General features: G+C 71.6%; 104 protein-coding genes, 1 tRNA gene and 1 pseudogene (1 of these 106 cut by a window edge). 67 read left to right on the forward strand and 39 right to left on the reverse strand.

Annotated elements, in window-relative coordinates:
• Nucleotides 1-753 precede the first annotated feature (753 nt).
• Together ACPXB1_RS01930 and ACPXB1_RS01935 are read left to right on the forward strand one after the other, a co-directional pair.
• The gene (locus ACPXB1_RS01930) at nt 754-1896 is read left to right on the forward strand and encodes an NAD(P)/FAD-dependent oxidoreductase (protein ID WP_425734712.1); all 1143 of its coding nucleotides are present in this window, start codon (nt 754-756) and stop codon (nt 1894-1896) included.
• Nucleotides 1897-1927: 31 nt separating this feature from the next.
• Complete coding sequence (locus ACPXB1_RS01935; protein ID WP_355596795.1) at nt 1928-2698, forward strand: isoprenyl transferase; 771 nt, start codon at nt 1928-1930, stop codon at nt 2696-2698.
• A gap of 20 nt (nt 2699-2718) precedes the next feature.
• On the opposite strand, the gene otsB is transcribed toward ACPXB1_RS01935, so the two are convergent.
• From otsB to ACPXB1_RS01950, 3 genes are all read right to left on the reverse strand, one after another.
• The gene (otsB, locus tag ACPXB1_RS01940; protein WP_355596797.1) at nt 2719-3543 is read right to left on the reverse strand and encodes a trehalose-phosphatase; all 825 of its coding nucleotides are present in this window, start codon (nt 3541-3543) and stop codon (nt 2719-2721) included.
• A gap of 68 nt (nt 3544-3611) precedes the next feature.
• Nucleotides 3612-3965: a hypothetical protein gene (locus ACPXB1_RS01945; protein ID WP_355633144.1), complete on the reverse strand. Its 354-nt coding sequence runs from the start codon at nt 3963-3965 to the stop codon at nt 3612-3614.
• A gap of 162 nt (nt 3966-4127) precedes the next feature.
• Nucleotides 4128-4571, reverse strand: a complete 444-nt coding sequence (locus ACPXB1_RS01950) for an XRE family transcriptional regulator (protein ID WP_355596801.1) — start codon at nt 4569-4571, stop codon at nt 4128-4130.
• A gap of 264 nt (nt 4572-4835) precedes the next feature.
• On the opposite strand from ACPXB1_RS01950, the gene ACPXB1_RS01955 reads away from it, so the two are divergent.
• From ACPXB1_RS01955 to ACPXB1_RS01985, 7 genes are all read left to right on the forward strand, one after another.
• The gene (locus ACPXB1_RS01955; protein WP_053655423.1) at nt 4836-5180 is read left to right on the forward strand and encodes a hypothetical protein; all 345 of its coding nucleotides are present in this window, start codon (nt 4836-4838) and stop codon (nt 5178-5180) included.
• Between the two features lie 31 nt (nt 5181-5211).
• Nucleotides 5212-5565 (forward strand): hypothetical protein, encoded by a 354-nt coding sequence (locus tag ACPXB1_RS01960; RefSeq protein ID WP_355596803.1) that lies wholly within the window; start codon nt 5212-5214, stop codon nt 5563-5565.
• Between the two features lie 421 nt (nt 5566-5986).
• Nucleotides 5987-7402, forward strand: coding sequence for a PhoH family protein (locus tag ACPXB1_RS01965; protein WP_355596805.1), 1416 nt, complete (start codon nt 5987-5989; stop codon nt 7400-7402).
• Nucleotides 7403-7678: 276 nt separating this feature from the next.
• On the forward strand, nt 7679-8368 hold the full coding sequence (locus tag ACPXB1_RS01970) for a lytic transglycosylase domain-containing protein (protein WP_355629407.1): 690 nt from the start codon (nt 7679-7681) through the stop codon (nt 8366-8368).
• A 114-nt stretch (nt 8369-8482) separates the two neighbouring features.
• Nucleotides 8483-9136, forward strand: coding sequence for a rhomboid family intramembrane serine protease (locus ACPXB1_RS01975; RefSeq protein WP_355596809.1), 654 nt, complete (start codon nt 8483-8485; stop codon nt 9134-9136).
• Between the two features lie 105 nt (nt 9137-9241).
• Entirely contained in the window at nt 9242-10210 is a 969-nt protein-coding gene (locus tag ACPXB1_RS01980) for an NAD(P)/FAD-dependent oxidoreductase (RefSeq protein ID WP_355596923.1), read from the forward strand.
• Between the two features lie 65 nt (nt 10211-10275).
• Entirely contained in the window at nt 10276-11892 is a 1617-nt protein-coding gene (locus ACPXB1_RS01985) for a hypothetical protein (RefSeq protein ID WP_355596811.1), read from the forward strand.
• A 21-nt stretch (nt 11893-11913) separates the two neighbouring features.
• Here the strand turns inward: ACPXB1_RS01985 and ACPXB1_RS01990 are convergent, their stop codons facing one another.
• Complete coding sequence (locus ACPXB1_RS01990; protein ID WP_425734713.1) at nt 11914-12885, reverse strand: DMT family transporter; 972 nt, start codon at nt 12883-12885, stop codon at nt 11914-11916.
• Nucleotides 12882-13913, reverse strand: a complete 1032-nt coding sequence (gene glpX, locus ACPXB1_RS01995) for a class II fructose-bisphosphatase (RefSeq protein ID WP_355596813.1) — start codon at nt 13911-13913, stop codon at nt 12882-12884. The genes ACPXB1_RS01990 and glpX overlap by 4 nt, the downstream gene beginning before the upstream one ends.
• A 158-nt stretch (nt 13914-14071) precedes the next feature.
• Here glpX and ACPXB1_RS02000 point away from each other — a divergent pair, with 158 nt between their 5' ends.
• Nucleotides 14072-14830 carry a DUF4245 domain-containing protein gene (locus tag ACPXB1_RS02000; RefSeq protein WP_355629405.1) on the forward strand — a complete coding sequence of 253 codons (759 nt, stop codon included), beginning with the start codon at nt 14072-14074 and terminating at the stop codon, nt 14828-14830.
• 181 nt (nt 14831-15011) lie between these two features.
• Nucleotides 15012-15860, forward strand: a complete 849-nt coding sequence (locus ACPXB1_RS02005; RefSeq protein WP_355596817.1) for a hypothetical protein — start codon at nt 15012-15014, stop codon at nt 15858-15860.
• Between the two features lie 63 nt (nt 15861-15923).
• On the opposite strand, the gene ACPXB1_RS02010 is transcribed toward ACPXB1_RS02005, so the two are convergent.
• Together ACPXB1_RS02010 and xseA are read right to left on the reverse strand one after the other, a co-directional pair.
• Complete coding sequence (locus ACPXB1_RS02010) at nt 15924-16145, reverse strand: exodeoxyribonuclease VII small subunit (protein WP_053655421.1); 222 nt, start codon at nt 16143-16145, stop codon at nt 15924-15926.
• Between the two features lie 79 nt (nt 16146-16224).
• Nucleotides 16225-17448 carry an exodeoxyribonuclease VII large subunit gene (xseA, locus tag ACPXB1_RS02015; protein WP_355596819.1) on the reverse strand — a complete coding sequence of 408 codons (1224 nt, stop codon included), beginning with the start codon at nt 17446-17448 and terminating at the stop codon, nt 16225-16227.
• Between the two features lie 123 nt (nt 17449-17571).
• Between xseA and ACPXB1_RS02020 the strand changes: the two genes are divergently transcribed.
• The gene (locus tag ACPXB1_RS02020; protein ID WP_355596820.1) at nt 17572-18561 is read left to right on the forward strand and encodes a 4-hydroxy-3-methylbut-2-enyl diphosphate reductase; all 990 of its coding nucleotides are present in this window, start codon (nt 17572-17574) and stop codon (nt 18559-18561) included.
• 58 nt (nt 18562-18619) lie between these two features.
• The gene (locus ACPXB1_RS02025) at nt 18620-19030 is read left to right on the forward strand and encodes a hypothetical protein (RefSeq protein WP_355596822.1); all 411 of its coding nucleotides are present in this window, start codon (nt 18620-18622) and stop codon (nt 19028-19030) included.
• Between the two features lie 17 nt (nt 19031-19047).
• Here the strand turns inward: ACPXB1_RS02025 and ACPXB1_RS02030 are convergent, their stop codons facing one another.
• Entirely contained in the window at nt 19048-20202 is a 1155-nt protein-coding gene (locus tag ACPXB1_RS02030; protein ID WP_355629399.1) for a DNA recombination protein RmuC, read from the reverse strand.
• A 54-nt stretch (nt 20203-20256) separates the two neighbouring features.
• Here ACPXB1_RS02030 and ACPXB1_RS02035 point away from each other — a divergent pair, with 54 nt between their 5' ends.
• Complete coding sequence (locus ACPXB1_RS02035; protein WP_355596824.1) at nt 20257-21084, forward strand: hypothetical protein; 828 nt, start codon at nt 20257-20259, stop codon at nt 21082-21084.
• A gap of 120 nt (nt 21085-21204) precedes the next feature.
• Here the strand turns inward: ACPXB1_RS02035 and ppc are convergent, their stop codons facing one another.
• On the reverse strand, nt 21205-23991 hold the full coding sequence (gene ppc, locus ACPXB1_RS02040; protein ID WP_355596825.1) for a phosphoenolpyruvate carboxylase: 2787 nt from the start codon (nt 23989-23991) through the stop codon (nt 21205-21207).
• A gap of 406 nt (nt 23992-24397) precedes the next feature.
• Nucleotides 24398-25060 (reverse strand): hypothetical protein, encoded by a 663-nt coding sequence (locus ACPXB1_RS02045; RefSeq protein ID WP_355596827.1) that lies wholly within the window; start codon nt 25058-25060, stop codon nt 24398-24400.
• Nucleotides 25061-25203: 143 nt separating this feature from the next.
• On the opposite strand from ACPXB1_RS02045, the gene ACPXB1_RS02050 reads away from it, so the two are divergent.
• Nucleotides 25204-26244, forward strand: a complete 1041-nt coding sequence (locus ACPXB1_RS02050) for a S66 family peptidase (protein ID WP_355629396.1) — start codon at nt 25204-25206, stop codon at nt 26242-26244.
• A 257-nt stretch (nt 26245-26501) separates the two neighbouring features.
• On the opposite strand, the gene ACPXB1_RS02055 is transcribed toward ACPXB1_RS02050, so the two are convergent.
• A complete protein-coding gene (locus ACPXB1_RS02055) occupies nt 26502-27407 on the reverse strand; it encodes a helix-turn-helix domain-containing protein (RefSeq protein WP_355629393.1) in 906 nt (301 codons plus the stop codon).
• 141 nt (nt 27408-27548) lie between these two features.
• Complete coding sequence (locus tag ACPXB1_RS02060; RefSeq protein ID WP_355629390.1) at nt 27549-28460, reverse strand: cyclase family protein; 912 nt, start codon at nt 28458-28460, stop codon at nt 27549-27551.
• A 517-nt stretch (nt 28461-28977) separates the two neighbouring features.
• Here ACPXB1_RS02060 and mfd point away from each other — a divergent pair.
• From mfd to ACPXB1_RS02080, 4 genes are all read left to right on the forward strand, one after another.
• Complete coding sequence (gene mfd, locus ACPXB1_RS02065) at nt 28978-32601, forward strand: transcription-repair coupling factor (protein ID WP_355596835.1); 3624 nt, start codon at nt 28978-28980, stop codon at nt 32599-32601.
• 198 nt (nt 32602-32799) lie between these two features.
• Entirely contained in the window at nt 32800-33576 is a 777-nt protein-coding gene (locus ACPXB1_RS02070) for a hypothetical protein (protein ID WP_355596837.1), read from the forward strand.
• Nucleotides 33577-33578: 2 nt separating this feature from the next.
• On the forward strand, nt 33579-34553 hold the full coding sequence (locus ACPXB1_RS02075; RefSeq protein WP_355596839.1) for a nucleoside triphosphate pyrophosphohydrolase: 975 nt from the start codon (nt 33579-33581) through the stop codon (nt 34551-34553).
• A gap of 84 nt (nt 34554-34637) precedes the next feature.
• Nucleotides 34638-36257 carry a DUF885 domain-containing protein gene (locus tag ACPXB1_RS02080; RefSeq protein WP_425734714.1) on the forward strand — a complete coding sequence of 540 codons (1620 nt, stop codon included), beginning with the start codon at nt 34638-34640 and terminating at the stop codon, nt 36255-36257.
• Nucleotides 36258-36282: 25 nt separating this feature from the next.
• On the opposite strand, the gene ACPXB1_RS02085 is transcribed toward ACPXB1_RS02080, so the two are convergent.
• The gene (locus tag ACPXB1_RS02085; protein WP_355629387.1) at nt 36283-37140 is read right to left on the reverse strand and encodes an NAD(+) diphosphatase; all 858 of its coding nucleotides are present in this window, start codon (nt 37138-37140) and stop codon (nt 36283-36285) included.
• Complete coding sequence (locus ACPXB1_RS02090) at nt 37137-37829, reverse strand: hypothetical protein (protein WP_355596845.1); 693 nt, start codon at nt 37827-37829, stop codon at nt 37137-37139. The genes ACPXB1_RS02085 and ACPXB1_RS02090 overlap by 4 nt, the downstream gene beginning before the upstream one ends.
• A 213-nt stretch (nt 37830-38042) precedes the next feature.
• On the opposite strand from ACPXB1_RS02090, the gene eno reads away from it, so the two are divergent.
• The 16 genes from eno to ACPXB1_RS02170 all read left to right on the forward strand — a co-directional run bounded on the left by eno (nt 38043) and on the right by ACPXB1_RS02170 (nt 51921).
• Complete coding sequence (gene eno / locus ACPXB1_RS02095) at nt 38043-39326, forward strand: phosphopyruvate hydratase (protein WP_053655345.1); 1284 nt, start codon at nt 38043-38045, stop codon at nt 39324-39326.
• Nucleotides 39327-39359: 33 nt separating this feature from the next.
• On the forward strand, nt 39360-40001 hold the full coding sequence (locus ACPXB1_RS02100; protein ID WP_425734768.1) for an FtsB family cell division protein: 642 nt from the start codon (nt 39360-39362) through the stop codon (nt 39999-40001).
• A 34-nt stretch (nt 40002-40035) separates the two neighbouring features.
• Nucleotides 40036-40593, forward strand: coding sequence for a DUF501 domain-containing protein (locus tag ACPXB1_RS02105; protein WP_355596847.1), 558 nt, complete (start codon nt 40036-40038; stop codon nt 40591-40593).
• Nucleotides 40590-41126 (forward strand): amino-acid N-acetyltransferase, encoded by a 537-nt coding sequence (locus ACPXB1_RS02110; RefSeq protein WP_355596849.1) that lies wholly within the window; start codon nt 40590-40592, stop codon nt 41124-41126. Before ACPXB1_RS02105 ends, ACPXB1_RS02110 begins: the two co-directional genes overlap by 4 nt.
• A 53-nt stretch (nt 41127-41179) precedes the next feature.
• Entirely contained in the window at nt 41180-42121 is a 942-nt protein-coding gene (locus ACPXB1_RS02115) for a Ppx/GppA phosphatase family protein (RefSeq protein ID WP_355629413.1), read from the forward strand.
• Between the two features lie 107 nt (nt 42122-42228).
• Entirely contained in the window at nt 42229-42561 is a 333-nt protein-coding gene (locus ACPXB1_RS02120) for a PadR family transcriptional regulator (protein ID WP_355596851.1), read from the forward strand.
• Nucleotides 42558-43580, forward strand: a complete 1023-nt coding sequence (locus tag ACPXB1_RS02125) for an HAAS signaling domain-containing protein (protein ID WP_355629384.1) — start codon at nt 42558-42560, stop codon at nt 43578-43580. Before ACPXB1_RS02120 ends, ACPXB1_RS02125 begins: the two co-directional genes overlap by 4 nt.
• 130 nt (nt 43581-43710) lie before the next feature.
• Nucleotides 43711-44181: an LppU/SCO3897 family protein gene (locus tag ACPXB1_RS02130; protein WP_355596855.1), complete on the forward strand. Its 471-nt coding sequence runs from the start codon at nt 43711-43713 to the stop codon at nt 44179-44181.
• Nucleotides 44182-44396: 215 nt separating this feature from the next.
• Entirely contained in the window at nt 44397-45083 is a 687-nt protein-coding gene (locus tag ACPXB1_RS02135) for a dienelactone hydrolase family protein (protein ID WP_355596857.1), read from the forward strand.
• Complete coding sequence (locus ACPXB1_RS02140) at nt 45076-45816, forward strand: uracil-DNA glycosylase (protein ID WP_355629381.1); 741 nt, start codon at nt 45076-45078, stop codon at nt 45814-45816. Before ACPXB1_RS02135 ends, ACPXB1_RS02140 begins: the two co-directional genes overlap by 8 nt.
• 21 nt (nt 45817-45837) lie before the next feature.
• Nucleotides 45838-46641 carry a DUF4129 domain-containing protein gene (locus ACPXB1_RS02145; protein WP_355629378.1) on the forward strand — a complete coding sequence of 268 codons (804 nt, stop codon included), beginning with the start codon at nt 45838-45840 and terminating at the stop codon, nt 46639-46641.
• 55 nt (nt 46642-46696) lie between these two features.
• The gene (locus ACPXB1_RS02150; RefSeq protein ID WP_355596863.1) at nt 46697-47281 is read left to right on the forward strand and encodes a hypothetical protein; all 585 of its coding nucleotides are present in this window, start codon (nt 46697-46699) and stop codon (nt 47279-47281) included.
• Nucleotides 47281-48288: an AAA family ATPase gene (locus ACPXB1_RS02155; RefSeq protein WP_425734715.1), complete on the forward strand. Its 1008-nt coding sequence runs from the start codon at nt 47281-47283 to the stop codon at nt 48286-48288. Before ACPXB1_RS02150 ends, ACPXB1_RS02155 begins: the two co-directional genes overlap by 1 nt.
• On the forward strand, nt 48288-49724 hold the full coding sequence (locus ACPXB1_RS02160; protein WP_425734716.1) for a DUF58 domain-containing protein: 1437 nt from the start codon (nt 48288-48290) through the stop codon (nt 49722-49724). The genes ACPXB1_RS02155 and ACPXB1_RS02160 overlap by 1 nt, the downstream gene beginning before the upstream one ends.
• Nucleotides 49725-49938: 214 nt before the next feature.
• The gene (locus ACPXB1_RS02165; RefSeq protein WP_425734769.1) at nt 49939-50499 is read left to right on the forward strand and encodes an LPXTG cell wall anchor domain-containing protein; all 561 of its coding nucleotides are present in this window, start codon (nt 49939-49941) and stop codon (nt 50497-50499) included.
• A gap of 90 nt (nt 50500-50589) precedes the next feature.
• A complete protein-coding gene (locus tag ACPXB1_RS02170; RefSeq protein ID WP_355596871.1) occupies nt 50590-51921 on the forward strand; it encodes an NAD(P)/FAD-dependent oxidoreductase in 1332 nt (443 codons plus the stop codon).
• Nucleotides 51922-52013: 92 nt separating this feature from the next.
• Here the strand turns inward: ACPXB1_RS02170 and ACPXB1_RS02175 are convergent, their stop codons facing one another.
• A complete protein-coding gene (locus ACPXB1_RS02175; protein ID WP_425734717.1) occupies nt 52014-53870 on the reverse strand; it encodes a hypothetical protein in 1857 nt (618 codons plus the stop codon).
• A 102-nt stretch (nt 53871-53972) separates the two neighbouring features.
• Here ACPXB1_RS02175 and ACPXB1_RS02180 point away from each other — a divergent pair.
• From ACPXB1_RS02180 to ACPXB1_RS02195, 4 genes are all read left to right on the forward strand, one after another.
• Nucleotides 53973-54056 (forward strand) — tRNA-Leu (locus ACPXB1_RS02180).
• Nucleotides 54057-54162: 106 nt separating this feature from the next.
• Nucleotides 54163-54978, forward strand: coding sequence for a Bax inhibitor-1/YccA family protein (locus ACPXB1_RS02185; RefSeq protein WP_355596875.1), 816 nt, complete (start codon nt 54163-54165; stop codon nt 54976-54978).
• A 137-nt stretch (nt 54979-55115) separates the two neighbouring features.
• Nucleotides 55116-55874, forward strand: coding sequence for a Bax inhibitor-1/YccA family protein (locus ACPXB1_RS02190; RefSeq protein WP_355596877.1), 759 nt, complete (start codon nt 55116-55118; stop codon nt 55872-55874).
• A gap of 47 nt (nt 55875-55921) precedes the next feature.
• Complete coding sequence (locus ACPXB1_RS02195) at nt 55922-56242, forward strand: hypothetical protein (RefSeq protein ID WP_355596879.1); 321 nt, start codon at nt 55922-55924, stop codon at nt 56240-56242.
• A gap of 2 nt (nt 56243-56244) precedes the next feature.
• Here ACPXB1_RS02195 and ACPXB1_RS02200 read toward each other — a convergent pair whose 3' ends face one another.
• The 3 genes from ACPXB1_RS02200 to ACPXB1_RS02210 all read right to left on the reverse strand — a co-directional run bounded on the left by ACPXB1_RS02200 (nt 56245) and on the right by ACPXB1_RS02210 (nt 59447).
• Nucleotides 56245-57507 (reverse strand): acetyl-CoA C-acetyltransferase, encoded by a 1263-nt coding sequence (locus tag ACPXB1_RS02200; RefSeq protein ID WP_355596880.1) that lies wholly within the window; start codon nt 57505-57507, stop codon nt 56245-56247.
• 78 nt (nt 57508-57585) lie between these two features.
• The gene (locus ACPXB1_RS02205; RefSeq protein WP_355596882.1) at nt 57586-58398 is read right to left on the reverse strand and encodes an SGNH/GDSL hydrolase family protein; all 813 of its coding nucleotides are present in this window, start codon (nt 58396-58398) and stop codon (nt 57586-57588) included.
• Nucleotides 58395-59447: an SGNH/GDSL hydrolase family protein gene (locus ACPXB1_RS02210; protein WP_355596884.1), complete on the reverse strand. Its 1053-nt coding sequence runs from the start codon at nt 59445-59447 to the stop codon at nt 58395-58397. Before ACPXB1_RS02210 ends, ACPXB1_RS02205 begins: the two co-directional genes overlap by 4 nt.
• A 151-nt stretch (nt 59448-59598) precedes the next feature.
• Between ACPXB1_RS02210 and ACPXB1_RS02215 the strand changes: the two genes are divergently transcribed.
• The gene (locus ACPXB1_RS02215; protein ID WP_053655305.1) at nt 59599-59955 is read left to right on the forward strand and encodes a YkvA family protein; all 357 of its coding nucleotides are present in this window, start codon (nt 59599-59601) and stop codon (nt 59953-59955) included.
• 72 nt (nt 59956-60027) lie between these two features.
• Nucleotides 60028-61398: a cystathionine beta-synthase gene (locus tag ACPXB1_RS02220; RefSeq protein ID WP_053655303.1), complete on the forward strand. Its 1371-nt coding sequence runs from the start codon at nt 60028-60030 to the stop codon at nt 61396-61398.
• A gap of 185 nt (nt 61399-61583) precedes the next feature.
• On the opposite strand, the gene ACPXB1_RS02225 is transcribed toward ACPXB1_RS02220, so the two are convergent.
• The 7 genes and pseudogenes from ACPXB1_RS02225 to ACPXB1_RS02255 form a co-directional block, all read right to left on the reverse strand.
• Nucleotides 61584-62099 (reverse strand): GNAT family N-acetyltransferase, encoded by a 516-nt coding sequence (locus ACPXB1_RS02225; protein ID WP_355596886.1) that lies wholly within the window; start codon nt 62097-62099, stop codon nt 61584-61586.
• Entirely contained in the window at nt 62096-63025 is a 930-nt protein-coding gene (locus tag ACPXB1_RS02230; protein ID WP_355596888.1) for a ribonuclease Z, read from the reverse strand. Before ACPXB1_RS02230 ends, ACPXB1_RS02225 begins: the two co-directional genes overlap by 4 nt.
• Before the next feature lie 370 nt (nt 63026-63395).
• Nucleotides 63396-63476: pseudogene (locus ACPXB1_RS02235) on the reverse strand (peptide-methionine (S)-S-oxide reductase MsrA); the annotation flags it as partial.
• 38 nt (nt 63477-63514) lie between these two features.
• Entirely contained in the window at nt 63515-63805 is a 291-nt protein-coding gene (locus tag ACPXB1_RS02240) for a type II toxin-antitoxin system RelE family toxin (RefSeq protein ID WP_355596890.1), read from the reverse strand.
• Entirely contained in the window at nt 63802-64086 is a 285-nt protein-coding gene (locus ACPXB1_RS02245; RefSeq protein ID WP_355596892.1) for a type II toxin-antitoxin system Phd/YefM family antitoxin, read from the reverse strand. Before ACPXB1_RS02245 ends, ACPXB1_RS02240 begins: the two co-directional genes overlap by 4 nt.
• An 87-nt stretch (nt 64087-64173) precedes the next feature.
• Nucleotides 64174-64833, reverse strand: a complete 660-nt coding sequence (gene msrA / locus ACPXB1_RS02250) for a peptide-methionine (S)-S-oxide reductase MsrA (RefSeq protein ID WP_355596894.1) — start codon at nt 64831-64833, stop codon at nt 64174-64176.
• Between the two features lie 111 nt (nt 64834-64944).
• Nucleotides 64945-65355: an HIT family protein gene (locus ACPXB1_RS02255; RefSeq protein ID WP_425734718.1), complete on the reverse strand. Its 411-nt coding sequence runs from the start codon at nt 65353-65355 to the stop codon at nt 64945-64947.
• 105 nt (nt 65356-65460) lie between these two features.
• Between ACPXB1_RS02255 and ACPXB1_RS02260 the strand changes: the two genes are divergently transcribed.
• From ACPXB1_RS02260 to ilvA, 5 genes are all read left to right on the forward strand, one after another.
• A complete protein-coding gene (locus tag ACPXB1_RS02260) occupies nt 65461-66507 on the forward strand; it encodes a YncE family protein (protein WP_425734719.1) in 1047 nt (348 codons plus the stop codon).
• Between the two features lie 109 nt (nt 66508-66616).
• Nucleotides 66617-67759, forward strand: coding sequence for a cystathionine gamma-synthase (locus ACPXB1_RS02265; RefSeq protein WP_355596899.1), 1143 nt, complete (start codon nt 66617-66619; stop codon nt 67757-67759).
• 13 nt (nt 67760-67772) lie between these two features.
• The gene (locus ACPXB1_RS02270; RefSeq protein WP_355596901.1) at nt 67773-69182 is read left to right on the forward strand and encodes an amidase; all 1410 of its coding nucleotides are present in this window, start codon (nt 67773-67775) and stop codon (nt 69180-69182) included.
• Between the two features lie 43 nt (nt 69183-69225).
• Nucleotides 69226-70026: a DUF4328 domain-containing protein gene (locus ACPXB1_RS02275; protein ID WP_355596903.1), complete on the forward strand. Its 801-nt coding sequence runs from the start codon at nt 69226-69228 to the stop codon at nt 70024-70026.
• A 69-nt stretch (nt 70027-70095) separates the two neighbouring features.
• Entirely contained in the window at nt 70096-71316 is a 1221-nt protein-coding gene (gene ilvA, locus ACPXB1_RS02280; RefSeq protein ID WP_355596904.1) for a threonine ammonia-lyase, read from the forward strand.
• Nucleotides 71317-71378: 62 nt separating this feature from the next.
• On the opposite strand, the gene greA is transcribed toward ilvA, so the two are convergent.
• Nucleotides 71379-71876, reverse strand: coding sequence for a transcription elongation factor GreA (gene greA / locus ACPXB1_RS02285; RefSeq protein WP_053655285.1), 498 nt, complete (start codon nt 71874-71876; stop codon nt 71379-71381).
• Between the two features lie 157 nt (nt 71877-72033).
• Nucleotides 72034-72474, reverse strand: a complete 441-nt coding sequence (locus ACPXB1_RS02290) for a DUF4307 domain-containing protein (RefSeq protein ID WP_355596931.1) — start codon at nt 72472-72474, stop codon at nt 72034-72036.
• A gap of 200 nt (nt 72475-72674) precedes the next feature.
• Here ACPXB1_RS02290 and mca point away from each other — a divergent pair, with 200 nt between their 5' ends.
• From mca to purE, 6 genes are all read left to right on the forward strand, one after another.
• Complete coding sequence (mca, locus tag ACPXB1_RS02295; protein ID WP_053655281.1) at nt 72675-73556, forward strand: mycothiol conjugate amidase Mca; 882 nt, start codon at nt 72675-72677, stop codon at nt 73554-73556.
• A gap of 48 nt (nt 73557-73604) precedes the next feature.
• Nucleotides 73605-73898, forward strand: a complete 294-nt coding sequence (locus ACPXB1_RS02300; protein ID WP_425734720.1) for a hypothetical protein — start codon at nt 73605-73607, stop codon at nt 73896-73898.
• 230 nt (nt 73899-74128) lie between these two features.
• Nucleotides 74129-76609 (forward strand): putative bifunctional diguanylate cyclase/phosphodiesterase, encoded by a 2481-nt coding sequence (locus tag ACPXB1_RS02305; RefSeq protein ID WP_355596933.1) that lies wholly within the window; start codon nt 74129-74131, stop codon nt 76607-76609.
• Between the two features lie 47 nt (nt 76610-76656).
• Nucleotides 76657-78693 carry a thioredoxin domain-containing protein gene (locus ACPXB1_RS02310; RefSeq protein ID WP_355596909.1) on the forward strand — a complete coding sequence of 679 codons (2037 nt, stop codon included), beginning with the start codon at nt 76657-76659 and terminating at the stop codon, nt 78691-78693.
• A 132-nt stretch (nt 78694-78825) separates the two neighbouring features.
• Nucleotides 78826-80001 (forward strand): 5-(carboxyamino)imidazole ribonucleotide synthase, encoded by a 1176-nt coding sequence (locus ACPXB1_RS02315; RefSeq protein WP_425734721.1) that lies wholly within the window; start codon nt 78826-78828, stop codon nt 79999-80001.
• Nucleotides 80002-80018: 17 nt separating this feature from the next.
• On the forward strand, nt 80019-80510 hold the full coding sequence (gene purE, locus ACPXB1_RS02320; RefSeq protein WP_425734770.1) for a 5-(carboxyamino)imidazole ribonucleotide mutase: 492 nt from the start codon (nt 80019-80021) through the stop codon (nt 80508-80510).
• A gap of 133 nt (nt 80511-80643) precedes the next feature.
• Here purE and ACPXB1_RS02325 read toward each other — a convergent pair whose 3' ends face one another.
• Both ACPXB1_RS02325 and ACPXB1_RS02330 read right to left on the reverse strand, forming a co-directional pair.
• The gene (locus tag ACPXB1_RS02325) at nt 80644-85536 is read right to left on the reverse strand and encodes an SCO7613 C-terminal domain-containing membrane protein (protein WP_425734722.1); all 4893 of its coding nucleotides are present in this window, start codon (nt 85534-85536) and stop codon (nt 80644-80646) included.
• Between the two features lie 150 nt (nt 85537-85686).
• Nucleotides 85687-87114 (reverse strand): UDP-glucose dehydrogenase family protein, encoded by a 1428-nt coding sequence (locus tag ACPXB1_RS02330; RefSeq protein ID WP_377663775.1) that lies wholly within the window; start codon nt 87112-87114, stop codon nt 85687-85689.
• A 245-nt stretch (nt 87115-87359) separates the two neighbouring features.
• On the opposite strand from ACPXB1_RS02330, the gene ACPXB1_RS02335 reads away from it, so the two are divergent.
• Nucleotides 87360-88523 carry an acyl-CoA dehydrogenase family protein gene (locus ACPXB1_RS02335; protein WP_355596917.1) on the forward strand — a complete coding sequence of 388 codons (1164 nt, stop codon included), beginning with the start codon at nt 87360-87362 and terminating at the stop codon, nt 88521-88523.
• A 15-nt stretch (nt 88524-88538) separates the two neighbouring features.
• On the opposite strand, the gene ACPXB1_RS02340 is transcribed toward ACPXB1_RS02335, so the two are convergent.
• On the reverse strand, nt 88539-90251 hold the full coding sequence (locus tag ACPXB1_RS02340; RefSeq protein ID WP_355629349.1) for an ATP-binding protein: 1713 nt from the start codon (nt 90249-90251) through the stop codon (nt 88539-88541).
• Nucleotides 90252-90526: 275 nt separating this feature from the next.
• Here ACPXB1_RS02340 and ACPXB1_RS02345 point away from each other — a divergent pair, with 275 nt between their 5' ends.
• Nucleotides 90527-91750, forward strand: coding sequence for a multidrug effflux MFS transporter (locus ACPXB1_RS02345; RefSeq protein ID WP_355596939.1), 1224 nt, complete (start codon nt 90527-90529; stop codon nt 91748-91750).
• A 52-nt stretch (nt 91751-91802) separates the two neighbouring features.
• Here the strand turns inward: ACPXB1_RS02345 and ACPXB1_RS02350 are convergent, their stop codons facing one another.
• Complete coding sequence (locus ACPXB1_RS02350) at nt 91803-92468, reverse strand: hypothetical protein (protein WP_355596919.1); 666 nt, start codon at nt 92466-92468, stop codon at nt 91803-91805.
• Between the two features lie 23 nt (nt 92469-92491).
• Here ACPXB1_RS02350 and ACPXB1_RS02355 point away from each other — a divergent pair, with 23 nt between their 5' ends.
• Both ACPXB1_RS02355 and ACPXB1_RS02360 read left to right on the forward strand, forming a co-directional pair.
• Nucleotides 92492-93016, forward strand: coding sequence for an acyl-CoA thioesterase (locus ACPXB1_RS02355; RefSeq protein WP_053655263.1), 525 nt, complete (start codon nt 92492-92494; stop codon nt 93014-93016).
• A gap of 150 nt (nt 93017-93166) precedes the next feature.
• The gene (locus ACPXB1_RS02360) at nt 93167-95137 is read left to right on the forward strand and encodes an acetoacetate--CoA ligase (RefSeq protein ID WP_355596921.1); all 1971 of its coding nucleotides are present in this window, start codon (nt 93167-93169) and stop codon (nt 95135-95137) included.
• A gap of 702 nt (nt 95138-95839) precedes the next feature.
• Here ACPXB1_RS02360 and ACPXB1_RS02365 read toward each other — a convergent pair.
• On the reverse strand, nt 95840-96529 hold the full coding sequence (locus tag ACPXB1_RS02365) for a TIGR03089 family protein (protein WP_425734723.1): 690 nt from the start codon (nt 96527-96529) through the stop codon (nt 95840-95842).
• 154 nt (nt 96530-96683) lie between these two features.
• Between ACPXB1_RS02365 and ACPXB1_RS02370 the strand changes: the two genes are divergently transcribed.
• Together ACPXB1_RS02370 and ACPXB1_RS02375 are read left to right on the forward strand one after the other, a co-directional pair.
• Nucleotides 96684-97829 (forward strand): glycosyltransferase family 4 protein, encoded by a 1146-nt coding sequence (locus ACPXB1_RS02370; RefSeq protein ID WP_355597277.1) that lies wholly within the window; start codon nt 96684-96686, stop codon nt 97827-97829.
• A gap of 62 nt (nt 97830-97891) precedes the next feature.
• Nucleotides 97892-98983 carry a mannose-1-phosphate guanylyltransferase gene (locus ACPXB1_RS02375; protein ID WP_355597278.1) on the forward strand — a complete coding sequence of 364 codons (1092 nt, stop codon included), beginning with the start codon at nt 97892-97894 and terminating at the stop codon, nt 98981-98983.
• Here ACPXB1_RS02375 and ACPXB1_RS02380 read toward each other — a convergent pair.
• On the reverse strand, nt 98952-99569 hold the full coding sequence (locus tag ACPXB1_RS02380) for an NUDIX hydrolase (protein ID WP_425734724.1): 618 nt from the start codon (nt 99567-99569) through the stop codon (nt 98952-98954). The genes ACPXB1_RS02375 and ACPXB1_RS02380 overlap by 32 nt on opposite strands.
• Before the next feature lie 331 nt (nt 99570-99900).
• On the opposite strand from ACPXB1_RS02380, the gene ACPXB1_RS02385 reads away from it, so the two are divergent.
• On the forward strand, nt 99901-100890 hold the full coding sequence (locus ACPXB1_RS02385; protein WP_355597280.1) for an ArsR/SmtB family transcription factor: 990 nt from the start codon (nt 99901-99903) through the stop codon (nt 100888-100890).
• Between the two features lie 74 nt (nt 100891-100964).
• Here ACPXB1_RS02385 and ACPXB1_RS02390 read toward each other — a convergent pair whose 3' ends face one another.
• Together ACPXB1_RS02390 and cofD are read right to left on the reverse strand one after the other, a co-directional pair.
• Complete coding sequence (locus ACPXB1_RS02390) at nt 100965-102053, reverse strand: coenzyme F420-0:L-glutamate ligase (RefSeq protein ID WP_355597282.1); 1089 nt, start codon at nt 102051-102053, stop codon at nt 100965-100967.
• A complete protein-coding gene (gene cofD, locus ACPXB1_RS02395) occupies nt 102050-102997 on the reverse strand; it encodes a 2-phospho-L-lactate transferase (RefSeq protein ID WP_355597284.1) in 948 nt (315 codons plus the stop codon). Before cofD ends, ACPXB1_RS02390 begins: the two co-directional genes overlap by 4 nt.
• A gap of 98 nt (nt 102998-103095) precedes the next feature.
• Between cofD and ACPXB1_RS02400 the strand changes: the two genes are divergently transcribed.
• The 6 genes from ACPXB1_RS02400 (at nt 103096) to ACPXB1_RS02425 (ending at nt 109966) form a co-directional block, all read left to right on the forward strand.
• Nucleotides 103096-104310 carry a hypothetical protein gene (locus tag ACPXB1_RS02400; protein WP_355597286.1) on the forward strand — a complete coding sequence of 405 codons (1215 nt, stop codon included), beginning with the start codon at nt 103096-103098 and terminating at the stop codon, nt 104308-104310.
• 146 nt (nt 104311-104456) lie between these two features.
• A complete protein-coding gene (locus ACPXB1_RS02405; protein ID WP_355597288.1) occupies nt 104457-107000 on the forward strand; it encodes a bifunctional FO biosynthesis protein CofGH in 2544 nt (847 codons plus the stop codon).
• 161 nt (nt 107001-107161) lie between these two features.
• On the forward strand, nt 107162-107440 hold the full coding sequence (locus tag ACPXB1_RS02410) for a hypothetical protein (RefSeq protein WP_425734725.1): 279 nt from the start codon (nt 107162-107164) through the stop codon (nt 107438-107440).
• 55 nt (nt 107441-107495) lie between these two features.
• The gene (locus tag ACPXB1_RS02415; RefSeq protein ID WP_355597290.1) at nt 107496-108890 is read left to right on the forward strand and encodes a DUF4331 domain-containing protein; all 1395 of its coding nucleotides are present in this window, start codon (nt 107496-107498) and stop codon (nt 108888-108890) included.
• A 20-nt stretch (nt 108891-108910) separates the two neighbouring features.
• Complete coding sequence (locus ACPXB1_RS02420) at nt 108911-109240, forward strand: phospholipase (protein ID WP_355597292.1); 330 nt, start codon at nt 108911-108913, stop codon at nt 109238-109240.
• Between the two features lie 468 nt (nt 109241-109708).
• Nucleotides 109709-109966, forward strand: coding sequence for a WhiB family transcriptional regulator (locus tag ACPXB1_RS02425; protein ID WP_007455784.1), 258 nt, complete (start codon nt 109709-109711; stop codon nt 109964-109966).
• Between the two features lie 72 nt (nt 109967-110038).
• On the opposite strand, the gene ACPXB1_RS02430 is transcribed toward ACPXB1_RS02425, so the two are convergent.
• The gene (locus tag ACPXB1_RS02430) at nt 110039-110488 is read right to left on the reverse strand and encodes a metallopeptidase family protein (protein WP_007455785.1); all 450 of its coding nucleotides are present in this window, start codon (nt 110486-110488) and stop codon (nt 110039-110041) included.
• A gap of 153 nt (nt 110489-110641) precedes the next feature.
• On the opposite strand from ACPXB1_RS02430, the gene ACPXB1_RS02435 reads away from it, so the two are divergent.
• The gene (locus ACPXB1_RS02435; protein WP_053658603.1) at nt 110642-111007 is read left to right on the forward strand and encodes a DUF3499 domain-containing protein; all 366 of its coding nucleotides are present in this window, start codon (nt 110642-110644) and stop codon (nt 111005-111007) included.
• Between the two features lie 5 nt (nt 111008-111012).
• Here the strand turns inward: ACPXB1_RS02435 and ACPXB1_RS02440 are convergent, their stop codons facing one another.
• From ACPXB1_RS02440 to ACPXB1_RS02450, 3 genes are all read right to left on the reverse strand, one after another.
• On the reverse strand, nt 111013-112419 hold the full coding sequence (locus tag ACPXB1_RS02440) for an NAD(P)/FAD-dependent oxidoreductase (RefSeq protein WP_355597294.1): 1407 nt from the start codon (nt 112417-112419) through the stop codon (nt 111013-111015).
• Nucleotides 112404-113750: an aspartate aminotransferase family protein gene (locus tag ACPXB1_RS02445; protein WP_355597296.1), complete on the reverse strand. Its 1347-nt coding sequence runs from the start codon at nt 113748-113750 to the stop codon at nt 112404-112406. Before ACPXB1_RS02445 ends, ACPXB1_RS02440 begins: the two co-directional genes overlap by 16 nt.
• A 400-nt stretch (nt 113751-114150) precedes the next feature.
• Complete coding sequence (locus ACPXB1_RS02450; protein WP_053658609.1) at nt 114151-114663, reverse strand: Lrp/AsnC family transcriptional regulator; 513 nt, start codon at nt 114661-114663, stop codon at nt 114151-114153.
• A 162-nt stretch (nt 114664-114825) separates the two neighbouring features.
• Between ACPXB1_RS02450 and ACPXB1_RS02455 the strand changes: the two genes are divergently transcribed.
• On the forward strand, nt 114826-115343 hold the beginning of the coding sequence (locus ACPXB1_RS02455; protein ID WP_425734726.1) for an ABC transporter substrate-binding protein. The gene runs 667 nt beyond the window's last position; the window shows 518 of its 1185 coding nt (coding positions 1-518); the start codon lies at nt 114826-114828; its stop codon lies beyond the right edge, outside the window.

A 115343-nucleotide genomic window follows, 5' to 3' on the forward strand; every position in this document is an offset into this window, starting at 1 on the left:
CCCGCACCCCCGCACCCCCGCACCCCCGCACCCCCGCACCCCCGCACCCCCGCACCCCCGCACCCCCGCACCCCCGCGCGGCCCACCTCGCGCCTCCCGCCTTCGCCTTCGCCTTCGCCCGCGATCTTGCACTTCCTGCCGGTGCGTAAGGCAATGAAAGGCGCAAATCGGCGACCCAAAGTGCAAGATCGCGCGGGAGCGAGTCCGTCCGTGCCTCAGCCATGCCCTAGCGCCCCGCCCTCGCTCGGGGCGACCCGGTCCCGCCGTGCTGGATACGACCCCGCTCGGCCGTCCGGCCCTCGCTCGGCCGTCTAGCCCGCCTCGCCGCGTCGATCATGGAGTTGTGGTGGGGGATGAAAGTGGCTAACCGGGATACGACAGGCACCACAACTCCATGATCGACGTGTGGGGCGGGGTTGGGGTGGCCGGGCGGATGTGGGTGGGCGAGCGCGGTGGGACGGCGAGGGGTGGGCGAGCGGGGTGGGCAGGTGGGCCAGCGAGGTGGACGGGCGAGCTAGGTGTGTGGGCCAGCGGGGTGGGTGGGCCAGCGGGGTGGGTGGGCGGGGGTGGAGGGCGAGGGGCGGGTGGCCTTTGGAGCGGTTGGTTTTCGGTGGGCTGGTGCAGGATGGCTGTGGTGTCGGTCACGGGGGATCGGCTTTGAATTGGGGTGGGTGGGTGGCGGCGTGCAGCCCAGCAGTGGTGATCGGGGCGGGGGCCGGGTGACAGTGCCGTGTGAGCGGGAGGGGGCGCGTGGTGGGTGACGAGTTCGATGTGGTGGTGGTGGGGGCAGGGCCAGCCGGTGCGGCCGCCGCGTTGACGGCACGCCGGGCCGGTGCCAGCGTGCTGCTGCTGGACCGGTCTGACTTCCCCCGCGACAAGGCGTGCGGTGACGGGATTGCCGCGCACTCCGTCGACGTGCTTGTCGAGCTGGGGGTCACCGAAGCGGTGGCCGGCTACGCGCCGCTGCCCGCACTACGCATGGTCGCCCCGGGCGGCGGATCGGTTGCCCGGGCGCTGCCCCGGCCGGCGTACACAGTGCCCCGGGAGGTTTTCGACGCGCGGCTGGTCGCCGCGGCGGTGGCCGCCGGCGCGCAGTTGCGTCGGCACACGGTCCGCCAGGTCGAGGCGCGTGCCGACCGGGTGGTGCTCGACGGGGAGATCTCCGGCCGGGTGGTGGTGGGCGCGGACGGCGCCGGGTCGGTGGTGCGCCGGGCTCTCGGCCATCCGGTCAACCCGGATCGACACCTGGCGCTGGCTATCCGGGGGTACGCGCCGGCGCTGCCCGGCCCGCCCGAGCAGCTCATCGTGACCTCGAAGGCGCGCTGGCCGGCGTACGCCTGGTCGTTTCCGATCGGCGACGGGCGGGCGAACGTCGGGTACGGGGAGGTGCTGCGTGGCGAGCCGTTGAGTCGCGGCTACCTCCTGGATCGGCTGGTCGCGTTGCTGCCCGGTACCGACCTGTCGACGGTGACCGCGCTGCGGGCACACCATCTGCCGCTGTCCACGCATCGGCCGGCGCCTGGGCGGGGCCGCACCCTGCTGGCCGGGGACGCGCTGTCGTTGATCAACCCGTTCACCGGCGAGGGCATCTTCTACGCGCTGCTCTCCGGGGCGTTGGCCGGTGCCGCGGCGGCCGGTGAGCCCGAGAACGCCGCCCGCCGCTACGCCCACGGGCTTCGCCGTCGTCTCGGCATCCACCTGCGGCACAGTTCGGTTGCGGCCTGGCTGGCCCGGCGTCGACGGGTGGTCGACGCGGCGGTCCGGGCGGCCCGCCGGGATGACCAGGTCTTCGACGATGTGGTGGAGTTGGGGCTCGGCGACGGTCGGCTCACTGCCCGTACGCTGGGCTTGATCGGCATGGAATTGCCGGCCGGGGATCGGCCTCCGAGGCGGTGAGCTGACCGGCGGGTCGCTACGCTGCTAGGTGATGACGCTGCGGAACCTTATCTACTCCGTCTACGAGCGCCGGCTCACGGCGAAGCTCGCGGGCAAACCGGTGCCACGGCACGTCGGGGTGATGTGCGACGGCAACCGCCGCTGGGCGCGGGAGATGGGGTTCGTCGACCCGAACGACGGGCACCGCGTCGGCGCCGCGAAGATCAAACACGTTCTGGGCTGGTGTGACCAGGCCGGTATCGGGCACGTCACCCTCTATCTGCTGGCCACCGACAACCTCCGTCGTCCGGCAAGCGAGCTGGACCCGCTGCTCCAGATCATCGAAGACCTGGTGGTGGAGTTGGCGGAGGAGGGCAATCCGTGGCGGCTGCGCATCGTCGGTGCCCTGGACCTGCTGCCCGCCCAGACGGCTGTGGCGCTCAAGGGCGCGGAGGAACGCACCCGGGACCGCAGTGATGGCGCCGTGGTCAACATCGCGGTGGGCTACGGCGGGCGACGGGAGATCACCGACGCGGTCCGTTCGCTGCTGCTGGAGCACGCCGCGTCCGGTGGCACCCTCGAAGAGCTGGCCGAGGTGCTGGACGTCGAGCACATCTCCGAGCACCTCTACACCCGCGGCCAGCCCGACCCCGACCTGGTCATCCGCACCAGCGGCGAGCAGCGGCTGTCCGGTTTCATGCTCTGGCAGTCGGCGCATTCGGAGTTCTACTTCTGCGAACTCAACTGGCCGGATTTCCGGCACATCGACTTCCTGCGGGCGCTGCGCTCGTACGCCAACCGTCAGCGTCGCTACGGCGTCTGAGCGGGCGCGCCCGCGCCGGCTCAGGGTAGGTGGGTGAGCGCCCGGGTGAGGAAGTCGCCAAGCGCGGCCGGAGACTCGATTGTCAGGTCGGCAGCGTTCGCCACCTCCTGACCGGTTTCGGAGTTGGCGACTGCCACGCACACACCGAAGAAGTCCGGGTCCGCCTCGCCGCGGGCCCGCAGCGCTGCGAACGCCTTGATGTCGGAGACGTCGTCGCCGAAGTACCAGGCGCCGGTGGCTTCCTGGACGACCTCGCCGATCACCATGCCCTTGTCCCGGTCGACGGGCGGCTTGAGCTCCAGCACCATCCGCCCGGCCTGCACCCGCAGCCCCAGCCGGTCGGCCTGCGCCTGCCCCCACTCCTGCACTGTCGCGCCAAGCTGCGGCGCGGTACGCCAGTGCAGAGCGACGGAGAGCCGCTTGTATTCGACGAGCGTGCCGGGGGGTAGCTCCGCTCGGGCCAGGTCGGCCAGTTCCTCCATCGTCGGCACCCACGGCAGGGCGGCCGGCTCGGTGACCGTCTCGCCGCCGGAGTGGCTGTGCTCCAGGCCGTAGAGGCCGTAGAGGTCGACGCCGCTGAGCTCGCCGAGGCGCTCGCGGAGGAAGTCGACGGGTCGCGCGGAGACGATGGCGATCCGCCGGACCACCGGGGCCAACGCCTCGATAGCGGCCAACGCCTTGGGGGCGGGCCGCACAGCGGTCGGGTCATCGTCGACGGGCGCGAGTGTCCCGTCGAAGTCGAAGAAGAGCACCGTTCCGGCGGCCCGGCCTGCGGTGATCTGCCAGGCCTGGTCGGCGTTCAACGGGGTCTTCGGCTGCTGGTTGCCCAGATTCAACGGCGGCACGCGCGTCAGCGTACCCCGGCGATGTGGGCCTATTCCTGGCCGAGCGCACCCGGCCTGGCTGGGTGCCGTCAGCGTTCGGCGGCTCCTCGTCCGCGCCGGCCGAACGGCACCACCGTCGCGTCCTGGCCGTGGCTCAACAGGTAGCCCTCCACGAACCCGGTGTTGCGATCTCCGGTGCGGGTCTCGATCTCGTTGAGCCGCGCCACCAGGAACTCGGTGAGGGCGCTGAGCCGGTTGTTGAGGCGCTCGTGCAGCTCCGCGATGACGGCCAGGATGACGGCCGTGCCGGCGCTGATGAGCGCGAGGAGGTTGACGAGCAGCGGAAGCTGCCCGCCGCTGACCACGAGGGTCACCACGTTGCCGGTCGCCCACAGTGTCATCGACACCGTGGCGACCACGACTGCCAACCACTTCAGGGTCATGGACAGACCCCTCCTTCTGTCCCGCAGGGCTGGGTTCGGCCTTGTCCCGTCCCCCCGCCGACGACGAGCCCAAGCAGTACGACTAGGGACGCTAGCGTGCCCGTTCCGGCCCCGGAGCGAAACGAATGAACCTGACCAGGCGTTCTTTCGCCATCTGAGGAACTAGCCTGCTTGATTCCCTCTATTTCGGACATCGACCGGCAACGTCGGGCGATACGCGAGGTATCTGATGGTTTCGCGGATGTGGAACTTCTCCGCGTCCGACACGTCGGGGTCGATCAGCCGGCGCAACAGAGCCTCCACGTCCGGGTCCATCGGAGGGGCAGGCTGGTTGGCCCGTGGACCGCTCGCGGTGCGGTCCCAACCGAGCGCGGCGAAGGCGGCTGCGGGGTTCAACCCGAGGCCCTCGCAGAAGGCCACCACCCGTTCGGCCTCGGGGTCGCTGGCCCAGTCGCCACGGACCCACCTGTTGATGGTCTGCCGGGAGACGCCGGTACGTCGGGACACCTCGGTGCCGCTCCAGGCCCGGGTGGCTCGCGCCTCGTCGAGGGCGCGCCGGACGAAGGTGGCGAAGGCGATCTTTCGCGCATTGGCCGTCTCGGTCACCCCGTGACGGTACGGCCAAGCGGGAACCGGCGTGCGACCAGGCACGCTGTTGTCACGCAGACGTGACGGGCTCCTCGGATCTCCGGTAAACGATCCAGGGCCACTCTTGAGGGGTGTCACCCGGGCAGAATAGATGCCCGTAGTGGCGAAGGTAAACAGACGAAAAGCTGATACTGTCACGCCCATGGGACAATCTACGGTGTGTCACGTGCATGAGACGATTGGTGCTCGCATGCGTCACGCCCCCGGTGCCAGGGGGGTGTGGTGACCGAGCTCGCCACCCGAGCCCAGGCCTTCGGGCTGATCGCCGACGGGGTGGCCGCAGGGCTGAGCGCCCCGTGGCGCCTCTACCTCGCCCGAGGCTGCCGATACCTGTCGCTGAGCGTCAGCGACCGCACCGAGTGGAACGCCTGGCGTACCCACCTCGGCTGCCCGGAGCTGAGCGTCCGGGTCTACGACGCCGGCGGGGAGATCCGCCGTTCCTCTGTGGCCGAGGTCGTGCTGGACGGCTGCCGGATCAGCGTCGAGCTGGTCGAGGAGGTCAGTACTGACGACCTGGACCGGCTCCTCGTCGTGGACCCGACCGCGGTCGAGCCGGAGGAACGATGAAACGGCGTACGGGCCGCGCCGGGGCCGCCCGATGAGCCCCTTCCTCGCGGTCTTCCTCGTCCTGGTGCTCGCCGCCACCAGCTATGCGGCTGGTCGACTGCACGGGCAGCTGAGCTATCGCATCGGCTACCGCTTCGGTTACCGGCAGGGCTACTTCGACGGCGACAGGGGTGCCTGGAACCGACGGCGGCGTGACGCCCAGGCGGCGATCGCCTCCGCCCTGTCGGTCTCCTCGGCGGGCGCCGTCCGCTCCGCCGGCACCGTGGCACGCTCCGGCACCGTGGCCCGCCCCGGCACCACCTACACCGGCTCGTCGTTCACCGCGCCGGCCGCCCCGATCACCGGGCGGCACCCGACCGGCACGCTCGTTCGACGCACCGGTTGAGCCTGTCGGCGGACCGCTTCGGGGGGAGCGGTCCGCCGACCGGCGCCACGAACGCGGTGCGTCGTCCGCGGCGGACACGCACCGTCGGGGGTCACGTCAGACCGGTGACGGTGGCCCCGCCGGCCGGGATGCGCGCAGGGGGCATGCATCCCGGCCGGCTCGCCGCGCCCCGCCGCCGGCACGTGGTGTCGACCCGGCGGCGCAGTCGTTCACACGGCTGTCTCCGGAGATCCACGATCACGGCACTAGCCGGGACGGGCCGCCGCCGCTAGCGTCTAGGCATGGCGCGGGGTTCTCCCGGGCCAGCCGGTCCGCCCGGATCTGCGACCTCGCACACGGGGTTCCGCATCCGACCCCGTGTCCCCGGGCACCGGACGAGGCGGAACGCGGGTGGCGGGTGCCCATCCGTCGGAGCAGGCCTGTGACGACTCGCCGTATCACCGCCGGTGCCGACCAGACCCCGGCCGCGACTGCCACGACCCGCCGCGCCACCCGGAGCCGCCGTGCGCCGGCCGTCGCGCCGGTCGAGCCCGAGGAGCCGCGACCAGCCGGGCAGGCGTTCGTTCTGGACACGTCCGTGCTGCTGTCCGATCCCGCGGCGTTCCACCGGTTCGCCGAGCACGAGGTGGTGCTGCCGCTGGTGGTCATCACCGAGTTGGAGGGCAAGCGGCACCATCCGGAGCTGGGCTGGTTCGCCAGGCAGTCGCTGCGGATGCTCGACGAGCTGCGGATCCGGCACGGCCGGCTGGACACGCCGGTGCCCGCCAACGACGCCGGCGGCACGCTGCGGGTGGAGCTGAACCACACCGACGACGGGGTGCTGCCGCCGGGCTTCCGTACCGAGAGCAACGACGCCCGCATCCTCTCCGTGGCGCTCAACCTCGCCGCCGAGGGCCGGGACGTCACGCTCGTCAGCAAGGACATGCCGCTGCGGGTCAAGGCCGCCTCGGTGGGCCTGCGGGCCGACGAGTACCGGCACGGCCAGGCCAGCGACCCGACCTGGACCGGCATGTCCGAGCTGGACCTGAGTGAGGAGCAGATCTCCTCGCTGTACGCCGGGGAGACGCTCGACGTCGACGAGGCCGCCGGACTGCCCTGCCACACCGGCCTGGTGCTGCACTCGACGCGCGGCTCCGCGCTCGGCCGGGTGCTGCCGGACAAGTCTGTCCGGCTGGTGCGGGGCGACCGGGAGGCGTTCGGTCTGCACGGCCGCTCGGCAGAGCAGCGCGTCGCTCTCGACCTGCTGCTCGACGAGGCGATCGGGATCGTCTCGCTCGGCGGTCGGGCCGGCACCGGCAAGTCGGCGTTGGCGCTCTGCGCCGGGCTGGAGGCGGTCATGGAGCGCCGCCGGCACAAGAAGGTGATCGTGTTCCGTCCGCTGTACGCCGTGGGTGGCCAGGAGTTGGGCTACCTGCCGGGGTCGGAGTCGGAGAAGATGTCGCCGTGGGCGCAGGCGGTCTTCGACACGCTCGGCGCTGTGGTGCACGAGAACGTGCTGGAGGAGGTCACCTCGCGCGGCATTCTCGAGGTGCTGCCGCTGACCCACATCCGGGGGCGCAGCCTGCACGACGCCTTCGTGATCGTCGACGAGGCCCAGTCGCTTGAGCGCGGGGTGCTGCTGACAGTGCTGTCCCGGATCGGGCAGGGCTCGCGGGTGGTGCTCACCCACGACGTGGCGCAGCGGGACAATCTGCGGGTCGGCCGTCACGACGGTGTGACTGCCGTCATCGAGGCGCTGAAGGGCCATCCCCTCTTCGCCCATGTCACGCTCAGCCGTTCGGAGCGCTCGCCGATTGCCGCGATGGTGACGGATCTTCTGGAGGACATCCCGCTTTGATGGGTGGTTTGTAGGGCTTCGTCCATATTTTATTTGTGGCGCAGATCACAAAGCGGCTTGTTGGTTTCCCATCAGCCTCACTGTGCGCGATGGTGTCCAACGAGCGCCCACGCACCACTGGGATCGCTGGTGATCGTTGTCCAGGGATGGGCAACGTCGGTGACGATCGGTGCGTCGGCGCGACCGGCACACCGGTCGGGGCGCTCGCGGCACGGCTGACGGCCCCTGTGGCCCGGCGTCGCGCCGTGTCCTTGCCCCCGACGAAGGGACCACTTCGTGAGTCGGCTGTGGAGCCGGTTGGGCGCCCGTACGGCTGCTGTCGCGCTGCTCTCCGTGGGCGTTGCCGGTGGCTTCTACCTGGGCGAAGACCGGGAAACTCAGCAACAGGGCCTGACCGCTCAGGTCGGCCTTGAGGTAGACCGGGCGGACCTCGCCTACCAGCGTGAACGGCAGGCCACCCACCAGGTCGCGTTCGCCAAGCAGCGGGCCGCCGAATACCAGGCCAAGCTGCGGGCCGAGCAGGCCGCCAAGGAGGCCGCCGAGCGGGCCCGCAAGGCCGAGGCAGCCGCAGCCGCCCGCAAGGCCGAGCGGAAGGCCGCCGAGAAGGCTGCCACGCAGGCCGCCAAGCCGTACGACGGGCCGATCCCGGCATCCTGCGCCGAGTACAGCGGCAACCGCAAGATCGGCTGCGCGATGATGATCGACGCGGGCTTCGGCATCTCCGAGTTCCCCTGCCTGGAGAAGCTCTGGACCAAGGAGAGCGGCTGGAACCACAAGGCCCGCAACTCCTCGTCCGGCGCGTACGGCATCCCCCAGGCGTACCCGGGCAGCAAGATGGGCTCCGCCGGCGCCGACTGGCAGACAAACCCCGCCACGCAGATCAAGTGGGGGCTTGGCTACATCAAGGGCAGGTACAAGACGCCCTGCGGTGCCTGGACGTACTTCCAGAACAACAACACGTACTGACGATCTCCACGGCGGGGCGGGTGGGCGACCATCCGCCCCGCCGTCGTCGTACACCTGACTGCTCGGACGGGACGTGAGTGGCGGTCGGCCCTTTTTGCTGATAGCAGTTGGGGGGTGACCCTGCACCCGTCAAGCGGCGACCCGTTCCGATTCGGCACCGAGGCGTTCTACGCTGCGCTCGGTCGGGCCTTCGTCGCGATGTGCGCGGTGGTCCCGTTCCTCTTCTTCATCGAGGCCGTCGACCAGGGCCTCGACTTCGGCCTGGATGCCACGGCCGGCATCATCCCGCAGCGTATCGACGGGCTCGACGGGGTCTTCTTCTCGCCGTTTCTGCACCACGGCTTCGACCACCTCTACAGCAACAGCATCCCGCTGATCCTGCTCGGCACCTTCGTGCTGGCCGCCGGGGCCCGCCGGTTCCTCTGGTCGACTCTGATCATCATCCTGGTGAGCGGGCTCGGCGTGTGGTTCACCGGCTCGCCCAATTCGGTGGTGGTCGGCGCCAGCGGGGTGATCTTCGGCTACCTGGGCATCCTGCTCACCCGGGGCATCGTCGAGCGCAGCTGGTGGAACTTCGCCGTCTTCCTGCTTGTCGGCCTGCTCTACGGGTGGCAGTTGGTCGGCATCCTCCCCACCGACGAGCGGATCTCCTGGCAGGGGCACCTGTTCGGGCTGCTCGGTGGCGTCGTGGCGGCGATCCTGTTCCGCCGCCGCCGTCCGACAGTGGACGGGCCGGACTATTCGGGGTCCACCCTCAGCCTGCCCTGACCTGCTCGTCGGCGCGCCTCTGGGACGTGCTTGCCCGACCGCTGCCACCCGCTTACCGTCGTGATCAGCACGCGTTGATCCGTGAGCGGAAAGCGACGGTACGCCATGCACGAGGTCGATGTTGCCGTGATCGGGGCCGGCCCGTCCGGGCTCTTCGCCGCGTACTACGCCGGTTTCCGTGGTTTGTCGGTGGCGGTGATCGACGCGCTGCCGGAGCCGGGCGGCCAGGTCAGCGCCATGTACCCGGAGAAGCTGATCCTCGACGTGGCCGGGTTTCCCTCAATCAAGGGCCGCGACCTGGTGTCCAATCTGGTCGCCCAGGCGGCCCCGTTCGGCCCGCGGTACCTGCTCGGCACCCGGGCCGAGAAGCTCTCCTACGCCGACGGCCGGCCGGTGCTCGGCCTCGCCGGCGGCGACCAGCTCGCCTGCGGTGCGGTCGTGATCACCGGCGGGCTGGGCAGCTTCAGCCCACGACCGTTGCCCTGCGCCGACGGCGCGCCCGGCACCGGGATCGTCTACTTCGTGACCGACCCGACCGAGCTGACCGACCGGGACGTGCTGATCGTCGGCGGCGGGGACTCCGCCTTCGACTGGGCGTTGGCACTGCAACCGCTTGCCCGCTCGGTGACGCTCGTGCACAGGCGGGAGAAGTTCCGGGCGCACGCCTCGACTGTCGCCCGGGTGCTGTCGCTGCCGGTACGGGTGGTGGTCAACGCCGAGGTCACCCGGCTGCTCGGCGAGGGCACCGTGACCGGTGCGGAGGTGACAGTGCGCGGTGGCGCCGCCGAGACGCTGCCGGTGGACACCGTGGTCGCCGCCCTCGGTTTCACGGCCGACCTGGGCCCGCTCGCCGAGTGGGGCCTGCGCCTGGACCGCCGGCACATCCTTGTCGACAGCGCGATGGCGACGAACCTGCCCCGGGTCTTCGCGGCCGGTGACATCACCGAATATCCGGGCAAGGTCCGGCTCATCGCCACCGGGTTCGGCGAGGCCGCCACGGCCGTGAACAACGCGGCGGTGGCAATCGATCCCAGCGCACACCTGTTCCCCGGGCACTCCTCCGACGCCGGCTGACCGTCGGTACCGGACCCTGACCGGTCCGTGTGCGGATCGAGACGGGTCGACCGGACCCTGAGGGGATGACGGGGACCGATACACCGCGCGATGGCGCACCGACGACACTGGCGTGGCTCTGCCACCCCAGCACCCTGCTAGCCCTGCTCGTCCTGGTCGTCAACGACCATGTGCTGAAGCAGGCCTTTCCGGGCCTGCTGACCGGCAAGTTGAGCGACGTCGCCGGCCTGGTGCTCGCACCACCGCTGGTCGCGGTGCTGCTGACCGTCGTGGTGCCGCGGTTGCCGGCCCGGATCGCCGCGCTGGTCGGCCTGGTCGCGGTCGGTGCCGGGTTCGCGGTCGTCAAATCCAGCGGGTACGCCGCCGAGCTGGCCTCGTCGGCTTGGACCGTGCTTGCCGGACCCTCGCTGGTCCGCGCCGACCCGACCGACCTGCTCGCCCTGCCGGCGCTCGGGCTGGCCGGGTGGAGCTGGAAGCGGTCCCTTCGCCGGCCGGTGCGTCAACGGACCGCCCGGCTGGTCCGGCTGCTGGTGGTGCTGCCGCCGGCGGTGTTGGCGGTGGCGGCGACGAGCGCTGTCCACTACCCGTACGCGATCAGCACGGCACTTGTCGACGGCCACCCGGCGGTCTCGGTCGGCTCCGGTACCGATCTCACCCCGTGGCCGACGAGCGCGACGGACGGCCGTTGGTCGGTCAGCGACGACCTAGGTGCCACCTGGCGAGAAGTCGACCTCGACGAGCAACGGCGACTGTCCAGCCAGAGCGCCGGCCAGCGGCAGGCGTGCGTGCCGGCCGACCCCCGACGGTGCTACCGGGCGGTCGCCGGGCACCTTCGGGTGGAGCAAAGCGACGACGGCGGCACGACCTGGCATGTGGCCTGGGAGGTGTCGGACGCCCAACGGGAGGACTTGGCCCGGCGGTCCTGGAGTCCGGGCGACGTGGAAAGGCACTTCGCCTCCCGCGACCTGATCGTCTACCCCGCGGGCAGCGGTGGTCATGAGGTGCTCGTCGCCAACGGCCGGGACGGCTTCGTACATCGCTGGTCGGACGGCGGGTGGCGGCGTGTCGGCTTCCTCGGCGACGCGTACATCGGTGCGCGGGGCGCTCCCCCCGCGTTGGGGAGCGGCGGACCCGCTCAACGTCAGCTGGACCTGCTGCTCGCCGTCGCGCTCGCGCTGACCCTCGGCTCCATGGTCACCGTGCTCGCCGGCCACCTGGCGATCCGCCGCGGCCGGGGTCCCGGCTGGTGGGGGTTCACCGGCGGCCTGTCGGTGCTGCTCGCGGGGACCTTGCTGACGGTGGTCTGGGGCCGCGACGACGACACCGACACGTTCATGGCGCTGCTGTTCATCATCGTGCCCCTGGGCTTCCTGGCCACGACAGCCCTGCTCGTGCGACCCCGCTACCAGGGCGCAACGCCCCGATGGACCAGGAGGACGCTGAGCACTTTCCTGCTCACCGTGCTGCTCGCCGGGCTGCCGCTGATCGGCTGGCTGTACGGCACGCCGGCGCGGACCCGGGCCGCTGTGACGCTTGCCCTGCTGGCCGCGGTGCCGGGCCTGTGGCTGGCCGTCCGGAACGCCCGCCTGGTCGACGCGACCCGCGCGTACGAGCGTCGGCACCCGGTGCGCCCGCCGACGGTGCCTGACCCGCCCTACCCGGCGGGGCTGCCACCCCGCTGAGCGCTCGGCGCGCGGACCGGGTCAGCGGCGGGCCTGCGGCGCGAGCGCGGCGACAAGCACGGCCACCAGGGTCAGCGCGGCTCCCAACAGGGTGGTCACGCCTGCGTGCGACGCCGTGGTGGGCAGCACCAGGTCCAGCAGGAGCGCGCTGACGACCTGGCCGGCGATGGTGGCCAGGCCGAGCAGCAGCACACCCGTGAACCGCACGACGGCGGCGGCGATCGCGATGAACACGACGCCGATCGGGCCGCCCAGGTAGAGCCACGGCTCGCTCGGCAGGTGGCCGGCCGGCCGGCCGCGTCCGGCCAGGTCGATCGAGAACGCGACGAGCAGTGCGACAGTGCCGACTGTGAAATTGACGAGCGTGGCGGTCAACGCGTTGCCGGTCGCCGCCCGGACCCGGCCGTTGGCTGCCTGCTGCCAGGCGACGCCCACCCCGGCCAGCATGGGCAGCAGCGCCAGTGCCAGCGAGCCCGGATCGTTCAGACGGTCGCCGACCGCCAGGACCACCGCGAGCACTGTCAGCACCGCGCCAGCCAGCCGCTGCCGGGTGACCGGCTGGCGACCCATCGGCCCGATCCCCGCCCGGTCCACGGCGAGGCTGCTGCCGGACTGGCCGGCGACCACCGCCACGGTGAAGACCGCCACACCCAACCTGCCGATGGTGAGCCCCTGGGTGGCAACCAGGAAAGCCCCGCACGTGCCGCCGAGGCACTGCCACGGCCGCAGCACACCGGTCCGCAGGGCGGACCGCAGCGCGACAAGCCCTCGCCGCCCGGCCGGGGTGGCGGGCACCAGCACAAGCAGCACCAGCAGACCCAGCCCGAACGAGACCAGCGCGGCGGCGAACCCGTCGGCCAGGCGTACGCCCAACTCGCCGTTGATCTTGGACTGCGCCGCCACCGCGACCCCGGAGACCGACGCCAGCGCGACGCCGGTGATCCGGCGGGTGGCGGACAGGGCCTGCGGCGTCGCCGTGGCGGTAACTGTCACTCCTGTTCGGCGAGCGGACGACCGTCGAAGTCGACAGCGGAGTACAGGGCCAGCTTCTCCAGACGGTGGTACGAGTCGATCACCCGGATCGTGCCGCTCTTCGATCGCATCACTATCGACTGGGTGTACGCGCCACCCGCCCGGTAGCGCACCCCGCGCAGCAGGTCGCCGGAGGTGACACCCGTCGCCACGAAGAAGCAGTTGTCGCCCGTGACCAGGTCGTCGGTGCCCAGCACCCGGTCCAGGTCGTGCCCGGCGGCGAGCGCCTTCTCGCGCTCCTCGTCGTCGCGCGGCCACAGCTTGGCCTGCATGGCGCCACCCATGCACTTCAGTGCGCAGGCCGAGATGATGCCCTCCGGGGTGCCGCCGATGCCCATCAGCACGTCGACGTCCGACTCGCCCCGGGCCGCCGCGATGGAGCCGGCGATGTCGCCGTCGGAGATGAACCGGATGCCGGCCCCGGCCCGGCGGATCTGCGTGACCAGGTCGTCGTGGCGGCTACGGTCCAGCACGCAGACCGTCACCTCCGACACGTCGGTGCCCTTGACCTTGGCGATCCGGCGCAGGTTCTCGGCCACCCCGGCGTTGATGTCCACCACATCGGCGTACGCGGGGCCGACGGCGAGCTTCTCCATGTAGAAGACGGCACTCGGGTCGAACATCGCACCCCGCTCGGACACGGCGAGCACCGCCACCGCGTTCGGCATGCCCTTGCTCATGAGGGTGGTGCCGTCGACAGGGTCGACCGCGACGTCCACCTCCGGGCCGGTGCCGTCGCCGACGTGTTCACCGTTGAAGAGCATCGGGGCGTTGTCCTTCTCGCCCTCGCCGATCACCACGACGCCACGCATCTGGATGGAGTTGATCAGCTTGCGCATGGCGTCGACGGCGGCTCCGTCGCCGCCCTCCTTGTCGCCCCGGCCGACCCAACGGCCAGCGGCCATCGCCGCTGCCTCAGTGACCCTTACCAGGTCGAGGGCAAGGTTACGGTCGAGATCCTGTGGGATCCGCGTCCTGGTGTTCGTCATGACGGGTGCTCCTCCTCGCGACGGTGCGGGGACAGCCGACGAAAGGGCGGCCCCACCGTCGGCTTTGTCGCTGATCCTCACACGATGGCCGACCCGCGGTCGGCGCGGGGCGGTGATGGGCCGGATACCGCCGGTCGAGCGGCTGCGATGATGGGGAGGTGGAACCCGCACAGCCAGCCGATCGCGTACCCGCTGACCGCACGCCGCCCGACGGCCAGCCGCCGGCCGGCCCCCCTGCCGGTACGGTGCCCGGCGCGACTGGGCCGGCGACGCCGGCCGCCGGGGAGCCTGCCCTGGTCGCCTCGGAGACGGCGGAGCAACCTCCGGTGGACCGGCCGACCCCGCCCGGAGCCGGCGGCGGTGCTGGCGCGGGCGGGCGGCCCACGCCGCCACCGAGGGCGACGGCCGCGAAGTCCGAGCGGTCGCCGAAGGACATGGCGATCTCACTGCTTGTGCTGCTGATCCCGATCGCGCTGCTGCTGGCGTTCTACAGGGGCTTCCTCGGTGGCGACCAGGCCACCGAGATCGACCCCGCCCCGGCGATCGAGCAGGCCCAGTCGGCGAACTCCTTCCCGGTGAGCCAGCCGCAGGGGCTCGGCTCCGACTGGCGGACGGTTAGCGCCCGCTACCAGACCGTCGAGGGCGGCGCGAACCTGCGACTCGGCTACCTGACGCCGGAGGGGCGGGGCGTGCAGCTGTTGCAGAGCAGCCTGCCGGCGGAACAGCTGCTTCCCGCCGAACTGACCGCCGAGAGCCAGCCACAGGGCCAGACGGAGCTGGCCGGGCGCACCTGGCAGCGCTACACCGCCAGGGGAAACCAGCAGGCGCTGGTCTTGCTGGAGCCGACCCGAACGGTGCTCATCGTCGGCGATGCCCGGGACAACGAGCTGCGCGAACTGGCCGGAGCGCTGCGCTGATCGGGCCGACATCGATACACCCCGTAGAAGGGTGATTGTCCGACCCATCGGCAGGGAACAAAGAGGGAGTGACCCGGGCGCGATGCTCGGCCCGGGTCGCGCGGCGCGGCCGACGGTGCTGCCGCGTCGCCCGGTTTCCGGCGCCGACCAGGTCGTCGGGTGACCCCCTTGGGAGACACACATGACTGTTCGACGACTCAGTGCCGGCCTGGTAGCCGCCGCTCTGTTCACGCCCGCCCTGGCCGCCTGCGCCGGCGGAACGACAGGCACCGCCGGATCGACAGCCACCCCGACGGTGAGCGCGTCCGGCACGCCCAGCGCGTCCGGCGCCCCCGTGGCCGGCGACGCCAAACAGGCACTGCTCGACTCCACCAAGGAGATCAGCAACGGCAACTTCCGGTTCACCCTCTCCGGCGCCGGCTCCACGGCCGAGGGGCAGGTGCACCAGCCGAGCCAGAGCGCGGCGTTGAAGTTCGCCATCGGCGGCCCGTCTTCTGACCTGGCCATGAAGCTCGACGTGATCCACGCCAAGCCGGACAGCTGGGTCAAGCTGGAGCTGACCGGCCCCGCCGCCGACAGCCTGCCCGCCATCAAGCAGCTCAACCTCGGCAAGTACCAGCACCTGGACCAAGCCCGCATCAAGGGCAACAAGAACCTCGGCTTCGACTTCGACAAGGTCGACCCGGCCGGCAGCGCGGTGCTGACCCAGGGCATCACCGAGGTACGCAGCACCGGCACCGGCACGTACGCCGGCACCATCGACATCACAAAGGCGGCCGAGGCCGGCTCGCTCAACGCCGCCACGATCGCCGCGCTTGGCACCCAGGCGAAGACCGTCCCGTTCACCGCGAAGGTGGACCCGCAGGGCCGGCTCAGCGAGCTGGTGCTGCAACTCCCGGCCGCCGGTCAGACCGCCGCCCAGGAGATCAAGATGACGTACTCGGACTACGGTGCCGCCACGGCCGCGCAGAAGCCGCCGGCGGACCAGGTCGTCGAGGCGCCGGCCGAGCTCTACAGCCTGTTCAACTGACGTACGCGGGTGGGGCGGCTCCGGTCGCCCCACCGGCGGATCCTGGCGCGTTCAGGAGCGCTCTCAGGAGGCGGGTTCCTGGCGTGCGGCCTCGATGCGCGCCCGGGCGCCGTCCAGCCAGCGCTGGCAGATCACCGCCAGCGCCTCGCCGCGCTCCCAGAGCGCCAGCGACTCCTCCAGGGACGTGCCGCCGGCCTCCAGCCGCTCGACCACGGAGGCCAGCTCGGCCCGCGCCTGCTCGTAGCTGAGCCGCTCGTCCGGCCCGGCCTTCGTGTCGTCAGTCATCGCGTCCATCTCAGCACACCTCTCCCGCGGTCAGCGTGTCGCCACCGCCGCCCTGTCGCTGCTTTCGCGCAGTCGTCGGTCAGCCGTCCACTGTCGCGGCCAGCTCGCCGTCGGCAAGGCGTACCCGCAGGGGGTCGCCCTTGCCGACCTCGGTTGCCGCACGGACCACGTGGCCGTCGGCGCGCTGCACTATCGCGTACCCCCGGTCGAGGGTGGCGGCGGGGGAGAGCGCGCGGAGGCGGGCCAGTGTGTGCCGCAGCTCGGCTTCGGCGCCGGTGAGCCGGTGGTCGAGGCAGCGGCCGGCCCGTTGGCGCAGCGCGGCCAGCTCGGTCGCGCGGTGCTCCACCATCACCTGCGGCCGGGCCAGCACCGGCCGGGAGCGCAGGCTGTCCAGGCGGTGGGTCTCGCGGTCGACCAGGTTGCGGACCGCCCGTTGGAGGCGGTGCCGTGCCTGGCCGATGAGGCGTACCTCCTCGGTGAGGTCGGGGACCACCCGCTTGGCCGCGTCGGTGGGGGTGGAGGCCCGCAGGTCGGCGACGTAGTCGATGAGCGGCGCGTCCGTCTCGTGGCCGATCGCGCTGACCACCGGGGTACGGCAGCCGAACACCGCGCGGCAGAGCGCCTCGTCGGAGAAGGGCAGCAGGTCCTCGATGCCGCCACCACCCCGGGCGATGATGATGACGTCGATGCTCGGGTCGGCGTCCAGCACCTTGAGCGCGTCGATGATCTGCGGAACGGCGGACGGGCCCTGCACCGCCACGTTCACCGTCCGGAACTCCACGGCCGGCCAGCGTCGCCGGGCGTTCGTCAGCACGTCCCGTTCGGCGGCCGAGGCGCGGCCGGTGATCAGCCCGATGCGGCCGGGCAGGAACGGCAGCCGGCGCTTGCGGGCCCTGTCGAACAGCCCTTCGGCGGCGAGCAGTTTCTTGAGCTTCTCCAGCCGGGCCAGCAGCTCGCCGAGGCCCACCTGCCGGATCTCGTCGGCCCGCAGGCTCAACGTGCCCCGGGCGGCGTAGAACTCCGGTTTGGCATGCAGCACCACGCGGGCGCCCTCGCGCAGCTCGGGTGCGCCGGCGTCCAGTACGTCCCGATTGGTGGTGACGGTGAGGCTCAGGTCGGCCGACGGGTCCCGCAGGGTGAGGAAGACCGTGGTGGCGCCCGGCCGGCGGCTGATCTGTGCCACCTGCCCGTCCACCCAGACCCAGCCGAGCTTGGCGATCCACGCCCCGACCTTCTGGCTGACCACCCGAACCGGCCACGGCTCCTCGGCGGTGCTGGCCCCCACCCGCGCGGAATCACTCACAGGCCCACCCTAAGGCCCACCCCCGTCAGCCCTCGGCGCGTGCCCGCTCGGCCTGTCGCAGCAGCAACGTCATGATCAACGCGCGTCAGGTGAGGTGGGAGTGGTGGTGGGTAGGATGAGTGGGTGACTCAGGCTGAAGCGACTTCCCGGACCGGCAAGCGCGTGCTCCTGGCCAAGCCCCGCGGCTACTGCGCGGGCGTCGACCGCGCGGTGCAGACAGTCGAGGAGGCGCTGAAGCTCTACGGCGCCCCGATCTACGTCCGCAAGCAGATCGTGCACAACAAGCATGTCGTTCAGACCCTGGAGGCCCAGGGTGCGATCTTCGTGGAGGAGAACGAGGAGGTGCCCGAGGGCGCCACAGTCATCTTCTCCGCGCACGGTGTGGCCCCCGAGGTCTACGAGCAGGCCAGGGCGCGCTCGCTGAAGGCGATCGACGCGACCTGCCCGCTTGTCACGAAGGTGCACCACGAGGCGAAGCGGTTCGCCGCCGAGGACTACGACATCCTCCTGATCGGCCACGAGGGCCACGAGGAGGTCATCGGCACCGCCGGTGAGGCTCCCGCCCACATCCAACTGGTGGACGGCCCCGACGACGCCGACAAGATCACCGTGCGCGATCCGGCGAAGGTCGTCTGGCTCTCCCAGACCACGCTCTCGGTGGACGAGACGCTGGAGACGGTCGCCCGGCTCAAGCAGCGGCTGCCGCTGTTGCAGTCCCCGCCCAGCGACGACATCTGCTACGCCACCAGCAACCGGCAGCACGTCGTCAAGGAGATCGCCCCCGAGTGCGACGTGGTGATCGTCGTCGGCTCGACGAACTCCTCCAACTCGGTCCGGCTGGTCGAGGTGGCCCTGGACGCCGGTGCCCGCGCCGGTCACCTTGTGGACTTCGCCCACGAGATCGACGACGCCTGGCTTGTCGACGCCCGCACCGTGGGCGTGACCTCCGGCGCGAGCGTTCCGGACGATCTGGTCCAGGACGTGCTCGCGTACCTTGCCGAGCGTGGGTTCGCCGACGTCGAGGAGATCACCACCGCAAACGAGCGGCTTACCTTCTCGCTGCCGCAGGAGTTGAAGCGGGACATGAAGGCCGCCGCAGCCGCGCGCGGCTGAGCGTCGTTTCGGCGATCACTGTGGGAACGCCGGGGCGTCCCGGTGCGTCGAAGTCGGCATGAGGATCCTTCGGCTCATCGTCCCCGCCCTGGTCGTCTGCGCGGCGCTGACTGCCTGCGGTGCGCCGACCGACGAACCCGCCGGTCCCGGTGCACCCACGACGGCGACCGAGCAGCCCACCGCGCTGCCGCCTACCGGACCTGACCCGTCGACTGCGACGGAGACGCCCAAGCCACCTGGTGGCCCCAGCCTCCCACCGCCGGTCGGCGCCACCGAACTCACCGGCACCGTCACCGCCGGGGTGGAGCCGAACTGCCTGTTGCTCGACGGGTACCTGCTGATCGGCGGCCCCCGGGACGTGCTGGCCGCAGGGTCGCGGGTCACTGTCACCGGCCGGGTGGAGGCGGGCATGATGACCACCTGCCAGCAGGGCACCCCGTTCGTCGTGGAGGGCGCCCGCAAGGGGTGACCGGCAGCGGCGCCGGATCAGCGGTCGCGCTCGACGCCGTCGAGCAGTTCGGGCGCCTGCGGCTGGCGGGGCGTCAGCTCGACCTGCGTCGGGGCAGCCAGCTCCTCGTCCGAGACGCCAAGCTCGGCGAGCTTGCGGGCGCTGACCAGCACCCGGGCCTCCAGCGAGCCGACAGCCCTGTTGTACGCCGTCACCGCCCCGGCAAGCGACGACCCGAGCTTGCCCACGTGATCGCCGAGGGTGGAGAGCCTGCCGTACAGCTCCCGGGCGAGGGTGTGCACCGCCAGCGCGTTGCGGGCCAGCGCCTCCTGCCGCCATGAGTAGGCCACGGTGCGGAGCAGCGCGACAAGGGTCGCCGGCGTGGCGAGTACGACGTTGCGGGCGAAGGCGTGCTCCAGCAGCGTCGGGTCACGTTGGAGTGCGACGTCGAGGAACGGGTCGGCGGGCACGAACAGCACCACGAACTCGGGGGAGCTGTCGAACGCCGACCAGTACGACTTGGCGGCCAGCGCGTCGACGTGCCCCCGCAGGTGCCGTGCGTGCGCGTCGAGGTGGGTGTCCCGGCCGCGCTCGTCACGGGCTTCCATAGCCGTGAGGTACGCGTCGAACGGCGCCTTGGCGTCCACCACCACGGACCGGCCGCCGTGCAGCCGTACCACCAGATCCGGGCGGACGACGTGGTCGTCGGTGGCGGCGGTGACCTGCTCGGAGAAGTCGCAGTGCTCAAGCATGCCGGCGGCCTCGACGATCCGGCGCAACTGGTGCTCGCCCCAGCGGCCCCGCACCTGCGGCGCACGCAGCGCGGCAACCAGCTGCTTGGTCTCGGTGCGCAGCTCACCGGAGACGGCGGTCATCGATCGCACCTGCTCGCGCAGCTCGGCGTACGCGTCGACCCTGTCGTGTTCCAGCTCGGCGACCCGCTGCTCGTAGCGGCGCAGGGTCTCGTGCAGCGGTGCGACGGCACGGGCCACCGCCTCCTGCGACTGCGCGGTGGCCTCGTAGCTCAACGCCCGCATGGACTGCTCAAGCCGCCCCTCGCCGTCGCGGGTCGCGGTGAGGGTGGCATCCAGCCGGGCGATGTCGGCAGCCGAGCGGGACCGGGCCGCGAGCCAGCCCACCGCGCCGCCGGTGCCGAGGCACACGATCACCACGAGCAGCGTCGAGACGTCCATCACCGGAGCTTGCCAGACGTCTACGACGTGACACTCGGGGGTACGTTCGATGACATGGAACTTGTGTTGTGCCTCGCCATCGTGCTGATCGGGGGGCTGGGCGCCGTGGCGCTCGGTCGTGCCCAGTCCACCGCCCGTCGGCGTACCGAGCTGGGCGATGCCCGCGCGGAGGCGCAACGCTGGTACGAGCGCCTCGGTGGGCAGCTGTTGACCCTCCAGGGCGACGAGCCGGCGGTCCGTCAGGCGCTCTCCGACGCGGGTGAGCGGTACAACGCGGCGGGTTCGCAGCTGGAGCAGGCGCGTACGCCGCACCAGTTCGCGCTGGCCCGGGAGACGGCGCTGGAAGGGCTCGCCTACATCCGGGCGGCGCGGACCGCGCTGGGGATCGACCCCGGCCCGGAGCTGCCGGCGCTGGCCGCAGCCCGGGGCGTCGGGCAGCTCACCAAGGAGCGTGAGGTGCAGGTGCAGGGCCAGACGTTCCGGGCCGGCCCGCAGCCCGGCCGGGGCACGCCCTACTACTACCCCGGCGGCCGTTACCAGGGCCGGCCGGTGCCGGCTGGCTGGTACTCGACGCCGTGGTGGAAGACCGCGCTGGGTGCAGGCGCGGGTGTGCTCGGCGGCATCCTGATCGCCGACGCGTTGTTCTCGCCGGCCTTCGCCGACCCGGGGTACGGCGCCGACGCGGCCGGTGCCGACCAGGGCATGGACGGCGGCGACCAGGACTTCGGCGGCGGCGACCAGGGCGGCGACTTCGGCGGCGGCGACCAGGGCGGTGACTTCGGCGGCGGCGACTACGCAGGCGGTGACTTCGGCGGCGGCGATTTCGGCGGCGGCGGCTTCGGTGACTTCGGCGGCGGCGATTTCGGCGGCGGAGACTGGTGAGCCCGGACGGCAGCGTCGATCATGGAGTTGTGGTGGCCGGTCAGCACCCGCAAGGGGCTTTTGTGCGGCACCACAACTCCATGATCGACTGAGTCGGTTGGGGCGGGGCGAGGGGCCGGGTCAGCCTGTGTTGCGCATGCCGGCCGCGATGCCGTTTACCGTTGTGAGTAGTGCCCGCTCCAGGGCTGTGCCGTCGCTTGGCGCGCGCCGGCCGCCCGGTGCGGTGGCCACCGCCCGTCCGGCCGCACCGGAATCGCGGTACTGCCGCAGCAGTGCCACCTGAAGGTGGTGCAGCGGCTCCAGGTAGGTGTCCCGAACGGCCAGGGTGCGCTGCAACACCGGCGAGTTGTCAAGCAGGGCCGGTGCGGCGGTCACGGCGAGGACCTCCCGCTTTGTCAGCTCGTACTCCTGCTCGATCTGTTCGAAGATCGGGTGCAGCTTCTTCGGCACCAGCGTCTCGACGTACCGGCGGGCGATGCTCAGGTCGGTCTTGGTCAGCATCATCTCGACGTTCGACAGGAACGTCCGGAAGAAGTGCCAGTTGCGGTGCATCTCGGCCAGTACGTCCGCCAGCCCGGCCTCGCGCGCGGCGGCCAGTCCCGAGCCGACGCCGAACCAGCCCGGCACGATCTGCCGGGTCTGCGTCCAGCCGAACACCCACGGGATGGCCCGCAATCCGGACAGCCCGGCGCCGGTGTTGGGGCGCTTGGCCGGCCGGGAGCCGATGTTCAGCGCGCCGAGCAGCTCCGTGGGGGTGGACGCCCAGAAGTACGCGGGCAGGTCCGGGTCTTCGACGAGCGACCGGTAGGACCGGTAGGCAGACTCGGAGACCACGTCCATCGTGGCGTCCCAGCGCTCAAGCATCTCGGCCGGTTGTCGGGGAGCGGTGTGCAGCAGCGTCGCCTGGAGCACCGCGGCGAGGGTGAGTTCCAGGTTCTCCCGGGCCAGCGACGGCAGGCTGTACTTGTCGGAGATGACCTCGCCCTGCTCGGTCACCTTGATCGCGCCGTCCAGCGTGCCGTACGGCTGGGCGAGGATCGCCTCGTGCGTCGGCCCGCCGCCGCGCCCCACAGTGCCGCCACGGCCGTGGAACAGTCGCAGGTGCACCCCGTGCCGGGCTGCCACGTCGCGCAGCGCGCGCTGCGCCCGGTGGATCGACCACTGGCTGGTGGTGATCCCGGCTTCCTTGTTGGAGTCGGAGTAGCCGAGCATTACCTCCTGCACGTCGTCCCGGGCCGCGACAAGCGCCCGGTACGCAGGCAGGGACAGCAGTTGGTCGAGCAGTTCACCGCCGGCGTTCAGTTCGGTCGGGGTCTCCAGCAGCGGCACGAACCCGATCCGTGCCCGCCCGCTGTGCACGTCCACAAGCCCGGCCTCGCGGGCCAGCACGACAGCCGCCAGCACGTCGTCCACGCCCATCGTCATCGAGATGATGTACGACTCGATCACCTCGCCGCCGAAGCGGTCCTGCGCTTCACGGATTGTGCTGAACACGTCGAACGTCTTGCGGGCCGACTCGGAGAGGGGGGTGTCGACCGTGGACAGGGGCCGGCGGCCGGTCAGCTCGTCGGCGAGCAGCTTGGTGCGCTCCAGCCGGCTCAGGGCCGGATAGTCGGTGACCTCGCCGATGGCCTCGTACAGCTGGGCGAGCACCGCGTGGTGCGCCTCGGCGTGCTCACGGACGTCCATCGTCGCGAGGTGCAGGCCGAACGCGGAAACCGTACGGATGGTGGAGGCGAGCCGGCCGACGGCAGTGAGCTGCCCGGAGTTGCGGGCCAGTGAGGCGCGCAGCAGGTCCAGGTCGGCGATCAACTCGGCGGAGCCCCGGTAGTCCCGGCCCGGCACGTGCGCGGTGCCCTGACGCAGCCGCTGCCGGGTGTTGGCGAGCTTCGCCTTCACGCAGCGCGCCTTGAGCCGGTACGGCTCCTCGGCGTTGACCCTGCGGAAGCGGGGTGCCACCTCGGGCAGCGCGTCCAGGTCGGCGGCGAGGCTCGCGGAGAGGTCCAGTGACACCCCGCGCAGCCGGCGGGAGACCGAGACCTCGTTGATGAGGTGGTCCATAGCCTTCTCGGTGGCCGCGATGCCGTGCTCGTGCTGGATGGTCAGCACCTCGCGGGTGACCGCCGGGGTGACGAACGGGTTGCCGTCCCGGTCGCCGCCGATCCACGTGCCGAAGCTCAGCGGGCGGGCCGTCGGCGACGTCTCCACACCGAGTGTGCGCAGCGTGTCGGCCAGGTCGTCGAGCACCTGCGGGGCGGCCTCGGCGTACAGGTCACGCAGGTAGTAGATGGCGTTGCGGGCCTCGTCGGTCGGGTCGGGGCGGTCCAGCCGCAGCTCGTCGGTCTGCCACATCAGGTCCAGCAGTTCGGCGAGCCGGCGGTTGGCGGGGCCCTCGTCGCTGGCGCCGTACAGGATGGCGTTTGCGGTCTCCGTGTCCAGCTCGTCGGCGATGGCGCGCAGCTTGGACAGGATCGAGCGGCGGGCCGCCTCGGTCGGGTGGGCGGTGAATACCGGCCGGACCGCAAGCCGGCGGGCCGCGGCGGCGATCTCCTCGGCCGGCACCCCCCGCTCGGCGATCATCTTGGCCGCCTGGTCCAGCCAGCCGCCCTGCACGGCGCGACGACGCCGCAGGTCCCGGCCACGGTGCACCTGCTCGGTGATGTTGGCCAGATGGAAGTAGGTGGAGAAGGCGCGGGCCAGCTTGGTGCCGGTGGTCACGTCCAGCCCGCCGAGCCGCTGGGCGGCCGCTGGCGCGTCGGTGCGTACCTGGGCGCGGATCTCCTCGACGAGGTCGAGCAGCGGGCGGCCCTCCTGGCGTGCCAGGGTCTGCCCGAGCAGGGTGCCGAGCCTGCGGATGTCGGCGCGCAGCGCGGCGTCCGGGCCGTCGTGGTCGTGCTGGTCGGTCACGATGCGCTCCTTACGTTGGTACGAAGGACAGCGCTGTCCGACTTCCTGGATGGTATCCGCGTCCCCCGGCGGTAAGGAGAGTGCCCTTCCCGACACGTTCGACACGTGCACGGGCACCACCGGGCATTTCTGCCGGCAGGACGCGTTTCCGCGCTGGTGGGGGTGGACTCCAGGTGGTGGGCGGAACGGAACAACGTGGCGCTGACCACACCCGGCACGCCGTGCGGAGTCCAGATGGTGGGCGTGGCGACGGTCCGGCCGCCCCGTCCCCGACGAGATGGCGGGCGTTGGGCCACCGAACGGAGCGTGACGGCCTGTCACGCGGCTCCCGGTGCACGCCGTCAGCCTAGGGCGGCCCCGTGTCCGTGTCGGTCGTTTCCCGGTGCCCGGTGTCGTGCCCTGTTGATCAGGTGATCGGGCAGCGGCCCGCGCTGTAGTGGACGATCGCCCCCATGATCTCGGCCTCCTGCCGGTCCGCGAAGTTGAGCGTGGCGGCCAGGCCCGAGCCGTAGAAGGTGTTCAATGCGGCGCTGTCCAATCGCGTGAAGATCCCGACGTTCTGGAGCGCCCGGGAGTCACGGGGCGTGACCACCACCATCTTTTCCAGGCTCCACCGGCGGCGGGAGATCTGCGCGACGCCCTCCCAGGGCAGCCAGATCGCCTGGCCCCTGGTGGGCCGGGTACGGATCCAGAGCCCGGCCGGGTTGAGTGCCAGCACCGGTCCGCCTGAGCCGATCAGCCACAGCTGGATCCCCAGCGGCAGGGCGATCAGGGCCAGCAGGCACACAAGCACGCCGAGGATGCCGAGGACGGCCGCGGAGCGCACCTCCGGGTCCGCCGAGCTCAGGATGCCGAGGCCGGCGAGGAAGGCGACCGGGAGGACCAGGATGAGCACGATCCCCGCGGCCAGCAGGCCCCGCTTCGCGACGTTGGGGCGTACGACGAAGGGCTCGTTCTCCGGGATGCGCTTGGCCACCGGCGCGGAAGGTGCCGGGTATCCGCCGTGCGGGTGGTGGAACGGCGGGCCAGCGTAGAAGGGCTGGGAGGGATGTCCGGTCGGGGTGGTCACGGGCGCTCCGCTTCTCGATCCACTTCGGCGGCGCTCAGCCTATAAGGCGTACACCAGCGCACAAGTCGAGCCGGTTTGCGGGCCAACCTCGGCCGTGCGCTCAGTCGCCGAAACCCGTTCGACGGCCCGGCTAGCTTCTGTTCATGGTGCTGCCGAGCTACCCCCCGAAGCCGCGACCGGGCGACCGGGTCGCGGTCGTCTCACCCTCCGCCGGTCTGCCGGCCCTCTTCCCGCACGTGTACGAGTTGGGGCTGCGCCGGCTGCGCGAGGAGTTCCACCTGGAGCCGGTGGAGTATCCGACCACCCGGGCGAGCGGGGCCGAGCCGCGCGAGCGGGCCCGCGACCTGACCGCCGCCTTCGCCGACCCGACAATCACCGCTGTGCTCGCCACCGTCGGCGGGGACGACCTGATCACGGTCACCCCGTACCTAGACGACGACGTGCTGCGGGCCAATCCGAAGCCCTACTTCGGGTACTCCGACAACACGAACGTGCTCAACCACCTGTATCGGCTGGGCATCGTCGCGTACCACGGCGGGTCGGTCCTGGTGCACCTCGGCCGGCCCGGTTCGCCGCACCCACTGACCTTCGACTCGCTGCGGGCCGCCCTGTTCACCTCCGGCTGGTACGAGTTGTCGCCCGCGCCCGAGTGGGGTGACCGGCCCAACCCGTGGACCGACCCCGGCTCGTTGGCGTACGAGCCGGAGATGCTCGCCGGCGAGGGCTGGCGCTGGCAGGGCCCGCAGCGGGAGGTGCGCGGGCGTACCTGGGGCGGCTGTCTGGAGACTCTGCACTGGCTGATGGCCGCCGACCGGGTGCCGACCGCCGACGAGCTGGCCGGTTCCGTGCTGGTCGTCGAGACCTCCAACGAGCTGCCCACCGCGCAGGAGGTGTTCCGGATCGTACGGAACATGGGGGAGCGCGGGCTGCTCGCCAGCTTCCCGGCGGTCGTTGTCGGTCGGCCCAAGGCGTGGGATTTCGACAAACCGCTGTCGGTGCCGGAACGGGTGGCGTGGGGCGAGGCCCAGCGGGAGGCGATCACCCGCGCGCTCGCGCCGTACAACCCGGAGGCGGTGGTGGTCTTCGACGTCGACCTCGGTCACACCGACCCACAGTTGATCGTCCCGTACGGCGGAGAGATCCGCGTCGACGCGCGGGCCCGCCGCATCGCGGTGCGTTACTGACCCGCCCCGCCCGCGCTCACCCGTCGTGGGGAGGCCGTCCGAGACGAGCAAATTTCTTCAAGACGCTGGGAACGCCCACGGCGAGGATTGTTCGCGTGGGTCCGGGAGTTGCCAACCAGTGCAGCACCGGAGCGGGGCATGCGGACCTTTTCGGGGAGGCCCGACGCCCCACCGGGCCCCGTGGCGCCCCCCTGGCGCTCGAGGAGGTGCCGCGCGCTCCCCGTGCGGCACCTCCATCGCCGTGGGGGCGGCAGCGGTCAGGCCGCGTCCGACGCGGTGAGCAGCCGGCGCAGCCGGGCCGGTGGGTGACCCACCTGCTCCCGGACCACCCGGGTCAGGTGCGCTTGGTCGGCGAAGCCGTACTCGGCGGCGAGCGCGCCGAGTGGACGGCCGTCGGACTCGGCGAGGGTGTCCAGCAGTTCCCGCACCCGCAGCCGGTTGCGGTAGGCCGTCAGGCTGCTGCCCGTCATCCGCTGGAACACCCGGCTGAGGTGGTGTGGAGAGCTGCCGACCTCCCGGGCGACCTCGTCCAGGCCGAGCGTGAAGCCGGAGTTCGCCAGTACCTCCCGGGCGCGGTCGGCCAGCCGGCGGTGCGCGGCGAGCGTCGCCGGCCTCCGGCGTACGGCCCGATCGACATCGCCGCCCACGTCGCCGGTGCCGAGCGGGCTGTAGTTCAGCAGGCGAGCCAGGAACCGGTGCAACCGCTCGGCCATCTCGAAGCCGTCCAGCCCGCGCCGGAACTCGGCCACCAACAGCCGGTGCGCCAGGTCCAGCGGGGCGTCCGACGTCCCGGCCCAGCCGCTGCGGTCCATCCAGTGCTCCGCGTCCGGCCGGTCCGCGAGCGCCGCCGGATCGATCTCCAAGCAGGTGTACGAGTCGCCGCAGCCGAACGGGTGCGCCACCGCCATCTCGTCGCCCGGTCGGGTGAGGATCACGGAGGTGGCGTCGGAGAGCCCGACCCGGCCGTTGAGCCGGCGACGGTACGCCCCGGAGCGGCCCAGGAGGATCTTGTGGCGGTCCTCCACGGCGGGCTCCGTCCATCCGTGGTTCTCCACGATGCACCGCACCTGGTAGATCAATATCCCGTCCGGGTGCCCCAGCACGCGCCACCGTGCGGGCGTGGTGCGCCGACGCGGATCACTGCCGACTCCCTCGGCGGGCATCGTTCCTCCTTGCTCGCGACGTGCTCGTCAGCGGCCATTCGTACCGATGGTCGTCGACTCGTCGATCCCCCGTCCACCCCGCTACGCGCCGGGCGTCGGTCGGCACTGCTCCGGGGCCGACCGACCGGGGTGCGGGCGACGTCAGGCGTCGACGGCGGCGAAGGCGCGGACCGGAAAGGTGCCCATGCCGCGCACCATCGGTGGGGCCGCTGTGAACCGGAACCCGCTCGGCGGCAGCGCGTCCAGGCCGGTCAGGTGCTCCACGATCGGGATGCCGTGGGCGAGCAGTGTGCTGTGCGCGGGACGTACGCCCCCGGCCTGCGGGCTCATGTCGTCGATGTTGATCGAATCGATGCCGACCAGGGCGGCGCCGGCGTCGGCAAGCGCCTGCGCGGCGTCCCCGGTCAGGTAGGGCGCCTCCGGCGCGCTGTACCGCTCGGTGCCGAAGTGCTCACCCCACCCGGTGTGCAGCAGCACCGCGCGCCCGGTCACCTCGTACGGCGCCAGCATCAGCCGGTCCACCGCACGGGTCCCCGCCGGCACCCGGACGACCACGCCGGGCAGGTCGGCGAGCCGGTCCAGCGAGACCCCGGTCAGGTCGTCGCCGCCGGCCCAACGGTGGGCGGGGGTATCCAGGTACGTACCGGTGTTGGCGATCATGTCGATCCGGGACACGTGGAACTCGGTGCCCGACGCGTAGTTCGCCCGGGACGCCTCGAAGGTCAGCCAGTCGTCGATCCGGGGCGCCGGCCAGCCGGGCAGGGTGGTCATCCCATCGCTGATCACATGGCTCAGCTCGACGAGCCGACGCCCGGTGCGGGGCTCACCGGCGACGCCCCGCCCGCCCTTGTGCCGCTCCTCGATGATCGTCTTCGCGCTGATCCGCACCTCGGCGACCATCAACAGCCCGAGGTGACGTACGAAGAGCGCGGCCAGCTCCTCGTCGGTGATCTCCCGACCCGGGATGTCGAGCCGGAACCCCTCGGTCCGCAGCCCGCCACCGTTGGCGAAGCTCACCTCCGCGTCGAACTGCGCCCGCCACTGCTCACCCATCCCCAAACCCGACCATGCCCGAAGACGAACAGTCAAGATCCTCATAGCTGGCGGTACGCGCGATAGCTGGCGGTACGCGCGTTTTCCGCGCTGCCCTGCGGGGGTGCCCGGCGCCGTCGGCGACACCCGCGGACTGGAGCCCGGAGACGGCGGCGGCCGCAAGATCCGTGCAACTTCACTGAAACTGTTGCCTCCACGCGACCTGAGCCCACACCTTCCCTGTAGTTGTGCGGATCTTGCAGGGCGCGGGGCGCGGGGCGCGGGCGCGGGGCGCGGGCGCGGGCGCGGGGCGCAGGGGCGGGGCGCGGGTCGCGGCGCGGGGCGCGGGTTGCAGTGCGCGGCGTGCGGGGGCGGGGGCGAGATGCGGGGCGGGGCGCGGGGCGCGGCGCGTGCGGCTTGGGCATGGGCGGAATGGGTCGTCTGTCGGTGCGCGGGGATAGGCTTGTCGTCGTGCACCCCCCGTCCGACCGGACGAGGGGCAGCCGTCGTGTGCGTCGACCCCCCTGGAAGGATTCCCTTGCTCACCGGTCTGTTCTCCGCCGCCCTGGCCGACCCCGGGCTGGCCCGGGCGCGTGACCTGGCGCGCTCCGGTGCCGCCCAGGTCGACGGCCTCGACATCACCGCTCCCGCCGCGTTGCGTCCGTTCGCCGTCGCGGCGGTCGCCGCCGACAACGAGGGTGCCGGCCGACCCGTGCTGGCGGTGACCGCCACCACCCGCGAGGCCGACGACCTGGCCGCCGCGCTGGGCGGGTTGCTGCCGGCCGACCAGGTGGTGGTCTTCCCCTCCTGGGAGACGCTGCCGCACGAGCGGCTCTCCCCACGTTCGGACACGGTGGGTCGACGCCTGGCTGTGCTGCGCCGGTTGGCGCACCCCGGGTCGGCCGACGCGCACGGCAGGACCGGCCCACTGCGGGTGGTCGTCGCCCCGGTCCGCTCGCTGCTGCAACCGCAGCTCAAGGGGCTCGGTGACCTGGAGCCGGTGCAGCTCGCCGCGGGCGAGGAGGCCGACCTGGAGGCTGTCGCCCGCCGGTTGACCGACATGGCGTACGCCCGGGTCGACCTCGTCACCAAGCGCGGTGAGTACGCGGTGCGCGGCGGCATCCTCGACGTGTTCCCGCCCACCGACGAGCACCCGTCGCGTGTCGAGTTCTGGGGCGACGAGGTGGAGGAGATCCGTACCTTCGCCGTCGCCGACCAGCGGACCATCGAGCAGGTCCCGCTGCTCTGGGCACCGCCCTGCCGCGAGCTTCTGCTCACCCCGGCGGTGCGCGACAGGGCCGCCGCGCTCGCGCAGGAACACCCCGAGCTGGCCGAGATCCTCGACAAGCTGGCCGAGGGCATCCCGGTGGAGGGGATGGAGTCGCTGGCCCCGGTGCTTGTCGGCCCCGACTCGCTGGAGTTGCTGCTGGACGCGATGCCGGCCGGCACCCACGTCCTGCTGTGCGACCCGGAGCGGATCCGCACCCGGGCGCACGATCTGGTGCGTACCTCGGAGGAATTTCTCCAGGCCAGCTGGGCCGCGGCCGCTGTCGGCGGCCAAGCCCCGGTGGACGTCGGCGCCGCTGCTTTCCGCACCCTCGCCGAGGTCCGCGCGACAGCCGGCAGGCTCCGCCAGCCGTGGTGGACGCTGTCCCCGTTCGGCCTGGTGGAGGCCGAGACGGCCGAGACGCGTCAGCCCTGGGAGGACGCGCCCGAGCAGGCAAGCGTCACGCCGGACGACGCCATCGCGGTGACCCTCGCCGCCCAGCCGGCCCCGCTCTACCACGGCGAGACCGCCCGGGTGGTCGACGACATCAAGCGCTGGGCCGGTGAGGGCTGGTCCGTAGCGCTTGTCTTCGAGGGGCACGGCCCTGCCCAGCGGGCGGTGGAGGTGCTGCGCGACGCAGGGCTTGGCGCCCGCCTGACCGAGGAGGTGCCGACCGCTCCCGCGCCCGGCGAGCTGATCGTCACCTGCGGCGCGCTGGGCAGCGGGTTCGTCGACGAGGCGTCCCGGTTCGTGCTGCTCACCGGCAACGACGTCACAGGCGGTCGGGGCACCTCGACGCGGGACATGCGCAAGATGCCGAGCCGGCGGCGCAACACCATCGACCCGCTGGAGCTCAAGGCCGGCGACTTCGTGGTGCACGAGCAGCACGGCATCGGCCGGTACGTCGAGCTGGTGCAGCGCACCGTCAACGGCGCCAGCCGGGAATACCTTGTCATCGAGTACGCGGCCAGCAAGCGGGGCCAGCCCGGTGACCGGCTGTTCGTCCCCACCGACCAGCTCGACCAGCTGTCCCGCTACGTGGGCGGTGAGCAGCCGACCCTGCACAAGATGGGCGGCTCGGACTGGCAGAAGTCCAAGGCGCGGGCCCGCAAGGCGGTCCGGGAGATCGCCGCGCAGCTCATCCAGCTGTACGCGGCCCGCAAGGCGTCCAAGGGGCACTCGTTCGGGCCGGACACCCCCTGGCAGCGGGAGTTGGAGGACGCGTTCCCCTGGCAGGAGACGCCCGACCAGCTTGCCGCGATCGACGAGGTCAAGCGGGACATGGAGCAGACCGTCCCGATGGACCGGCTGATCTGTGGCGACGTCGGCTACGGAAAGACCGAGATCGCGGTACGGGCGGCGTTCAAGGCGGTGCAGGACGGCAAGCAGGTGGCGGTGCTCGTGCCGACGACGTTGCTGGTGCAGCAGCACTACAACACGTTCGCGGAGCGGATGAACCAGTTCCCGGTGCAGATCCGGCAGCTGTCCCGGTTCCAGACCGCGAAGGAGACCGAACGGACGCTGGAGATGGTCGCCGACGGCACCGTCGACATCGTCATCGGCACCCACCGGCTGTTGCAGACCGCCACCCGGTTCAAGCAGCTCGGTCTGGTGATCGTCGACGAGGAGCAGCGGTTCGGTGTCGAGCACAAGGAGCACCTGAAGACCCTGCGTGCCTCGGTGGACGTGCTGAGCATGTCGGCCACCCCGATCCCGCGGACCCTGGAGATGGCGATCACGGGCATCCGGGAGATGTCCACCATCGCCACCCCGCCGGAGGAGCGGCACCCGGTGCTCACATTCGTCGGCGCGCAGGACGACCGGCAGGTCGCCGCGTCCATCCACCGCGAGCTGCTGCGCGACGGGCAGGTCTTCTACCTGCACAACAGGGTCGAGTCGATCGACCGGGCGGCACGCCGGCTGCGGGAGCTGGTGCCTGAGGCGCGGGTCGCGGTGGCGCACGGCCAGATGGGCGAGGACGCCCTGGAGAAGGTGATGGTCGGCTTCTGGGAGAAGGAGTTCGACGTCCTGGTCTGCACGACGATCGTGGAGTCCGGCATCGACATCCCGAACGCCAACACCCTGATCGTGGAGCGGGCCGACCTGCTCGGCCTGGCCCAGCTGCACCAGATCCGTGGCCGGGTGGGCCGGGGTCGCGAGCGGGCGTACGCGTACTTCCTCTATCCGCCGGAGAAGCCGCTCACCGAGCACGCCCACGAGCGGCTGGCCACCATCGCCCAGCACACCGAGCTGGGCGCAGGCATGTACGTGGCGATGAAGGACCTGGAGATCCGGGGCGCCGGCAACCTGCTCGGCGGTGAGCAGTCCGGCCACATCGAGGGCGTGGGCTTCGACCTGTACGTGCGGATGGTCGGCGAGGCGGTCTCCGCGTTCAAGGGTGAGCGGCCGGAGGATGAGGTCGACGTCAAGATCGACCTGCCGGTCGACGCGCACCTGCCGCACGACTACGTGAGCGTCGAGCGGCTGCGCCTGGAGATGTACCGCAAGCTCGCCGAGGCCCGCGACGAGGAGCGTCTGCGCGAGGTCGTGGCCGAGATGACCGACCGGTACGGCGAGCCGCCCGCCCCGGTGCAGAACCTGGTGGCGGTGGCCCGGTTCCGCCTGCTGGCCCGCCGGTACGGCCTGACCGACGTGTCGATGCAGGGCAAGCACGTCCGGTTCGGTCCGCTGCCGCTGCCTGACTCGAAGCAGTTGCGGCTCAAGCGCTACCACCCGGACGCGGTCTACAAGCAGGCCACCGACCAGGTGAGCGTGCCCCGGCCGAGCACCCGCCGGATCGGGGGCGAGCCGCTGCGCGACCAGGCGCTGCTCGAATGGTGTGCCCAGTTGCTCTCCGACGTGTTGGGCGCCCCGGCCGTGGCCGCGCCCGCCTGACCGGGCCGTGTCTGACCGGGCGGCGTCCGGCCGGGCCGCGACCGTCCGGCCGGCCCGCGACCACCGGCCCGCGACCGCCTGACCCTGTGGTCTCCTGCCGGCCAGGGCTGGTGTCGCTCCGACACTTGCCCTGGCCGGCGGGCGGACGGAGGTGGGGGGTGTCACAACACCCGGTGACGGCGTGAGAGAGTGGCAGCCATGCGTGCTCGCCGTCTTGTCGCCGTCGCCAGTGTCTCGCTGGGCCTCGTCGCCCTCTCCGGTTGCCGTGCTGAGCCGGGTACCGCCGCCTACATCGGTGACCAGCGCATCACCGACAGCGAGGTCACCGCCGCGATGAACGACCTGCGGACGAAGAACCCGACGCCGACCGCGGCGCCGGATGCCAGCGGCCAGCCGGCGGCGCCGGGGCCGCAGCTGCCCGAGTTGGCGGACGTGGTCCGGGTGTTGGTGCTGACGAACGTGTGCGAGAAGGTCTCCGCCGAGGAGGGCTACCAGCCGCGCAGCCAGGTCTCGGCCGACCAGGCCGCCCAGCAGCTCGGCCTCACCCCCGACACCGGGTACGTGCGGGAGATGGCCAAGCTCTTCACCTGCCTGTCCGGGTTGCCGGCCGAGCCCGTCGAGCCGACCGAGCAGGAGATGGCCGACGTGATCGCCGCCGGCCGCGGGGGAGGCAACATCCCGCCCGAGGTGTCCGATGAGGACGCCGCCCGTCAGCTCGACGGCGAGCAGCTGCGCGGTGCGCTGGGGACCAAGCGGGTCCTGGCCGAGGCGGTCGAGCGGTACGACGTGACGATCAGCCCCCGGTACCGTCCGCTGGAGTTCCCGCTGCTCAGCTTCTCCGGCGACGTGGCCGCGGTGAGCGTTCCCCTGGGCGAGCCGGATTCCGGCGCGGTCACTGATGTCTCCACCCCGACGACGGACCCGTCGAACGCGAACCCGGACTCGCACTCGCATGGCGAGGGCACGGCCAGCTGAGCATGACGGCACGGATCGTCCTGCTTGTCACATCGCCACGGCTGCCGGCCGGTCTGCTCACCGCCGCCGCCTGGGACGTCGTACGCCGGCACCCGGTGTTGACCGGCGCGGAGAGCGAGTCGGTGACGGCGGTGCGTCAGGCGGGCGCCGACGTCACTGTGGTGGACGGTCCGGCGACGCAGCCGCTGCTTGACGCGGTGGCGGCGCACGGCACTGTGGTCTGGCTGGCCGGTCCTGCGGGCGATGAGGCGCTGGCCCGGGAGCTGGGCATGCGGCTGGCGCGGGAGCCGGGGCTGGCCGAGATGGAGCTGATGTACGGCTCGTGGGATCCGCCGGGCGCGCGGCTGCTCGACGCGGTGGCCGTGCTGGACCGGCTGGCATCGCCGGGCGGTGACCCGTGGAAGCGGGCGCAGACGCACCGCAGCCTCGCGGGTTATCTGCTGGAGGAGAGCTACGAGGCGTACGACGCGATAATCGCCGACGACACCGACGCGCTGCGCGAGGAGTTGGGCGACGTGCTGCTCCAGGTGGTGCTGCACGCCCGGCTCGCGGAGGAGTTGCCCGAGGGCGAGCGGTGGACCATCGACGATGTGGCCGGTGGCCTGGTCGACAAGATGATCAGGCGCAATCCGCACGTCTTCGCCGGCGTGGAGGCCGGCACGCTTGAGGAGATCACCGAGAACTGGGAACGGATCAAGAAGGTCGAGAAGGCGCGTGACTCGGTGCTGGACGGCATCGCGCTGAGCCAGCCCGCCCTCGCCCTGGCCACCCAGATCCTGGACCGCGCCGCCCGCGCCGGCCTGCCCGTCGTGCTTCCGCCACCGGCCGCCCAGCCGGACGAGGAAACCCGCCTGGGTGCCAGCCTCCTGGCCGCTGTCGCCGCGGCCCGCGAGGCGGACCTGGACCCCGAGAAGGCCCTACGCCACACGACCCTCGCCACGGCCGATGCCATCCGCGCATCCGAACCGACGCCCTGATCCCACCGCACGTTGGTGATGAACCGCCACCCGCCTCGGCGTTGATCAACGAGGTGCGGGGGTGGGGGTCGGTACTGTGGGTTGGTGGAAGAGTTTGGGGTTTTGGCGGAGCGGGTCGTTGAGGCTCTGCTGGAGACGCGACCGGGTGTCGCCACCGCTGCGGGGGATCACCGGTTCGACGACCGGCTACCCGATCTGTCCGCCGACGCGTTGGCCGCCGACCGGGCGATGCTCTCCGACGCGGCCAACGCGCTGTCCGAGTTGGACCCCGACGCGCTCGACACCGACGAGCAGGTGGATCACGCGCTGCTCACCTCATTCGTGGATCGGGAACTTTTCGAGCTGACCGAGATCCGGTCGCACGAGTGGGATCCACTGCGCCACAACCCCGGCCCGCTGCTGCACGCGCTGCTGGCCCGCCCGTACGCGCCGGTCGAGGTGCGGTTGACGCAGATGGCCGGCCGGCTCGCCGCCGTACCCGATGCGCTCGCGACCGCCCGCGCGACGCTGCGGGACATGCCGCGGGTCCACGCCGAGACGGCGGTCGGGCAGTTCGCCGGCACGGCCGCGCTGATCCGCGACGAGCTGCCGCCGCTGCTCGCCCAGGCGCCGGGCGCCCTCGACCGGGTCGAGCCGGCGGCCACTGCGGCGATCGCGGCCCTGGAAGAGTTCGTGGCGTGGCTGCGCACCGGCCTGGCCGCCGACGCTGGCCCGGGGCGCGATCCCCGGCTGGGCCGCCGCCGCTGGGAGGCGCGACTCTGGCACACCCTCGACACCGAGTTGGGCGCCGCCGAGATCCAGCGCCGCGCCTGGGCCAATCTGGACCGGGTCACCGAGGAGATCCGCGAGGCGGCCGTCGAGCTGGTCGGTGGTCCGGCCGACGACGCGGCGGTACGCCGGGCACTCGACGTGCTCGCCGCCGAGCACCCCGACGACGCGACGATCGTCGAACTGGCCGGGGTGACCCTGGACGAGGCCTCCGACTTCGTCCGCATGCACGACCTGGTCACACTTGTCGACGACAGGTGCGTGATTCAGGAGATGCCGGAGTTCGCGCGGGGCGTCGCCGTGGCGTACTGCGACTCGCCAGGCCAGCTGGAAACCGCTGCCGTGCCCACGTTCTACTGCATCGCGCCAACCCCGTCGGCATGGCCGGCGCAGCGGGTCGAATCGTTCTACCGCGAATACAACGACCACATGATCCGCAACCTGACGGTGCACGAGGCGATGCCGGGGCACTTCCTCCAGCTCGCCCACGCCCGCCGTTACGTCGGTGCCACCCGGGTCCGGGCGCTGGCCCAGTCCGGCCCGTTCATCGAGGGCTGGGCGGTGTACGCGGAGGAGCTGATGGCGGGCCTCGGCTACGGCGGCGTGCCGGTGCGGTTGCAGCAGCTCAAGATGCAGCTGCGGATGACCATCAACGCGTTGCTCGACCAGTTGGTGCACGCCGAGGACCTGCCCGAGGCCGAGGCGATGGCGTTGATGACCGGGCGCGGCTTCCAGGAGGAGGGCGAGGCGGCCGGCAAGTGGCGTCGGGTGCTGCTCACCTCGACGCAGCTGTCCACCTACTTCGTGGGCTACAGCGAGGTGGCCGAGATCGCCGCCGCCCGCCCCGAAGGGGTCTCAGCGCGCGAATGGCACGACGCGATGCTCGGCCACGGCTGCCCGCCGCCGCGCCACCTGCGTACCCTGCTCGGCGTCTGACCTGACCGCCGCCTGCCGGCGGCGGTCACCGCCGCCCGGCGGTCACCGTCGCGTCGATGAGCCAGCGCGAGATCGAGTACGCCGGAGGCAGCTCCGCCGGCAGCGCATCCAGGCCGAACCAGCGGGCCTCGGTCAGCTCCCGACCGTCGGCCACCGGCTCGGCGTACGGGTCGGCGGCACGGGCTGTGAAACCGGCGAGCAGCACCCCGGGGCCGGAGATCGCCCACGGCTGGCTGCCGTGGTAGGCCAACTCCTCGACGGTCAGGCCGACCTCCTCGCCGACCTCCCGGCGCACCGCCGCCTCCAGTGTCTCGCCGGCCTCGACGAAGCCGGCGACCAGAGCCCACAGCTCGGTCGGCCCGGTGGCGTGCCGTACCAGCAACAGCTCGTCGGGATGGCCCGCCCGGCCGGGGCGGGTGATGGCGGTCAGCACCGCGACCGAGAGTTGCATCGGCACGTACAGGCCGCAGTCGGGGCAGCGCCGGGAGGTCTCGCCGGGCTGGTCGGTCAACTCGGCCCGGCAGGCGCCGCACCATCGGTGGGTACGCCGCCAGGTGGTCACCGCCAGCGCCCGGCCGGCAAGCGTGGCGAGGGGTTCGGGCACCTCGGCGGCGAGTGACGCCCAGCGTCGCGCCCGACCGGGGAAGGCGTCGGCGTTTGTGAGATCGGTTGTCCACGCAGGCACCCCGTCGAGGGTGCCCACGGGCGTCCACGAGGTGTCGGCGGGCAGGTCGCCGACCCTTGCCACCGCCCCGTGGGCGGTGGTCAGCAACTTCGCCCCGAGCACCGGCAGGGCGAGGTCGGTGGGTGCCGGCAGGCGGTCGGGGTCGACTCCCGGCAGGAAACCGGCGCGCTGCCCAGAGGCGGAGGGCTGGACGGTCACGAGCCGCCCGGTCGGCGGTCCACCACGCCGGCGCCGGGCGGCGGGTCGAACGCGTCCTTCTGCACCGTCTCGCTGTAGCGGCTCAGCGCCAACTCCGTGGGCTTGCCGTCGACCGGGCCGTTGAAGCTGCCCAGCACGCCCTCGGTGGTCACGCAGGCGGTGAAGTTGCCGTCGGCGCGCTGCACCTCGACGCAGGCGGCGTGGCGGCCGGCGATGGTGGTGTCGCTCTGCTTGATCACCGCTTCCGGGTCGAGCGCGGCGGCGGTCAGCATGCCGATCACCACGGGAGGGGTGACCAGGCCCTGCTGGTTGGCCTCGGCGAAGAGCGCCACTGTGGGCTTGGTGCCGGGGGTGGGAGGTGTGACGAGCGTGCACGCCATGCGGCCGCCGGTCTCCGTGCAGCGGGTGACCGCTTCCGGTGTGACGGTGAGCCGCCCACCCGGATAGATGTACGCGGAGCGCGCCGGGTCCTGCGCCTGCACGATCCCGGCGGCCTGGCCGCCGGGAAGCTGGTAGTCGGCCGAGTAGGTCAACTCCAGCGCCCGGTCGAGTCGGGCGGCGAGGTCGTTGACGAGATCGGAGCGGCCCATGGCGCGTCCGGCGTCCTCGAATGTCTGACAGCCGGTGACCGTGAGCGACGCGATGACCGACACGGCGAGCATGCGGAGGGTGGTCGAGGCGGCGGGCATGGCGACCAGCCTGGTCGATCGGGTCGGCGCAGCGCAAACTCGTTGCCGGTTGAGGCCCGGAAATACGGGAATGTCCGTCAGTGCGGGCCGAGTCGGGTGCGCGGGCGACGCCGTGCCCGTTCCCGCCGCCCGATACGCTGCGTTCAACACCTGCCTCAGCCGCACCGTCGCGGCCCACCCACGGACCGGATATCAACAACGAGGAGCGACTCAGTGGCAACCATCGAGGGAATCGTCGCCCGGGAGATTCTCGACTCGCGGGGCAACCCCACGGTCGAGGTCGAGGTCGGCCTGGACGACGGCACCGTGGCCCGCGCCGCCGTGCCCTCCGGCGCCTCCACCGGCGCCTTCGAGGCGATCGAGCTGCGCGACGGTGACGCCGGCCGCTACCAGGGCAAGGGCGTGGAGAAGGCGGTCTCCAACGTCGAGGACAAGATCGTCGACCAGATCATCGGGTACGAGGCCAGCGAGCAGCGGCTGATCGACCAGAAGATGCTCGACATCGACGGCACCGACAGCAAGTCGGAGCTGGGCGCGAACGCCATCCTCGGCGTCTCCCTCGCGGTCGCGAAGGCCGCCGCCGGCAGCGCCGAGCTGAGCCTCTTCCGCTACCTGGGTGGCCCGAACGCGCACCTGCTGCCGGTGCCGATGATGAACATCCTCAACGGTGGCGCGCACGCCGACTCCAACGTCGACATCCAGGAGTTCATGATCGCGCCGATCGGCGCGCCCACCTTCCGTGAGGCGCTGCGCTCCGGCGCGGAGGTCTACCACGCGCTGAAGTCGGTGCTGAAGAAGAAGGGCCTGTCGACCGGGCTCGGCGACGAGGGCGGCTTCGCGCCGAACCTGCCGACCAACGCGGCGGCCCTGGATCTGATCGCCGAGGCTGTCGAGAAGGCCGGCTACCGGCTCGGCACCGACATCGTGTTCGCCCTCGACGTGGCGGCGACCGAGTTCTTCGACAACGGCACCTACACCTTCGAGGGTGCCGGCAAGTCCGCCGAGGACATGAGCACCTACTACACCAAGCTGGCCGACGAGTACCCGATCGTGTCGATCGAGGACCCGCTGGCCGAGGACGACTGGACCGGCTGGCAGACGCTCACCGCGTCGATCGGTGACCGGGTGCAGATCGTCGGTGACGACCTGTTCGTGACCAACCCGCTGCGCATCGCCCGCGGCATCGCGGAGAAGGCGGCGAACGCCGTGCTGGTGAAGGTCAACCAGATCGGCTCGCTGACCGAGACCCTGGACGCTGTGGACCTGGCGCACCGCGCCGGCTTCAAGTGCATGATGAGCCACCGTTCCGGCGAGACCGAGGACACCACAATCGCCGACCTGGCGGTGGCCACCGGCTGCGGCCAGATCAAGACGGGTGCGCCGGCCCGCTCGGACCGGGTCGCCAAGTACAACCAGCTGCTCCGGATCGAGGAGGAGCTGGGCGACGCGGCGCGCTACGCCGGTGCCGGCGCCTTCCCGCGCTACCGTTCGGCCTGAGACGCGTAGAAGCCTCGGGGGAGGGGTGTGACGATGCAGCAGCGCCGCACACCGGGTGGTCAGCGTCCCGCCCGCCGGCCGGGTCAGTCCGGCCGGCCGGGCGGTGGCCGGGCCACCCGTGGGTCGGTCCGGGACGCGGGCGTACGCGCCGAGCCGCGTGGCGCTGCCGGCCGGGCACCGAGCGCCGCCCGGGGTGCTGAGGGCGGGCGTTCCGCCAACCGTCCGGCCGCTGCCCGACGTACCGCCTCCGGTGGTTCCGTCAAGCGCCTCTCCGCACCCCACCCCCGTCGCTTCACCGGCCGGGCCACAGTGCTGTTCGCGGTGCTCATCGCGCTCGCTCTCGCGTACACCTATCCGGTTCAGGTCTACCTGGACCAGCAGGCCGACATCGAACGGATGGAGGCCGTGCAGGCGGCGCAGGAGGAGGAGATCGCGAAGCTCGCCGCCGAGGCGGCGAAGTGGAAGGACGACGAGTACATCAAGACGCAGGCCCGGGAACGGTTCTTCATGGGCGAACCGGGCGAGAAGATGATGGTGGTGCTGCACGACCCGGAGGGCGCCGCCCGCGACGCCGGGAAGTCCGACGGCCCGGCCACACCGGCCGGCCCAACGACCTGGTACGACACGCTCTGGTCGAGCGTGCGGGCTGCGGACAGCCAGCAACCGGGAAAGTGATCCACCGACCAGCACACCAGGAGAGATGGGCACCGTGACTGTCGTACCACCGTCGGAGTCGGCGGCGGATTCCGTACCTCTGCCGCAGCGGGAGCCGGCCACCGAGGCCGACCTGGCCGCGGTGGCGGCGCAGCTCGGCCGTACTCCCCGGGGCAGCCGTGCGGTGGCGCACCGCTGCCCGTGCGGCCTGCCGGATGTGGTGGAGACGACGCCCCGCCTGGCCGACGGTACCCCGTTCCCGACGCTGTTCTACCTGACCTGCCCCCGTGCGACGGCGGCGTGCAGCCGGCTGGAGTCGGCCGGGCTCATGAAGGAGATGGCCGAGCGGCTGGCAGCCGATCCGGAGTTGGCGGCCCACTATCGCGCGGCGCACGAGGACTACCTCGCCCGGCGGGAGGCGATCGACGAGGTGCCGGAGATCGCCGGGATCTCCGCCGGTGGGATGCCCGGGCGGGTGAAGTGCCTGCACGTGCACGTCGGGCACGCGCTGGGCGCCGGCCCGGGTGTGAACCCGTTCGGCGACGAGACGTTGGCGCTTGTCGAGCCCTGGTGGACGACAGGCCCGTGCGTGGACGTGCCGGCGGCCGAATGAGCGCGCAGGCCGGGCCCTCGGCGCCCGAGAGTCAGATTCTGGTACGGCGGGCACGCACCGGGGACGTACGGGGCATCCGGCGGCTGGTCGACACGTACACCGATGACCGGCGGCTGCTGAGCAAGGCCACCGTCACCCTCTACGAGCAGGTGCAGGAGTTCCGGGTGGCGGTCCGCCACTCCGACGACGCCGTGGTGGGCTGCGGGGCGCTGCACGTGATGTGGGAGGACCTGGCCGAGATCCGCACTGTGGCGGTGGACCCGTCGTGCCGGGGCCGGCGGATCGGGCACCGGCTGGTGGGCGAGCTGATCGATGCCGCCCGGGAGTTGGGCGTGGCACGGATCTTCGTGCTCACCTTCGAGACGCAGTTCTTCGGCGCGTTCGGTTTCCGTGAGATCGACGGCGCGCCGGTGCCGCAGCCGGTGTACGAGCAGCTGCTGCGCTCGTACGACGAGGGTGTCGCGGAGTTCCTGGACCTGGAGCGGGTCAAGCCGAACACCCTCGGCAACACCCGGATGCTGCTGCGGCTCTGAGCGCGCGGGATCCCGTCCGGCAGCTGTCGTAGGGTTGCGGGGTGACGACGCGTGTGGCGGCCATCGACTGCGGGACCAACTCGATCCGACTGTTGATCGCCGACCTGCCGGACGAGTCCGCCGGCCCCGAGGCGCCACTTGTCGACGTGACACGGCGGATGGAGATCGTCCGGCTGGGTCAGGGCGTGGACCGCACCGGGCGGCTCGCGCCGGAGGCGATCGAGCGGACCAGGGTGGCGCTGGCGTCGTACGCCGCTGACATCGAGAAGTTGGGTGCCCAGCGGGTGCGGATGTGTGCCACGTCGGCCTCCCGCGACGCCGCGAACGCCGCCGACTTCACCGAGATGGTGCAGCGCACCCTTGGCGTGGCGCCCGAGGTGGTCACCGGCGACGAGGAGGCCCGGCTGTCGTTCACGGGCGCGGTGCGTGGGCTGCCCGCCGACGCGAAGGAGCCGTTCCTGGTCGTCGACATCGGCGGCGGTTCGACCGAGTTCGTGGTCGGTGACCGGGCCGGTGGGGTGCGGGCGGCGATCTCGGTCGACATCGGTTGCGTCCGGATGACCGAGCGGCACCTGCCCGGCGATCCGCCGACGCCCGAGCAGGTGGCGGCAGCGCAGGCCGACATCGCGGCAGTGGTGGACAGGGCGCTCGCGGCGGTGCCGGGCCGCGAGGCGGCCACCCTCGTCGGTCTCGCAGGGTCGGTCACCACTGTTGTCGCGCTCGCGCAGGGCCTGCGGGAGTACGACCCGGAGCGCATCCACCACGCCCGGGTGTCGTACGAGGCGGTCGCCCAGGTGACCGCGGAACTGCTGGGGCAGACCCGTGAGCAGCGGTTGGCGAACCCGGTGATGCATCCGGGTCGGGCCGACGTGATCGGCGCGGGCGCGCTGGTGCTCCGCGTGATCATGGAGCGGGCGGGGATGCCGTCGGTGGTCGCCTCGGAGCACGACATCCTCGACGGCATCGCCTGGAGTCTCCAGCCCGCCGCGCGCTAGATCGATTGGCCGTCAGAGGGTCGGGGACGGGACATTCCAGGGACCGGTGCGGCACGCCGTGTCAGTTCCGTTGACGCTACTGCGTATTGCGCACTAGTGTGCAATACGTGGACACCACACAGTTGTTGAAGGGCGTGCTCGATCTGGCCGTCCTCGCCGTGCTCCGCGAGGAGGACGGCTACGGCTACGACATCCTGCGCCGGCTCCGCGAGGCCGGCCTGGACGAGGTCGGCGACGCCTCCGTCTACGGCACGCTGCGCCGACTCTTCGCCGCGGGACTGCTCACCACCTACGTCGTGCCGAGCGAATCGGGCCCGCACCGCAAGTACTACTCACTCAACGCCGCCGGGCGTGACCAGTTGACCCGCTCCGGCAAACTCTGGCGCTCGTTCGCCACCACAATGGACAGTCTGCTCGACGATCGGGGGCTGGCGGCATGACCGTCACGGAGCAGGAGATCACCGACTATGTGACGCGGGTCCGGGCCGCTCTGGCCGACCTGCCGCCGGGTCAACGCGACGAGCTGACCGAGGACCTGGCCGACCATCTGAACGAGGTCGCCGCCGAGTCCGAGGGCACTCTCGTCGAGCGGCTGGGCGAGCCGGAGACGTACGCCGCCGAGCTGCGTGCCGCGGCCGGCGTCGGTGCGGTCCGCGGGCGCAACCTCGACCAGCGGGCCGCCGCCGTACTGGCCAGGCTCCAGGGCCGGCTCCGGGTGCTCGACACGGGGCTCGGCCCCGCCCTGGGGTACGAGACGGCAAGCGACTTCCTCCGGTTGCTGCGGCCCGCCTGGTGGGTGCTGCGCGGTTACCTGGCGGCCATGCTGCTCACCGTGATCACCACCGGGGGCGCCTTCGGTGTGCTGCCCCGGTTCGGCGGCGAACTGCTCGCCGGTCTGATCATGTTGGTCGCCTTCGTGCTCGCCTCGATCTGGCTCGGCCGTCGCTCCGCCCAGTTGAGTCGCTGGCCGCGCTCGGCGCTTCAGGTCGGCAGCGCAGTGCTCGTGGTCTTCGCGCTCTCCGCCCTGGTCCAGGCCGAGGACCGGATGCGCTACGGCGACTACGGCGTCGACCCGGCGTCGATCAACAGCCCTTACGACCGGGTCCGGGACGTCTTCGTCTACGACAGTGAGGGCCGGCTGGTGGAGAACGCCCGGCTCTTCGACCAGAACGGCGACCCGATCCGCCTGGGCTACCCGGACTGTGAGGGCCGCATCGACGAGTACGGCAACCCGCTGCTGCGGCCCTACCCGTACTGCGTGGAGCAGGCGCCCTTCGGCCATCGCGCGCCGGGCGTGCCGGTGCGACCCGAAACGCCGAACGTGACACCCACACCGACACCGGAAGCGCCGACACCGCCGGACCCGACCGCGACGACCACCGGTGAGCCCGCGGCGAGTCCGACCACGACTCCGACCGCGACGCACAGTAGCGATCCGACGCCGACTCCGACGAGCTGAAATGCCAGGTGACATAGACCATGCACAGGAAGCTGGGAAATAGCTGAACGGACGAGGCGAGCGGGGCAGCGCCGTAAATCAATGATCGTTACGGTGTCGTCTGCTCATCCAGCCCTCGGAAGGAATCCCGTTGTCAGAGCAGGTCGCACCGCCCCCCGCGCCCGACGCCGCAACATCCCAGCCGGCCGTCGCGACGCCGCCTCCGGGCCAGTCGGAGGCGAAGAAATCCGGTGCAAAGAAAGCCCTCGGCATCATCGGCACGATCCTCGTGGTCGTCGTCATCGCCGGGCTGAAGTTCGGTATCGGCAGCTACCTGAACAAGGACGAGACCGCCGACGCCAAGGCCGGCGACTGCATCGCCGAGCTGCCCGAGATCACCGGCACCGAGCAGGAGAAGGTCGACGGCGCCAAGGTCGTCGAGTGCACCTCCACCGACGCGGCATACAACGTGGTCGGTCGGGTGGAGGACCAGACCGAGGCCCAGGCCAAGGCCGACACCGCCTGTAACCAGTTCTTCAAGGAAGACGACGAGGGTTACATCTTCTCCAGCATCGCGCCGGGCAAGACCGGCTACGTGCTCTGCCTGACCAAGAAGGCCTGACCGGAGCACCGGCAAAGCAAACACCAGCATCGATGGCGGCGGGGGACGCTTCCCCGCCGCCATCGGCGTACGTGGGGTCACCGTCGCAGGGAAACAGGAGGTGAATGCCACTCTTCCCGCGTCTTCCCCGGCGCGGTCACGGCATGGCAGGCTACCGGCACGTAGGACCACTGGGCGACCAGCCAACGATGACTGACCGCTAGGAGGACGGGCCGATGGGCGAGATGGTGAGCTACCCCAGCAACGGTGGCACGAGCGAGGGGTATCTCGCGATACCCGCCAGCGGCATGACCAGCCCGGCTGTCATCGTCATCCAGGAGTGGTGGGGGCTGGTCCCGCACATCCGGTCGGTGGCCGACCGGTTCGCCGAGGCCGGCTTCGTCGCCCTCGCACCGGACTTCTACCACGGCGAGACGACAAGCGAGCCCGACGAGGCGCAGCGCCTGCTGCTGGCGCTGCGGATGGACGAGGCGGCAACTGACATCGCCGGCGCCGCCGACTATCTCGCCGGTCGGCCGGAGGTCACCGGTAAGGTCGGCGCCGTGGGATTCTGCGCCGGTGCCAGCCTGGCGCTGTGGTCGGCCACCCTCTCCGAGCGGATCGTCGCCACCGTCGGGTTCTACCCCGTGCTGCCCTGGGAATCGATGCGCCCCGACTGGACCGACTACGCCGGCAAGGCGGCGCTCATCCACTGCTCCGAGGAGGACGGCACCTCGTCCGGCGAGGGCGTACAGACCGCCCGCCGGGCCATCGAGGAAGCCGGCGGCAGCTGCCAGCTGTACGACTACCCGGGCACCGCGCACGCCTTCTTCAACGACGACCGGCCGGAGGCGTTCGACCAGCGCTCCGCCGCCAGCGCCTGGGCGCGCACCCTGGAACACTTCCGGGGCAAGCTTGGCTGAGCCGCGTACCCCCGATCAGGTCGTCGCCCGCGCCGCGCGGGCGGAGGACCTGGCCGACCTGGACGCTGCCGTCAGCGACTGTTTCGCGTGCCCCCGGCTCGTCCGGTGGCGGGAGGAGGTGGCCCGCACCCGCCGGGCCGCCTTCCGGAACCAGGAATACTGGGGCCGCCCGGTTCCGGGCTTCGGCCCCGCCGACGCGCGGATCGGCATCCTCGGCCTGGCCCCGGCCGCGCACGGCGGCAACCGCACCGGTCGGATCTTCACCGGTGACCGGTCGGGCGACGTGCTCTTCGCCGCCCTGCACCGCGCCGGCCTGGCCAACCAACCGACGAGCGTCGTCGCCGACGACGGGCTGGCCCTGCGGACCACCCGCATCTTCGCGGCAGTCCGTTGCGCGCCGCCGGACAACAAGCCCACCCCGGTCGAGCGGGACACCTGCGCGCCCTGGGTCCACCGTGAGGTCGCCCTCATCCGTCCCACCCTGCGCGTCGTGGTCGCGCTCGGCGCGTTCGCCTGGGCCGCGTGGTGGCCGGTGCTACGCCAGGTGTACGGCCAGCGCCCGCCCAGCCCGCGACCGGCGTTCGGGCATGGGGCACACTGGTCCGGCGTGGCCGTACCAGAATTGCTCGGCTGTTACCACGTGAGCCAGCAGAACACCTTCACCGGGCGGCTGACGCCCGGGATGCTGGACGACGTCTTCGGCCGGGCCAAACAGTTGGCCGAAGTGGACTGAGATACGCGTGGGGTGGTGGCGATGACTGACGGAACGCGACCGCCCACGCCGTCCCCGACCGCCGAGCCGGGGGTGCTGCGCCCGGTGGTCGGCCTGTTCCGGCGGTGGTGGCCGGTGGGCGCGGTCGCCGCCCTCCTCGCCGCGGCGGCCCTGGCCTCCGCGAACTCGTCGATCGGGGCCAACCGGATCCCGCCGGCCGCCGAGAACATTCCCTGGGTGCCCGAGTACCCGTCGGAGCAGCCGGCCCCGTCGTACCCGGTGGAACCGAGGGACGCCGGTGAGGCCACCCAGGCGCACATCCCGCAGTGGATCGCGACGGTGGCGCTCGCCCTGCTCGGCCTGGCCATCCTCGTTGTGCTGGGCTATCTCACCTGGATCCTGATCCGGGGGGTGGTGCGCCGCACCACCCGGGCGCTGCCGGCGCAACGACCCCGGCGTACGGCTGAGGGCACCGCCCGCGAGGTGGTCGCCGCCCTCGACGCGGGCCTTGTGGAGTTGGACGACCAGGACACCGATCCGCGCGTCGCGGTGATCGCCTGTTGGGTACGCCTGGAGGACGCCGCCGCAGCAGCCGGTGTTCCCCGCCAGCCCGGCGACACCCCTACCGACCTGGTGACCCGGCTGTTGCGGGGCGACCCGTCGGCAGGGGTTCCGGCAATCGTCAGCGCCGACGTGCTGGCCGAGTTCGCACACGTCTACCGCGAGGCCCGGTACGCCACGCGGGACGTCGACGAGGGCACCCGTGACCAGGCGCGCGCCGCACTGCGTCGGCTGCGCGGGGAGCTGACGACAGTGACGATGGGCGCTCCCGAGGTGGCACCGTGAGCGCGAGGAGTGAGCCGGGTTTGCGAGCCCCGCAGTCGCGAACAAGGGTGTCCGCATGAGTGGCAGCGCCAGCATCGACGACCTGCTCACCTTCGAGGAGGAGCGGGCGCGCAGCGACGACCGGGACCGGGGCGGTCGGGCCGGGCGTGTCCTGCGTGCCCTGGCCGCCAACGCGGCGGTGGTCGTCGTGCTGATCGTCGGTCTGCGCGCGGTAGGTCTGAAGGTTTCGCTCGTGATCCTGGTCGCCGGGGTGTTCGCGGTGTTCGCGGTGCGCCGGTTCGCGGCCGCTCTCGCGCCGCCAGCCGGCGGGAAGTCCCGGACGCCCGCCGTCCGCTATGACGACGGCACCTGGAACTGGGGTGCCCGGGACGCGTTGCGGGCCGCTATCAACGGCTGGGAACTGCCGCTGGACTGGTCCACGACACGGCCTGAACGCTTCAGCGGGGTGATCCTGCCCCGCCTCGGGGAGTTGGCCGACGAGCGGCTGCGCCTGAAGCACGCTGTGACCCGCGAGTCGGATCCGGTCCGCGCCCGTGCCCTGCTGGGTGACCGGCTGTGGACGTTCCTGGAAAACCCGCCCCGCCGCCCCCCGTCGCCGCGCGATCTCGCGGTGATCGTCGCCGAACTGGAGAAGATCTGATGAACGACGTGGACCGCAGCATGCCCGCCGCCGAGGTCGGTCGCCTGGCCCGGGCGGTCCTGGACGCGGTCGGCACCGTCGTGGTCGGCAAGCGGGACGCGTTGGAGCTGGTCCTCGCCGGCATCCTGGCCGGTGGGCACGTCCTCCTGGAGGATCTGCCCGGTCTGGGCAAGACGCTCACCGCGCGGTCCTTCGCCCAGGCGCTCGGGTTGGATTTCCGCCGGCTCCAGTTCACCCCGGACCTGCTTCCCGCCGACGTCACCGGCTCCTTCCTCTACGACCAGCGCAGCGGCGACTTCAGCTTCCGGGCGGGGCCGGTGTTCACGAACCTGCTGCTCGCCGACGAGATCAACCGGACGCCGCCGAAGACCCAGTCCGCTCTGCTGGAGGCCATGCAGGAGAAGCAGGTCTCGGTGGAGGGTGTCACGTACAAGCTGGACGAGCCGTTCCACGTGCTGGCAACCGCAAACCCCATCGAGTACGAGGGCACGTACCCGCTGCCCGAGGCACAACTGGACCGGTTCCTGCTGCGGGTCTCGTTCGGCTATCCGGAGCACGAGGAGGAGTGGGAGGTGCTGCGTCGCCGGATGGGCCGTCGCCGTGAGGAGGCGGAGATCAAGCCGGTGGTCGACGCGGGCACCCTGCGGGCGATGCAGGCAGCCCTGGAGGACGTGGTGGTGGAGGATTCGATCGGCCGCTACATCGTGGCCCTGACGGCGGCCACCCGGGAGCATCCGTCGGTGCTTGTCGGCGCCTCGCCGCGTGGCTCGCTGGCGCTGCTGCTGCTGGCCCGGGTGCGTGCGGTGTTCGGTGGCCGCGACTATGTGGTGCCGGAGGACGTCAAGGAGGTGGCGGCGCCCGCGCTCGCCCACCGGATCACCCTGCGGCCGGAGATGTGGTTGCGTCGTGTCGATCCGGCCTTTGTGGTCGGTGAGGTGTTGGAGGCGACGCCCGCCCCGGCCAGTGGCGCCCTGCCCAGCTACGCCGCCGGTGGGCTCCGGCACTGATGACCGGACCGACCGCGCCGCGATCCACCGAGCCGGACTCGACGGCCGGCTGGGCACCCACCCCTGCGCTCGCCCGCGCGGTGCTGCTCGCCGGGCTGCTGCTGGTGGCGGGCGTGCTGCTGGGGCGGATCGACCTGATCGTGCTGGCCGCGCCGTTCGCGCTGGGTACCGCGTACGCGCTGCGTCGCCGGCCCACCGCGTTGCCGCAGGTCTGGATCACCCCCGGCGACGACGTGCCGCTGGTCGAGGGTGGCGAGGTGACGGCCACGGTGAGCGTCGGCAACCCGGACACTGTCGACTACGACCTGATGGTGGTGCGGTCCCGGGTCTCGCCGTGGCTGCGGATCACCCGGGCGGGCTTCGCCGGTCCCGTACCCGCCGATGCTGCCAAGTCGGGCGGTGAACCGGCCGGTGGTGAGCCGGCCGGTGGCGCGGGTCGTTCCGCCGTCGACCGCCCGTTCGTGACATCGGTGCCGGTCGCCGCGGTGGTGGATCTGGAGCTGGCCGGTCGGGCCCTGCGCTGGGGCCGGCACCCGGTCGGTCCGGCAGGTGCGCGGGTCGCCGCAGCCGGTGGGCTGCTGGTCTCGCGGGCGGTCCTCACCGAGCCGGCCGAGGTACGTGTCTATCCGCGTACCGAGCCGTTCGATGCGGTGGAGGCGATGCCCCGGGCCGCCGGTCTGGTAGGCGCGCACCACTCCCGCCGGCCCGGTGAGGGCGGTGAGCTGGCAGGCGTGCGGATCTTCGCCCCGGGTGACCGGCTGCGCCGTATCGACTGGCGGGTCTCGCTGCGCGCCCGGCAGTTGCATGTGGCGGCGACCCTGTCCGACCGGGACGCCGAGGTGGTGGTGCTGCTCGACGTGCTCGCCGAGGCCGGTCGTTCCGGCGGGGTGGGCGGTGCCGCCTCGGTGCTCGACACCACGGTGCGGGCCACGGCGGCGATCGCCGAGCACTACCTGCACCGGGGTGACCGGGTTTCGCTGTTGGAGTACGGGCCGGGAGCCCGCCGGCTGCGTCCGGCCGCTGGCCGCCGGCAGTACCTGACAGTCCTGGAGTGGCTGCTCGACGTCCGCGCCGAAGCCGCCCAGCATGAGCCGTACGACCAGGTTTTCGGTCCACAGATGCTCTCCTCGGACGCGTTGGTGGTGGTCCTCACCCCGCTGCTGGACGAGCGGTCGGCGCAGATGCTGGCGCGGCTGGCCCGCTCCGGGCGCTTCGTGGTGGCCGTCGACACGCTGCCGGCGGATCTGACACCTCCGAAGGACCGGGGGTGGGCCGAGGTGGCGTACCGGCTGTGGCGGCTGGATCGCGACACCATGATCGGGCAGCTTCGGGAGCACGGCGTGCCCGTCGTGCGCTGGGCCGGCGCCGGCAGCCTGGACCAGGTGCTGCGGGACGTGGCGCGGCTCGCGACGGCCCCTCGGGTCGGTTCCCGGTGAGCGTGAGGAGTGAGCCGGGTTTGCGAGCCCCGCAGTCGCGAGCGAATAGCGGTCCGGTGAGCGTGAGGAGTGAGCCGGGTTTGCGAGCCCCGCAGTCGCGAACGAATAGCGGTCCGGTGAGCGTGAGGAGTGAGCCGGGTTTGCGAGCCCCGCAGTCGCGAACGAAAAGCGGTCCAGTGAGCGCGGGCCGTGCGGTCGGGGGTGGGTGCGGATGATCGAGGCGGTCACCGGGCGGGTTCGGGCGGTGCAGCAGGCAGTGGGCCGGGTCAGCGCCGTTCCGCTCCTGGTCCGGGCGGGGATCTTCGGCACTGTGCTGGCCGGGTTGGCGTTGGCGTTTCCCGCCGAGGTGTTGAGCGGGCGGCCGTTGCTGTTCCTGGCGGTGGCCGCGTTGCTGCCGGCGGTGGGGCCGCGTCGACCGTGGCCGACCTTCGTGGCGCTTGTCATGGTCGGTGGCTGGTTGCTCGCCACCGACGGGTACGGCCGGCCGGTCCAGCTGTGGCGGCTGCTCGCCGTCGCCGCGTTGCTGTACCTGTCGCATTCGCTGTGTGCGTTGGCGGCGCTGCTGCCGTATGACGGGGTGGTGGACCCGGACCTGATCAGTAGGTGGTTGCTGCGGGCCGGGGCGGTGCTGTTGGGCACTGCGGTGCTGGCGGTGCTGCTGTTGCGGGTGGCGGGGCTGGGCGGTGAGACCGGCCATCAGTGGGTGACGGTGTTGGGGCTGCTGGTGGCGGTGGGGCTGGTCGGGCTGCTGGGTTGGCTGCTGCGGCGTAAATAGATGGGTTAGGCAGGTCACATGGCTTGTGCTCCGTCACAGATGGGGGCCGCGAGCGGGATTAGCTGAGCTGGCCGGGGAAAGATAGATGACGTGAATCCGAAGCGGATCCTTGTGGTGGGCGCTGGGCACGTCGGTCTCTATGCGGCCCTGCGACTGTCGAAGAAGCTCAGCTCCCGTGAGGCTGAGGTCATCGTGGTGGACCCTCAGCCCCACATGACCTATCAGCCGTTCCTGCCGGAGGCGGCGGCGGGCAACATCTCCCCGCGGCATGCAGTGGTGCCGCTGCGACGCGAGTTGCGCCGGTGCACGGTGGTGGCCGGCACCGTCACCCGTGTCGAGCACGACCGCAAGGTGGCGATCGTCCAGCCGATCGTGGGCCCGGCCCGGGAGATCGCGTACGACCACGTGGTCGTGGCGCCGGGTTCGGTGTCGCGGACGCTGCCGATTCCCGGCCTGCACGAACAGGGCATCGGGTTCAAGACCATCGGTGAGGCGATCTACCTCCGTAACCACGTGCTGGACCGGCTGGACGTGGCGGCCGTCACCCCGGACCCGGAGGTTCGCCAGTCGGCGTTGACCTTCACGTTCGTCGGTGGTGGGTACGCCGGCATCGAGGCACTCGCCGAGATGGAGGACATGGCCCGGGACGCGCTGCGCTACTACCCGGAGCTGAAGCCGGAGGACATGCGCTGGGTGCTCGTCGAGGCCACCCAGCGGGTGCTGCCCGAGGTTGACCGGGACATGGGCGCGTACACGGTGCAGCAGTTGCTCAAGCGGAACATGGACATCCGGCTGGACACCCGCCTGGAGTCCTGCGTCGACGGGGTGGTGAAGCTCTCCGACGGTGACAGCTTCCGCTCCGACACGATCGTCTGGACGGCGGGTGTGAAGCCGTCGCCGATGCTCGACGCGACCGACTTCCCGCGCGACGAGCGGCGGCGGGTGACCTGCCTGCCCACTCTCCAGGTCGTCGACGGCGATCGGGTGGTCGAGGGTGCGTGGAGCGCCGGCGACTGCGCCGCCGTTCCGGACCTGACGAAGGAGCCTGGCAACTTCTGCTCGCCGAGCGCCCAGCACGCTGTGCGTCAGGCGGCCCGGATGGCCGACAACATCGTTGCGGTGGTGCGGGGTCGCGAGCCGGTCAACTACAAGCACAAGCACGCGGGCAGCGTGGCCAGCCTCGGCCTGCACAAGGGCGTCGCCCAGGTGTACGGCATCAAGATGACCGGCTGGCCGGCGTGGTTCATGCACCGGACGTACCACATGAGCCGTATCCCGTCGTTCAACCGTAAGGTCCGGGTCGTGGTGGACTGGTCGCTGGCGTTCTTCCTCAAGCGTGAGGTTGTGGCCCTGGGCCAGCTCCACGACCCCCGCGAGGAGTTCGTCGAGGCGTCCCAGCCGGTCGGCGCGCCCCGCGTCTGACCCAGCCGAAAGGAAGGGCCCCTTCTTATCGTTTTCGGTATAGGAGGGGCCCCTTCTTAACGCCCGCCTGACATCGGCTGAGCGCGGCGGCGTCAGACCCGCCAGGTCCACGCGTCGGCTATTCGGGTCGCCGGGCCGTAGAGCTGTTCCAGGGTTGCGCGGAGGGCGTCGGCGTGGGGAGCGTCGTCGGCCAGCGCCACGCAGGAGGCGCCCCAGAAGTCCGTGTCCCGGGCTGCCTGCCGGCGCTGTTCGTCGCCGATGGCCGGTAGGTCGCCGCGCCGGGCGACGTCGGCAAGCAGGGCTGAGGTGGGCTGCTTGAAGGTGCCCATTGCCGCGGTGCCGCCCCGCCCGTACGGACCGATGAAGAAGCCTTCGGGCATGCCGAATCCGGCGTTCGCGGCGACCGCCCAACGCATCGGCCAGGGTTCCTTGGGTGTGGGCAGCGGCACCGGGACGAGCACGCCGCCGGGCCGTACGCACTGCTTCCAGTGCCCGGCGGTGATGAACTCGGGCACCTCGGGCCGTGCTGCGGTCGGCAGCGGTGCCGGAAAGATCGGCAGCAGTGCGGCAGCGACCGCCAGTGGCACGAGTCGTCGTGCGCGGCCGGTGCTGCGCAGGGCACGGTCGACCGCCAGCACCAGGAGCGTCGCCACGATCGGGAGCAGCGCCAGACCGAACCGCATCGGCAGCGCGCCGTCCACCACTGGCAGCCCGGCCAGCAGGGCGTACGGGCCGGGCAGCGCGGTGCGGGTGCCGCCGAGCACCACCTCCGGGCCGAGCGAGAGCGCGCCCATCACCAGCCCTGCCACGACGCAGGCGAAGACGAGCCGGCGCCGGCCGGTCCAGATCGCGCAGGCCGCGGTGACCAGCAGCAGGGGCCAGCCGAGGAAGGTGTTGTACTCGGCGGGACCGGTGGTCAACCGGGACGCCTGGTCGCTGCCGGCGATCGACAGCGGGGAGATCGTCCACCAACTGCTCAGGTCGGCCGAGAAGTAGGAAGGGCTGAACATGCCGTCGGCGACGCCCTGCGGTCCGGCGAACTGGAACCACAGCGGGTATCCGAGCACCATCAGCGCCAGGCCGGCGGCGATCGCCATACCGCCGGCGAAGCCGGGCAGGGCTCGACGGGCCAGGTCCCGGTCCGCCACCGCGTAACTGATCGCCATCACCAGCAGTGTGACGGCGGCGAGGAAGAGCACCTCCTCGCCGATGAAGACCTGCGCGGTGACCGCAGCGGCCAGCCCGGCGGCTGAGCTGATCATCCGGCGCCGGTCCGGCCTGCTGGGCAGGGCACGCGCGGACCCGGCCGGGGTGCGACCCGGGTCGGAGGCCCGCAGCAGGCGGACCACCAGCCAGACGATCACCGGCACCAGCCACTGGGCGGTCATGTGCAGGTGGCTGTTTGTCTGCGACACGATGCCCGGCCCGAAGCCGCAAAGTCCGCCGCCGAGCGCGGCGGCCAGCCGACGGGTACGCAGCATCCGGTGGAACAGCAGGTACCAGGCGAGCGCCGTGCCGGCCAGGTTGGCGGCGGCGAGCAGTGCGAAGGTGACCGGCGCGCCGAGCAGGAGGGTGATCGGCGCGCAGACGATGCCGAGCGCGATGACAGTCGTGTTGGCCATCAGGTTGACGCCGTCGGGGGCGTTGAGCAGGTCGGTGAGCAGGCTGAAGTCGCCGAGCAGCGCTCTGGCGTCAACAGCCAGGAACCACTCGTAGAGGGCCTGGTCCTCCGGGTTGAGCGCCAACGTCCGGCCACCGGGGTCGGGCCACAGCCCCTGGGTCAACCAGCCGGCCAGCACCACCCAGAGCAGTGCGACGAGCAGATCGGCCCGGTGGCGGCGGACGGCAGCCGGCAGCCGGACGGCCCGGGTTCGGCGGTTGACCTGATCGGCTAGGCGGACGGCCTGGTCAGGGGCGGCGTCGGGGGCCGTGGGGGCTGCGCTGCTCACGGAATCGACCCTAATGTGGCTAGCCCGTCGGGGTACGCCGGGTTGTCGACGACCGGCTACGGTGACATTGCACTCGCGCGTGTCGACGCGCCGGTGCCACCCGCCCGGGTGGTGGAAAGGCAGACACGGCCGCCTTAAAAGCGGCTGCCGCAAGGCGTGCGGGTTCGACCCCCGCCCCGGGCACCAATCGCGACCGGCCCGCATTCCATCCGTGATCACCGGGAGTGGGTCGGGCAGTTTACTCTTGGAGGGCACGTTCACGTGCAAACGACCCCCTGAGGGAGGCCAGACAGTGAAGACCTCGAACCCGGTGCTCGCCCGGCTCGGCCAAGCGGCCGAGCGGGAGCGCTCCGCCGGGTACGCCCCGGCCGGGCCGTACGGACAGCCCGGCATTCCCCAGCAGTACCCGTCCCAGGCCGGTTACCCGGTCGCACCGCCCACCGTGGCCCCCATGACCGTCGACGACGTCGTCGTCAAGACTGTCGCTCTGCTCGGCATCCTCGGCATCACCGCCGCGGCCGCCTGGGTGCTCGTGCCCGACTCGCTGGTCGGGGTCGCCTGGATCGGCGCGGCAGTTGTCGGCCTGGCCCTTGGTTTGATCATCTCGTTCTCCCGGATGGCCAACCCGGCGCTTGTGATCGCGTACGCGGTCGTCGAGGGCGTCTTCGTCGGCATGGTCAGCAAGGCGTTCGAGACGCGCTACGACGGCATCGTGCTCCAGGCGGCGGTGGCCAGCTTCGGCATCTTCTTCCTGATGGCGATGCTCTACCGGGCGAAGGTCATCCGGGCCACCCCGGCCTTCGTCAAGGGCATGATCGCGGTCATGGTCGGCCTCTTCGCCGTCATGATGATCAACCTGGTGCTGGCGCTGTTCGGCGTCAACACCGGCCTGCGGGACGGCAGCCCGCTTGCCATCGGCTTCAGCCTGGTCTGCATCGTCGTCGCCTCGCTGAGCTTCGTGCTCAGCTTCAAGGAGATCGAGGACGGCGTCCGCATGGGCCTGCCGCAGCGCTACTCCTGGGTGGCCGCGTTCGGCATCCTGGTCAGCCTGGTCTGGCTCTACATCGAGATCCTGCGTCTGCTGAGCTACTTCCAGGGCGACGACTGACCTCGTCCGCTCTGCCGATCGGCGCCCGCCTCCGCTTCCGTGGGGGGCGGGCGCCGTCGTCCGCGCCGTTTCGCAGTCGCCGCCGGGCCGCCCGGGGCAGAGTGACTGCGAGGGGTACGCGGGTGAGGGAGGCGACGGTGCGCAGCAACAATCCGGTGCTCAACCGGCTGGACGAGACCGGCCGGTTGGAGAGCCGGGTGCTCGGCTCCCAGGATGTCGAGCCGATGACCGTCGACGACGTGGTGGTCCGTACCGTCGGGTTGCTGGTGCTCACCGGCGTGGCCGCGGCCGTGTCCTGGGTGGTGGTGCCGGAGGCGGCCTGGTTGGGCGCGGCGCTGGCCGGCAGCGCGCTGGCCTCGATCGCCCTGGTCCTGGTCATCTCGTTGCGGGGGATCACCAACCCGGTGCCGATCGCCGGCTACGCGCTGTTGCAGGGGCTGCTGCTGGGGGTGGCCAGCCGGACGTTCGAGCAGGTCTATCCGGGCATCGTGGTGCAGGCGGTGGCCGGCACGTTCGGCGTCTTCTTCGGCATGGCGGCGTTGTACCGGGCCCGGGTGATCCGGGCGACGCCCCGACTGGCCCGCCTGGTGATCGGCACGCTGCTCGGCATCGCAGTGCTCAGCGTGGTCAACCTGGTGTCGTACCTGATCTCTGGCCGGCAGGGGTTGGCGGTCTACAGCGTCAGCGGCGAGGTCGGCTGGCTGCCGTACGCCTTCTCGGTGGTGGCGATCATCGCGGGCGCGTTCAGCTTCATCCTCGACTTCGACCTCGTCGAGCGCTCGGTGCGCGACGGTCGACCCCGCCGGTACGCGTGGCTGAGCGCGTTCGGCCTGGTCACCGGTCTGGTCTTCCTCTACTGGCAGTTGCTGCGGTTGCTCAGCTATCTGCGTCGTTGACCGGGGCCGGGGTGTCGGGGCCGACGCCGGCCGTAGACTCGGCGGCGATGAGCGCAGTGGAGTTGGATCAGGCCGTACGACTGCTTGTCGGTCAGATCGGGCACTGGCAGCAGCCCCGCTGGGCGGCAGCCGCGACGACCGGCAACATGTCCCGCGCCGACCTGGTCCATCGCCTGGTGCAGGAGATCGCCAACCTGGCCGCCGACGCCGAGGGCGGACCTCGCCGCACTGTTCCCCGGCTGGACAACGACCTGGCGCTGCCCGACCAGTTGCGGGTGGTGACAGCGGACCTGTTGGCCTCGGGTGCCGACGCCGGAACGCTGGCGCGGGCCGCCGCCGAGGTGACGGCGACCCGCAGCGCGCTCTGAGGTCAGTTCAGCCGTTCGAGGACCATGGCCATGCCCTGGCCGCCGCCGACGCACATCGTCTCCAGGCCGATGGTCTTGTCGTGCCACTCCAGCGCGTTGAGCAGGGTGCCGGTGATCCGGGCGCCGGTCATGCCGAACGGGTGGCCCACGGCGATCGCGCCGCCCATCACGTTCAGCTTCTCCTCCGGAATGCCAAGCTGCCGGTAGGAGGGGATGACCTGGGCGGCGAACGCCTCGTTGATCTCCACGAGGTCGACGTCGTCGATCGTCATGCCGGCCCGCTTGAGCGCCTGCCGGGACGCCTCGACCGGGCCGAGGCCCATGATCTCCGGCGACAGGGCGGTGACGCCTGTCGAGACGATCCGGGCCAGCGGGGTCAGCCCGAGTTCCTCGGCCCGCTGGGCGCTCATCACCACAACGGCTGCCGCGCCGTCGTTCAGCGGGCAGCAGTTGCCGGCGGTGATCCGGCCGTCGGGACGGAACACCGGCTTCAGCCCGGACACCGCCTCCAGGGTGACGCCCGCTCGTGGACCGTCGTCGGTGCTCACCACAGTGCCGTCCGGAGTGGTTACCGGGGTGATCTCCCGGGCCCAGAAGCCGTCGGCGATTGCCTTCTCGGCGAGGTTCTGGCTGCGTACGCCGAACTCGTCCATGTCGGCGCGGCTCACGTCGTACACCTGGGCCAGGTTTTCGGCGGTCTGACCCATCGTCAGATAGACGTCCGGCAGGTCGCCGGACTCACGCGGGTCGGTCCACACCTCGGCGCCGCCCTGCGCGCGGCGCTTCGAGCGCTCGGCGGCCTCGGCGAAGCGCGGGTTCTCCCAGCCACCGCCGACAAGCGCCTGAGCCTCCGGCGGCAGACCGTCGGAGCTGCCCCGGGCGTACCGGGAGACCATCTCGACGCCTGCGGAGACGAACACGTCGCCCTCGCCGGCACGGATCGCGTGCAGGGCCATCCGGGTGGTCTGCAGCGAGGACGCGCAGTAGCGGGTCAGCGTGGCACCGGGAACGGTGTCGAGCCCGAGCAGCGTGGCCACCACACGGGCCATGTTGAAGCCCTGCTCACCGCCGGGCAGGCCACACCCGAGGTAGATGTCGTCGATGGTGGTCGGGTCGAGCTGGGGAATCTTGTCCAGGGCGGCCTGGACGATTGTCGCGGCGAGGTCGTCGGAGCGGACGCCGCGCAGGGACCCCTTGTGCGCCCGGCCAATGGGGGAGCGGGCGGTAGCGACGATGACGGCGTCGCGGGACGACTCAATCGGCATGGACCAACGTTAACCCGCCGGTAACATCACGCGGAAGAAGCAGACACGGCGGGAAATGTCACCCTGAGCGGGGCTGATCTAGCGTCGGGAGGCGACGGCCGCCGCAGCCGCGACCGCCGGCAACAGGGCGTGCGCCCACACCCGGTAACCGTCGGCGGACGGGTGGAAGCCGTCGTGGCAGAGCGTGCCCGCGTCAGCCCGGAACACCGGCCCGGTCTCGGTGGCCAGGTCGACGACAGTGCCACCGGCCTCCAGCACGGCAGTGGTCTGCGCGCGCGCCATCCGCCGGCCGGCCCAGCCCACCAGCTGCCGCAACGGGGGCGCGATGGCGCGTACGGCGCCCAGATCGGGGCAGGTGCCCACCACCACCTCGACGCGCGCCTCACGCAGCCGGTGCACCGCCGCACCCAGATATGCCGACGCGTCAGCGGGCCGGCGCATGCCTGTGGCGTCGTTGGCGCCGATCAGGATCAGCGCCACGTCGGGACGCTCGCCCAGCAGGGCCCGGGCCACCTGCGTCGCCAGATCGGTCGAACGGGACCCGGAGACACCGACACTTGACAGGTGCACCCGACGGCCGGTCGGACCCTCGGCGAGCAGGTTCGCCAACTGCCCGCCGATGGTGTCGTCGAGCCTGTCGACGCCCACGCCCAGCGCTGACGAGTCGCCGAGCAGCACCAGCCGCAGCGGTGTCCCGCCGGCCCGGCCGATCGTGGCGCGCAGCGCCAGCCCCAGCTCCGGCTCGGCGTACCGGCGGTGTCGCGCGACGAACGCCTCACCGGCGAGGACCGCCGCACCGCCCACGGTGCCGGCGAGCAGCGACAGCGCCGCCGCCCGACCCAGCCGGCCGGTGAGGCCGTCGGTCACGTGCCGCTCGCTGCGCTGGTTCATGCCAGTCCCTCCACCGTCGAAGTGTCCGACGTGGCACCGCCCTGCGGCACCGCGTTGACACCGAAGAACGCCCGCCGACGCAGTTGCGCCCACCGACCGGCCGGCCCCCGGTCGTGGCCGTGGACCTGGGTGCCACTGACCTCGGTGCCGGCGTGCCGGGCCGCCTCCTGCGCGGCCTTTGGCAGCGACCGTACGCCCTCACCCCGTGCCGCAGTGACCCGTCTTTCCTGCCCGGCGCCGAGCGCGGAGAGCATCGTCGGCAGCAGGGCGGCCGCGGCGACCGCGTACCCCTCAGCGGACGGGTGGAACCGGTCCCAGGCGAACATCCGGTGCGGTTCGGCATTGAACCGTGGACCCAACAGGTCACCCAGGGACACCGTCCAGCCGCCCGCCTCGACGACGGCGACCGTCTGGGCGGCGGCGAGCTGGCGGCTCCACCGGTGGGCCAGCCAGCGCAGCGGCGGTTGGATCGGCCGGATCGCGCCCAGGTCGGGGCAGGTGCCGACGACCACCTCGCAACCCGCGCCGCGAAGCGTCCGGACGGCCTCGACCAGGTAGCGCACGGCCAGCCCGCGCGGGGTGCGGTTGGTGATGTCGTTGCCGCCGATCAGGATGACCGCGATGTCGGGCTCGCATTCCAGGGCGGCCTCCACCTGGTGCCGCAGCGCCGAGGAGATGGCTCCGACCACCGCGAAGCGGCGCAGCAGGACCGGCCGGTGCAGGCGGCGGGACAGGCCGGTGGCCAGCAACGCGCCGGGCGTCTCGCGGCGGCGGTGCACCCCGTAACCGGCAGCCGACGAGTCACCGAGCACGACCATCGTGAGCGTCGGGCCGGGGAACTTCGCGCCGTACACCCCGTCGCAGCGCGGCGGTGGGGCCTCGGCCATCGGGATGGTGCGTCGGGCCTGCCGGGCCTGGCCGAGCAGCACCCCGCCGGTCGCCATCACGGCCGCCGCGGTCGCGCCCGTCCCGATGGCTGCCAGGCGGGCGATCCGCCAGGCGTGTCGCCAGCGCGGACCAACGGGTACGACAGAACCAGCCACCCCCATACAGCGAGATTATCGCGCCGGACCGACACGCAGCTGTCGTCGTCATGCCTCATCGATGCCTGGAACCCGACCCGACGGGGTATCTGTCCGGTGCAGGCCGGCCACACTTGCGTCGACCCGCCACGCTGATCCGGCGGAGAGGAGCGCAACGATGGGTAAGACACTGAAGCGCAGCGCGGCGTTCGCGGCCCTGGCCCGGGCACTGACGGCGGGGGCGCGCGGCGGGCCGTCGCTGGGGACCAGGTTGGCGGCGCTGCCCCGGATGATCCGGGCCACCACCCGTGGTGAGTACGACGGCGGCCTCCGGCTGGCCCTGATGACAGCGGCGACGGCGTACATCGTCTCGCCCTTCGACCTGCTGCCGGAGATCCCGCTGGCGATCTTCGGGCTGGCCGACGACGCGGTGATGGTCACCTGGCTGGCCGGCAGCGTGCTCGCCGAGACCGAGCGTTTCCTTGAGTGGGAGGCCCGGCGCAGCTCCGTCATCCCCGGCGGGTTGGTGCCCTGACAGCACGTACCCTGGGCGTCGAGGATCCGTCTGCCGGGCAGCCGTCGCCGGCGCCGCAACGAAGGGCACACCGTGCAGTACTACGACAATGTCGTCGACATGATCGGCAACACCCCGCTGGTACGCCTGCGTAACGTCACCGAGGGCATCCAGGCCACCGTGCTCGCCAAGGTCGAGTACGTCAACCCGGGTGGCTCGGTGAAGGACCGGATCGCCCTGCGGATGGTGGAGGACGCCGAAGCGGCGGGCCTGCTCAAGCCCGGCGGCACCATCGTCGAGCCGACCAGCGGCAACACCGGCGTCGGGCTGGCCCTGGTGGCCCAGCTCAAGGGCTACAAGTGTGTCTTCGTCTGCCCCGACAAGGTCAGCCAGGACAAGCAGGACGTGCTGCGGGCGTACGGCGCCGAGGTGGTGGTCTGCCCGACCGCTGTCGCCCCGGAAGACCCGCGCTCCTACTACAACGTCTCCGACCGGCTGACCCGGGAGATCCCCGGCGCCTGGAAGCCCGACCAGTACAGCAACCCGGCGAACCCGCGCTCGCACTACGAGACCACCGGTCCGGAGCTGTGGAAGCAGACCGAGGGCGGGCTGACCCACTTCGTGACCGGGGTGGGCACCGGCGGCACGATCTCCGGCATCGGCAGGTACCTCAAGGAGGCGTCCGACGGCCGGGTGAAGGTCATCGGGGCCGACCCGGAGGGTTCGGTCTACTCCGGCGGCACCGGCCGGCCGTACCTCGTGGAGGGCGTCGGCGAGGACTTCTGGCCGGAGACGTACGACCGGGGTGTGGCCGACGAGATCGTCGAGGTCTCCGACAAGGCGTCCTTCGAGATGACCCGGCGGCTGGCCCGCGAGGAAGGGCTGCTTGTCGGCGGTTCCTGCGGGATGGCGGTTGTCGCCGCGCTGGAGGTGGCCCGCAAGGCCGGCCCGGACGACGTGGTGGTGGTGCTGCTGCCCGACGGCGGCCGTGGCTACCTCTCGAAGATCTTCAACGACTCGTGGATGGCCCGGTACGGCTTCCTCGACAACTCCGGCGCCGAGCCCACCGTGGCCGACGCGCTGGCCAGCAAGCCCGGCGGGCTGCCCGAGCTGGTGCACGTCCACCCGACCGAGACGGTTCGCGACGCGATCGACTACATGCGCGAGTACGGCGTCTCGCAGCTGCCGGTGCTCAAGGCCGAGCCGCCTGTGGTGACCGGTGAGGTGGCCGGCTCGATCGCCGAGCGGGACCTGCTCGACGCGCTGTTCACCGGGCAGGCCCACCTGCACGACACCATCGAGCGGCACATGGGCGACCCGCTGCCGATGATCGGTGGCGGTCAGCCGGTGAGCGAGGCCGTCGGCCTGCTGGAGAAGTCCGACGCGGCGCTGGTCCTCGTCGACGGCAAGCCCAAGGGTGTCCTCACCCGTCAGGATCTCCTGGCCCACCTCGGCGCCCACTAGTTCGCAAGGAAGGGCCCCTTTTTAACGCCTCGTGTAGAGCAAGGGCCCCTTATTAACGAGCGTGCTCCCGGCCGCTGGCCTTCGGCGGCCGGGAGTCGGCAGCCGTGCCAAGCAGGAAGCGGCGGCGACGCGCGCGTTAAGAAGGGGCCCCTGTACAACCGGAGGCGTTAAGAAGGTGCCCTTCCTTACACGTCGAGGCGGCGGGCGTAGCGCAGTTGAGGCGTGCGGGCGGAGCCGATGAACTCCTCGCGCTGCGCGCCCGTCGGCGTCCAGCCGCCACGCTCGTAGAACGCGCGGGCATGGGCGTTCTCACGGAGCACCCAGAGCACCGCCCGCTGCCAGCCCTGCGCCCGCATGGCGTCCAGAGCGTCCACCATCAGCGTCCGGCCGACGCCCCGGCCCTGCTCGGCCGGGTCGAGGTGGATGGCATTGAGCAGCCCTGTCGCCGGGTCGTCCTCGTCGTCCGGGCCCAGGTAGCTGAACCCCACGAGCGCCCCGGCCCGCTCCGCGACAGTCAGTCGGTGGGTGTCCCGCTCCCATCGCCACCGCTCGGTCCAGTACGCGCCCATCGCCTCACCTGTCGGTTCGGCAAGAGCCTCGGCCGGGACGAACGAGGAGTACGCGGCGACCCGGGAGCGTTGGTGCAGGACGCCCACCCCCATCAGGTCGTCACCGGTCGCGAGACGGAGCGTGACGGTCACTCCGCCGAGGCTACCCGGCGCGGTGGCACCTGCACGGTGGTCAGATCCTCGGCGATGATCAGATCACCGTCGAAGTGCGCGCGGGCCTCGTCGTGGAACCGCCGTGCGTCGGAGTAGCGCTGGGAGAAGTGCGTGAGCACCAGCCTGCGTACCCCGGACTCGGCCGCCACCCGCGCGGCCTGCGCCGCGGTGAGGTGGCCGACCTCGGCGGCGAGCGCGGCCTCCGACTCCAGGAACGTCGACTCGATGACCAGCAGGTCGGCGTGCTCGGCGAGGGCGTAGACCCCGTCGCAGAGGCCGGTGTCCATCACGAAGGCGAACCGCTGCCCCGGTCGGGGCACGCTCACCTCGTCGCGGGTGACGCGGCGTCCGTCGAGGTCCAGGTGCCCGACGCGGATCAGTTCACCGACAGCCGGGCCGGCGATGCCGTACGCCGCCAGCTTCTCCGGCAGCATCCGGTGCCCGTCGGGCTCGACCAGCCGATAGCCGTACGTCTCGATGGAGTGCCGTAGCCGGCGGGCCTCCAGCGTTCCGCAGCGCAGGGCGATCCGCTGCCCGTCGGCCTCGATCGGGGTGACGGCCAGCTCGGCGGTCTCGTAGAACGAGGTGGCGTGCCGTAGCCGGGCGAAGTATTCGGCGCCGCCCGCCGGGAAGTGCACGGCGACCGGCTGCGCCACCCGGTCCAGGGAGAGCCGCTGGATGGTGCCGGGCAGGCCCAGGCAGTGGTCGCCGTGGAAGTGCGTGACGCAGATCCGGGTCAGGTCGGTGGCGGTGACAGTGGTGTGCAGCAGTTGGCGCTGACTGCCCTCGCCCGGGTCGAAGAGGATCACCTCGTCGTCCCAGCGCAGCACGTACCCGTTGTGGTTGCGTTGACGGGTCGGGGTCTGGCTGGCGGTGCCGAGGACCACCAGCTCGCGCATCGACATCGCCGGGGCCCCTTCGGATATGAAGCGACCCCCGGGGTGCTCCGCGCTCGCGCACGGGCCGGCTGGACTATGCCGGCACCCCGGGGGTCGGGTGGCTGTCGTGGATTCGCCGCACCGCTGCCACACGGTCTCGACGATGGTGCTGATGCCCGCCTGTCGGCGAACAGATCACTGTCGAGGACAGCGGCTAGCGGACAGCCACCTCACGAGTCCGATTGCTATACAAGTCTGGACCACCTCCCTTCACGTGTACCTGCACGCTATCGAGCCCCGCCGGGCTCGGCAACGGATTTCGATCACACGGCCAGACGGGAATGCCCGGCCACCTTGTCGGCAGCCGGGCATCGCGCTCGTGCGGGTGGTGGCGGGGTCAGCCGGCGGTACGGGCTACGCCGACCGGGCAGCTCAGGCCGTTCGGGCCGTGGTTGCAGTACCCGTTCGGGTTCTTCGATCCTGGCGAACGGTGCACCACTGATTCCCGCCTTTGAATCAACGCGACCGGTAAGCGTCGGCGCGGTGTTCGATGGCCGTCACGGTCACGACGTGGTCGTCCTCGTCGATCTCGTAGAGGACGCGGTACGTGCCGCGCCTGGCCGACCAGGTGCCCTCGAACGGCGGCAGAAGAAGTCGTTTGCCGACGCGATGCGGGTTGTCGAGGAGGACGGTGGTGATGAACTCGTAGACGGCCGCAGAGATCTTCTCTGGTAGCCGTCCGGCCAAGGCGCGTGCGGCCGGGCCGGTGACCTGAAGTCGGTAGCGGCCGGGGTCCGGACCGGTCACCTTGCCTGCTTCGAGCGCTTTGCCATCAGCGCTGCGAGTTCGTCGGCGTCGAGGACGTCGCCTGCTTCGACGGCGGCCCTGGATTCGCCGAGTTGCCGCATGGCCTCGGCGCTGGAGAGAACCTCCAGGGTCTCTTCCAGCGCGGCGAGGTCGTCGGCGGAAATGAGCACAGCGGCGGCGTGGCCGTGCCGGGTGATCTCTATCCGCTCATGGGTCGAGGCCACCTCGTCGATGAGTTCCGAAAGGCGGTTGCGGGCCTCAGTGAACGGCACGGCAGTCATGCTCGAAGTATAGCCAGATTCTGGCGCGAAGTCTGTACAGAATTCCGGCCGAGGCCACCGGGCCGTGAGCCCGGTGGCCTGTGGTGGCTAGATGGTCTTCGCGACACCTACGGGGCATGTCATGCCGTTGGGGCCGTGGTTGCAGTACCCGTTCGGGTTCTTCGTCGGGGCGAGGTACTGCTGGTGGTAGTCCTCGGCGAAGAAGTAGCTGCCCAGCGGGGCGATCTCGGTGGTGATCTCACCCTTGCCGGCGCGGGTCACGATCGGCTGGAAGGCGTCACGGGACGACTCCGCGATGGCGCGCTGCTCGTCGGTGGTGGTGTAGATCGCCGACCGGTACTGGCTGCCCACGTCGTTGCCCTGGCGCATGCCCTGGGTCGGGTCGTGGTTCTCCCAGAAGACCTTCAGCAGGTCCTCGTACGTGATCTTGCTGGGGTCGTACACCACCTGGACGACCTCGGCGTGCCCGGTCCGCCCGGAACACGTCTCCTCGTACGTCGGGTTCTTGGTGTAGCCGCCCGCATAGCCGGCGGAGGTGGTGAACACGCCGGGCAGCGTCCAGAACAGCCGCTCGGCGCCCCAGAAACAGCCCATGCCGAAGACGGCGACCTGGAGGCCCTCGGGGAACGGGCCCTTGAGCGGCGTGCCCAGCACCTCGTGCCGGTCGGCGACCGGCATGGCGATCGGGCGGCCCGGCAGGGCCTGCTCGGGCGAAATCATCTCGGCGTTCATACGGCGCAGGAACACGGTGGGACTCCTCTCGTACGTCTCCCAGCGTGTAACACCGGTGGGTCTTCCTTCCTTACCCGCGCCACTGTGACTCAGGCCCCCACCGGGCCGGACGGCGGGTCGGGGCGCTCAGAGGGCTGCGGCGATCCGGTCGGCGTAGGTCTGGGCCTCGGTGTCGTCCTGGTAGCGGGTGCGCGGCCAGAAGAAGCCCCGCAGGCCGTCACCCTTGGTCCGGGGTACGACGTGGGTGTGCAGGTGCGGGACGGACTGGGACACCTTGTTGTTCATCGCCACGAACGTCCCACCGGCCCCCAGACCGGTCTCCACCGCCACCGCCAGCCGCTGTACCAGCGCGAAGTAGCCGGGCAGCAGGTCCGCCGGTAGCTCGGCCACTGTCACGAGGTGGACCCGGGGCACCACGAGCACATGCCCGGCGAAGACCGGACGGGTGTCCAGGAACGCCACCCCGTCCGGCTCGTCGGCGACCCGGAACGCCGGAACCTCGCCCGCCACGATCCCGCAGAACACGCACCCGCTCATGGGTCCAGGCTATGCCGGCGGCGCTGGCGGACCCGACGACCCCGTGCAGGCATCGACTGTGCTATTCATTCACTCGGTTCAATTCACACGGGGAAGGACAACACCTTGCACATCAGAAAAGGTACGACCCGGGCGGCGCTTGCCGCGTTGACCGCCGGGCTGCTCACCGCGGCGCTCCCGACCCCCGCCCAGGCGGCACCCGCGCAGACCGCCACCCCGCTGCCACTGACCACGGTGGCCGACGTGGTGTCCGCCGGTGACCGGGTCTTCGTCAGCGGCGGCAGGTCGTCGACCGACGTCGTGGTGGCCAGCGCCACGGGCGCGGTGGTCGGCACCCTGTCCGGCCTGCCCGGCCCCTCCGACCTGCTGCTCAGCCCCGACCGGCAGACCCTCTACGTGGCGCTGCCCACCGCCAACGCCATCGCCGCCTTCGACACCGGCTCGCTCGTCGAGTCGGCCCGGTACGACACCGGGGCGGGCGAGTGCCCGTCGTCGCTTGCGCTGACCGGGCGGTACCTGTGGTTCGGCTACGGCTGCGACCAGTGGGGCGGCAACATCGGCCGGATCGACCTGGGCCGCCAACCCGCCCGTGTCACCACGGGGATGGCCACTACTCAGGACTTCTACGGCGCCCCGCTGCTGACCGGTGCCCTCCAGAACCGCTCGGTGTTGCTGGCCGGGCAGATGTCGTTGAGTCCGGCGTCGGTATACGCGTACGCGATCGGAACTGGGGGAACGCTGACCCTGACGCGGACGAGCGACTGGACGGCGATCGGCAGCAACCTGCAGGACATCGCCCTCGATCCGACCGCCACCACCCTCTACACCGCGGCCGGTGCCCCGTACGAGGTGCAGGCGTTCCCGTTCGCCGACATCACCACCCCCTCGGTGACCTTCCCCACCGGCGCCTACCCGGCCGCTGTCGAGCCGTCCCGCGACGGCACCAGGATCGCCGCCGCGGCGGACACGTCGTACCTGTTCGTCTATCGGCCAGACGGAACCGAACTGAACCGTTTCGTGCTGGGAGGCGGTGAGCTGAGCCCGGGTGGGCTGGCCTGGTCACCGAACGGTGCACGGCTCTACGCGCTCTCCTACGACTGGACCGGCAGAAACCAGGCCACCTTGCACGTCCTGCCCGTACCGGCCGGCTGACCGACCGTCGGCCCCTGGCTGGCACGTGGGGGCCGGGCCGGAAGGTCCGGCCCCCACCGGGAGCGTGGGTTCCGTTCCAGCCATCGAGACGAAGAACTAGCCTCACAGGATGAACCACGGCTTCGAGACGCTCGCCATACATGCCGGTCAGGACCCCGAGGCCCGCACCGGCGCGGTGATACCTCCGATCTACCAGACCAGCACCTACGCCCAGGACGCCGTCGGCGCGCCCCGGCTCGGCTACGAGTACAGCCGGTCCGGCAACCCGACCCGCGACGCCCTCCAGGAGTGCCTGGCCGCGCTGGAAGGCGGCCCGGTCGGGCTGGCCTTCGCCAGCGGCCTGGCCGCCGAGGACACCCTGCTGCGGGCCGTCTGCCAGCCGGGTGACCACGTGGTCATCCCCGACGACGCGTACGGCGGGACCTACCGGCTCTTCGCCCGTGTCGCCCAGCGGTGGGGGATCGAGTTCACCCCGGCCAAGGTCTCGGACCCGGCAGCCGTCCGCGCCGCTGTGCGGCAGGGCCGGACGAAGATGGTCTGGGTGGAGACGCCCACCAATCCGCTGCTCGGCATCGCCGACATCGCCGCCATGGCCGGCGTCGCGCACGACGTCGACGCGCTGCTTGTCGTCGACAACACGTTCGCCTCGCCGTACCTGCAACAGCCCATCGCCCACGGCGCGGACGTGGTGGTGCACTCCACCACCAAGTACATCGGCGGCCACTCCGACGTGGTGGGCGGCGCGCTCGTCGTCGCCGACGCCGCGCTCGGCGAGGAACTGCGCTACCACCAGAACGCCATGGGCGCGATCAACGGCCCGTTCGACGCCTGGCTCACCCTGCGCGGCATCAAGACCCTCGGGGTACGCATGGACCGGCACTGCGACAACGCGGAGCGGCTCGCCGCGTACCTCGACGGGCACGCCAAGGTGGCCCAGGTGATCTACCCGGGGCTGCCGTCGCACCCCGGTCACGAGGTGGCCGCCAAGCAGATGCGCCGGTTCGGCGGCATGATCTCGTTCCGCGCGGTCGGCGGCGAGGACCACGCTGTGGAGATCTGCAACCGGACCAAGCTCTTCGTGCTCGCCGAGTCGCTCGGCGGCGTGGAATCCCTGATCGAGCACCCGGGTCGGATGACACACGCAAGTGCTGCCGGCTCGCCGCTTGAAGTTCCCGGGGATCTCGTGCGACTGTCTGTCGGCATCGAGACGGTCGACGACCTGCTCGCCGATCTGGAGCAGGCACTGGGCTGACCGCTGGGGGAGGATGGCCGTGCAGGACATCATGGCGACCTGGGTCGGGGCGACCGCCAAGCAGATCGCCCGGGGCGTACGCCGAGGTGACGTCTCGGCCACCCAGGTCGTCGCCGACCACCTTGAGTACATCGCCTCGGCCGACCGCGATCTGGCGGCGTTCCGCGCCGTTCGCGGTGGCGAGGCGATCACCGAGGCGGAGAAGGTCGACGAGCAGGAGGACCTGGCGAACCTGCCGCTGGCCGGGGTGCCGGTGGCGGTGAAGGAGAACACGCCGGTCGCCGGCCTGCCCACCTGGAACGGGTCGCCCGCGGCGCGTACCGAGGTCGCGGAGGCCGACCACGAGGTGGTCCGCCGGCTCCGCGGCGCCGGTGCGGTGATCCTTGGCGTGACCCGGATGCCGGAGTTGGGCCTGTGGGCGCTCACCGACGACGACAGCGCTGTGACACGCAACCCGTGGGACAGCACGCGTACCCCCGGGGGCTCCTCCGGTGGTGCCGCTGCGGCGGTGGCGGCCGGGCTGGTGCCGATCGCGCACGGCAACGACGGCCTCGGGTCGATCCGGATTCCGGCGGCCTGCTGCGGCCTGGTCGGGCTCAAGCCCGGTCGGGGCGTGGTGCCCTGCCAGCTCGGCGCTGACGACTGGTTCGGCCTCACCGAGCACGGCATGCTCACCAGCACAGTCGCGGACGCGGCGGTCGGTTTCTCGGTGCTGGCCGGTCGGCGTCCGGAGAAGCTGGTCCCACCGCAGCGGCTGCGGGTGGGCGTCTCGCTGCGCTCACCGGTGCGAGGCGTCTCACCGGACGCGCCCAACCGGGACGCTGTCGCCGCCGCGGGCCGACTCCTCGCCGCCGCCGGGCACGACACGGTTCCGGCCGATCCGGTCTATCCCACAGCGCTGGGCCTGCAGGGCATCGCCACCTGGTTCGCCGCCGCCGCCACCGACGTCCGGGCCTCCGGGTTGGACCGGCGTGGCCTGCAACGGCGTACCCGGCGGCACGTAGCGCTTGGCGAGTGGGCGCAGCGCCGGGGGTACGTCCGGGAAGCCGACCGGACCGCCTGGCGGCAGCGGTCGATCGACTTCTTCACCGACCACTCGGTCGACCTGCTGCTCACCCCGGCGTTGGCCAGCGCCCCGCCGGAGGCCGGGCGCTGGTCCGAGCGGTCCTGGCGGTCGAACATGTCGGCAAGCATCCGGTACGCCCCGTACGCCGCGCCGTGGAACATCGCCGGCCTGCCGGCGGTCGTGGTGCCGGTCGGCCGCCGCCCGGACGGCCTGCCGGTCGCGGTGCAACTGGTCGGCCCGCCCGGCTCGGAGCTGCTGCTGCTCGGCGTCGCCGGCCAGTTCGAGATGGCAGCCCCCTGGTCGCGGCACGCCCCCGGCTACCCCCGGGTCGGCAAGGGGTCGCCGGCCGCCGCTTGATCGTCTACTGTGTACGCCAATCGCGCGGACCCGGGAGACATCGATGCGTTGTCAGACCTGTGGGGACGCCACGTCGCCCGAGCACAACGAATGCCAGCGTTGCAAGACGCCGCTCGGCCAGCCTGCCGTCTGGCCCGCTGTGGCGACCTACCGGGTACGTGGCGTCGGCCTGGCCGCCTGCATCGCCGTCGGCGTGGCCGTGGTGCTCTCTCTCGTGACAGCACTCGATCCGATTTTCGGGTTGCTGATGACCCGGCGGGCCCAGAACGCCGACGACGCGGACCTGCTGGTCGACGCTTTGTCAGTGCTGGCGCTGTTGTCGCAGCCCTCGGTGGTCGTGTACCCCGCCGCCGCCGTACTGGTGATCGTCTGGATGTGGCGGGCGCGGAAGAACACCGACGCGTTTCCGGGTGCGCTGCCGACACTCGGTGCCGGCTGGGCGATCGCCGGCTGGCTGATCCCGTTCGTCAACCTCGTGGTACCGGCCCGGGTGATGGCCAGCGTCGCCCGGGACAGCCTCTGGCGGCGCCGCACCCCGGCCACGGTGTTCGTCTGGTGGATCACCTGGCTCGTGTTCAGCATCGGCGAGGGGGTCGTCAGCAACCAGAACGCCCAGGCGTACATCAGGCTGCCGCGGAGCCCGTCCACCGACGCCGACTACCAGGCGTACATCGACCACTACGGCGATTCCCTGCTCCGTAACGCCGTGCCCGCAGTGGCCTGCGTGGTCGCCGGGGTGACGCTGATCCTGTTGATCCGACAGATCTCCGCCGCCCAGGAGGCACGCATCGCCAGCGCGCCGCCCTCGGCGACCGCCCCGACCGCCCCGGCCACCCCGGTCTGACGGCCCCGGTCTGACCGACTGCCCGGTGTCGACGCGGTTGCCGCCCGGCCCGGATGGCACGATCGGGGCATGACGGAACTGGTCGGCCTCGACGACGTACGGGCCGCGCGGGAACTGCTCGCCGACGTCGTCCGGATCACCCCGCTGGAGCCCTCCCGGCCACTGAGCGCCGCACTGGGCGGGCCGACCTGGCTCAAGTGCGAGAACGTCCAGCGCGCCGGCTCGTACAAGGTGCGCGGCGCGTACGTGCGGATCTCCCGGCTGTCGGCGGCGGAGCGCGAACGCGGCGTCGTCGCGGCGAGCGCCGGCAACCACGCCCAGGGCGTGGCGCTGGCCGCCGGCCTGGTCGGTACGCACGCCACGGTCTTCATGCCGGTAAACGCCCCGCTGCCGAAGGTCGCCGCCACCAAGGGGTACGGCGCGCAGGTCGAACTGGCAGGCAACACCGTCGACGAGTCGTTGGTGGCCGCGCAGACGTACGCCGAGCGGACCGGCGCGGTGCTCATCCACCCGTTCGACCACCCGGACGTGATCGCCGGCCAGGGCACTGTCGCGCTGGAGATCCTCGAACAGTGCCCGGAGGTGCGGACCATCATCACGGGCGTGGGCGGCGGCGGTCTGATCTCGGGCATGGCGGTGGCCGCGAAGGCGCTGCGGCCGGACGTCCGGATCATCGGCGTGCAGGCGGCGGGCGCGGCGGCCTTCCCGCCCTCGCTGGTGGCCGGGGAGCCGGTCCGGCTGCCGGTGTTCGCCACAATCGCGGACGGCATCGCTGTCGGGCGGCCCGGTGAGATCACCTTCAACCATGTCCGCAAGCTTGTCGACGAGATCGTCACGGTGTCGGAGGAGGACATCTCCCGGGCGCTGCTGATGCTGCTGGAGCGGGGCAAGCAGGTCGTCGAGCCGGCTGGGGCGGTCGGCGTGGCCGCGCTCCTGGCCGGTGTCGTGGAGGTGGAGACGCCTGTGGTCGCGGTGCTCTCCGGTGGCAACATCGACCCGCTGCTGATGCTGCGGGTGATCGAGCACGGCCTGGCCGCCGCGGGACGCTATCTGCGCGTGACGGTGCGGTGCTCCGACCGGCCGGGGCAGCTCGCCTCGCTGCTGAGCCAGATCGCCGAGCACCGGGCCAACGTGGTGGACGTGGAACACCAGCGGGCCAACCCACACCTGGGCCTCGGCGAGGTGGAGGTGGCGCTGTCGGTGGAGACCCGCGGAGTGGAGCACTCGGACACGCTGATCAGCGCGTTGCGGGCCAGCGGTTACCAGGTGGTCTTCGCCGCCGAGGCGTGACACCGGCGGGTGCCACACCTCGGCGGGGGTACGCCCTCAGACGGCCCGGAAGCCGGCGGCGCTCAGCCGGAGAACGGCTCGAAGCTGACCACTGTCACCTTGATGTCGGCGCCGCTGGGTGCCGTGTAGGTGCAGGTCTGCCCGGGACGGCCGCCCAGGATCGCCTTGCCGAGCGCGGACTCGGGGCTGTAGACGGTCAGGTCGGTGGTGGCGGCGATCTCCCGTGAGCCGAGCAGGAACGTCTCGGTGTCGTCGGTGTCGTCGTCGAAGTAGATCGTCACGACCATGCCGGGCGACACCGCGTCCGTGGTCGGCGCCTCGCCGACCTTCGCGGTGCGCAGCAGCTCCTGGAGGTAGCGGATGCGCCCCTCGGCCTTGCCCTGCTCCTCGCGGGCGGCGTGGTAGCCCCCGTTCTCCCGCAGGTCGCCCTCCTCGCGCCGAGCGTTGATCTCGGCGGCGATCGCCGGCCGGTTGGCGATGTGCTCGTCGAGCTCGGCCTGGAGGCGGTCGTACGCGTCCTGGGACAGCCAGGTGGCGGGCGCCTCGTTGCCAGTGGACACAGGCGGTCTCCTCAGATGTGCGTGGCTGGCTGACAGGTGAACTACCAAGTTACCAGTGCGGTACGACACAGCGTGTCGGCGATCATCACCGCTGTCCGGATCGGGCGTTGCGTGGTAGGAGCGCCAGCGCACTGCTCGGAACTGTGGTCCGCGCAGCTCAGGCGGGAGGACGGCAGCGCAGCACCTCGCCGATGAACGGCCGGGCGGTGGTGCTCAGGCGGTGCCGGACGGTGAGGTGTCGCTCGCCCGGGGCGGCGCTCACAGTGATCTCCTCGCGGGCCACCTGGGCGCCGGCGCGGTCCCGGGCGCGCAGCACGCAGACCGCCGATTCGCCCTCCGGCACCGTCACCCGGAAGTCGAGCAGCATCTGGGTGTCGGTGATGTCGGTGTAGGTGATCACCTCGGCGCGGTAGTTCGGGTCACCGTACTGCTGGTAGAGCCGCACCGAGATCAGGCTCAGCGCCGCCACCAGCGCCAACAGCGCCAGCCCGGCCAGCAGCGTACGACGGCGGCCTCCGCCGGATGCCCGACGGCGGCCGTAGCGCCCGGTCGGGAAGACCGGCGCGCCCGGTGAAATTGTGGCGTGCGTCTCGGTCACCGGCGGGTATCTCCTGGCGTTGTTGTCGGCGGCATCGGCAAGAATGACAGAGTCCATTCTCCCACCCGGCTCGACGGCAGCAACGGCAGGTCGGGTCGGGCCCGCAACGCCGACCAGCGGTGGGGTGCGGAGGATCCCGGCAGGTCAGCCGGTTGATACCGGTCGGGTCCACCGGCCGGCACAGACGAGGAGCGCCGACGTTGGCAGAGCAACTGCGTCTCATGGCCGTTCACGCGCACCCGGACGACGAGTCGAGCAAGGGTGCGGCGACCATGGCGAAGTACGTCGCCCAGGGCGTGGACGTGCTTGTGGTGACGTGCACCGGCGGTGAGCGCGGCAGCGTGCTCAACCCCAAGCTTGACCGGCCCGACGTGTGGGCCAACATCGCGGAGATCCGCCGCGCCGAGATGGACGCCGCGCGGGCGATCCTCGGCGTCGAGCAGGCCTGGCTCGGGTTCGTCGACTCCGGCCTGCCCGAGGGCGACCCGCTGCCCCCGCTGCCGGAGGGCTGCTTCGCCCTCCAGGACGTCGAGGTGGCCGCCGGGCCGCTGGTGCGGCTGATGCGCGAGTTCCGCCCGCACGTCGTGACGACCTACGACGAGGAGGGTGGCTACCCCCACCCCGACCACATCATGTGCCACAAGGTGAGCGTGGCCGCCTTCGAGGCCGCCGGCGACCCGGAGCGCTACCCGGAGCTGGGCGCCCCGTGGCAGCCACTGAAGCTCTACTACGACATCGGGTTCTCCAAGGCCAAGATCATGGCCCTGCACGAGGCGATGCTCGCCATCGGCCGCGAATCCCCGTACGAGGAGTGGCTCAAGCGTTGGGACGACCGACCCGACAAGGGCCCCCGGATCACCACCCGGGTGGAGTGCGGCGACTACTTCCACGTCCGCGACGACGCGCTGCGCGCCCACGCCACCCAGGTCGACCCGGACGGCTTCTGGTTCCACGTGCCGATGGAACTGCAACAGCGCGCCTGGCCGACGGAGGATTTCGAGCTGGCCCGCACCGTCGTGGACAGCCCGTTGCCCGAGTCCGACCTCTTCGCAGGGGTGCGGGAGACGGCGCACGCGCGCTGATTCCGGCCGGGTCTACCCTGGTACCCAACCGCACATCGGAGGAACGCCATGCTGACCGCTGCCCAGGTGCTCGCGGAGAACAACTTCGGGGACACCCGCACGGGTGGCCTGGCCGGACCGATGGGCCTCTTCCTCATCCTGCTGCTGGCCACCGCGACCATCCTGCTGATCCGCAACATGAACGCCCGCCTGCGCCGCCTGCCCGACCGGTTCCCGCAGCAGTCGCGGTCGACTGACCCGACCAGGGCGGACGCGACAGTCGTCGATCCGACAGACGGGACGGGAGCGAGTGAATCATCCACGCACGCTTCCAACGGGCACCAGCAGCACCGGGACGGGTAGTCAGCGCATGATTCACGCCGAACCGGGTGGTCGACCCCTGTTGCGACCACCCGGTTTGGCTTAGCCTTCCGCCGGGGGGACCAAAAGTCTCCGAGCCGTGCGCGGAAGGGGGCGCCGATGACTGACACAGCACCGGTGACCCGTCACAGCGTCGGTCGGCCGGCTGACGGGGATGGTCGATGACCTCCGGCCCGGCTGCCGACCGGTCCGACCGGCTCGGCGCGCGCGGCATGCCGGCCCGGGTGCTCGTGCTGACCGGCGCGGTGACGCTTACCGCCCTGGTATCCGCAATGGTCGGCTGGACCCTCCCGTTCCGGCTGCCGGCTGACGATCCTCTCGGTGGTCCGGCCCGCTTCGGCATCGCCGTGGCCATCCTCGCCGTCGCCCAGCTCGCCCGACTGCGGTTCCGCACGGGCGCAGGCATGGTCAGCATCACCTGGGGTGAGGCGGCGCTGATCGTCTGCCTCTACCTCACGCCGGCCGGCTGGCTGCCGTCGGCGACCCTGCTCGGCGCCGGACTGGCCTGGACGGCGCATTCGCTGTACGGCGACCGTCGTCCCCTGCTGGAGATCGTCCGTATCGCCGCGTCGCTCGCCGCCGCGTCGGCGCTGGCGGTGTCCGTCACGACGGCCCTGGGGGAGCCGTTGCTCGCCCCGCCGACACCGATGCTGGCGCTGGCCGTGATCGCCGGGTCGGTGACGTACCTGCTGGTGACCGCCTGGTTGGGCGGGGTGACACTGGGGCTGCGGCACGGGCTGCCGATCGGGCCGCCGCTGCTCGCCGCGCTGCGCGGCAAGCTGCTCATGTTCGTCGGCAACGTGGCTGTCGGCCTGGTGGTCGTCACGTTGCTGGAGCTGGACCCACGCTGGCTGCTGCTCCTGCCGCCACTGCTGTGGCTGCTGCACCAGACCTACCGCTACCGGCTGCGCGCCGACCAGGAACGCCGTACGTGGCGGGCCTTCGCCGAGGCCACCGCGGCCCTCAACCAGCTCGACGAGCGGGGCGTGGCCAGCGCGGCGGTGAGCGGTGCGCTGACGCTGTTCAACGCCGAACTGGTCGACGTCGACGTGGCGCGGGCCGACGGCAGGTGGCGGCGCTACCGGGGGGACGCCGGCGGTCAGCTGGTCGACCGGGAGGTCGGCCCACCGGACCAGTCGGAGCCCGACGAGCACGAGTTGATCCGCCCCCTGTCGGTGGGCGCTACGCCGGTCGGCCGGTTGCGGGTCCGGTTCCCCCGCTCCGCCCCGCCCGCAGCCCGGGAGCGCGACGCCATCGCCGCGTTCGGCGACGCGCTCGCCGCCGCCCTGCACGACGCCGCAACCCACCGTGAGCTGCGGCTGGTCACCGCCCGATCGTCGTACGAGGCGGTGCACGACCCGCTCACCGGGCTGGCCAACCGGACGGCGATGCTCAGCAAGGGCGACCAGTCGCTGCGGCAGCTCGCCCACGAGCACCCGGTGGCTCTGTTGCTGCTGGACATCAACCAGTTCAAAGAGGTCAACGACACCCTCGGGCACGCGGCCGGCGACCAGTTGCTGCGCCTCACCGCCAACCGACTCAGCGCGCTCGCCCGCCCCGGCGACCTGCTCGGCCGGCTCGGCGGCGACGAGTTCGCGCTGCTGCTCACCTCGGTGCCGGTGCTCGGCGACCGCGCCGCCCCGATGGCGTACGCGCTGCGGCAGGCACGGGAGATCGCCGAGCGGCTGGCCGCGCCGACCGAGGTGGCCGGGGTGCGGATGTCGATCGAGGTCTCCGTCGGGGTGGTCGTCGCCGACGCGGGCACCGCCGACCTGACCGAGCTGCTGCGCCGGGCCGACATCGCCATGTACCAGGCCAAGGAGGGCGGCGGCAGCGTCGCCGCGTACGACAGCACCCGGGACGCGGCAAGCACCGACCAGTTGGCGCTGCTCGCCGAGTTGCGGGAGGCGCTGGAGGTCGACGACCAACTGGTGCTGGCGTTGCAGCCGGCCGTCGACCTGGCCACCGGCGCGCCCACCGGGGTGGAGGCGTTGATCCGCTGGCAGCATCCCCGGCGGGGCTGGCTCAACCCGATCGACTTCATCCGCCCGGTGGAGAACAGCGAGCAGTTGGGCACGTTCACCCGGTACGTGCTGAACAAGGCGCTCGGCGTCGCCGCCGGCTGGGCCCGCGAAGGGCTCGACGTGCCGATCTCGGTGAACCTGTCGGCGCGTAGCCTGCTCGACCCGCGCCTGCCCGCGGAGATCGCCGAGGCGCTGCGCCGGCATCAGGTGCCGCCGCACCGGCTGGTCCTGGAGATCACCGAGACGGTGGTGATGAGCGAGCTGGAGGTCATCGACGAGGTGCTGTCCACGCTCCGGTCGATGGGCGTGCAGCTCGCTGTGGACGACTTCGGCACCGGCTTCTCGTCGTTGACCTTCCTCACCCGGATCGCCGTCGACGAGCTGAAGGTCGACCGCTCGTTCGTGATCCGGATGGCCGACTCACCGGAAGCGGCAGCGATCGTACGGACCACTGTGGGGCTCGCCCACGAGCTGGGGCTGCGGGTGGTCGCCGAGGGCGTGGAGACCGCCGAGCAGCGGCTGGCCCTGGCTGAGCTGGGCTGCACGTCCGCGCAGGGCTACCACTTCTTCAAGCCCATGCCGGCCGACAAGATCGGCGCGGTGCTCGGGTCGCTGCGCGACTCGGCCGAGTCGAACGTCTTCCGGCTCCGCGCCGACGGCGCCTCCTGACAGGTGACCGCCCGGCGCGGTCCGGCGTACCTGGTTATGGTCGTCGGGTGAACCGACTCGCCAACGCCACCAGCCCGTACCTGCTCCAGCACGCCGACAACCCGGTCGACTGGTGGCCGTGGTGCGACGAGGCGTTCGCCGAGGCCAAGCGGCGCGACGTACCGGTGCTCATCTCGGTGGGGTACGCGGCCTGCCACTGGTGTCACGTGATGGCGCACGAGTCGTTCGAGAACGAGCACGTCGGCGCCCTGCTGAACGACGACTTCGTGTCGATCAAGGTGGACCGCGAGGAGCGCCCCGACGTCGACGCCGTCTACATGACCGCCACCCAGGCGATGACAGGTCAGGGCGGCTGGCCGATGACAGTCTTCGCCACCCCAGACGGCACCCCGTTCTTCTGCGGCACCTACTTCCCGCGGGCCAACTTCGTCCGGCTGCTCCAGTCGGTCGCCACCGCGTGGCGCGACCAGCGCGCCGACGTGCTGCGCCAGGGCGCCGCCGTCGTCGAGGCGATCGGCGGCGCACAGGCAGTGGGTGGCCCCACCGCCCCGCTGGACGTCCCGCTGCTCGACGCCGCAGCCGCGAACCTGGCCGGTGAGTACGACGTGACGAACGGCGGTTTCGGGGGCGCCCCGAAGTTTCCGCCGCACATGAACCTGCTGTTCCTGCTGCGCCACCACCAGCGCACCGGCGACCCGCGCAGCCTGGAGATCGTCCGGCACACTGCCGAGGCGATGGCCCGGGGTGGCATCTACGACCAGTTGGCCGGTGGCTTCGCCCGCTACTCGGTGGACGCGCACTGGACGGTGCCGCACTTCGAGAAGATGCTCTACGACAACGCGCTGCTGCTGCGGGTCTACACGCAGGTCTGGCGGCTGACCGGTGACCCGCTGGCCCGTCGGATCGCCCGGGACACCGCCCGGTTCCTCGCCGACGAGCTGCACCGGCCGGGGGAGGGGTTCGCGTCCGCGCTGGACGCCGACACCGATGGCGTCGAAGGGCTCACGTACGCCTGGACGCCCGCGCAGCTCGTCGAGGTACTCGGCGAGGAGGACGGCCGGTGGGCCGCCGACCTGTTCGCCGTCACCGACGAGGGCACCTTCGAGCACGGCATGAGCGTGCTGCGGCTCGCCCGGGACGTCGACGACGCCGCACCCGAGGTCCGCGCCCGCTGGCAGCAGGTGGTGGGCCGGCTGCTCGCGGCCCGGGACACGCGTCCCCAGCCTGCTCGTGACGACAAGGTGGTGGCCGCGTGGAACGGTCTGGCGATCACCGCCATGGCCGAGTTCCAGCAGGTCGCTGCCCTGTACGCGTCGCCGCAGGACGAGGACGCCAACCTGATGGACGGCGTGACGATCGTCGCCGACGGCGCGATGCGTAACGCCGCCGAGCACCTGGCGAACGTGCACCTGGTGGACGGCCGTCTGCGCCGGGTCTCCCGCGACGGCAAGGTCGGTGAGCCGGCCGGCGTCCTGGAGGACTACGGCTGCGTGGCCGAGGCGTTCTGCGCGATGCACCAGCTCACCGGCGAGGGACGCTGGCTCACCCTGGCCGGCGGGCTGCTGGACACCGCGCTGGAGCACTTCGCCGCGTCCGGCGGCGCCTACTACGACACGGCCGACGACGCCGAGCAGCTCGTCGCCCGGCCGGCCGACCCGACCGACAACGCCACCCCGTCGGGCCGGTCCGCGCTGGTGGCCGGGCTCGTGGCGTACGCCGCGCTGACCGGCCAGACGCGCTACCGGGAGGCCGCCGAGGCGGCGCTCGCCACCGTGGCGCCGATCGTCGGGCGGCACGCCCGGTTCACCGGGTACGCGGCAACTGTCGGTGAGGCGCTGCTGTCCGGGCCGTACGAGATCGCCGTGGTGACCGGCGACCCGGCCGGCGATCCGCTGGTGGCGGCGGCCCACCGGCACGCCCCGCCCGGAGCGGTGGTGGTCGCCGGAGCTCCGGACCAGCCGGGGGTCCCACTGCTCGCCGACCGGCCGTTCGTCGACGGGCGGTCCGCGGCGTACGTCTGCCGGGGTTTCGTCTGCCAACGGCCGGTGACCTCCGTCGAGGAGCTGGTCGCCCAGCTCGGCTGAACACACCGCATCCGACGTAGCACCCGGTAGTCGCCCGCGACCGGGGCACGGTGGTGGCCGGCGTCTTGCGGAATCGGCCGGCGCCGGCCCTCCGGGCGACCGCACCGACCACCCGGATAGGCTGGCCGCGCTATGGATTCCCGTACCGGTCTCCCCGTTGTCGGCATGGTGGGTGGCGGCCAGTTGGCCCGGATGACCCACCAGGCCGCGATCGCCCTCGGTCAGTCACTGCGTGTGCTCGCTGCCAGTCCCGAGGACGGCGCGGCACTTGTCGCCGCCGACGTCCAGTACGGCGAGCACACCGACCTCGCCGCCCTGCGTACCTTCGCCAAGGGTTGCGACGTGGTCACCTTCGACCACGAGCACGTGCCCTCCGCGCACATCCGCGCGCTGGCTGCGGAGGGCGTGGCGGTGTACCCGCCTGCCGACGCGCTGCTGCACGCCCAGGACAAGCAGGTGATGCGGGAACGCCTCACCGAGTTGGGCGCGCCCAACCCCCGGTGGCGGCCGGTCGGTGAGCCCGCTGACCTCGTCGACTTCGGCGAGCAGGTCGGCTGGCCGGTGGTGCTCAAGGCGGCCCGGGGTGGCTACGACGGCCGGGGCGTCTGGATGGTCGACGACGCCGCCCAGGCCACCGAGCTGGCGACCACGCTGCTCGCTGGCGGCACCCCGCTGATCGTCGAGGAGCGGGTGCCGCTGCGCCGGGAGCTGGCAGTGCAGGTGGCACGGTCGCCGTTCGGCCAGGTGGCCGCGTACCCGGTGGTCGAGACGGTTCAGCGGGACGGTATCAACGTGGAGGTGCTGGCCCCGGCGCCCGGCCTGGACGAGGATCTGGCTGTCGCCGCCCAGCAGCTCGCCATCGACCTGGCCACCGCGCTCGGCGTGGTCGGCCTGCTCGCCGTCGAACTCTTCGAGGTACGCGACGAGGCCGGTCGGCCCGCGATCGTGGTCAACGAGCTGGCGATGCGGCCCCACAACTCGGGGCACTGGACCATCGAGGGCGCCCGGACCTCCCAGTTCGAGCAGCACCTGCGGGCCGTGCTGGACTACCCGATGGGCGACACCGCGCTGACCGCGCCGGTGGTGGTGATGGCGAACGTCCTCGGTGGCGAGCCGGGCGGAATGTCGATCGACGAGCGGCTGCACCACCTCTTCGCCGCCGAGCCGGGCGCGAAGGTGCACCTCTACGGCAAGCAGGTGCGACCCGGCCGCAAGATCGGGCACGTCACGGTGCTCGGTGACGACCTGGACGACGTACGGGCGCGGGCTGTTCGGGCCGCCCGTTGGCTGCGTGAGGGGCGCGAGTGAGCGAGAAGGGGGCCGAGGTGCCAACCGTCGGTTTGATCATGGGCAGTGACTCGGACTGGCCGACAATGCGGGCCGCCTCCGAGGTGCTGGACGACTTCGGCGTGTCGTACGAGGTCCGGGTGATCTCGGCGCACCGGACCCCGGTCGCGATGATCGAGTACGGCCAGGACGCCGCCGACCGGGGCCTCAAGGTGATCATCGCGGGTGCGGGTGGCGCCGCCGCGCTGCCGGGCATGGTGGCCTCGGTGACGCCGCTGCCGGTGATCGGGGTGCCGGTGCCGCTCAAGCACCTCGACGGGATGGATTCGCTGCTGTCCATTGTGCAGATGCCGGCGGGCATCCCGGTCGCCACAGTGTCGATCGGCAACGCCCGCAACGCCGGCCTGCTAGCCGTACGAATCCTCGGTGCCAGCGACGAGCCCCTGCGCGCCCGAATGACGACCTACCAGCAGAACCTGGACAAGCTCATCAAAACCAAGGACGCCGCCCTCCAGGCAACCCTGCGGTAGTCCACGCGAGCCTCGACCTCACCCGGGTCGATCATGCAGTTGTGGTGCCCGAAAAGGGGTGCTTGGGGTCCTTTGTCCACCACCACAACTCCATGATCGACGCAGCCGGACTCACGCCGCTTGTTCCTCAGATTCATCTCATGCCGCGTAGTGCGGTCTGTAGGCGTTCCTGGGCTCGGCGGCGGCGCTCGTTGCTGGCGCCGAGGATGAGCAGCAGGATGCCCACGGGGATCAGCGCCAGCCACGGGCCGAGGCTGACAAGCGCGTGGATCGCCGCGATCGCGGTGACCGACGCGCCGACGATCACCGGTGCCTGCTGACGGCTGGACGAGCCGAAGATCAGCACCGCGACCGCACCGAGCAGCAGCAGCATCTGCCGAAGCGTGCTGGATTCGGTGGCCAGGACGATGGCAAGTGTGGGCACGAACGCGGCGACCAGCGCCGGCCCGTACGCCACCCAGCTGCTCATGTCCGGCCGGTGGCGCAGCTCCAGCACCCCGACCAGCAGGGCCAGCAGGGCGAACGGAAGCGTGTACGCCTCGGGCAGCGCCACGTCGGCTACGCGCATCAGGATCCACCAGGCGGTGATCTCGCAGAACACCACAGCCCAGAAGAGGATGCGGCGCTCCACCGGCCGGCGACCGGGGCGGGTTGCCGCCACGCCGAGGACGGCGCCCCACGCGGCAAGGAGGGCGGCGATGTGGCGGGGCGAGTCGAAGGCGAGGGCCAGGGCGATGAGCGCCGCCGCGTACCCGCTCCATTCGACAGTTGACGCTTCGCGCTGCGCCTCGGGTCGGCGCAGCCGTGGCAGGGTCGCGGCGAGCACCTGGAGGACCGCGCCGACGGCAAGCACACCGAACGCAGACCAGACCGCGGCCAGCCCGGCGACCAGACCGGCGGTGAGCACGAACAGCTGCGCCATCAGCGATGCGAAGAGCCAGCCGAGGATGCGCGCCCGCTGCGTGACGCCGAACAGCGCCGCCACCGCGCCAACACCGACGGCGCTTCCGAGGGTGAACAGGGTCAGCTGCCGGTCCGCCAGGCTGCCGGCGAGGCCGGCGCTGCCGCCAGCCAGACCGATGACGAACACAAGCACCCGGGCCAGCCGCAGCGACCGGGCCCGCTCGACGAGCGCCGGCGGTGGGGTAAGCGCGAGGCCGAGCATCGCGATGGTGAAGACGGAGAGCGCGCCGATGGTGCTCGCGGGCCAGCCCCGGCCGAGCGCGAGGGGCGCGATCAGCAGTGTGACGGCCGCGCCGGGCAGCACCACAGGCACGGCGCGGGACCGCCGTCCGCCGCTGAACCCGGTGGCGGCCAGCGCGGCGGTCGCGGTGAGCAGCAGCGCGGTCAGTACGTGGGTCGGGTTGACCACGTCCGCCGGTGGGGTGAGCAGCTCCGGCGGCGGGCCCTGCCAGATGCGGCTCAGCGTGCGGTGCGGCTCGACAAGGGCGGTCACCAGGGCAGGTGTGATCGAGGCGAGGGCCAACGCCGTGGGTAGGGCGGCTGCGGCGAGGGCACCGGCGGACGGGCTGACCCGCCACCGCCGCCGGTCCGGGTCGTCCGGCAGCCGGCGTAGCGCGCCGTCGAGGAGCACCGCCCACCGTCGGACCGGCTGGGCCGAGCTGGTGGGCGGCGCGGTCGCCGCACGTACCAGTTCGGCGAGGACGCCCAGCAGGGCGGCGGCGGCCGCGTAGACCCCGGCGGGCAGGCCGGTGGGGATGGCGGCGAGGGCGCTGATGGTGGCTCCGCCGACCACTGCCACGCTGACCCAGGGCAGGTACTGAGGCACGTGCCGGCGCACCGCGGCCACGGCCGCGAGGCCGAGGCTGGACGCCGCCAGTGCGGCGGTCAGCACCACCTGCGGCGAGTGCTCGAACTCGACGGCCAGCGCCGCGACCGCACCGGGCAGGGCCAGCAACGCGGCACCGGCGGCCGCTCCACCGATCTGGGCCAGGTGCGGCGGCATCCCCTCGGTCTCCAGGTCGGTCACCTGAGGGCCGGCCAGCACGCGGGCCACCGCGGCCACGACCACGCCGATGAGCGCGATGCTGCCCAGCGCTAACGCTGTGGTCCAGGGGCGGACCAGGCCGGCGCCTGCGGCGTGCAGCGCCACCACCCCGGCGACGGTGGCCCGGGACAGCCCGGCGCGGGCCTCCTCGGTGGCCACCGAGGCCATCCCGAAGACGGTGGCCACCATCCCGCCGACCAGCACCGGCGACCACCAGGGCAGCTCGAACGCGGCCGGCGCGCCGATAGTGGCGAGCACCACTGCGGCACCGGACACGTCCCACCGCCACGGCGGCGGCAGCAGGATGCCGGCGGTGACGGCAAGCAGCAGCAGCGCGATCGGGGCCTGCCAGGTCGAGCCGCCGGTCGGCGCGGCCGGCCAGTTGCTCAGGTCACCGTCCCAGATCGGGCCGGGTGTGGCCAGCACCCCCACCCCGCCCCGCAGGGCCATCCAACCGGCGAGCACACCGATGAGTACGCCGCCGACGGTGATGCCGAGGGTCGGCCCGCGCCGCCACTCCTCGGGCATGGCACGGGCGCCGACGGCGACCACCAGCACGAGGGCGGCGGCCACGGCGAGTTGCCCGCCGGGGGCGATGACCGCGCCGATGCGCACCATCGTGGCGATCAGCGCGGTGGTGACCGCCGCGGCGGCCAGGTCGGAGCCGTCAAGTGTGAGGTCGGAGCGGCGGCCGGCGTCGATCGAAGGTGCCAGGTAGAGCAGCACCGCCGCGACAAGCAGGAGCGCGCCGACCCAGGCGTCGGCGACGGTCGCCCCTGGGGCGCCGAAGGCGGCGGCGGTGACCACGAGTGCGCCCAGCCCCGTGCCGACCGACAGGGGTGCCGGGATGCGCCGCTGGGAGACCTGCACCATGGCGGCGTACCCGAGGGTCACGCAGACCGCCAGGAAGCTCGCCGCCAGCACCGGCACCGTTACCTCGCGGAGGCTGGCCGGGGTGGGGGTCGGGTCGACGGTCGCTGTTGCGGCCACGAACGCCGCCACCGCGCCGGGCAGCGCGAAGGCGGCGCCGCCGGCGGCCCAGTCCGTGACCGTGTCGGCGGCTGCGGACGCGATCCGTACCCGGGGGGCCAGCGCGACCAGCGCGGCTGCCGCGAAGATGGCGAGCAGGACGGCGGCCGTGAGCCCCGGCCGGGACAGGCCGGCACCGACGCCGAACATGCCCACCACGGCAGCGGCGACGGAATGCGCCAGCGCGGCCCGGGTGGTCCGCGCCGAGAGGCCGGTCACGCCGACGCCGATCGCGGTGAGCACCATCGGCCAGGGCGCCGACACCCAGCCGAGACCGAACGAGGCCGGTACGGCGAGCGCGGTGAGCGCGGCTCCCGCCACGGCGAACTCGCGGCGGATGTCAGCTGGCAGGGCGAGCACCGCGGCGATGGTGAGCAGGAACGCGGCGGCGGCGAGCTGCCAGGTGTTCGGGCCGACAGCGGCGGCCAGTTCGGCGGCGTACCCGTCGAGGTCGGCACCCCACGCGGGCAGCGCCGCGCGTACCGTTGCGACGCCGGCACGCAGCGCGCCACCGGCGACCACCAACCCGCTGACGGTGAGCGCCACCGCCGAGGCGATCTGCGGTCCGCGTCGGGCGGCCTCGGGGACCGCGCGTACCGCCAGGCCGGTCGCCGTGATGACGGCGGCGATCAGTAGCAGCGACTGGCCGGGCAGGGCCACGGAGGCGATCCGGCCGAAGGCGCCGATCACGGCAAGGGTGAGGATGCCGGCCCCGACGTCGGGCAGCGGTGGGCGGCGCAGCACCAGCGCGCCGGCCAACCCGACCGCTGCGGCCAGTAGCAGCACCAGCCCGGCGCTTGTCGCCGTGGGCACGGTCTGTGCCCGCAGCAGGGCGGTGACGGCGTACGCCAGGGCGACGGCGACCGCCACCGCGTGCAGCGACCAGGTCAGCTCGCGGACCCCGGGCACCGGACGGGCCGGCGGCTGGGCGGTCCCCACGCCGGCGTCGATCACCTCGCCGGCCTCTTCCGGGGCGCCCTCCGGCCTGCCCTCGGCGTCACGCTGCCGGGGCGCAGCGGGCGTGCTCGCCTCCGGCAGGTCCTGCCGGACGGGGCGTTCCACCATCAGCCCGGAGCGGACCAGCCAGAAGTTGAGGAGGGCGACCACTGTCAGCACCAGCGCCCAGCCACCCGGCCCGGTGATGCGGTCGAACGTGAGCAGCGGCAGCACCGGTTGTGCGGCGAGTACGGCAGCGAAGCGGGGTGCGCGCAGACCTGTCCACGTGGCGTACCCGACCGACACGGCGACGGTCCCCGCGAAGATCAGGCCAGCGAAGATCGCGCCGGAGGTGCCGCCGTCGCCGATCCGGTCGACGGCCCAGAGGGCGTACCCGGCGAGCGGCACGAGCAGCAGACCCACAGCGGCGATCGTCTCGGCCGTCGAGGTGAGGCCGCGCCGGGCCAGCACCGGTGGGGCGAGCAACATCAGCACTGTGGCGATGAGCAGGACACCGAGGCGGGCCAGGGCGTCCATCGAGCTGGTCGCCACCGCGGCGAAGACCACGGCGGCCACGCCGAGCAGCAGCGCACCCAGGCCGAGGGGGATGTTCTGCACCTCCCGGGAGGAGGCCTCCGGGGGGTGCTCCGGGTCGTCGGCGTCCAGCCAGGACGGCGGTGGCGGCGGTGGTGGTGGGTCCTCCGGAGCTGTCGGCGTGCCCTGGCGGGGCACCCGGGGCGGGGCGCCGGTGGTGGCCGTCGGTGGGCGGCGACCGGGACGGCGGCGCAGCACCCGCCGGGGGCGGGTCGCCTGCTTGAGGCGTTCCTCCCCGGCGTGGGCGAGGATGTCCCGTTGGAAGAGCGCTGCCTGCATCTTGGCGGCGATCTGCCGCTGCTCGCGGGCGATGGCGGCGTCGCGCGCCTTCATCTCCGCTATCGAACGCTCGACGTTTGCCAGATGCTCGACCCACTGCGGCTGGTCAGACCCGCAGTGCGGACAGCGGACGGCCGGCTTGATCTCCCGGCCGCACGAGGAGCATTGAAAGGTCGCCACGACACCCCTCCACCCGCACTGTGGACTCCCACTGTCGCAGCATGCCCAATGCCGGCGTGGATTTCGACTCTTGTCGGCGGGTCCGGGGCAAACAACATCACCGGCCGGCCGCTAGTGGTGCTCCGCGGCCGGCCGGTGGGTGGAGAAACGTCAGGGGCGGCCCATGCCCCGGTACTCCCAGCCGGCCTGCGTCCACAGTGCCGAGTCGAGGCAGTTGCGCCCGTCGACGACCTTGCGGCCGGCGACCAGTTCGCCCAGGGCGACCGGGTCGGCGTTGCGGAAGTCCGCCCACTCGGTGAGGACGCAGACCAGGTCGGCGCCGGTGACCGCCTCGTTGATGCCGGCCTCGTAGGTCAGCTCGGGAACCGCGCGGCGGGCGTTCTCGGTGCCCTGCGGGTCGTACACGTGCACGTCGGCGCCGGCCTTGTGCAGCAGCGCGGCGACAGCGAGCGCCGGGGCGTCGCGGACGTCGTCGGTGTTGGGTTTGAATGTGGCTCCCAGCACGGCGATCCGGGTGCCGGAGAAGTCCGGGCCGGCCGGGCCGGAGCGGCGGCCCAGCAGGTCCGCCGCGAGCTGGAGCACCCGGGCCCGGCGGCGCAGGTTGATCAGGTCGACCTCGTGCAGGAAGCGCAGGGCCTCACCGGCACCCAACTCCTGCGCGCGGGCCTGGAAGGCGCGGATGTCCTTGGGCAGGCAGGCGCCGCCAAAGCCGAGGCCCGACTGGAGGAACCGGTTGCCGATGCGGGGGTCGTACCCGATCGCCCGGGCCAGTTGGGTCACGTCCCCGCCGGAGGCCTCGCAGACCTCGGCCATCGCGTTGATGAAGGAGATCTTGGTGGCGAGGAAGGCGTTCGCCGCGACCTTCACCAGCTCGGCGGTCGCGAAGTCGGTTACCACCAGGGGCACCTCGCGGTCCTCGGTGGCGGCCAGGTCGAAGACGCCCTTGTGCGCGGCGTAGAGCATGCCGTTTGCCCACTCGCTCTTGACGCCGACCACGATCCGGTTGGGGCGGAGCACGTCGTCGACGGCGAAGCCCTCCTGGAGGAACTCGGGGCTCCACGCCACCTCGACACCCAGGTTGTCGGGGGTGTGCTTGCCGACGAGCTGCTCCACCCACTCGGCGGTGCCCACCGGCACGGTGGACTTGCCGACGATGAGCGCCTTGCGGGTCAGGTGCTGCGCCAGGCTTGTCACCGACGCCTCGACGTACGACAGGTCGGCGCCCATCCCGTCGGCCCGCTGCGGGGTGCCGACGCAGATGAAGTGCACGTCGCCGAACTCGGCGGTCTCGGCGATGTCGGTGCTGAACCGGAGCCGGCCGGCGGCCAGGTTGCGCTTGAGCAGCTCGTCCAGGCCGGGCTCGTGGATGGGAACCTGGCCGGCGTTCAGCATCGCGATCTTGTCGGCGTCGACGTCGAAACCGAGCACCTCGTACCCGAGCTCCGCGTAGCAGATGGCGTACGTCGCACCGAGGTAGCCGGTCCCCAGGAAGGTCACCCGCGGCCGAGGTGCGCCCGACGGCGGGGTCACCGCGGCGATAGCGGGGCTCGGCTGGATGGTGGGGTAGGGGATCGTCACGCCTGTCTTCTCCGCTCGCACTGGCGGCGCTCGTCGCGTCGCATTCTGCTGCGGCGCCTGGCGGGCACCGGAGGTATGACTCTGTTTGTGTCCATCATTGCCCAGCGGCGTGGGTGCTCCGTCATGCCCTGTACCTACGCGCCGGTAACATCACCTGAACTGCAGTCGCTATCCTTCAGTCTGCGCGGTTGGCGGTCAGGGAAGGCCACAGACTGCGCATGATAGCGGTGAAGGGGAGGGCCGACATGGCCGCAGGGGAGTCGTTCGACGTATACCGGTTGCCCGATGAGCACGAGGCGATCCGGGAGGCGGTCCGTGAGGTCTGCGCCGCAAAGGTAGCTCCGCACGCCGCGGAGGCGGACGAGACCGGGGAGTTCCCGAAGGCGTCCTACGACGCGCTGCGGGCCGCCGACTTCCACGCGCCGCACATCCCGGAGGAGTACGGCGGAGCGGGCGCGGATGCCCTGGCCACCGCGATCGTGATCGAAGAGGTGGCCCGCGCCTGCGCGTCCTCCTCGCTCATCCCGGCGGTCAACAAGCTCGGCACGATGCCGCTGCTGCTGTCCGGTTCCGAGGACCTCAAGCGCCGCTACCTGACCCCTGTCGCGTCCGGCGACGCGATGTTCTCGTACTGCCTCTCCGAGCCGGAGGCGGGCAGCGACGCGGCATCGATGACGACCCGCGCGGTGCGTGACGGGGATCACTGGGTGCTCAACGGCGTCAAGCGCTGGATCACCAACGCCGGCGTGTCCGAGTTCTACACAGTCTTCGCCGTCACCGACCCGGCAGCCCGTTCCCGGGGCATCTCGGCCTTCGTTGTCGAAAAGTCCGACGCCGGGGTGACCTTCGGCGCGCCGGAGAAGAAGCTCGGCATCAAGGGCTCGCCCACCCGCGAGGTCTACCTGGACAACGTGCGGATCCCCGCCGACCGGATGATCGGCGCCGAGGGCACCGGCTTCGCCACCGCCATGAAGACCCTGGACCACACCCGGGTCACCATCGCCGCGCAGGCCGTCGGAATCGCGCAGGGCGCGCTCGACTACGCCAAGGGGTACGTGGCCGAGCGCCGGCAGTTCGGCAAGGCGATCGCCGAGTTCCAGGGCATCCAGTTCATGCTCGCCGACATGGGCATGAAGCTGGAGGCGGCCCGGCAGTTGACGTACGCCGCGGCCGGCCGCTCCGAGCGGGGCGACGCCGACCTGACCTACTTCGGCGCGGCGGCCAAGTGCTTCGCCTCCGACGCCGCCATGGAGATCACCACCGACGCGGTGCAGTTGCTCGGCGGCTACGGCTACACCCGCGACTACCCGGTCGAGCGGATGATGCGGGACGCCAAGATCACCCAGATCTACGAGGGCACCAACCAGGTCCAGCGCATCGTCATGGCGAGGCAGTTGCTCAACGGCTGAGAAGCCGGGCTCGGCTCAATAGCTGGGCGTGGAGGCAACCCACCGGTACCGGCGCTTGGGGCTTCGTGCTGCTCCGATGGCAATGACGGTGTCGGCCTCGACCAGTGCGCGTAGATGGTTGAGGACGGCAGTACGGGACAGTCCGGTGAGTTCGGCGAGCTCACCGGCTGTCGCTTCTCCCCGGCTTTTGAGCGCCTCGCTGACGTCCGGCAGGAGGTTGGTGAAGAGGTCGGGTTCCTTGCTCCGGCCCGAGGCTGCGGGATCGAGTACGTACTGCGCGTAGCGCCGCCCGCCCTCCTTGACGGCCAGCCCTCGGGCGACGAGATCCCGCAAGACCTGGCCGGCGGTGATGCGGTCCACGCCCCATTGCCGCAGCATTTCGTTGGTCAGGTAGTTCTCGCGCAGCATTGCTAAAGCGATCTCATGCGCGGGTGTGGGCAAGTGTGCCCGCAGCCCGGCGATCCAGTGGCGTACCTCAGGGCTGAGGAGTTCGGAACGGGCCATGGTGACCACAAAACTGGAGATGGAACTCCGGAATTGTGGCCGTGGCAGGCCCCGGCGCCGCGCTACGGCGAGCATCGCGGGGATGCCCGAAGACCTGTTTTCGGCGACGAGTTCGTTCGAAGACGGGAGGTAGGTGTCTGCGAGAAGGCTAGCCAGTATTGCATTGCGCGACGACGAGATGCCTTCCTCGCCGAGTTCGTCCACGATCACGCCTCCGTAAAGGCCGCCTGGGCTGCGAACGACGAGGCGGTCGGTGAATAGCTCAACCTGCACCTGGGTGCCTCTTGTCACAGGGCTGTAGTCGCGGTGCAGCAGAGCGTTGACGACCGCCTCGCGGACGGCCTCGAGCGGGTACTCGACCTCGTCCATCCGTCCGCCGTGATCGGTGATGACTGCGCGGACTGCGAGGCTGCGACGGAGTACACCGAGGGTGGTCTCGACCATTTCGGGGATGGAACCCCGGACCGTCTGGTTGTCGAGGAACCTGGTGCCGGAGGCCGGGTCCGGGCCGTGCACGACTACCGAGACCATCAGCTGAGGGAAGTGCTGCTGCGGGAATTGCCCATAGGCAAGGAGCCCGGCGAGCGTCAGCGGGGCATCGGTTGCGGGTCCGGCCGTGATGCCGAGTCGGTAGCGGACCGTGGCGTCGTCGGACCGCGCGAGTTTGGGGTACCCGGTCCGTATCCTCCGCAGCGTTCGGCGTACGGCCTCGTCGTCCAGGTCGTCCGCCGATGTCCCGTCAACGGGTTCGCGGTCGTATACAGGTTGGGTCCGGGCGGCCGTGACCATCGCGATTTCTGCCTGGGTCATGTGACGGTCGCCGTCGCCCCCGCGTAGGTACGATCCCCCGGAAATACCTTGTGCGGTGACGTAGACCGGACGCTGGTCGGCTGGCGCGGGCGGCACCTCCGCCACCACCAGTCGGTTGCCCTCGACCTCGGTGATCTCGGTGCTGATCCGTAGCGGAGGTGTGAGGTCGTCGCGCGACATCTGTACCAGAGCGTTCCGCAGCGCCGTGGGGTCCGTCAGCTCGATAACGCTGAATCCACGTTCTTCGTCGACGCCGAGCAAAACCGTCCCGCCGTCGGTGTTCGCGAAGGCGGAGAGCGTCTCGCGAAGAGATTTCGGCAGTCCTTCGGCGGCCCGCTTTGCTTCGACACCTGACGGCTCACCGCCTATCCGGCGCAAGGTGGCGAGAATCTCGATCACATCGTCAGCAATCACAGATTGATGACATCACCCATCTTCGCACGTGGCAAGTAGGCGTGCGAAGTAGGTGTTAAGTCTGTGTGTACGTGAGTCCTCACACAGTGGCGATGCCGTACGGGGCTGGGACGTTGACCGAGAGAGAGAATCACCGGACCGGCCCCCCACCACCACCTGCTCGCTGCCCAACGTCGGGCACGACCCGCGACGTACCTGGACCCCGCAGAAAGATCGAGATCATGAAGCAGTTGGTGGAGAAAACCGCCGAGCCCGAGGTGCTGCCGGGTGACCTGATGACCAACCGCCAGCGCGCGCAGCTCGTCCTGGTGCTCGGCGCGTTGATCGCGATCGGCCCGCTGACCATCGACATGTACCTGCCGGCGCTGCCCGCCATCACGTCCGGCCTGGAGACCACCGAGACCGCCGTCCAGCTGACGCTTACCGGCACGCTTGTCGGCCTCGCGCTGGGCCAGTTGCTGCTCGGGCCGCTCTCGGACGCGATCGGCCGGCGCAAGCCCCTGCTGGCCGGGTTGGCCGTGCACATCGTGGCCTCCGTGCTGTGCGTGTTCGCCCCCGACATCGCCGTGCTCGGCGTGCTGCGCGTCCTGCAGGGGCTCGGCGTCGCCGCCTCCGCCGTGGTCGCCACGGCCATCGTGCGCGACCTGTTCAGCGGCTCCGCCTTCGCCCGGATCTTCTCCCGTCTGATGCTGGTGATGGGAATGGCGCCGATCCTCGCGCCGACGCTTGGCAGCGCCCTGCTGGGCTGGACCGACTGGCGGGGCGTCTTCGCGGCGCTGGCGGTGCTCGGCGTGCTGCTGATCGTCATCGCCGCGCTGCGGCTGCCGGAGACCCTTCCCGCGGCCCGTCGCCGTCACGGCGGCGTGGCAGCGACCCTCCGCGACTACCGAGGGCTGCTCAACGACCGGGCCTTCGTCGGTCTGGTGCTGGTCGCGGGGCTGGCGATGGCCGCCCTGTTCGCGTACGTCTCGGGGTCGTCGTTCGTGTTGCAGCAGCAGTACGGCCTCGACGAGCAGGAGTTCGGGCTGGCCTTCGGCGCTGGCGCGGTGGGCCTGATCGCGGCCACCCAGTTCAACGTACGGCTGCTGCGCCGGTTCACGCCGCAGCAGATCCTCATCAGCGCCCTGATCGCCGGAACGGCGTTCGGCGTACTGCTGATCGTGGTCGCCGCGACAGGCTTCGGTGGCCTGGGCGCCCTGCTCGTGATCCTGTGGCTGGTGCTGGCCGCCACGGGCCTGGCCATGCCGAACGCGCCCGCGCTGGCGATGAACCGGCACAGCGAGGCCGCCGGGACCGCCGCGGCGCTGCTCGGTGCCGTGCAGTTCGGCATCGGCGCGTTCTCGGCGCCCCTGGCTGGCCTGTTCGGCACCGGAGCCGTACCGATGGCGATCGTCATCGCGGGCGGTATGGCTGCGGCGCTGGCGGTCATGCTCCTGGTCGTGCCCCGCGCCGTTCTCAGCGACACCATCGACCCGGACCTGGCCGTCGGCCTGCACTGACGGCGCCCCAGCGGGTTGGTCGGGGGGGCCGGATGACCGGCCCGCCCGACGATCAGCGGATCTCGGTGGTGTCCTCGGGGCGCGGTTGGCCGCGCGGTGGGGCCGACCACGGCGACTCGCCGCCCACCCGGCGGGGCAGCGGCTCGGTCGGTGTCGGATCGGCCGGGTAACCCAGGGTCAACGGTGCGGTGTCGCGTTCCGAGGACTCAGACGTCGGCCAGTCGGTCATTGTGAAGTCGTCGCCGCGCGGGCCGTCCGCCGGTGCCGTCGCCGGTGCCGGCGTGGTCGTCGCCTGCGGCCAGGGCCGCCAGCGCTGCCCGCTGAACGTCGCCATCAGCAACAGCAGACCGATCAGGAAGAGTGTGCCGTTCTCCACCGGCAGCAGCAGCGGCAGCGGGTCACCGAAGACCTTCCACCCCTGCGGGACCGCGTCCCGCACCTCGAACGGCGCCACGAACATCCCGACGTACGGGGTGGCCAGCAGTAGCCCGGCGACCAGTGGGCCGGCCGGTGAGAAGCGCAGTGTGCCGAGCAGGCCCAGCAGGACACCGCCGACACCGAGGTACACGGCCGGCTCGATCAGGTTGGCGGTGTTGAAGGTGCCGATCTCCACCCAGCGGTCGACCGTCCGGCTCGACCCGTCCTGCCCGAGTGTGACAAGCACCCAGGTGATGGGCGCCACCACCAACCCGGCGAGGAAGCTCCAGAGATGTCGCATCCGCGCACCGTACCGTTTCCGACATGACCGAGCATCCCTCCGACGCTCCGACGGGCAAGCCGACCTCGTACTCGCGGGTCACCCTCAGCAAGATCATGACTGCCGTCGACGTGAACCTCCACGGCACCGTCCACGGCGGCGTCCTGATGAAGTTCGTCGACGACGTGGCCGGGGCAGCCGCCGCCCGGCACAGCGGCGGAACGGCGGTCACCGCGGCCATCGACGAGATCGTGTTCTCCGAGCCGGTCCGGGTCGGCGACCTTGTGCACGCGCACGCCCAGGTGAACTGGAGCGGGCTGACCTCGATGGAGGTCGGCGTGCGGGTGGTCGCCGAGCGCTGGGACTCCGCCGAGGACGCCCCGGTCCGGGTCGCCACCGCGTACCTGGTCTTCGTCGGGGTGGACGTCGGCGGCGCGCCGCGAACGGTACGCCCCGTCCTGCCCGAGACACCGGAGGACGAACGCCGGTACCGGGAGGCCGAGATCCGTCGCGCGCACCGCCTCGCCCGCCGCCGGGCCATCCAAGCCCATCGCGGAACCGACGGCTGAGCGGGCACCCCCACATGCTTTGCAGCGCCGGTATGTGGTGTGGGCACGCGTCGATGGCCGGACCCGGTCCGCAGAATGGCGTTTCCGGGTAGGGCATGATGTCGCCACGGCACATTCGCGGTGTCGTGCGTGGTCAGGGGAGGTAGGGCAGTGAACGACATGCTCTGGACGCCGCCGGCGGACGTACTCGATCGGTCCCGAATCGGTGGCTACCTACGCTGGCTGCGGGAGCACCGCGGGTTGGACTTCGCCGACTACGACGCGCTGTGGCAGTGGTCGGTCACCGACCTGGACGGGTTCTGGCGCTCGATCTGGGACCACTTCGAGGTCGTGGCGCACACCCCACCGACCGCGACCCTTGCCGGGCGGGCAATGCCCGGCGCCCGCTGGTTCCCCGGCGCCACGCTCAACTACGCCGAGAACGTGCTGCGGATGCCCGGGCGCGCCGACGACGACCCGGTTGTCATAGCGCACGGGCAGACCCGCCCGCCGGTCACCCTTACCGCCGCCGAGCTGCGCGAACAGGTCCGCCGGGTGTCCGCCGGGCTGCGTCGGCTCGGCGTCACCGCCGGTGACCGTGTGGCGGCGTACGCCCCGAACATCGGCGAGACGTACGTCCTGCTGCTCGCCACCGCCAGCCTCGGCGCGATCTTCTCCTCCTGTGCGCCCGAGTTCGGCACCCGCAGCGTCACCGACCGCTGGCAGCAGACCGAGCCGTCAGTGCTCGTCGCAGTGGACGGCTACCGGTACGGCGACAAGGCGGTGGACCGGCGCGCCGAGGTCGCCGCCATCCGCGCAGCCCTGCCGTCGGTGCGCCACACGGTCGCCATCGCCTACCTGGACCCGGCCGGCGCCCCGCCGGAGGGCGCGCTGAGCTGGGACGAGTTGGCCGCGCCGACCGACGAGCCGTTGACCTTCACGCCGGTGCCCTTCGACCACCCGCTGTACGTGCTCTACTCCTCGGGCACCACCGGCCTGCCGAAGCCGATCGTGCACGGCCACGGCGGCATCCTGCTGGAACACCTGAAGATGCTCGCCCTGCACCACGACCTGGGCCCGGCCGACAGGTTCTTCTGGTTCACCACCACCGGCTGGATGATGTGGAACTTCCTGGCCTCCGGCCCGGCCGTCGGCGCGACGATCGTGCTCTTCGACGGCAACCCGGGCCACCCCGACCTGGGCGGGCTGTGGCGGCTCGCAGCCGAGACCGGCACCACCTACTTCGGCACCTCGGCGCCGTTCCTGCTGGCCTGCCGCAAGGCCCAGCTGGTGCCCCGGGACATCGCCGACCTGTCCGCGCTGCGCGGCGTCGGCTCCACAGGTGCGCCGCTTCCCGCCGAAGGCTTCGAATGGGTGTACGAGACAGTCGGCGACCAGGTCCAGCTCCAGTCGCTGTCCGGCGGCACCGACGTGTGCACCGGCTTCGTCGGCGGGGTGCCGCTTCTACCGGTGTACGCCGGTGAGATCGCCTGCCGCGCGCTGGGCGCCAAGGTGGAGGCCCGCTCCGCCGACGGCACCCCGGTGATCGGTGAGCTGGGCGAGCTGGTGATCACCGAGCCGATGCCGAGCATGCCCGTGGGGTTCTGGAACGACCCGGACGGCAGCCGGTACGCCGAGGCGTACTTCGACGTCTACCCGGGCGTGTGGAGGCACGGCGACTGGATCACCATCAACTCCCGGGGCGGCTGCGTGATCACCGGCCGCTCCGACGCCACCCTCAACCGCGGCGGGGTACGGCTGGGCACCGCGGAGTTCTACACGGTGGTCGAAGGGCTCGCCGAGGTCGTCGACTCGGTCGTCGTGCACCTGGAGGACGACGAGGGCGGCGCCGGCGAGCTTCTGCTCTTCGTGGTGCTGGCCGACGGTCTGGAGTTGGACGACGCGCTGCGCAAGAAGATCTGCCGTGAACTGCGTACCGCCCTTTCGCCCCGGCACGTCCCCGACGAGATCCACCAGGTACGCGCGGTACCCCGTACCCTCTCGGCCAAGAAGCTGGAGGTTCCGGTCAAGAAGATCCTCACCGGGATCCCTGTCGACCGCGCTGCGGCCAAGGGCGCGTTGGCCAACCCCGAGTCCCTGAACGCCTTCGCAACCTTCGCCCAGTCCCGCACCTCAGCCTAAGAACCCTCGCCCGGCCAGCGTCCGCGTACCGGCCAGCGCCGTCCTGGTCGAAGGGGCCGCGTCTGGCGCCGTTACCGGTCAGCGCCGTTACCGGCTGGCGCCGTTGCCTGCCGACACCGTTACCGGCTGGCGCCCCGACCCGGCCGGCATGCGTGCGCGGCTGGCGGCCCTGACGGCTGGAGTGCCCGTCCTCCCGGGCTGGAGCCTGCCCGTCCTCCCGGGCTGGAGCCTGCCCGTCCTCCCGGGCTGGAGCCTGCCCGTCCTCCCGGGCTGGCTCCCGTCCTCCCGGGCTGGCTCCCGGCTGGCGCCTCTGCCCGGCTAGCCCAACCGGACGACGCCTCTCCCCGGCTGGCACTCCTGCCTGGCCGGCGATCGTCCCCGGCTGGCGCCTGTGCCCCGCTGCGCCTCCGCCCGCTGGCGTCGATCATGGAGTTGTGGTGCCGCGCAAAAGGTGCCAATCATCGCCATCCGCCCACCACAACTCCATGATCGACCCCGAGCCGACCCCGAACCTCGACGATCTTGCACTTACTGCCGCGACTTAACGGGCATTTCGTGCAACTCGGCGACCGAAACTGCAAGATCGCGGGAGCGGGAGCGGGAGCGGGAGCGGGAGCGGGAGCGGGAGCGGGCCGGGCCAGGGCTGGGGCGGGGCGGGGCGGGGCGGGGCGGGGCGGGGCGGGGCGGGGCGGAGTGGGGTTGTTACGGGAGGGTTTGGGTGACCTTTTCTGTGGACTGGCGGGCCGGGAGGCGCGTCTCGTCCAGGTTGGCGCAGAGGACCACCGTCGCCGCCCGGGTGAGTGGGGCCAGCAGCCAGTCGACCGGATCGGTGTACCGGTCGGCGTCGATCAGGACCCGGGCGCCGGGCGCGATGCCCAGTTCCGTGGCGCGGGCCTCCGCGCGGCTCAGCAGGTGCGCGTCGCCGGGGCCGGGGCCGGGCTGTGGGCCGAAGTGGTCGCCGTGGGCGCGTACCTCGACGACGTAGTCGGCGAACCCGGGCGGCAGTTGTCGCAGTGGCGCGGCGAGCGGGGACAGCCCGAGGGCGTACCGCTCGCCGGCCGGCCAGGACTGCGCCTCGTCGATCCGGTCGGCGGCGGCGAACAGGACGTCCACCGCGCCCGGCGTGTCGGCGATGGTCAGTTTGGCCGACCAGCAGCCCAGCAGCACTGCGGCGGTCTGCCAGTGCGGCGGCAGCAGTACGCCGACCGGAGTGCCCGGGGCGAGGCCGACCTCGTCGACGAGGAGGTTGGCGGTCTTTGCCACCCAGTTCGCCAGGGTGGAGCCGGAAAGTTCGGTGCGGTCGCCGCTGGAATCGTCGTACCAGGTCAGCAGCGGTCGGGTCGGGTCGGTCGCGATCGCGTCGGCGAAAACCCGGGCAATATTGTCGGCCATCGGCGCGAACGATACGCCTCTGCGGGCCGTACTCGAAGACGATGACAAGTCGGCGTACGGTCGGGTCGCAGTCAGCGTCCGCCCTCCACTCCGGCGTAGGCTTGAGCCCCGGAGTGTTTTTCCCCACAGACGCACCAGTACAAGGAGTCGCCCCGTGACCGCCGGTCGCCCGCCCCGCGTGCTCATCGACGCCACGAGTGTCCCCGCCGACCGTGGTGGTGTCGGTCGATACGTCGACGGTCTGCTCGGCGCTCTCGGAAAGGTGTGCGGGTCGGGGGTGGAACTGGCCGTCGTGAGTCTCCGCACCGACCTGGAGCGCTACACCCGGATGCTGCCCGGCGCGGAGATCATTCCCGCTCCGGCTGCGGTGGCGCACCGCCCGGCGCGGCTCGCGTGGGAGCAGACCGGCCTGCCGTTGCTCGCCCAGCAGGTGGGCGCGCACGTGCTGCACTCGCCGTTCTACACCTGCCCGCTGCGGGCGGGGTGCCCGGTCACGGTCACCGTGCACGATGCGACGTTCTTCACCGAGCCGGAGCATTACGACAAGTCCCGCCGGACGTTCTTCCGCAGCGCCATCAAGACCTCCCTGCGCCGCGCCGACCGGGTGATCGTGCCCAGCAAGGCCACCCGGGACGAGCTGATCCGGCTGCTCGACGCCGACCCGACCCGAATCGACGTGGCCTACCACGGGGTCGACCACTCCGCCTTCCACGCGCCGAGCGAGGAGGAGAAGGCCCGTGTGCGTGCCCGGCTGGGGTTGGGCAACAGCAGCTATGTGGCCTTCCTCGGTGCCAAGGAGCCGCGCAAGAACGTACCCAATCTGATCCGTGGTTGGGCCCGGGCGGTGGCCGACCGGGAGGACCCGCCGGCCCTGGTGATCGCCGGTGGGCAGGGGCACGACGACGACATCGACCGGGCGGTGGCCGAGGTCCCGTCGCACCTGCGGCTGCTGCGTCCCGGTTACCTTCGGTACGCCGACCTGCCCGGCTTCCTCGGTGGCGCGCTGATCGCCGCCTACCCCTCGTACGGTGAGGGTTTCGGGTTGCCGATCCTGGAGGCGATGGCGTGCGCCGCCCCGGTGCTGACCACGCCCCGCCTCTCGCTGCCCGAGGTGGGTGGCGACGCGGTCGCGTACACCTCTGAGGACCCGGAGCAGATCGGTACGGACCTGGCCGCCCTGCTGGACGACGAGCAGCGGCGGCTGACGCTGGCGAAGGCCGGGTTCGACAGGGCCAAGGAGTTCACCTGGGAGTCCAGCGCCGAGGTGCACATCGCCGCCTGGAGTCGCGCCCGTTCGTGAGCATCCCGGTGCCCGGGGTGACCCGTGCCACTTCGTACAGGTTCGTCGGGCATGATGTGCGGATGCTTTATGCGGTCATTCCGGCAGGTGGCAGCGGCACGAGGTTGTGGCCGTTGTCCCGCGCTGGCCACCCCAAATTCCTCCATCCGCTGACCGGCACCAGCGCGTCGCTGCTCCAGGCCACCGTGGAGCGGCTCGCGCCGCTGACCACACCGGACCGGACCCTCGTGGTCACCGGCGCCGCGCACGTCGCGGCGGTGGCCCGACAGTTGACCGGGCTGCCCGAGGAGAACATCCTGGTCGAGCCGTCACCTCGGGACTCCTGCGCCGCGATCGCGCTGGCCGCGGCGGTGATCGCGCATCGGGACCCGGCCGCGGTGATGGGCAGCTTCGCCGCCGACCACCTGATCGGCGCCCCGGAGAGCTGGGTGCGGACGGTCCAGGAGGCGGTCCGCGGGGCCGAGCAGGGCCTGCTGATGACGGTCGGGATCACCCCGACGCGGCCGGAGACCGGCTACGGCTACCTGGAGACCGGCGACGCGACCGAGGGCGTGCCGTGGCGGCCGGTGGCGGAGTTCAAGGAGAAGCCGGCCGCCGAGGTCGCCGAGGCGTACGTCCGTTCGGGCCGGCACCTGTGGAACGCGAGCATGTTCGTCTGGCGGGTGGACGTGTTCCTCGCCGAACTGGCCCGCCAGCAGCCGGCCCTACACGCCGGCGTCACAGCGATCGCGGCCGCCTGGGGCACCCCCGAGCAGGACGACGTCCTCGGCACTGTGTGGCCGACGCTGCCGAAGATCTCCGTCGACTACGCGGTGATGGAGGGCGCGGCCACTGCGGGCCGGGTGGCGACTGTGCCGGGTGACTTCGGCTGGAACGACGTCGGCGACTTCCACACCCTGGGCGAGGTGCTGCCTGCCGACGGCGCGGGCAACGTGGTGCTCGGCAGCGACGCCAAGCCGGGTGTGCTGCTGCGGGACAGCAGCAACCTGGTGGTCGTGCCGCAGTCCGGGCGGCTGGTGGCCGTCCTCGGGTTGAGCGACCTGATCGTGGTCGACACCCCCGACGCGGTGCTGGTCTGCCCGCGCGACCAGGCCCAGGGCGTCAAGGCCCTGGTCGACGAGCTCAAGGAGCGGGGCGAAGAGGGCTACGTCTGAGTGCGGCGAGGGCCGGCGCGACCATTTGCACGGTCCCGCCGGCCAGCGGCTCGGGCAGCCGGTCCGGTGCGAACCAGCCGAGTTCCTCGGCCTCGTCGCTCACCTGCTCGACCGCCCCGGGCGGGGCGAGCACCGCGAACCGTACGTCGTGATGCAGGGAGCCGCCCTGGCAGCCCACCGGGTGGATGTCCACGTCGATCGGCACGGGGTCGATGCGTAGCCCGGTGATCCCGGATTCCTCGGTGGCCTCGCGGAGCGCGGCACCGGCCAGGGTCAGGTCGGCGGGCTCGCAGTGCCCGCCGAGCTGCACCCACCACCCAAGCTTGGTGTGCAGGCACAGCAGCACCCGCGAACCGGTGGCGTCCAGCACCAGCGCGCTCGCGGTGACGTGACCGGGTAGGTGCTGTCGGCTCATCGCGGCCGGCCCGTCGGCGAGCAGCGCGAGCGTCCGGTCCCGGGCCGTGGCCGCGCCCGGGCGGGTCGGCTGCCAGCCCTCGAGCAGCGCGGTGGCGTCGGCGTGCAGCGCCGCGTACGTCTCGGGGTCGATTGGTTGGGCCTGAGGGCCGGCGATAGTCGTGTCGGGCACCTCGACACTGTACGAGCGCGTGCGCCGTCACGTCATGACGGAAAGCGTCGGATTTGGTCGCCTCGGCCGCCGGTGATGCGCCGACGGATGACCGGACGGCACCTCTGCGGAGCAAGGGCCGCAGACCCTCGTGGTGCCGCCCGATCATCGGGCTGCCCGGCTCAACGCGCCGGCAGGCGTGCCGGTGTGTGCTCGGGCATCTGGAAGCATGCCTAACTGGCCCCGGAGTCGTCGAGGTCTTTCAGTTCAGACTTAAAAACGGAGATAACTGCCGGCCAGGTAGAGTCGAGCGGTCACCCGGCATCCCTCTGCTGGCGACACGGGAGTTCCCATGCTGAAGATCTACTTCTCTGGCGAGGACATCCTCCGGACCCGGGTGGCGCCGACAGCGGACCCGGTCTGGGAGTTGGTTCTCAGCCTGCACGTGTTGCGGGGCCGCACCCGTGATCCGCTGACCTCGACCTGGCGGCGTGCCGTTGCCCGCGATCTGCGCCAGGATGCCGCTTCCGATCAACTCCGGCTGCTGTTCGCACTGAACCCGCCGCGCGGCTACTTCCCGGACTTCCTCACCCCGTACGCCAGCCGCGACGGCTTCGAGGCCGGGCTGGACGCGGTCCGCAGCACCCCGGCGCAGCTGTTGCAGCGGGACCTGAACCTGCTGGCCGCCGAGACTCCGCTGCCCTCCTCGGCTGCCGCCCTGGGCCGGGGCGACGCCGAGGCGCTGCGACACCTGGCCGATTCGATGGAGCAGTACCGGTCGTTGGCGATCAGCCCGTACTGGGGCCGGATCCAGGCCGCGGTGGCGGCGGACCGCACCCGCCGGACGCGAGCCCTGCTCGACGGGGGCATGGAAGGGCTGTTGACAAGCCTTCGGCCGGCCATGCGCTGGGAGGACGGGGTGCTGGAGGTGCGCGACTACCCGCACAGCCGGGAACTGCACCTCGGCGGCCGGGGCCTGCTGCTGGTGCCGTCGTTCTTCTGCGCGAGCACGCCTGTCGCCCTGCTCGATCCGGAGCTGCCGCCGGTCCTTGTCTATCCGGTGGACCGCCTGGGCGCGCTGGCCTCGATCAACGGCACCGCGCCGGGGGCCACCAGCGAGTCGCTTGCGGCGTTGCTCGGCCGGACCAGGGCCGCCGTGTTGCAGGCCAGCGGCGACGGCTGCACCACCGGCGAGGTGGCCCGCCGGCTCGACATCTCAGCGGCGGCCGCCAGCCAGCACGCCACAGTGCTGCGCAACGCCGGCCTGCTTGTCAGTCACCGCGACCGCAACACAGTGCTGCACACGCTGACCCCACTCGGCCGCGCCGTCCTGGACGCCTGACCCCGCCCGGAGGCCCGACCCGCGAGGCCACGCGGCCGGCCGAACCGTGACGGCTGCGGACGGACAGGCCCGACCTATAGGGCGAGTGTGGCGCTGGCTGGGCTGCCGGCGGGCGGGGGCAGCAGCGTCGACCCGATGCCCTCGGCGGCCAGGGCGACGCGCAGCCGGTGCAGGTCTGCGCCGAACCGGACCAGGTCGACCGGCTCGACAGGGGTCGGTGCAGTGCCAAGCACCAGGGCGGTGGCGTCATCCGGCCAGTCGGGGACGGTGGCGATCAGACCGGCGCGCGACTCCGTCTCGTCGATCAGCGTGAAGGCCGTACCGGGGGCGATCACCTCGGCGACCGCCTCGATCGCCCGTCGCACCGCAGCGGGCTCGGGCGGCGTCGGGCTCAGCGAGTCGACAAGGGCGGCGGCGTCGGCCAGCCCGGCGGCGCGGGCCTCGGCGGTGCCGAGCGAGAAGAGATCCTGCGCGGCGTCGCGGACCAGCGCCTTCGCCCCGACGGAGTCGGCGTCGTCGGCGGCGGACAGGTAGCCCCGCACCACCGCCACCGGCACCTGGTCGCACTTGCCCTTGATGAGTTCACCGGCGCCGGCCAACTCGTCCACCACTGCCATCTGCGTCAGTTGCAGCTCGTTGCCGTACGGGTCGATCTCGCCCCGGTGGTCACGGATCGCCGGCATCCCGGCCACCCCGAGCGCGACGTCGGTCAGTCCGTTGCGCCACGGCCGGCCCATCGTGTCGCTGATGATCACTGCGACGTCCAGGTCGTACCGCTGCTGCAACGCCGCCCGCAGCTCGCGGGCCGACGCGTCCGGGTCCACCGGCAGCAGCACCAGTTGGGTCTTGTCCACGTTCGACGCGTCGATCCCGGCGGACGCCATCACGAAGCCGTGGTGGGTCTGCACGATGCGGGTCGCCCCCCGGCTGGCCACCACCCGCGCGGTCTCTCCGGCAAGCACCTCGTCGCGCGCGGTGAGCCGCTCGGGGCCGTCGGCGGGGACGTCGACAAGCCGTCCCTCCGCCTTGGAGACGATCTTGCTGGTGACCACCAGTACGTCGCCGTCGCGCAGCCAGGGCGCGGCGGTGGCGATCAGCGCCGCCAGGTCGTCGCCCTCGGTCACGTGGCCGATGCCCAGCACCGGCAGGATTTCCAGCCTCATGTCAACTCCACCGCGGCGCGGACCATCGCCGCCGTCGCCGCCTCGTCGGTCATCCGCAGCGGCAGGGCGCGGACCGTCGCCTCCGGCACCAGGGCGCCCGCGTCCTCCTCGGCCACCAGCCAGCCGTCCAGCAGCCCACCGGCCGGCCGACCCCCGTAGAGCCGGCCCACCCCGGCCGCACTGCACTCGACGCCAAGCACGTCGAGACAACGGTCGGCCATCCCGCGTACCGGAGCCCCACCGATGATCGGCGAAACACCCACCACCGGCGCCGGGCCGTCCACCACCGCCTCACGCATCCCCGGTACGGCCAGCACCGGCGCGACGCTCACCACCGGGTTGCTCGGCGCGATCAGCACCAGGTCGGCCGACCCGATCGCCTCCAGCACACCGGGCGCGGGCTTCGCCGTTTCCGCGCCGACGAAGACGAAGCGGTGGGTGAGGATGTCTGCCCGGTACCGCACCCACCACTCCTGGAAGTGGATCGCCCGTTGGCCGTCGCCGTCACTGACGACGGCGTGGGTCTCCAGCCGGTCGTCGGTGGCCGGCAGCAGGCGTACGCCGGGCTGCCAGCGGGTCGCCAACGCTTCGGTGACCGCGCTCAGCGGGTAGCCGCCGTTGAGCATCGTGGTGCGTACCAGGTGGGTGGCGATGTCCTTGTCGCCGAGGCCGAACCAGGTCGGTTCCGCCCCGTACGCCGCCAACTCCTCCTTGACCGTCCAGCTCTCGCCGACCCGGCCCCAGCCCCGCTCGGGGTCGGCCCCGCCGCCGAGGGTGTACATGACGCTGTCCAGGTCGGGACAGACCTTCAACCCGTGCAGCCACAGATCGTCGCCGACGTTCACCACGGCGGTCACGTCGGCGCCGACCTCGCGGGCGTACGCCCGGACGCCGAGCAGGAACCGAGCGCCGCCGATGCCGCCGGCCAGAACCACGATGCGCATGCCGACCATCCTCGCGTACGCGACGCCTCCACTCCGCCGATGCCCGGGGAGACTAGGCTCACGTGCGCCCTGTCCGATTACGCCCCGAGGGGGAGTTCGTGACCAGCCCTGCCGAGCCCGCGTCCACCGACGCGGCCCAGGCCCGCCAGCAGACCAAGCCACTACGCGAGCTGGGTGCGCTCGCCTTGCTCGGCGCCAACGCCGTGTTCCTCTTCGTGGGTCTGATCCGGCTCTTCACTCCGAACGACTACGTCGACCTCACCGACCGTGCCGGCGGTGCCTTCTTCACGTTCATCGGCGTGGAGGCCGTGGTCCTGCCGCTGCTGGCAGTGGTGTTGGCCACCCACATCTCGCCGATCGTGCCGAAGGCGAAGCTGATCACGCAGGTGGCCCTTGTCGAGTACGCGCTCAGCGTGCTGTTCGGCACCCTCACCATGTTGATCTGGACGGTGGGTCGGCTCGCCGAAGCGGAGATCCTCGACGCGCTGCTCGGCGTGTTGAGCCGGTTCTCCTGGCTGGTCATCTTCGGTGTCGCCGCCTGGGTGGTCTTCACCATCTGGCGCAAGCTCTTCTACGTGCCCAAGCCGAAGTCCCAGCCGGGTGTCTACGGGCAGCCGCAGCCGGGCTGGCCGCAGCAGCAGGGCGGTTGGCCGGCCCAGGGTCAGCAGGGCGGCCAGCCCCAGGGCGGCTGGCCGGCTCCGGGTCAGCAGGGAGGCCAGCAGCAGGATGGTTGGCCGGCTCCGGGTCAGCCTGGCGGTCAGCCGCAGGGCGGTTGGCCGGGTCAGCAGGGTGGTCAGCAGCAGGATGGTTGGCCGGCTCCGGGTCAGCCTGGCGGCCAGCCGCAGGCGCAGTTCCCGGGCCAGTACGGCCAGTCCGCGCCGGCCTTCCAGTCGGCTCCGCAGTCGGCGCCGCCGTTCCCGCAGTCTGCGCCGCCGGCCCCTCAGTCGGCCCCGCCGTTCCCGCAGTCCGGGCCGCCGTTCCCGACCGCACCGCAGTCCGCGCCGCCGGTGAACGCCGCCCCGCAGTCGGCGCCGCCGGCCCCGCAGTCGGCGCCTCCCGCGCCGCCGTTCGGGCAGCCGCCGTCGGCCGACCCGACCCAGGCGATCCCGCGCCAGTCCGCCGACCCGACCCAGGCGATGTCCCGCCAGTCGGCCGATGAGACCGAGCCGATCTCCCACCAGTCGGCCGACCCGACCCAGGCGATCTCGCGTGAGTCCGCCGACCCGACCGAGGCGATCTCGCGCCCGGCCGACGGGGACACCGACCGCACCCAGTATCTCAACCCGGGCGAGCACCCCACCCAACCCCGCTGAGCCACCCACCGCCGGCCCCCACCCGGTCGATCATGAAGTTGTTGCCCTGACGCATCGAGATCGAGGGCGGCTTCGTCATGATCAAAGGGCTGGGGCCGGTGGGGGCGGGACCGGGGGCGGCGCAATGCAGCGCCTAGGCTGGGCGGATGGTTGATCGCACCCACTCCGGCCCGAGCGAGGCGAGCGTCCGACGGGCCCTGGGCCGGGCCGCGACCGGGCGGTCGCTTGACGTCGATGAGGCGACAGCGCTGCTGTCGGCCCGTGGTGACGCGCTTGACGAGCTGCTGCGCACCGCAGGTGGGATCCGCGACGCCGGGCTGCGTGAGGCTGGCCGGCCGGGTGTCGTCACGTACTCGAAGAAGGTCTTCATTCCGCTGACCCGGCTCTGCCGGGACCGCTGCCACTACTGCACGTTCGCCACCGTGCCGCACCGGCTGCCGGCGCCGTTCCTGGACCGCGACGAGGTGCTGGCCATCGCCCGGGAGGGCGCGGCACTGGGCTGCAAGGAGGCCCTGTTCACCCTCGGTGACCGGCCGGAGGAGCGTTGGCCGGCGGCGCGGAGCTGGCTGGACGAGCGCGGCTACGACTCCACCCTCGACTACCTGCGGGCGTGCGCGGTGGCGGTGCTCGAGGAGACCGGCCTGCTGCCGCACCTCAACCCGGGGGTGCTGTCCTGGTCGGAGCTGCAACGGCTCAAGCCGGTCGCGCCGAGCATGGGCATGATGTTGGAGACCACGGCGACCCGGCTCTGGTCCGAGCCGGGCGGCCCGCACTACGGCTCGCCCGACAAGGAGCCGGCGGTCCGGCTGCGGGTGCTCGACGACGCCGGCCGCGTCGGGGTGCCGTTCACCACCGGCATCCTCATCGGCATCGGCGAGACCCCGGCCGAGCGGGTGGACGCGCTGTTCGCGATCCGCCGCGCGCACCGGGAGTACGGCCACCTCCAGGAGGTGATCGTGCAGAACTTCCGCGCCAAGCCGGACACGGCGATGCGGGGCATGCCCGACGCGGAGCTGCACGACCTCGCCGCCACTGTGGCGGTGGCCCGGCTTCTGCTCGGCCCGAAGGCCCGCATCCAGGCACCGCCGAACCTCATCGCAGGGGAGTACGCCCTGCTGCTGCGGGCCGGCATCGACGACTGGGGTGGTGTGTCCCCGCTCACCCCGGACCACGTCAACCCGGAGCGTCCCTGGCCGCAGATCGAGGAGCTGGCCCGGCACACCGAGCTGGCCGGGTTCACGCTGCGGGAGCGGCTGACCATCTACCCCGAGTACGTCCGCGCCGGTGACCCGTGGCTTGACCCACGGCTGCTGCCGCACGTCGGCGCCCTGGCCGACCCGACGTCGGGTCTGGCCGTCGAGTCGGCCATCCCGCAGGGGCGTGCGTGGCAGGAGCCGGAGGAGATGTTCGGCGGGCGTACCGACCTGCACGCCACGATCGACACCACGGGCCGGACCGAGGATCGGCGGGGTGACTTCGACAGCGTCTACGGCGACTGGGCCGAGGTGGCCGGCAAGGTCACCCCGGAGGCTGCGGCGCGGCGTGCGGACGTACCGCCGGTGACGGCCGGGAGCGGCGCGGACCGCGACTTGCGGGCCGGGCTGCGGCTCGCCGCTGACGACCCGGCCGCGCTGCTGGATCCCGCGCACACCGATGCCGCGCTCGCGTTGTTCGGGGCGGACGGGCCGGCGTTGGACGAGTTGTGCCGGCTCGCCGACGACGTGCGCCGCGACACGGTCGGCGACGACGTCACCTACGTGGTCAACCGCAACATCAACTTCAGCAACGTCTGCTACGTGGGCTGCCGCTTCTGTGCCTTCGCCCAGCGGGAGCGTGACGCCGACGCGTACCGGCTCTCCGTCGAGCAGGTCGCCGACCGGGCCGAGGAGGCGTGGGCGGCCGGCGCCAGCGAGGTGTGCCTCCAGGGTGGCATCGACCCGAAGATGCCGGTCACCGGGTACGCCGACATCGTGCGGGCGGTAAAGGCGCGGGTGCCGGGCATGCACGTGCACGCGTTCTCCCCCATGGAGATCGTCACCGCCGCCGCCAAGGCCGGCGTGCCGGTCCGCGAGTGGCTGACCCAACTACGCGAGGCGGGCCTGGACACCATTCCGGGCACCGCCGCGGAGATCCTCGACGACGACGTGCGCTGGGTGTTGACAAAGGGCAAACTCCCGGCCGCCGCCTGGGTCGATGTGGTCAGCACCGCCCACGAGCTTGGCATCCGGTCCAGCTCCACGATGATGTACGGCCACGTCGACCATCCCGGGCAGTGGCTGGCGCACTTCCGGGTGCTGGCCGGGGTGCAGGACCGCACCGGCGGGTTCACCGAGTTCGTGGCGCTGCCGTTCGTGCACACGAACGCCCCGATCTATCTGGCCGGCATCGCCCGTCCCGGGCCGACGTGGCGGGAGAACCGGGTCGTGCACGCGATGTCCCGGCTGCTGCTGCACGGCCGGATCGACAACATCCAGTGCTCCTGGGTGAAGCTCGGCGACGAGGGCACTGTGGCAATGCTCCAGGGTGGCTGCAACGACCTGGGCGGCACGTTGATGGAGGAGACCATCTCCCGGATGGCGGGCTCCGACAACGGCTCGGCGCGTACCGAGGAGCAGTTGCGGGCCATCGCCACGGCGGCCGGACGACCGGCGCGCAAGCGTACGACCGCGTACGGTCACCTTCGCCGCTGAGGTCGAACCTTTTCCCGTCGCCGGCCGTACCAAGCGATGCCGGTGGCGGTCGCGGCGAGGACCGCCGCCGGTGTCCCCCAGGGCCCGGCGGCGTCGGTCGGCGGCACCGGACCCGTCCGTCCCCCGCGGGCGCGTTCGCGCCGCAGCCGGAAAGGTTGCCCATGACCAGTGATCAGCGGAAGCGGCAGTGGCCGCGACTGACCCGCAGGCAGACGTTGACCGCCGCGGCCAGCGCCACCCTCGGCGCGGCCGCGCTCACCGTGCCGGGTCTGTCGGCCGCGCAGAACGCGCCAGGTGCGGCGGGTCGGGCCGACGAGCCGATCGTCGTGCACCTGCGCGACGCCGCCTCCGGAACGATGGACGTCTTCGTCGGTGAATCCCGGATCGAGGTGCGCGACCGCGGCCTGGCGGACCGGGTGCGTCGCGCTGCCCGGCGCTGACCCTCGACGTCTCGCCCTCCCGCCCCTGCTTCCCGCCCAGTGAGGTTGGTCCGCCATGTCTTCCCACCGCGAGGCCCCGGAAATAGCCAAGGATCCGGTCGCCGATAGCTCCGACCTTTACGCGTTCGTCAGCCCCGACAAACCTGACACTGTCACGCTGATCGCCAACTACGTGCCGTTGCAGCTCCCGTCGGGAGGGCCGAACTTCTTCGAGTTCGGCGACGACGTGCGGTACGAGATCCATATCGACAACGACGGTGACGGCCGTCCGGACATCACCTACCGGTTCGAATTCACCACCGAGATCACCAATCCGAACAGTTTTCTCTACAACACCGGCCCGATCGACTCCCTGGACAGCAAGAACTGGAACCGTCGGCAGTTCTACAGCCTGACCCGGGTGGTCGACGGCCGGGAGCACCGGCTCGCGCACAAACTGCCCTGCCCGCCGTGCAATGTCGGCCCGCTGTCCACCCCGAAGTACGCCGACCTGGTCCGGCAGGCCACCTACACGCTGTCCACGGGGGAGCGGGTGTTCGCCGGCCAGCGGGCGGACGGCTTCTTCGTCGACCTGGGAGCGATCTTCGACCTCGGCACGCTGCGGCCGTTCCAGCAGCTGCACGTGGCGGGCAAGAGGATCTTCAAGGCCGAGGGGGAGCCGGTAAACGCCACCGACCGGATGAACGTGCACAGCATCGCCGTGCAGGTGCCGCTGAAGCAGGTGCGGCGGCGGGCCAACAGGTACGGCGCGGCCGACGCCGCCTCGGTGATCGGGGTGTGGACCTCGGCGTCGCGCCGGCAGGTCCGGGTGCTCGGTGACAGGGTGGCAGCGGACACGTCGACGGGCCCGTTCACCCAGGTCTCGCGGCTGGGTAATCCGCTGTTCAACGAGGTCGTCGTCCCGATGTCCAAGAAGGACCTGTGGAACACGCTGCCACCCTCGGAGGACAAGCGGTTCGCGCAGTTCGTCGAGCAGCCGGAGTTGGCCGCACTGCTGCCGGCGCTCTACCCGGACGTCTTTCCCAACCTGGACAAGCTCACAAAGGCCAAGAAGGCGCGGGCGGACCTGGTGGCGATCCTGCTCACCGGTGTGCCGGCGGGCCTGATCGACGGCTTCACCAACGCCACAGGCGACGTGCGGGCCGACATGTTGCGGCTCAACACAGCGATCCCGCCCACTCGGCGTCCGGACCGGTTCGGGGTGCTCGGCGGCGATCTGGCCGGCTATCCGAACGGGCGCCGGGTCGGCGACGACGTGGTCAGCATCGCGCTGCGGGCGATCGCCGGTGTGACGGTTCCGCTCGTCGACAAGACGTTCCGTCCGGATGCGGCGGCCGCGGCGGTGACGCCCGGGTTGAGCGCGGCCGACGTGACGGCGCCGTTCCTCGCGAACTTCCCCTACCTGGGTACGCCGTACGACGGGTTCAACAACCCGCCGGCGTCGGCCTGACCGGCGCGGGGGAGCGGCTGATGCACGAGCACGCGTACGGGCCCTCGGAGATCGGGAGTGTCGTCCTCGATCTGGGCGGCGACACCGGTGCCCTGATCGTCTACACCGGCCGGGATCTGCACGGCCGGGAGATCGAGATCAGCCGGGACGGCGAACGGCGGGTCCACTCGGCGGTGCGGGAACGCCGGGTGCGCGACGGGTCGTTCCACAGTGCGGTCTATCCCGATCTGCCCGCCGGGATTTATACCGTCTGGTGGGACGGCGACACTTCCGTCGGCACCGTTTCTGTCCACGGTGGAGGGATAGCGGAATTCGTCTGGCCCAGCAGCGGTTTTCGGCCTGCCGGCTGACCGTACCCCACCGTTTTCCGATCACGCCCCGTCCACATCGTGGACGGGGCGTGATCGCTGTCGACGGCTTGACGGGCAGTCCGCGCCGTGCCGCGTTAACCTGTCCCCCACCAAGATCAGCTTCGTGGAGAGGGGTCGGCGGCCATGGTCGATGTCGCGGTGACAGTCCTTCGTCGGCGGTGCGCCACGGCAGAAAAGTCGGGCAACTCGCCGGAGAGGGCGTTACTCGGCCGGGGTCTGAATCGATAGGGCAGGTTGCGAGGCCGGGCGGTCCTGGTGGCCGGCCGGGGCTGTCGGGAGGGCGACTCCATTATCAAGTTTGGCTTGACGGCGCACGCATTACACGCGTGTAATTTGAATGGGGTTGTTCGCACGGAACGCAACAAAACCGGACCGGACGGACAAGCACGCCTTTCGCGTGGGGGGTTGCAGCGGCGATGACGCCGGTGCGCGACAAGGAGGCATTTGATGGACGGCCAGCTAGAGGTGGCCGACCTGCTCGGAAACGCGCCGGAGTGGCAGGAGCGGGCCCTGTGCTCGCAGACCGACCCCGAAGCGTTCTTTCCCGAGAAGGGCGGCTCGACCCGGGAGGCGAAGCGGATCTGCTCGCGCTGCGAGGTCAAGACTGAATGCCTCGAATACGCCCTGGGCCACGACGAGCGTTTCGGCATCTGGGGTGGGCTATCGGAGCGGGAGCGGCGCAAGTTGAAGCGGCGAGCCGCTTGAGCGGTGTGGGTCGGGGCGGTGGGGGCCGCCCGACTCAGCCGCCGTACGGCAGGTCACCCCGGCCGGGGCCGCTCAGGCCAACTCGTCGGGGTCGACACCGAGCAGGTTGGCGACCTGTTCGATGATCACGTCATGGACGAGGTCCGCGAGATCCTCGCGGTCCATCGCCCGGAACTCCAACGGTCGCCGGTACAACACGATCCGTGGTGGTACCTCCTGGCGACCGGGACGGCCCGGCAGGAGCCGGGCCAGCGGCACCTCGCCGTCCTCCAGCACGTCGGAGTCGTAGACGTTCAGATCCGGCGGGACGTCCTCGACCGCGAACTCGACGCCGGCCAGCTCCTTGGCGAACCGCCGCTCCAACGTCTCGACGGTGTCCAGGACCAGGTCGTCGAAGACCTCGGCCTTGGTGCGGGCCAGCGGGACCGTCGCCGGCACCAGACGCCCGCGCAGGCCACGCCCGTGCCGGTCGCGGTGCGCTCGCCGGCCGGGGCCGGGGCGGCGGTGTTCCGGGCTCGTCATGAGGCAAAGGGTAGCCCCCGCTCGGGGCCGGTCAGCGGCAGCGCCGCTCCCGTGGCGCGGCGCGGCGCGAGGCCCTGAATTGTGATCACCACGACGGGCGTGTCGCAACGCGAAGCGATGCGCCGGACCCGGTAATGGGGATACCCTGCCGCCGTGAGGTCACCACGGCGCTGCTCCCGTAACGGCTGCCCCCGGCAAGCGGTCGCCACATTGACCTATGTCTACAACGAGTCGACGGCGGTCGTGGGCCCGTTGGCGGCGTTCGCCGAGCCGCACACGTACGACCTGTGCGAGCCGCACGCCCGCAGCCTGACCGCGCCGCGAGGCTGGGACGTGGTCCGGCACGAGGGAGAGTTCGAGCCGCCCCCGCCCACCACCGACGACCTGGTCGCGCTGGCCGAGGCGGTCCGCGAGGCCGCCCGCCCGGCTCCCCGCCCCCCGGAGCCCGACCAGCACCACGAGAACCCCCACCAGACCGGCCGCCGAGGCCACCTCCGGGTGATCCCGCCCAACCACTGACCCGGTCAGTGCCCCAGGAGTCGGGAGAACGCGGCGGCCCGGCGCGACGGTCGCCCGTTGCGGGCTTCGGCCTCGTCGGCGCCGGTCATGATCCGTAGGCCGGCGTTCACCGCCAGCCAGCGCAGTGGCTCCGGTTCCCAGCGGGGCGAGCGGTGGTTGACCCAGGGCAGTGTGGTCAGCTCGGTGCGCTGGCCACGGATCAGGTCGGCAAGCGTGCGGCCGGCGAGGTTGCTGGAGCCGACCCCGTCCCCGACGTAGCCGCCCGCCCAGGCCAGCCCGCTGGCCCTGTCGAAACCGACCGAGGCGGCCCAGTCCCGGGCCACGCCCAGCGGGCCACCCCAGGTGTGTGTCACCGGCACGTCCGGGCCGAGCACCGGGAAGAGCCTCCCGAGGGTACGTCGCAGCGCGGCGAAGACCCGTGGCTCCCGGTCGTAGCCGGGCCGGACCCGGGACCCGAAGTGGTACGGCGCACCGCGTCCGCCGAAGGCCAGCCGCCCGTCGGCGGTGCGCTGGCCGTAGATGATCATGTGCCCGAGGTCGGTGAACGTCTCCCGCCGGGCCAGCCCGATCCGTGCCCACGTCTCGTCGGTGAGCGGCTCGGTGGCCACCATCAGCGAGTACACAGGCGCCACGGTGCGCCGCTGACCGGGCAACGTGGACGTGTACGCCTCGGTGGCCCGGACCACCACCGGCGCCCGCACCGTTCCGGACGCCGTCACCGCCGAGCCGGCCCGGATCGCGACGACAGGGGTGCCCTCGTGGATGGTCACCCCGAGCCGCTCCACAGCGCGGGCGAGACCCCGGACCAGCTTCGCCGGGTGCACTGCCGCGCAGTGCGGGGTGTACGTCCCACCGCGTACCCCCTCGGCGGCGCAGCGGGCGGCGGCCTCCTCGGCGTCGAGGACCCTCAGGTGCTCCGGGCCGAAGCCGAACGCGCGGGCCTCGCCCACGGCGGCCCGCGCCCGGGCGAACTGCGGACCGGTGCGGGCCAGTGTGACAGTGCCCCCGTCGGCCCAGTCGCAGTCGATGCCCTCCGCCGTGACCACCTGGTCGACCTCGCGCACCGTCCCGTGCAGCGCCCGCTGCATGGCGACGGCGGCGTCCCGGCCGTGTCGACGGGCCAGCCCGGTCAGCGACGTGGGGAACAGCGCGGAGCACCAGCCGCCGTTGCGGCCGGACGCGCCGTACCCGGCGATCTCCTTCTCCAGCACCGTGACACGCAGCGCAGGGTCCGCGCGGGCCAGGTGGTACGCCGTCCACAGCCCGGTGTAGCCGGCGCCCACGATCACCACGTCGGCGTCGGTGTCACCTGCCAGCGCGGGCCGTGGGGCCAGCGGCCCGTCCAACGTGGACAGCCAGTACGACAGGCCCCGGTAGCCCTCGGCGGGGTCGCCGTTCAGAGCCGCGTCCATGCCTCGGTGAGCACCGCGCGCAGGATCTGCTCGATCTCGTCGAAGTGCCGCTGGTCGGCGATCAGCGGCGGCGCGAGCTGGATGACGGGGTCACCCCGGTCGTCGGCCCGGCAGTAGAGGCCCGCCTGGAACAACGCTGTGGAAAGGAAGCCGCGCAGCAGCCGCTCCGACTCGGCCTCGTCGAAGGTCTCCCGCGACGTTTTGTCCTTGACCAACTCGATGCCGTAGAAGTAGCCGTCGCCCCGGACGTCGCCGACGATCGGCAGGTCGTACAGCTTCTCCAGGGTGGCCCGGAAGGAGCCCTCGTTGGCCCGTACGTGGCCGATGAGGTCCTCGCGGGCGAAGACCTCAAGGTTGGCCAGGGCCACCGCGCAGGAGACCGGGTGGCCGCCGAACGTCACCCCGTGGGCGAACATTCCGGTCTCGGTGAGGAACGGCTCCATCAGCCGGTCGCTGGCGATCATCGCGCCGAGCGGGGCGTATCCGGAGGTGATGCCCTTGGCGGTGGTGATGATGTCCGGCTGGAAGCCGTAGCGCACCGCGCCGAAGTATTCGCCCAGCCGGCCCCAGGAGCAGATCACCTCGTCGGAGACGAGAAGCACGTCGTACGCGTCGCAGATCTCCCGGACCCGCTCGAAGTAGCCGGGGGGCGGTGGGAAGCAGCCGCCGGAGTTCTGCACCGGCTCCAGGAAGACCGCGGCGACAGTGTCCGGCCCTTCCCGCTCGATGGCCCGGCCGATCTCGTCGGCGGCCCAGCGGCCGAACGCCTCGGGATCGTCGCCGTGCTCGGGCGCCCGGTAGAAGTTGGTGTTCGGCACCTTGATCCCGCCGGGCACCAGCGGCTCGAAGTCGCTCTTGATGCCGGGCAGGCCGGTGATCGACAGGGCGCCCATCGAGGTGCCGTGGTACGCGATGTACCGGCTGACCACCTTGTACTTGTTGGGCCTGCCGGTGCGCTTGAAGTAGGCACGGGCCAGTTTCCACGCCGCCTCCACCGCCTCCGAACCGCCGGTGGTGAAGAAGACCCGGTTCAGGTCGCCGGGGGTGAGCGAGGCGATCTTCTCGGCCAGCTCGACGGCCTTCGGGTGGGCGTACGACCAGAGCGGGAAGTAGGCGAGCTCGCCGGCCTGCTTGGCGGCGGCCTCGGCCAGCTCCGTGCGACCGTGGCCGGCGTTGACGACGAAGAGCCCGGCGAGCCCGTCGAGGTAGCGGCGGCCCTGCGCGTCCCACACGTACGCGCCCTCGCCGCGCACGATTGTCGGCACCTCACCGGCGGAGTAGCTCGCCATCCTGGTGAAGTGCATCCAGAGGTGGTCGGTGGCGTTGGCCATGTCAGCCCCATCGGTCGTCGGGCCGGTCGACGAGGTGAGACCGGCCGCTCTGACCACGGTTATCGCACAGCCGAGCCCGGAATGGCAAGTGCGATCAGTAGCGTGGAGGCTCAATGGCGACGGATTCGGCGAGAAAGAGACCTGGGAACGACGGAATCCGCACCGAGTGTCAGCCCTGCCCGTCGTCGCCCGCTCAATGCCCGGCGGTCGCCCGCTGACCCCTGTTCGGCATCCTTTGCTCTGCTTCAACGGACGCACCAGCGCGCGTCCGGTATTCGGACACGGGGTGTTGCGCCGGTTGAAGCAGAGCAAAGGACGTGAGCGGTGCCTACCCGGTCCGGGTCAGGTCGGCGCTGTCGAATGGATCAGCCGCGGATCGAGCAAAGGGGCGGCGTGGGCTTCAGGCCGTACCCCAGGTGTAGGTCTGCTTGCGGAGCTTGAGGTAGACGAACGCCTCGGTGGAGACCACGCCGGGCACGGCACGTAGCCGTTGCAGGATCTCCAGGAGGTGGTCGTCGTTGCGGCAGACCACCTCGGTGAGCAGGTCGAACGAGCCGGCGGTGATGACCACGTAGTCGACCTCGTCGAGTTCGGCGAGCCGGTCGGCCACGGACTCCAAGTCGCCGTCGGTACGCAGGCCGATCATTGCCTGGCGGGGGAAGCCCAGTTGGAGGGGGTCGGTCACGGCGACGATCTGCATGACGCCGGAGTCGAGGAGCCGTTGCACCCGCTGGCGGACCGCCGCCTCGGAGAGTCCTACCGCCTTGCCGATCGTGGCGTACGGCCGGCGGCCGTCCTCCTGGAGCTGTTCGATGATCTGCTTGGCCACATCGTCAAGCAGAGCGTGATTGGCGCCGTCACGCACAGCGACGCGTCGGCCGCCGCTGCCGTTTTCGTGCTGCCGGTTCGTCATCGTGCGCTCCCCATGTCCCGAATCGTGATGTCGCGCGTGTATCACCGCGCAGTCTGGCGTATTTCGTCGTGCATCGCTATTCCCACAACGGAATCCCTTGTAAGAGAGGTTTCCTCATGCCAGGATCAGTCGTCCATGGCACTGACCCCCCTAGGAGTCGTCATGCGTACCCCCTTTCGGCCCCTCTCCCGGCGTGGACTGCTCACCGGCACTCTCGGTTCCGCCGCTCTGCTGGCCGCGGGCGGCAGCCTCGCAGGCTGCGGCACCAAGGGTGCGCAGCAGACCGAGGCCGGCTGCGTCAGCGAGGACCTGTCCGGCACCGAGAAGAAGCTTGCCTTCTCCAACTGGCCGCAGTACATGGACGTCGACGAAGCTGACGAGTCCAAGAGGCCCAGCCTGGACGGGTTCATCGCGAAGAGCGGAATCCAGGTCACCTACACCGAGGACATCAACGACAACAACGAGTTCTTCGGCAAGGTCCAGAATCAGCTAGCCGCCTGCCAGAGCACCGACCGGGACATCATCGTCCTGACCGACTGGATGGCGGCGCGGATGATCCGGCTCGGCTGGATCCAGAAGCTCGACCCGGCGAAGATCCCGAATGTCCAGGCAAACCTGTTGCCGTCGCTTGTCAGCCGCTCCTTCGACGCCGAGAACCGGATCGCCATCCCGTGGCAGTC

It is taken from the genome of Micromonospora sp. DT68, assembly GCF_049847245.1.
In the GTDB taxonomy this organism is placed as follows: domain Bacteria; phylum Actinomycetota; class Actinomycetes; order Mycobacteriales; family Micromonosporaceae; genus Micromonospora; species Micromonospora profundi.

Excerpts from the sequence above, each read along its gene's own strand:
- ACPXB1_RS02430 (WP_007455785.1), bottom strand. The coding sequence starts at position 110,488 with ATGACGAGCCCGGAACACCGCCGCCCCGGCCCCGGCCGGCGAGCGCAC.
- ACPXB1_RS02200 (WP_355596880.1), bottom strand. The coding sequence starts at position 57,507 with ATGCCGATTGAGTCGTCCCGCGACGCCGTCATCGTCGCTACCGCCCGC.
- ACPXB1_RS02345 (WP_355596939.1), top strand. The coding sequence starts at position 90,527 with ATGACCAACCGCCAGCGCGCGCAGCTCGTCCTGGTGCTCGGCGCGTTG.
- ACPXB1_RS02070 (WP_355596837.1), top strand. The coding sequence starts at position 32,800 with ATGCGTGCTCGCCGTCTTGTCGCCGTCGCCAGTGTCTCGCTGGGCCTC.
- ACPXB1_RS01945 (WP_355633144.1), bottom strand. The coding sequence starts at position 3,965 with ATGACCCTGAAGTGGTTGGCAGTCGTGGTCGCCACGGTGTCGATGACA.
- ACPXB1_RS02390 (WP_355597282.1), bottom strand. The coding sequence starts at position 102,053 with ATGAGGCTGGAAATCCTGCCGGTGCTGGGCATCGGCCACGTGACCGAG.
- ACPXB1_RS02425 (WP_007455784.1), top strand. The coding sequence starts at position 109,709 with ATGGACGGCCAGCTAGAGGTGGCCGACCTGCTCGGAAACGCGCCGGAG.
- ACPXB1_RS02440 (WP_355597294.1), bottom strand. The coding sequence starts at position 112,419 with ATGGACGCGGCTCTGAACGGCGACCCCGCCGAGGGCTACCGGGGCCTG.
- ACPXB1_RS02075 (WP_355596839.1), top strand. The coding sequence starts at position 33,579 with ATGACGGCACGGATCGTCCTGCTTGTCACATCGCCACGGCTGCCGGCC.
- ACPXB1_RS02030 (WP_355629399.1), bottom strand. The coding sequence starts at position 20,202 with ATGGACGTCTCGACGCTGCTCGTGGTGATCGTGTGCCTCGGCACCGGC.
- ACPXB1_RS02230 (WP_355596888.1), bottom strand. The coding sequence starts at position 63,025 with ATGTCGATGCGCGAGCTGGTGGTCCTCGGCACCGCCAGCCAGACCCCG.
- ACPXB1_RS02420 (WP_355597292.1), top strand. The coding sequence starts at position 108,911 with ATGCACGAGCACGCGTACGGGCCCTCGGAGATCGGGAGTGTCGTCCTC.
- ACPXB1_RS02060 (WP_355629390.1), bottom strand. The coding sequence starts at position 28,460 with ATGGGTGAGCAGTGGCGGGCGCAGTTCGACGCGGAGGTGAGCTTCGCC.
- ACPXB1_RS02315 (WP_425734721.1), top strand. The coding sequence starts at position 78,826 with ATGGATTCCCGTACCGGTCTCCCCGTTGTCGGCATGGTGGGTGGCGGC.
- ACPXB1_RS02335 (WP_355596917.1), top strand. The coding sequence starts at position 87,360 with ATGGCCGCAGGGGAGTCGTTCGACGTATACCGGTTGCCCGATGAGCAC.
- ACPXB1_RS02445 (WP_355597296.1), bottom strand. The coding sequence starts at position 113,750 with ATGGCCAACGCCACCGACCACCTCTGGATGCACTTCACCAGGATGGCG.
- ACPXB1_RS02255 (WP_425734718.1), bottom strand. The coding sequence starts at position 65,355 with ATGAGCGGGTGCGTGTTCTGCGGGATCGTGGCGGGCGAGGTTCCGGCG.
- ACPXB1_RS02205 (WP_355596882.1), bottom strand. The coding sequence starts at position 58,398 with ATGAACCAGCGCAGCGAGCGGCACGTGACCGACGGCCTCACCGGCCGG.
- ACPXB1_RS02155 (WP_425734715.1), top strand. The coding sequence starts at position 47,281 with ATGAACGACGTGGACCGCAGCATGCCCGCCGCCGAGGTCGGTCGCCTG.
- cofD (WP_355597284.1), bottom strand. The coding sequence starts at position 102,997 with ATGCGCATCGTGGTTCTGGCCGGCGGCATCGGCGGCGCTCGGTTCCTG.
- ACPXB1_RS02150 (WP_355596863.1), top strand. The coding sequence starts at position 46,697 with ATGAGTGGCAGCGCCAGCATCGACGACCTGCTCACCTTCGAGGAGGAG.
- ACPXB1_RS02025 (WP_355596822.1), top strand. The coding sequence starts at position 18,620 with ATGAGGATCCTTCGGCTCATCGTCCCCGCCCTGGTCGTCTGCGCGGCG.
- ACPXB1_RS02050 (WP_355629396.1), top strand. The coding sequence starts at position 25,204 with ATGGTGCTGCCGAGCTACCCCCCGAAGCCGCGACCGGGCGACCGGGTC.
- ACPXB1_RS02410 (WP_425734725.1), top strand. The coding sequence starts at position 107,162 with ATGACCAGTGATCAGCGGAAGCGGCAGTGGCCGCGACTGACCCGCAGG.
- ACPXB1_RS02305 (WP_355596933.1), top strand. The coding sequence starts at position 74,129 with ATGCCGGCCCGGGTGCTCGTGCTGACCGGCGCGGTGACGCTTACCGCC.
- ACPXB1_RS02135 (WP_355596857.1), top strand. The coding sequence starts at position 44,397 with ATGGGCGAGATGGTGAGCTACCCCAGCAACGGTGGCACGAGCGAGGGG.
- ACPXB1_RS02110 (WP_355596849.1), top strand. The coding sequence starts at position 40,590 with ATGAGCGCGCAGGCCGGGCCCTCGGCGCCCGAGAGTCAGATTCTGGTA.
- ACPXB1_RS02350 (WP_355596919.1), bottom strand. The coding sequence starts at position 92,468 with ATGCGACATCTCTGGAGCTTCCTCGCCGGGTTGGTGGTGGCGCCCATC.
- ACPXB1_RS02090 (WP_355596845.1), bottom strand. The coding sequence starts at position 37,829 with ATGCCCGCCGCCTCGACCACCCTCCGCATGCTCGCCGTGTCGGTCATC.
- ACPXB1_RS02450 (WP_053658609.1), bottom strand. The coding sequence starts at position 114,663 with ATGACGAACCGGCAGCACGAAAACGGCAGCGGCGGCCGACGCGTCGCT.
- ACPXB1_RS02300 (WP_425734720.1), top strand. The coding sequence starts at position 73,605 with ATGCTGACCGCTGCCCAGGTGCTCGCGGAGAACAACTTCGGGGACACC.
- ACPXB1_RS02005 (WP_355596817.1), top strand. The coding sequence starts at position 15,012 with ATGACTGTTCGACGACTCAGTGCCGGCCTGGTAGCCGCCGCTCTGTTC.
- ACPXB1_RS01960 (WP_355596803.1), top strand. The coding sequence starts at position 5,212 with ATGAGCCCCTTCCTCGCGGTCTTCCTCGTCCTGGTGCTCGCCGCCACC.
- ACPXB1_RS01985 (WP_355596811.1), top strand. The coding sequence starts at position 10,276 with ATGACGGGGACCGATACACCGCGCGATGGCGCACCGACGACACTGGCG.
- ACPXB1_RS02270 (WP_355596901.1), top strand. The coding sequence starts at position 67,773 with ATGGCCGTGCAGGACATCATGGCGACCTGGGTCGGGGCGACCGCCAAG.
- ACPXB1_RS02265 (WP_355596899.1), top strand. The coding sequence starts at position 66,617 with ATGAACCACGGCTTCGAGACGCTCGCCATACATGCCGGTCAGGACCCC.
- ilvA (WP_355596904.1), top strand. The coding sequence starts at position 70,096 with ATGACGGAACTGGTCGGCCTCGACGACGTACGGGCCGCGCGGGAACTG.
- ACPXB1_RS02365 (WP_425734723.1), bottom strand. The coding sequence starts at position 96,529 with ATGGCCGACAATATTGCCCGGGTTTTCGCCGACGCGATCGCGACCGAC.
- ACPXB1_RS02245 (WP_355596892.1), bottom strand. The coding sequence starts at position 64,086 with ATGACTGCCGTGCCGTTCACTGAGGCCCGCAACCGCCTTTCGGAACTC.
- ACPXB1_RS02385 (WP_355597280.1), top strand. The coding sequence starts at position 99,901 with ATGCTGAAGATCTACTTCTCTGGCGAGGACATCCTCCGGACCCGGGTG.
- ACPXB1_RS02355 (WP_053655263.1), top strand. The coding sequence starts at position 92,492 with ATGACCGAGCATCCCTCCGACGCTCCGACGGGCAAGCCGACCTCGTAC.
- ACPXB1_RS02210 (WP_355596884.1), bottom strand. The coding sequence starts at position 59,447 with ATGGGGGTGGCTGGTTCTGTCGTACCCGTTGGTCCGCGCTGGCGACAC.
- ACPXB1_RS02215 (WP_053655305.1), top strand. The coding sequence starts at position 59,599 with ATGGGTAAGACACTGAAGCGCAGCGCGGCGTTCGCGGCCCTGGCCCGG.
- ACPXB1_RS02035 (WP_355596824.1), top strand. The coding sequence starts at position 20,257 with ATGGAACTTGTGTTGTGCCTCGCCATCGTGCTGATCGGGGGGCTGGGC.
- ACPXB1_RS02100 (WP_425734768.1), top strand. The coding sequence starts at position 39,360 with ATGCAGCAGCGCCGCACACCGGGTGGTCAGCGTCCCGCCCGCCGGCCG.
- ACPXB1_RS02275 (WP_355596903.1), top strand. The coding sequence starts at position 69,226 with ATGCGTTGTCAGACCTGTGGGGACGCCACGTCGCCCGAGCACAACGAA.
- ACPXB1_RS02125 (WP_355629384.1), top strand. The coding sequence starts at position 42,558 with ATGACCGTCACGGAGCAGGAGATCACCGACTATGTGACGCGGGTCCGG.
- ACPXB1_RS01935 (WP_355596795.1), top strand. The coding sequence starts at position 1,928 with ATGACGCTGCGGAACCTTATCTACTCCGTCTACGAGCGCCGGCTCACG.
- ACPXB1_RS02160 (WP_425734716.1), top strand. The coding sequence starts at position 48,288 with ATGACCGGACCGACCGCGCCGCGATCCACCGAGCCGGACTCGACGGCC.
- ACPXB1_RS02415 (WP_355597290.1), top strand. The coding sequence starts at position 107,496 with ATGTCTTCCCACCGCGAGGCCCCGGAAATAGCCAAGGATCCGGTCGCC.
- ACPXB1_RS02405 (WP_355597288.1), top strand. The coding sequence starts at position 104,457 with ATGGTTGATCGCACCCACTCCGGCCCGAGCGAGGCGAGCGTCCGACGG.
- ACPXB1_RS02055 (WP_355629393.1), bottom strand. The coding sequence starts at position 27,407 with ATGCCCGCCGAGGGAGTCGGCAGTGATCCGCGTCGGCGCACCACGCCC.
- glpX (WP_355596813.1), bottom strand. The coding sequence starts at position 13,913 with ATGACGAACACCAGGACGCGGATCCCACAGGATCTCGACCGTAACCTT.
- ACPXB1_RS02375 (WP_355597278.1), top strand. The coding sequence starts at position 97,892 with ATGCTTTATGCGGTCATTCCGGCAGGTGGCAGCGGCACGAGGTTGTGG.
- ACPXB1_RS02010 (WP_053655421.1), bottom strand. The coding sequence starts at position 16,145 with ATGACTGACGACACGAAGGCCGGGCCGGACGAGCGGCTCAGCTACGAG.
- ACPXB1_RS01980 (WP_355596923.1), top strand. The coding sequence starts at position 9,242 with ATGCACGAGGTCGATGTTGCCGTGATCGGGGCCGGCCCGTCCGGGCTC.
- ACPXB1_RS02145 (WP_355629378.1), top strand. The coding sequence starts at position 45,838 with ATGACTGACGGAACGCGACCGCCCACGCCGTCCCCGACCGCCGAGCCG.
- ACPXB1_RS02195 (WP_355596879.1), top strand. The coding sequence starts at position 55,922 with ATGAGCGCAGTGGAGTTGGATCAGGCCGTACGACTGCTTGTCGGTCAG.